The 106758-nt window shown below is 44.6% G+C and carries 85 protein-coding genes, 1 tRNA gene and 1 pseudogene; 63 read left to right on the forward strand and 24 right to left on the reverse strand.

Annotated elements, in window-relative coordinates; translation table 11 throughout:
* Window positions 1-397 (reverse strand): hypothetical protein (locus HNQ56_RS17495; RefSeq protein WP_429148891.1); only part of this gene is annotated, 397 nt, incomplete at its 3' end.
* 485 nt (window positions 398-882) lie between these two features.
* Here HNQ56_RS17495 and HNQ56_RS17500 point away from each other — a divergent pair.
* The 7 genes from HNQ56_RS17500 to HNQ56_RS17530 all read left to right on the forward strand — a co-directional run bounded on the left by HNQ56_RS17500 (window position 883) and on the right by HNQ56_RS17530 (window position 8784).
* Window positions 883-1038, forward strand: coding sequence for a hypothetical protein (locus HNQ56_RS17500; RefSeq protein WP_429148893.1), 156 nt, complete (start codon window positions 883-885; stop codon window positions 1036-1038).
* A gap of 263 nt (window positions 1039-1301) precedes the next feature.
* Window positions 1302-1898: a nitroreductase family protein gene (locus HNQ56_RS17505; protein WP_488167876.1), complete on the forward strand. Its 597-nt coding sequence runs from the start codon at window positions 1302-1304 to the stop codon at window positions 1896-1898.
* On the forward strand, window positions 1849-2733 hold the full coding sequence (locus HNQ56_RS17510) for a hypothetical protein (RefSeq protein WP_429148895.1): 885 nt from the start codon (window positions 1849-1851) through the stop codon (window positions 2731-2733). Before HNQ56_RS17505 ends, HNQ56_RS17510 begins: the two co-directional genes overlap by 50 nt.
* A gap of 298 nt (window positions 2734-3031) precedes the next feature.
* Complete coding sequence (locus tag HNQ56_RS17515; protein WP_429148896.1) at window positions 3032-4339, forward strand: MFS transporter; 1308 nt, start codon at window positions 3032-3034, stop codon at window positions 4337-4339.
* A 139-nt stretch (window positions 4340-4478) separates the two neighbouring features.
* The gene (locus tag HNQ56_RS17520) at window positions 4479-5228 is read left to right on the forward strand and encodes a helix-turn-helix domain-containing protein (RefSeq protein ID WP_429148898.1); all 750 of its coding nucleotides are present in this window, start codon (window positions 4479-4481) and stop codon (window positions 5226-5228) included.
* 220 nt (window positions 5229-5448) lie between these two features.
* The gene (locus HNQ56_RS17525) at window positions 5449-8379 is read left to right on the forward strand and encodes a DEAD/DEAH box helicase (RefSeq protein ID WP_429148900.1); all 2931 of its coding nucleotides are present in this window, start codon (window positions 5449-5451) and stop codon (window positions 8377-8379) included.
* Between the two features lie 18 nt (window positions 8380-8397).
* Window positions 8398-8784: a (deoxy)nucleoside triphosphate pyrophosphohydrolase gene (locus HNQ56_RS17530; RefSeq protein WP_429148902.1), complete on the forward strand. Its 387-nt coding sequence runs from the start codon at window positions 8398-8400 to the stop codon at window positions 8782-8784.
* A 22-nt stretch (window positions 8785-8806) separates the two neighbouring features.
* Here HNQ56_RS17530 and HNQ56_RS17535 read toward each other — a convergent pair whose 3' ends face one another.
* Both HNQ56_RS17535 and HNQ56_RS17540 read right to left on the reverse strand, forming a co-directional pair.
* Window positions 8807-9325, reverse strand: a complete 519-nt coding sequence (locus HNQ56_RS17535; protein ID WP_429149040.1) for a MerR family transcriptional regulator — start codon at window positions 9323-9325, stop codon at window positions 8807-8809.
* 3 nt (window positions 9326-9328) lie between these two features.
* Window positions 9329-9523, reverse strand: a pseudogene (locus HNQ56_RS17540) (MerR family DNA-binding transcriptional regulator); the annotation flags it as partial.
* A gap of 197 nt (window positions 9524-9720) precedes the next feature.
* Between HNQ56_RS17540 and HNQ56_RS17545 the strand changes: the two are divergent.
* From HNQ56_RS17545 to HNQ56_RS17585, 9 genes are all read left to right on the forward strand, one after another.
* A complete protein-coding gene (locus HNQ56_RS17545) occupies window positions 9721-12168 on the forward strand; it encodes an ATP-binding cassette domain-containing protein (RefSeq protein ID WP_429148903.1) in 2448 nt (815 codons plus the stop codon).
* A 238-nt stretch (window positions 12169-12406) separates the two neighbouring features.
* Window positions 12407-13408 carry a glycoside hydrolase family 88/105 protein gene (locus HNQ56_RS17550; RefSeq protein WP_429148905.1) on the forward strand — a complete coding sequence of 334 codons (1002 nt, stop codon included), beginning with the start codon at window positions 12407-12409 and terminating at the stop codon, window positions 13406-13408.
* A 24-nt stretch (window positions 13409-13432) separates the two neighbouring features.
* On the forward strand, window positions 13433-15637 hold the full coding sequence (gnpA, locus tag HNQ56_RS17555; RefSeq protein ID WP_429148907.1) for a 1,3-beta-galactosyl-N-acetylhexosamine phosphorylase: 2205 nt from the start codon (window positions 13433-13435) through the stop codon (window positions 15635-15637).
* A complete protein-coding gene (locus HNQ56_RS17560) occupies window positions 15634-16638 on the forward strand; it encodes a glycoside hydrolase family 43 protein (protein ID WP_429148909.1) in 1005 nt (334 codons plus the stop codon). Before gnpA ends, HNQ56_RS17560 begins: the two co-directional genes overlap by 4 nt.
* A gap of 322 nt (window positions 16639-16960) precedes the next feature.
* Window positions 16961-17899, forward strand: a complete 939-nt coding sequence (locus tag HNQ56_RS17565; RefSeq protein ID WP_429148911.1) for an ABC transporter permease — start codon at window positions 16961-16963, stop codon at window positions 17897-17899.
* A 20-nt stretch (window positions 17900-17919) separates the two neighbouring features.
* Window positions 17920-18831 (forward strand): carbohydrate ABC transporter permease, encoded by a 912-nt coding sequence (locus HNQ56_RS17570; RefSeq protein WP_429149042.1) that lies wholly within the window; start codon window positions 17920-17922, stop codon window positions 18829-18831.
* Window positions 18832-18907: 76 nt separating this feature from the next.
* Window positions 18908-20731, forward strand: coding sequence for a type 2 periplasmic-binding domain-containing protein (locus HNQ56_RS17575; protein ID WP_429148913.1), 1824 nt, complete (start codon window positions 18908-18910; stop codon window positions 20729-20731).
* 213 nt (window positions 20732-20944) lie between these two features.
* Window positions 20945-27709, forward strand: a complete 6765-nt coding sequence (locus HNQ56_RS17580; protein ID WP_429148915.1) for a rhamnogalacturonan lyase family protein — start codon at window positions 20945-20947, stop codon at window positions 27707-27709.
* Between the two features lie 209 nt (window positions 27710-27918).
* The gene (locus HNQ56_RS17585) at window positions 27919-28734 is read left to right on the forward strand and encodes an AraC family transcriptional regulator (RefSeq protein WP_429148917.1); all 816 of its coding nucleotides are present in this window, start codon (window positions 27919-27921) and stop codon (window positions 28732-28734) included.
* 99 nt (window positions 28735-28833) lie between these two features.
* On the opposite strand, the gene HNQ56_RS17590 is transcribed toward HNQ56_RS17585, so the two are convergent.
* Together HNQ56_RS17590 and HNQ56_RS17595 are read right to left on the reverse strand one after the other, a co-directional pair.
* Window positions 28834-29610, reverse strand: coding sequence for an endonuclease/exonuclease/phosphatase family protein (locus HNQ56_RS17590; protein WP_429148918.1), 777 nt, complete (start codon window positions 29608-29610; stop codon window positions 28834-28836).
* A gap of 49 nt (window positions 29611-29659) precedes the next feature.
* The gene (locus HNQ56_RS17595) at window positions 29660-33004 is read right to left on the reverse strand and encodes a GH36-type glycosyl hydrolase domain-containing protein (RefSeq protein WP_429148919.1); all 3345 of its coding nucleotides are present in this window, start codon (window positions 33002-33004) and stop codon (window positions 29660-29662) included.
* Between the two features lie 322 nt (window positions 33005-33326).
* On the opposite strand from HNQ56_RS17595, the gene HNQ56_RS17600 reads away from it, so the two are divergent.
* From HNQ56_RS17600 to bglX, 5 genes are all read left to right on the forward strand, one after another.
* Complete coding sequence (locus tag HNQ56_RS17600; RefSeq protein WP_429148921.1) at window positions 33327-34259, forward strand: ABC transporter permease; 933 nt, start codon at window positions 33327-33329, stop codon at window positions 34257-34259.
* Between the two features lie 16 nt (window positions 34260-34275).
* Window positions 34276-35187: a carbohydrate ABC transporter permease gene (locus tag HNQ56_RS17605; protein ID WP_429148923.1), complete on the forward strand. Its 912-nt coding sequence runs from the start codon at window positions 34276-34278 to the stop codon at window positions 35185-35187.
* 70 nt (window positions 35188-35257) lie between these two features.
* The gene (locus HNQ56_RS17610) at window positions 35258-36847 is read left to right on the forward strand and encodes a DUF3502 domain-containing protein (RefSeq protein ID WP_429148925.1); all 1590 of its coding nucleotides are present in this window, start codon (window positions 35258-35260) and stop codon (window positions 36845-36847) included.
* A 317-nt stretch (window positions 36848-37164) separates the two neighbouring features.
* Window positions 37165-38202 (forward strand): LacI family DNA-binding transcriptional regulator, encoded by a 1038-nt coding sequence (locus HNQ56_RS17615; protein WP_429148926.1) that lies wholly within the window; start codon window positions 37165-37167, stop codon window positions 38200-38202.
* 159 nt (window positions 38203-38361) lie between these two features.
* A complete protein-coding gene (bglX, locus tag HNQ56_RS17620) occupies window positions 38362-40569 on the forward strand; it encodes a beta-glucosidase BglX (RefSeq protein WP_429148927.1) in 2208 nt (735 codons plus the stop codon).
* 197 nt (window positions 40570-40766) lie between these two features.
* Here bglX and HNQ56_RS17625 read toward each other — a convergent pair whose 3' ends face one another.
* Window positions 40767-43124 carry a leucine-rich repeat domain-containing protein gene (locus tag HNQ56_RS17625; protein ID WP_429148929.1) on the reverse strand — a complete coding sequence of 786 codons (2358 nt, stop codon included), beginning with the start codon at window positions 43122-43124 and terminating at the stop codon, window positions 40767-40769.
* A gap of 276 nt (window positions 43125-43400) precedes the next feature.
* Here HNQ56_RS17625 and HNQ56_RS17630 point away from each other — a divergent pair, with 276 nt between their 5' ends.
* The 5 genes from HNQ56_RS17630 to HNQ56_RS17650 all read left to right on the forward strand — a co-directional run bounded on the left by HNQ56_RS17630 (window position 43401) and on the right by HNQ56_RS17650 (window position 48014).
* Complete coding sequence (locus tag HNQ56_RS17630) at window positions 43401-44075, forward strand: response regulator transcription factor (protein WP_429148930.1); 675 nt, start codon at window positions 43401-43403, stop codon at window positions 44073-44075.
* A gap of 125 nt (window positions 44076-44200) precedes the next feature.
* Complete coding sequence (locus tag HNQ56_RS17635) at window positions 44201-45253, forward strand: HAMP domain-containing sensor histidine kinase (RefSeq protein ID WP_429148932.1); 1053 nt, start codon at window positions 44201-44203, stop codon at window positions 45251-45253.
* Between the two features lie 162 nt (window positions 45254-45415).
* Window positions 45416-46474, forward strand: a complete 1059-nt coding sequence (locus HNQ56_RS17640) for an ABC transporter permease (RefSeq protein ID WP_429148934.1) — start codon at window positions 45416-45418, stop codon at window positions 46472-46474.
* A complete protein-coding gene (locus HNQ56_RS17645) occupies window positions 46471-47151 on the forward strand; it encodes a hypothetical protein (protein ID WP_429148935.1) in 681 nt (226 codons plus the stop codon). Before HNQ56_RS17640 ends, HNQ56_RS17645 begins: the two co-directional genes overlap by 4 nt.
* Window positions 47136-48014 (forward strand): ATP-binding cassette domain-containing protein, encoded by an 879-nt coding sequence (locus HNQ56_RS17650; protein ID WP_429148937.1) that lies wholly within the window; start codon window positions 47136-47138, stop codon window positions 48012-48014. Before HNQ56_RS17645 ends, HNQ56_RS17650 begins: the two co-directional genes overlap by 16 nt.
* Window positions 48015-48084: 70 nt before the next feature.
* Here the strand turns inward: HNQ56_RS17650 and HNQ56_RS17655 are convergent, their stop codons facing one another.
* Complete coding sequence (locus HNQ56_RS17655; protein WP_429148939.1) at window positions 48085-49242, reverse strand: ROK family protein; 1158 nt, start codon at window positions 49240-49242, stop codon at window positions 48085-48087.
* 165 nt (window positions 49243-49407) lie between these two features.
* On the opposite strand from HNQ56_RS17655, the gene HNQ56_RS17660 reads away from it, so the two are divergent.
* From HNQ56_RS17660 to HNQ56_RS17730, 15 genes are all read left to right on the forward strand, one after another.
* Window positions 49408-49737, forward strand: a complete 330-nt coding sequence (locus HNQ56_RS17660; protein ID WP_429148941.1) for a 4Fe-4S cluster-binding domain-containing protein — start codon at window positions 49408-49410, stop codon at window positions 49735-49737.
* Entirely contained in the window at window positions 49731-50174 is a 444-nt protein-coding gene (locus HNQ56_RS17665; RefSeq protein ID WP_429148943.1) for a pyruvate formate lyase family protein, read from the forward strand. The genes HNQ56_RS17660 and HNQ56_RS17665 overlap by 7 nt, the downstream gene beginning before the upstream one ends.
* 32 nt (window positions 50175-50206) lie before the next feature.
* The gene (locus tag HNQ56_RS17670) at window positions 50207-50629 is read left to right on the forward strand and encodes a hypothetical protein (protein ID WP_429148945.1); all 423 of its coding nucleotides are present in this window, start codon (window positions 50207-50209) and stop codon (window positions 50627-50629) included.
* Window positions 50630-50646: 17 nt separating this feature from the next.
* Complete coding sequence (locus tag HNQ56_RS17675; RefSeq protein ID WP_429148947.1) at window positions 50647-51252, forward strand: FGGY-family carbohydrate kinase; 606 nt, start codon at window positions 50647-50649, stop codon at window positions 51250-51252.
* Entirely contained in the window at window positions 51249-52307 is a 1059-nt protein-coding gene (locus tag HNQ56_RS17680) for a class I mannose-6-phosphate isomerase (RefSeq protein ID WP_429148949.1), read from the forward strand. Before HNQ56_RS17675 ends, HNQ56_RS17680 begins: the two co-directional genes overlap by 4 nt.
* Before the next feature lie 341 nt (window positions 52308-52648).
* On the forward strand, window positions 52649-53524 hold the full coding sequence (locus HNQ56_RS17685) for an aldose 1-epimerase family protein (protein WP_429148950.1): 876 nt from the start codon (window positions 52649-52651) through the stop codon (window positions 53522-53524).
* 198 nt (window positions 53525-53722) lie between these two features.
* The gene (locus tag HNQ56_RS17690; RefSeq protein WP_429148952.1) at window positions 53723-54277 is read left to right on the forward strand and encodes a hypothetical protein; all 555 of its coding nucleotides are present in this window, start codon (window positions 53723-53725) and stop codon (window positions 54275-54277) included.
* Window positions 54278-54489: 212 nt separating this feature from the next.
* On the forward strand, window positions 54490-54657 hold the full coding sequence (locus HNQ56_RS17695) for an ATP-binding protein (protein WP_429148953.1): 168 nt from the start codon (window positions 54490-54492) through the stop codon (window positions 54655-54657).
* A 154-nt stretch (window positions 54658-54811) separates the two neighbouring features.
* Window positions 54812-56149: a TldD/PmbA family protein gene (locus HNQ56_RS17700; protein WP_429148955.1), complete on the forward strand. Its 1338-nt coding sequence runs from the start codon at window positions 54812-54814 to the stop codon at window positions 56147-56149.
* Between the two features lie 62 nt (window positions 56150-56211).
* Window positions 56212-57432 (forward strand): metallopeptidase TldD-related protein, encoded by a 1221-nt coding sequence (locus HNQ56_RS17705; protein WP_429148957.1) that lies wholly within the window; start codon window positions 56212-56214, stop codon window positions 57430-57432.
* A 51-nt stretch (window positions 57433-57483) separates the two neighbouring features.
* Window positions 57484-58164 carry a phosphoribosylaminoimidazolesuccinocarboxamide synthase gene (locus tag HNQ56_RS17710; protein ID WP_429148959.1) on the forward strand — a complete coding sequence of 227 codons (681 nt, stop codon included), beginning with the start codon at window positions 57484-57486 and terminating at the stop codon, window positions 58162-58164.
* 639 nt (window positions 58165-58803) lie between these two features.
* Window positions 58804-60336 (forward strand): sensor histidine kinase, encoded by a 1533-nt coding sequence (locus HNQ56_RS17715; protein WP_429148961.1) that lies wholly within the window; start codon window positions 58804-58806, stop codon window positions 60334-60336.
* A gap of 25 nt (window positions 60337-60361) precedes the next feature.
* Complete coding sequence (locus HNQ56_RS17720) at window positions 60362-64180, forward strand: YuxH family protein (RefSeq protein ID WP_429148962.1); 3819 nt, start codon at window positions 60362-60364, stop codon at window positions 64178-64180.
* Window positions 64138-65262 carry a hypothetical protein gene (locus HNQ56_RS17725; protein WP_429148964.1) on the forward strand — a complete coding sequence of 375 codons (1125 nt, stop codon included), beginning with the start codon at window positions 64138-64140 and terminating at the stop codon, window positions 65260-65262. The genes HNQ56_RS17720 and HNQ56_RS17725 overlap by 43 nt, the downstream gene beginning before the upstream one ends.
* Window positions 65263-65432: 170 nt before the next feature.
* Window positions 65433-66788: an MATE family efflux transporter gene (locus tag HNQ56_RS17730; protein ID WP_429148966.1), complete on the forward strand. Its 1356-nt coding sequence runs from the start codon at window positions 65433-65435 to the stop codon at window positions 66786-66788.
* A gap of 321 nt (window positions 66789-67109) precedes the next feature.
* Here HNQ56_RS17730 and HNQ56_RS17735 read toward each other — a convergent pair whose 3' ends face one another.
* The 3 genes from HNQ56_RS17735 to HNQ56_RS17745 all read right to left on the reverse strand — a co-directional run bounded on the left by HNQ56_RS17735 (window position 67110) and on the right by HNQ56_RS17745 (window position 69742).
* Window positions 67110-67946: a helix-turn-helix domain-containing protein gene (locus tag HNQ56_RS17735; protein ID WP_429148968.1), complete on the reverse strand. Its 837-nt coding sequence runs from the start codon at window positions 67944-67946 to the stop codon at window positions 67110-67112.
* Between the two features lie 176 nt (window positions 67947-68122).
* Window positions 68123-69370: an immunoglobulin-like domain-containing protein gene (locus HNQ56_RS17740; RefSeq protein WP_429148969.1), complete on the reverse strand. Its 1248-nt coding sequence runs from the start codon at window positions 69368-69370 to the stop codon at window positions 68123-68125.
* Window positions 69371-69671: 301 nt separating this feature from the next.
* A tRNA-Gly gene (locus HNQ56_RS17745) sits at window positions 69672-69742 on the reverse strand.
* 266 nt (window positions 69743-70008) lie between these two features.
* Between HNQ56_RS17745 and HNQ56_RS17750 the strand changes: the two genes are divergently transcribed.
* Window positions 70009-70917, forward strand: coding sequence for a peptidoglycan DD-metalloendopeptidase family protein (locus tag HNQ56_RS17750; RefSeq protein WP_429148971.1), 909 nt, complete (start codon window positions 70009-70011; stop codon window positions 70915-70917).
* A gap of 109 nt (window positions 70918-71026) precedes the next feature.
* Here the strand turns inward: HNQ56_RS17750 and HNQ56_RS17755 are convergent, their stop codons facing one another.
* Window positions 71027-71539, reverse strand: coding sequence for a transcription repressor NadR (locus HNQ56_RS17755; RefSeq protein ID WP_429148973.1), 513 nt, complete (start codon window positions 71537-71539; stop codon window positions 71027-71029).
* 214 nt (window positions 71540-71753) lie between these two features.
* Between HNQ56_RS17755 and HNQ56_RS17760 the strand changes: the two genes are divergently transcribed.
* From HNQ56_RS17760 to HNQ56_RS17780, 5 genes are all read left to right on the forward strand, one after another.
* Window positions 71754-72023, forward strand: coding sequence for a hypothetical protein (locus tag HNQ56_RS17760; RefSeq protein WP_429148975.1), 270 nt, complete (start codon window positions 71754-71756; stop codon window positions 72021-72023).
* A gap of 87 nt (window positions 72024-72110) precedes the next feature.
* Entirely contained in the window at window positions 72111-73127 is a 1017-nt protein-coding gene (locus HNQ56_RS17765; protein ID WP_429148977.1) for a M15 family metallopeptidase, read from the forward strand.
* A gap of 59 nt (window positions 73128-73186) precedes the next feature.
* Complete coding sequence (locus HNQ56_RS17770) at window positions 73187-74206, forward strand: HD domain-containing protein (RefSeq protein WP_429148979.1); 1020 nt, start codon at window positions 73187-73189, stop codon at window positions 74204-74206.
* Between the two features lie 48 nt (window positions 74207-74254).
* Window positions 74255-75835 (forward strand): DNA polymerase III subunit gamma/tau, encoded by a 1581-nt coding sequence (gene dnaX / locus HNQ56_RS17775; protein ID WP_429148981.1) that lies wholly within the window; start codon window positions 74255-74257, stop codon window positions 75833-75835.
* Window positions 75836-76000: 165 nt separating this feature from the next.
* Window positions 76001-76354: a YbaB/EbfC family nucleoid-associated protein gene (locus HNQ56_RS17780; protein WP_429148983.1), complete on the forward strand. Its 354-nt coding sequence runs from the start codon at window positions 76001-76003 to the stop codon at window positions 76352-76354.
* A gap of 86 nt (window positions 76355-76440) precedes the next feature.
* Here the strand turns inward: HNQ56_RS17780 and HNQ56_RS17785 are convergent, their stop codons facing one another.
* A complete protein-coding gene (locus HNQ56_RS17785) occupies window positions 76441-76998 on the reverse strand; it encodes a Fic family protein (protein WP_429148985.1) in 558 nt (185 codons plus the stop codon).
* A 242-nt stretch (window positions 76999-77240) separates the two neighbouring features.
* On the opposite strand from HNQ56_RS17785, the gene recR reads away from it, so the two are divergent.
* Complete coding sequence (gene recR / locus HNQ56_RS17790; RefSeq protein WP_429148987.1) at window positions 77241-77837, forward strand: recombination mediator RecR; 597 nt, start codon at window positions 77241-77243, stop codon at window positions 77835-77837.
* 128 nt (window positions 77838-77965) lie between these two features.
* Here the strand turns inward: recR and atpC are convergent, their stop codons facing one another.
* The 11 genes from atpC to HNQ56_RS17845 all read right to left on the reverse strand — a co-directional run bounded on the left by atpC (window position 77966) and on the right by HNQ56_RS17845 (window position 86165).
* Window positions 77966-78403: an ATP synthase F1 subunit epsilon gene (gene atpC, locus HNQ56_RS17795; RefSeq protein ID WP_429148989.1), complete on the reverse strand. Its 438-nt coding sequence runs from the start codon at window positions 78401-78403 to the stop codon at window positions 77966-77968.
* 4 nt (window positions 78404-78407) lie between these two features.
* Window positions 78408-79802: a F0F1 ATP synthase subunit beta gene (gene atpD / locus HNQ56_RS17800; protein ID WP_429148991.1), complete on the reverse strand. Its 1395-nt coding sequence runs from the start codon at window positions 79800-79802 to the stop codon at window positions 78408-78410.
* Window positions 79803-79811: 9 nt separating this feature from the next.
* A complete protein-coding gene (atpG, locus tag HNQ56_RS17805) occupies window positions 79812-80660 on the reverse strand; it encodes an ATP synthase F1 subunit gamma (RefSeq protein WP_429148993.1) in 849 nt (282 codons plus the stop codon).
* A gap of 11 nt (window positions 80661-80671) precedes the next feature.
* Window positions 80672-82186 carry a F0F1 ATP synthase subunit alpha gene (gene atpA / locus HNQ56_RS17810; protein WP_429148994.1) on the reverse strand — a complete coding sequence of 505 codons (1515 nt, stop codon included), beginning with the start codon at window positions 82184-82186 and terminating at the stop codon, window positions 80672-80674.
* Entirely contained in the window at window positions 82170-82721 is a 552-nt protein-coding gene (gene atpH, locus HNQ56_RS17815) for an ATP synthase F1 subunit delta (RefSeq protein WP_429148996.1), read from the reverse strand. Before atpH ends, atpA begins: the two co-directional genes overlap by 17 nt.
* Window positions 82709-83263, reverse strand: coding sequence for a F0F1 ATP synthase subunit B (locus HNQ56_RS17820; RefSeq protein WP_429148998.1), 555 nt, complete (start codon window positions 83261-83263; stop codon window positions 82709-82711). The genes atpH and HNQ56_RS17820 overlap by 13 nt, the downstream gene beginning before the upstream one ends.
* Before the next feature lie 53 nt (window positions 83264-83316).
* Entirely contained in the window at window positions 83317-83595 is a 279-nt protein-coding gene (gene atpE / locus HNQ56_RS17825) for an ATP synthase F0 subunit C (RefSeq protein WP_429149000.1), read from the reverse strand.
* A gap of 67 nt (window positions 83596-83662) precedes the next feature.
* Window positions 83663-84343, reverse strand: coding sequence for a F0F1 ATP synthase subunit A (gene atpB, locus HNQ56_RS17830; protein ID WP_429149002.1), 681 nt, complete (start codon window positions 84341-84343; stop codon window positions 83663-83665).
* A 31-nt stretch (window positions 84344-84374) separates the two neighbouring features.
* Window positions 84375-84746 carry an ATP synthase subunit I gene (locus HNQ56_RS17835; protein WP_429149004.1) on the reverse strand — a complete coding sequence of 124 codons (372 nt, stop codon included), beginning with the start codon at window positions 84744-84746 and terminating at the stop codon, window positions 84375-84377.
* 20 nt (window positions 84747-84766) lie between these two features.
* Complete coding sequence (locus HNQ56_RS17840) at window positions 84767-84997, reverse strand: AtpZ/AtpI family protein (RefSeq protein WP_429149006.1); 231 nt, start codon at window positions 84995-84997, stop codon at window positions 84767-84769.
* Window positions 84998-85271: 274 nt separating this feature from the next.
* On the reverse strand, window positions 85272-86165 hold the full coding sequence (locus tag HNQ56_RS17845; RefSeq protein WP_429149008.1) for a fructosamine kinase family protein: 894 nt from the start codon (window positions 86163-86165) through the stop codon (window positions 85272-85274).
* Window positions 86166-86765: 600 nt separating this feature from the next.
* Here HNQ56_RS17845 and HNQ56_RS17850 point away from each other — a divergent pair.
* The 11 genes from HNQ56_RS17850 to HNQ56_RS17900 all read left to right on the forward strand — a co-directional run bounded on the left by HNQ56_RS17850 (window position 86766) and on the right by HNQ56_RS17900 (window position 100852).
* Window positions 86766-88268, forward strand: a complete 1503-nt coding sequence (locus HNQ56_RS17850) for an ABC transporter permease (protein ID WP_429149010.1) — start codon at window positions 86766-86768, stop codon at window positions 88266-88268.
* Window positions 88269-88283: 15 nt separating this feature from the next.
* Complete coding sequence (locus tag HNQ56_RS17855; RefSeq protein ID WP_429149012.1) at window positions 88284-89174, forward strand: carbohydrate ABC transporter permease; 891 nt, start codon at window positions 88284-88286, stop codon at window positions 89172-89174.
* A gap of 59 nt (window positions 89175-89233) precedes the next feature.
* Window positions 89234-90859 carry a DUF3502 domain-containing protein gene (locus HNQ56_RS17860; RefSeq protein ID WP_429149014.1) on the forward strand — a complete coding sequence of 542 codons (1626 nt, stop codon included), beginning with the start codon at window positions 89234-89236 and terminating at the stop codon, window positions 90857-90859.
* A gap of 369 nt (window positions 90860-91228) precedes the next feature.
* Complete coding sequence (locus HNQ56_RS17865; RefSeq protein WP_429149016.1) at window positions 91229-92242, forward strand: LacI family DNA-binding transcriptional regulator; 1014 nt, start codon at window positions 91229-91231, stop codon at window positions 92240-92242.
* Between the two features lie 211 nt (window positions 92243-92453).
* On the forward strand, window positions 92454-94784 hold the full coding sequence (locus HNQ56_RS17870; RefSeq protein ID WP_429149018.1) for an AraC family transcriptional regulator: 2331 nt from the start codon (window positions 92454-92456) through the stop codon (window positions 94782-94784).
* Between the two features lie 19 nt (window positions 94785-94803).
* Window positions 94804-96468, forward strand: a complete 1665-nt coding sequence (locus tag HNQ56_RS17875; RefSeq protein WP_429149020.1) for an extracellular solute-binding protein — start codon at window positions 94804-94806, stop codon at window positions 96466-96468.
* Between the two features lie 84 nt (window positions 96469-96552).
* Window positions 96553-96735 carry a DUF6472 family protein gene (locus HNQ56_RS17880; protein ID WP_429149022.1) on the forward strand — a complete coding sequence of 61 codons (183 nt, stop codon included), beginning with the start codon at window positions 96553-96555 and terminating at the stop codon, window positions 96733-96735.
* 108 nt (window positions 96736-96843) lie between these two features.
* On the forward strand, window positions 96844-97248 hold the full coding sequence (locus HNQ56_RS17885) for a hypothetical protein (protein WP_429149024.1): 405 nt from the start codon (window positions 96844-96846) through the stop codon (window positions 97246-97248).
* 8 nt (window positions 97249-97256) lie between these two features.
* Complete coding sequence (gene secD / locus HNQ56_RS17890) at window positions 97257-98585, forward strand: protein translocase subunit SecD (RefSeq protein WP_429149025.1); 1329 nt, start codon at window positions 97257-97259, stop codon at window positions 98583-98585.
* Window positions 98582-99604, forward strand: a complete 1023-nt coding sequence (gene secF / locus HNQ56_RS17895; RefSeq protein ID WP_429149027.1) for a protein translocase subunit SecF — start codon at window positions 98582-98584, stop codon at window positions 99602-99604. The genes secD and secF overlap by 4 nt, the downstream gene beginning before the upstream one ends.
* Before the next feature lie 135 nt (window positions 99605-99739).
* Window positions 99740-100852, forward strand: a complete 1113-nt coding sequence (locus tag HNQ56_RS17900) for a hypothetical protein (protein WP_429149029.1) — start codon at window positions 99740-99742, stop codon at window positions 100850-100852.
* A 202-nt stretch (window positions 100853-101054) separates the two neighbouring features.
* Here the strand turns inward: HNQ56_RS17900 and yyaC are convergent, their stop codons facing one another.
* Entirely contained in the window at window positions 101055-101657 is a 603-nt protein-coding gene (yyaC, locus tag HNQ56_RS17905) for a spore protease YyaC (protein ID WP_429149031.1), read from the reverse strand.
* A gap of 350 nt (window positions 101658-102007) precedes the next feature.
* Here yyaC and HNQ56_RS17910 point away from each other — a divergent pair, with 350 nt between their 5' ends.
* The 4 genes from HNQ56_RS17910 (at window position 102008) to HNQ56_RS17925 (ending at window position 106509) form a co-directional block, all read left to right on the forward strand.
* A complete protein-coding gene (locus HNQ56_RS17910) occupies window positions 102008-103402 on the forward strand; it encodes a LysM peptidoglycan-binding domain-containing protein (protein ID WP_429149032.1) in 1395 nt (464 codons plus the stop codon).
* 175 nt (window positions 103403-103577) lie between these two features.
* The gene (locus HNQ56_RS17915; RefSeq protein ID WP_429149034.1) at window positions 103578-104750 is read left to right on the forward strand and encodes a DUF5711 family protein; all 1173 of its coding nucleotides are present in this window, start codon (window positions 103578-103580) and stop codon (window positions 104748-104750) included.
* A gap of 74 nt (window positions 104751-104824) precedes the next feature.
* A complete protein-coding gene (locus HNQ56_RS17920) occupies window positions 104825-105529 on the forward strand; it encodes a CvpA family protein (RefSeq protein WP_429149035.1) in 705 nt (234 codons plus the stop codon).
* Between the two features lie 20 nt (window positions 105530-105549).
* Window positions 105550-106509, forward strand: coding sequence for a bifunctional 4-hydroxy-2-oxoglutarate aldolase/2-dehydro-3-deoxy-phosphogluconate aldolase (locus tag HNQ56_RS17925; RefSeq protein WP_429149037.1), 960 nt, complete (start codon window positions 105550-105552; stop codon window positions 106507-106509).
* Window positions 106510-106758: the final 249 nt, after the last annotated feature.

Here is a 106758-nt window from a genome sequence, read left to right on the forward strand (position 1 = left end):
TCCCGGTAGGTCCTGTGGCTCCATCCGCCCCAGTAGCCCCGGTAGGTCCAGTAGGTCCTGTGGCTCCATCCGCTCCGGTAGCCCCGGTAGGTCCGGTCACTCCAGTAACCCCGGTAGCTCCGGTAGGTCCTGTGGCTCCAGTAACCCCGGTAGCTCCGGTAGGTCCTGTGGCTCCAGTAACCCCGGTAGCTCCGGTAGGTCCTGTGGCTCCAGTAACCCCGGTAGCCCCGGTAGGTCCTGTGGCTCCAGTAATCCCGGTAGCCCCGGTAGGTCCTGTGGCTCCAGTAGCCCCGGTTGTCCCGGTAGGTCCTGTGGCTCCATCCGCCCCAGTAGCCCCGGTAGGTCCAGTAGGTCCTGTGGCTCCATCCGCTCCGGTAGCCCCGGTAGGTCCGGTCACTCCAGTAACCCCGGTAGCTCCGGTAGGTCCTGTGGCTCCAGTAATCCCGGTAGCCCCGGTAGGTCCTTGTGCTCCTGTGGCTCCTGTTGGTCCTGTTGGTCCAGGACACCGAGGAGGGCACGGTGGTCTGCATTGCGGCCTGCACGGATCCGGATTGCAGCAATTTGGCCTTATGGGATCCCATGGCCTATATAGATTTGCAGCACTAACAATCATGTTGTCTTGGCTATCAGTTATGAATTTGCTTTTTGATGCATCTCTATTATTCATGTAAAAACTCCTTTCTAAATTAACTGGGATTTTATAATCCTACTTTAAATGTATGAGAAAAACTCTTATATGTTACTATAAATCCACATTATTCGACATTGACATTTCATTTATGAAATATACGCTCTAAATACAATAGATAACCGCGCCGATTTTTTCCTTTTATGACAATCCGAAACTTTCCGGCGTTGCACTTACCTATTCTATATAGAAAAATGAATCGAATAAAAACACAACTTGATAAAATACTTGCCGAGATTTGGGACAACAGCGCCTGCCGTGGCTATGTTGAAACAAACATGGAAAGGTACAGCGAGGTAAAAATTTTGCTGCTTGGACAAATTGATCTAGGATATTGGCAGCTTTTTTAATTTCACTTTTCGCAATTGCCAGTATGACTGTAGATGGTAAGCTGTTGGACGGTAACAATATAAAGTTATTTGGTGATGGGAAAGAACACTGTATTACAGTGGAAATGATGTAATATAGCATCATCCGCAGCAACGATAGGAATAAGAGAAAAAGTCAGAAGAAGTCGATTGATATAAGGTGATGGACTTCTTTTCTTTTGCGTGATATACTCGAATAAAAACTTACATAAATCATCTTTTGCAATGATTGAAAGGATTTGAATATGGAAACTATTACTGCAATCAATGATAGACGCAGCATAAGAAAGTATAATACTGCAATGATTCCGCATAAAGCTATTGAAACAATCATTGACGCCGGAATGCGGGCGCCGTCAGCGAAGAACAGGCAGCCGTGGAGATTTGTGGTGGTGGAAGGAAATGCAAAGGATGACATGCTGAAGGCGATGCAGAATGGCCTCAAGAGGCAGGAGGAAGACCCCGTACTGCCCCAAAGCATAAACTATATCTCAGGTGCCAGGCACACTCTTTCAATTATGGAGCAGGCTCCGGTAACGATTTTTGTTATTAACCCATTAAATAGGATGGATCATTTTCCCCAAGATTGGGAAACTCGTTTTTATGAGGCGGCTAATCTCCAATCCGTAGGCGCATGTATTCAAAATATGCTTCTGGCAGGTGTTGATCTGGGATATGGGTCATTGTGGATATGTGACATCTATTTTGCATATGAGGAAATAGCAAAATGGCTTCATACTGGGGAGCAAATTGTCGCAGCAGTCTCTTTTGGAATCCCGGAGGAAAAGCCCAATGCCAGACCTAGAAATAATATGGCTGATCTGGTGGAATGGAAGAGATGAGTACAAAGGAGATCGAATCCTTATGACGGCATACGAATTAATGATAAAAACCAATCATTACCTCATCAAAGGCGGGGAGCTGACAAGCCCGCAGAAGGCCAACATCATCCGTCAGCTTCTTGCCGCACGGAGCGATGAGAGTACGGTACAGAGCTTTAAAAAGGGTGTGGCAGCACCGGAATACTTGTATGCATTGGGACAGTCAAGGGATGAGCGTAAAATGTATCCGTTATTCTATATACCGCCGTATAATGGGGGCAAGAAACTGCAAACGGTGCTTCCCATGTCTCCGAAAACCCATATATTATCGGCAAATTCCTATGAATTAGAAATCATCAGACTATTATATCTGTTTGCAGCGGATCATCCGATGGTACAGGATATGGCTGAAAAGACCCTTGCACGATTGAAAACTACCTGTTTCGGATATCAGAATTGCCACCATGGAGAGTGCTTTCATTCTGCTCTGATTGTCCTGCGGTTTCTTGCTGGAGTTTCTGATGACACAGTATGGATAAAAAAGCTTGTTGCCTTTTTCAACAGATATAATGGGGAAACACGCCGTCATAGTAATACAGTTTGGTATTTTTGGCTGTGCTTGTCCGAGCTGCCGTATGAAATCGCCGAGCCTGAGATATTGAAATATAAAGATGAGTTTTGCGTCCAATTGAGCAAGAGCTATGTAATGAACAGCGAAAGCGATAAAATACGTCATCCTGTATTATGCTGCATTCTTCGTAATTGCTTATGCCGTTTACCCCAATATACTTACATCAAAGATCGGCAGCCATATGTGAACGAGAAAGATGGGCGGCTGAATTTTGACATCGGATAAAGTTGTGAACTCCTTAATTTATATCCTTTATGTAATTTGTATTAAATGTTATAATGAACTTGTATGAGGCACGTGGCATCCCAAGGAGAAACGGTTGAAGAAGCTATGCAAATTTAACGGAGGCCTTACAGCCGTACTTATAAAAATTATTTCGGAGGTGTAATATGATTCTTACCATTGCTGATGCTCCATGCAAAGTCTGATCGTGGACGGAGATTGCGTGGAGCGGTAGCTTAACTTTATCGTCCAAATTAGGCTTTGCATTTTCATTCAGTCTAAATAATGAAGGAGCAAAGCCATGAAAAAGAATAATATGTTTTCAGGACTCCGGGATTTTCTGATCCTGTGGAGTTCTCAATCCGTATCCACCCTGGGTACGGCTATGACCAACTATGCACTGATTGTCTGGGTCTATGGACAGAAGGGGACTGCATCCAGCATAACGCTGCTTTCGGTCTGCTCGTTTTTACCCTCCATCCTATTTTGTTTTATCGCCGGAACCATTGCCGACCGATGGGACAAAAAGAGGATTATGCTGATTGCCGATCTCATGGCGGCCCTGGGAACGGTGGCAGTTTTGCTGCTGTATACCTCCTCCGCCCTGGAAATATGGCATTTGTACATCATTAATTTCCTGCTGAGCTTTATGAATGCATTTCAAAATCCGGCATCCTATGTGGCGACCAGTCTGCTGGTGCCAAAAGAGCAGTATGTCAGAGTCAGCGGGTTGCAGGCTTTGTCAGGCTCTATTGTAACAATACTGGCTCCGGCTCTTGGCAGCGCTTTGCTGGCCTTTGGGGGGCTGAGGGTAGTTTTGATACTTGACCTTGCCAGCTTTTTGGTTGCATTTTTAACTTTATTGTTTTTTATCAAGCTTCCGGATCTTGAGCAGAATACGGAGCATGAGAAGGAAGAGCGCAAGGAAAGCTTTGTGAAAAGCTGCATGTCCGGGATAAACTTTTTGAGGGAACACGCGGCGCTGCTGCGCATCATTTTGTTTTTTGCCTTTGTTAACTTTATTGCAAAAATGGGCGGATATGGCATGATGCCTGCTTTAATCCTTAGCAGAACCGGGAATAATCAGGTTGCGCTGGGCATGGTAGAAGCGGCTGTGGGAATCGGCACACTCTTTGGGAGCATTTTTGTCACCTTGATGAAGCCTGCCAAAAGCCGTGTGAAGGTTATATTTTTTGCCTGCGGTATTTCCTTTCTCTTAGGAGATGTGGGGCAAAGCCTGACCCGTGCTTTACCATTGTGGATCGCTGCGGCATTTGCCTCCAATGTACCGATGGCATTTTTGAACGCGAACCTGTCCGCAATCATGCGCACTAATGTTCCCATTGAGATGCAGGGGCGTGTCTTTTCGGCAAGAGATACGATCCAGTACAGCACCATTCCTGTGGGATTGTTCCTGGGCGGGGTACTGGCGGATTATGTTTTCGAACCGTTTATGAACACCTCGTCACCGCTGCAGCAAATACTGTCCCTTGTGTTTGGGACGGGCAAGGGGGCGGGAGTTGCCGTCATATTCTTTATTGTCGGTGTTGTCGGGTTTGTGACAAGCTTTATGTGCCTTAAAAATCCGATCTATAAGAAGCTGGATTAAAATTCAAGCAGTAGTTGAAATTATAAAAAAGTAATTCAACTACTGCTTGCTTACAATATTGGCCCGAAACTGGTAGGATACCAGTGAAGGGAGCTGCGCAGCCTTTTCGAATAATCATAGAAAAGAGGGAAAGAAGCCAATGACATTCAGTACAATAACAATAGGTAAGAAGATAGCAAGTCTTCGGAAAGCAAAAAACATGACCCAGATGGAGCTGGCAGATGCTATGGGTGTTAGCTACCAGGCGGTGAGCAACTGGGAGAGGGGCAATTCCATGCCGGATATTTCCAAGCTCCCGGAGCTGACGGTGATATTGGGGTGCAGCATTGACGAGCTGCTATCGGATGAGGAAGGAAAAAATCTGATTAAACATGTAGTAGAAGGCGATGCGGAGAGATATGTTCAGGAGAATAAGGTATCAATACAGACCATAGGTGAAGTTGCACCGGTATTAAGACCCACGCAGACAGAGCGGTTGATGGATTGTATTCTTGAGGAGAACGAGGAACATCTCACACTCAGGGATTTGATCAGTGTTGCGCCCTTTGTAGGAGCGGAGTATCTGGAACGTTTTGTGGACAGGGTTGATGTTGTGGAGGGTATCGGCCCTTTATGCGGGCTGGCTCCTTTCTTAAGTGAGGAAGCCTTAGACAAGCTGGTGAGAAGGGTACAGGATACGGGAAGCCTGCAGCAGCTTACGGGGCTGGCGCCCTTCCTGAAGGAGGAAACCCTGGACAGGTTGGTTACAAAAGCGATGGAACAGGGGAATATCTCTGAATGCAAGGGGCTGTACCCCTTCCTGGGGCGTGATACCTTGCATAAGTTAGCGGATATATTGGTGAAACAGGGAGGTTTTGCAACAATCAGGGATTTGGCACCGTTCCTGTGATGGAATGCCCATGCCAAACGGTAATAATGGGCATGGATTAATGTTGATAAAAAATTGGCCCCTTGATATCCGGCAGATTTACAGAGTTCGGATATCAAGGGGCTTGTATGTTTCATCCCTTTATTAGGCTTGTCTATTGTCAAATAAAGATGTAAAATGGTAGAAAGCGAGAAATTCAAGGACATTTATAAGTACCATAATAAAAGTGCAGGAGTGCATTATGCAGACTTATAAGATAGAGCAAATGATGAAGGGTTTCGAAACAGCCTTTATTGATCAGAGCATTACATCGAATCTGGCATATAAACCGCTGTTCGTTTCTAACAATTACAAAGAAGGCAGAAAAGTATTGTCCTCCATTGAGGATGAGCTTTTGAGCTGCGATCAGTTTCATATCAGTGTTGCTTTCATTACCATGAGCGGTTTAACCCCGCTGCTGCAAACCCTGAAAGAACTAGAGATAAAGGGAATACCGGGCCGGATTATAACAACGGATTACTTAAGCTTCAGCGAACCCAAGGCATTACGAAAGTTAGAGGAATTCAAAAATATAGAGTTAAAGATGTATTGCACAGGAGAAGAAGGAGAAGGCTTTCATACAAAAGGCTACCTCTTTAAAAAAGATGAAATTTATAAGATTATAATTGGAAGCTCCAATATTACATTGGGAGCATTGACGAGGAATAAGGAATGGAACACAAAGATAATCTCCACGGGACAGGGTGAGTTTGCCAGTCATATTATTGAAGAGTTCCATGTTTTCTGGAATTCAAAATCAGCAAAAGCCTATGCGGATTTTATTGAACAGTATACGGTTCAATATGAGCTGATTAAAAAACAGAAATTGGTGGCGAAGCAAGCGGAGGTTCCTTCCATCCTGCAATACAAGCTACAGCCCAATAAGATGCAGGTGGATTTTGTATCTAATCTGCGGGCTCTCAGAAGCGCAGGTGAAGAAAAGGCGTTATTGGTCTCAGCCACGGGTACGGGGAAGACCTATGCTTCCGCATTTGCCTTGCGGGAGGAAAATCCCCGCAGAGCATTATTTATTGTACATAGAGAGCAAATTGCAAAGCAAGCCATTAAGAGCTATAAGAATGTATTCGGGAATACAAAGAAGATGGGGCTTATATCAGGAACCTCAAGAGACTTTGAAGCGGATTACCTGTTTTCCACTATGCAGATGATGGCAAAGCCGGAGATAAGAGAACGGTTTGCAAGGGACGAATTTGAAATAATTATAATTGATGAAGTACATAGGGCTGGATCGGAAAGCTATCAGAAGATCATGGAGTATTTTACACCGGGTTTTTGGCTGGGGATGACCGCAAGCCCGGACCGGACCGACGGCTTTGATATTTACGGATTATTTAACCATAAAATTGCATATGAGATCAGATTGCAGCAGGCATTAGAAGAAAATCTGCTATGCCCGTTTCACTATTTTGGTATCACTGATTTGGAGATCGACGGCGAAGTGTTTGATGATAATACAGGCGTGAGAAATTTTGCAAGGCTGGTATGCGATGCCCGTGTGGATTATGTAATTGAGAAAGCGGAATATTACGGTTATAGCGGGGACCGGGTAAAGGGTTTGATTTTTTGCAGCAGAAGAGATGAAGCGAGGGAGTTGTCCGACAGCTTCAATGCCCGCGGTTATCATACCGAATTCCTGTGCGGTGATGATTCACAGGAACGCCGGGAGGAATATATTGAACGTTTAACAGAGGATAATCGAGAGGATTTTTTGGATTACATTTTTACTGTTGATATCTTTAATGAAGGTGTTGATATCCCGGAAATTAACCAGGTCATCATGCTAAGGCCGACGGAAAGTCCAACCGTATTCATTCAGCAGCTGGGGCGCGGTCTGCGTAAAGCGGAGAATAAAGAGTATGTTGTTATTTTAGACTTTATCGGTAATTATAACAATAACTTTATGATCCCGATTGCGTTGTCAGGTGACAGAACCTATAACAAGGATAATATCAGAAGGTATTTGCTGGAGGGAGAAAGAATTATTCCCGGATCCTCTACCATACATTTTGACGAGATATCCAAAAAGCGAATCTTTAGTTCCATTGATACGGCAAACTTTGGTGATATCAGGCTGATTAAAGAGAATTATACAAATCTTAAAAATAAGCTGGGCCATATTCCGAGCTTGAAAGAATTCGATGATTATGGGGAGATGGATGTCCTGCGTATTTTTGATAATCATTCACTGGGCTCATACTATAAATTTCTTGTCAGATATGAAAAGGATTATAAGATCAGATTAAGTGCGCAGGAAGAGAAATGTATTGAGTTTATATCGAAAAAGCTTGCAGCTGGAAAACGCATTCATGAGCTTGAATTGTTGAACCGTATGCTGGCTTACCGCACCGGATTAATAGGAATACTGAAGCAAACACTGTCCCGGGATTATCAGATCCGGATGGAAGAAAAAACGGTAAAAAATGTTGTCAACGTCATGACAAATGAATTTTCCTCCGGTTCTGGAAGGAAGACCTATGGGGAATGTGTATTTCTTGAGCCGGACGGTGATGATTATAAGATTAATCAAGCCTTTGAAAAAATGCTGGATAACCCGGAGTTTGCGGAGCTTCTAAAAGAATTGATTGCATTTGGAATTTTTCGAAACCAGCGGGATTATGGAAATCGATATCAGGATACCAATCTGGAATTATATCAGAAATATACCTACGAGGATGTATGCCGTTTATTGGATTGGGAAACCAATGAAGTCCCGTTAAATATCGGCGGTTATAAATTTGATGCGAAAACCAAAACACTTCCGGTATTCATCAATTATGATAAAGCCGTTGATATTCAGGATACCATCAAATACGAGGACCGTTTTATCACACCCAATCATCTGATTGCAATATCAAAGCAGAGCAGAACTGCTCAGTCGGAGGATGTACAGAGGTTCTTAAATGCGAGGGAGCTGGGCATAAAAGTAGAATTGTTTGTCCGGAAAAACAAGGATGATAAGATATCTAAGGAATTCTATTACTTAGGGCGCATGAATGCTACCGGACGGGTAAATGAATTTATGATGGCAAATACGGATAAATCCGCAGTTGAAATTGAATGGCTTCTTGAAACACCGGTACGGGAAGATCTTTATGAGTACATTACAAAATAGAGAGATGGAGAGATAGAGATGAAAAATATTGAAGTAGTGGCGGCTATCATTAAAGACGGGGATAAAATCCTGGCAACACAAAGAGGGTACGGAGAGTTTGCCGGCAGCTGGGAATTTCCCGGCGGTAAGATGGAAGAAGGGGAGACCAGGGAGGCCGCCCTGCACAGGGAGATATCGGAGGAACTGGATGTGGTCATAGAAATAGATGAGTATTTGCAGACGGTAGAATATACCTATCCGAATTTTCACTTAACTATGCATTGTTATTTTTGTCATGTGACAGAAGGAACCATTAAATTGATCGATCATTCGGCAGGACGCTGGCTGAAAAGGGAAGAGTTGGATACGGTTGACTGGCTTCCGGCTGATATAGGGATAATCGAGAATCTGAAAGCTATTATTTGATACAAAATAATAAATGAACCTCTCAGGCATCATATCGATTTTCCTCAATTTGCGTACAGAGGCGGTATAACGCATATACGCCTTGAATTTGTACCCGGTTGAGTTCGGCCAAATGTCTTTCGATGCTGGTGATAATGATGGAAATTTTCCCTGTATCAGCAGGGCTCAATCCGCACATTTCGCTGCGGATTTGCTCAACGGCGTATTTCTCCCCTCTTGCGCGCATAGCGAGTTTGAGGGCCTGTATCATTAAGATTTCATCAATATGTGTCTGGGTAAAGGTTCTATAGTTATTGTCTGCACAGCGGCTTGCAGATATCAGTCCGATTTTATCCCAGTATCGAATAGTGGAAGGGATAATGCCCGTAATCTTGCTTACCGTATCAATGGTAAACTCTTTTGTCACAGTATCCTTTTTCTTTTGTAAAAAGCGTAACTTAATCTGTTCGCATACAAATTTATCATTTTGAAGTACAGCCTGCGCCTTATTTGCAATCCAGAGAGCTTCATCATGTTTATTCTCCAGCACTAACTTCAGCATTTTCGCAATCTCTGATAAAGTAAATCCATGAATCATTTCCCTGATACAAATAAAGTAAGCCATATGCTCATCGGTATAGATTCGGTATCCGTTGGGCGAACGCATAACCGGAGGAATGATTCCGAATTCTTCATAGTGTCTGAGCGTTGCTGTACTAATCTTTAATTTTCTTGCGATATCAATAGGCCGCATCATCATAACAAATCCTCCGTTTTTAACATTATAATAGTGATATAAGGTATATGCAATAGAAACTGTATTTTGCGCACAAAATCCTCCATTATTGCATTAATGTTATATAATATAAATAGAAGAAAATAAATCACTCTGATTGCCGTATTATAAATGATGAGATTGTGCAAAGAAGAAATTTTGCAAAGAAGCAGGAGGCTTATATGCTCAATATTATGATCAGCGGTGCCGCGGAAGGCAACCTGAAGAATATTTCATTAGAAATCCCCCGAAATAAGCTGGTGGTCTTCACCGGCCTGTCGGGTTCCGGGAAATCGACTCTGCTCATGGATGTGCTGTTCAATGAGTGTCAGAGGCAATATCTGGAGGCCATTACCCTGGAGGGCATTCACAAGCCCAAGGTGGAGCGGATACGAGGGGCCTCTCCGGCCATTGCCATAACCCAGAAAGCGGCATACACCAATCCCAGGTCAACGGTAGGAACAATGACAGATATCTATACCGATCTGCGAATGGTTTATGAGAAGCTGGGGGTGCGGACATGCCCGTTTTGCGGGGAAATCATCTCTGCCGCGGATTGCAGGGAGGAAACTGAGAAGATTAACGATGAATTCTTTGTTTATATGTATTGCTGCCAATGCGGCAAGCGGATGAACAAGGTCACACGCACACATTTTTCCTTTAACACAAGGGAGGGAGCCTGTCCGACCTGCCAGGGGCTGGGAAGGGTCCATTCCGTCATAAGGGAAAAGACGGTCGATGAAAGCCTGCCCCTGGAAGCCGGAGCAGTGCGCTGTTGGGAGAAAGCATACGGCAGCTATCAGACTTCGATCCTGTATGCCGCATTTAAGCATTATGGGCTTCCCATCCCGAAAGAGATTCCTGTACAGCAGTTCAGTGATGTGCAGAAAGCCATCCTGTATGATGGGATAGAAAGTAATTTGGTGAAAAGGAAGCTGCCAGACCGCAAGCCGCCCAAAACCGTCACAGCGGGAAGGTTTGAAGGTGTGCTGCCCATATTGTGGAGGCGTTTATCCGATAAAGAGGGAAATTCAAAGCAGCTGGAAGAATATTTTGACATTGTGGAATGCCCTGACTGCAAGGGAGAAAGGCTTTCCGAATTAAGCAGGAATATTACAGTCCAGGGGACACGTCTGCCGCAGTTATCAAGCTATTCATTGGAAAAGCTGTGCCAGTGGATCAATGAACTGTCTGCTTCGCTGACGGAACAGAATATGGAGCTGGTAAGAGCTTATCTTCTTGACATAAAAACAAAGCTGACACGGGTGGTCAATGTGGGGCTTGGCTATCTCACCGTTGACCGCCAGATTATCACCCTGTCAGGCGGGGAGCTGCAAAGGCTCAGGCTTGCGGCAATCCTGGACTCTGATTTGACAGGGGTCATTTACATTCTGGACGAGCCGACAATCGGACTTCATCCTAAGGATACCGAAGGGCTGATCGCCATACTCCGAAAATTACGTGATTTAGACAATACGGTGCTGGTCATTGAGCATGATGTGGATATTATGGCCGCGGCGGATCATATCGTGGATATCGGTCCCGGTTCCGGGAAATATGGCGGCGAGGTGGTTGCGGCAGGGACTTTGGAAGAAATCAAGAGCCAGAAAGCTTCCGTTACGGGGGAATACCTGTGCCAGCCTCACCCTGGTAAGTCGATCTTCAGAAAAGCCACAGGCGCAGTTCAGATCAGGAATGCGGTGAAGTTTAATCTTCAAAATATCATGGTTGAGATCCCCGCAGGATGCTTCACAGCTGTAACAGGACCGTCGGGCTCCGGGAAATCCACTTTGATTTTTGAGGTGCTTGCTAAAAACGAACATCGTAAGCAATCTAACCAAGTATCGGGCCTGGAGCAGTTTGATAAGGTGGTAGAGATCCAACAATCAGCTATCACAAGGATGAAGCGTTCTAATGTGGCAACTTATTCAGAGGTTTATTCGGAAATCAGGGCTGTGTTTGCAAAAACCGAGGCGGCAAGGGAGGCGGGGCTGACAGCAAAGCATTTTTCCTTTAATACACCCGGCGGAAGATGTGAAAATTGCGAAGGGCTGGGATATGTGGATAATAATATGCTGTTCTTTGCCAACACCCAGGTTGTCTGTCCGGTCTGCAACGGGAACCGCTTCAATGACACAGTGCTGGCGGCAAAATACAAAGGACATTCCATAAAGGATGTGCTAAATCTTTCCGTGGAGGAAGCCCTTCCTTTCTTTGCGGACCGGCCCAAAATCATCAGGATCCTGAAGCTTCTTCAGGATGTCGGACTTGGCTATCTGGAGCTGGGACAAACGCTTACCACCCTATCCGGCGGAGAAGGGCAGAGGTTGAAGCTGGCGAAGGAGCTGACCGGCAGCAGTGCGGGCAAAAGAACCCTTTACTTGATGGATGAACCTACAACGGGACTGCATCCAAGGGATATAGAGCATTTTCTCGTATTGCTGGACCGGATGGTGGATGCGGGCAATACGATTGTGGTAGTGGAACACAATCAGCAGATGATCAGAAACAGTGACTGGATCATCGACCTCGGTCCGGAAGGCGGTGACAAGGGAGGATCCATTATTTTTGAAGGAACGCCCAAGGAAATGATAGAGACCGGTAACAGTGTGACGGCAAAATATCTGTAAGAGGAAGTTGGGCATGGAAAATATAGAAAGACAATAGGGGTGTATAAAAGCTGCTGTATCATTTCAGCAGCTTTTATAATTTTTATAATCTGCCGGATATGTAAATAGAGCAATATTTGTAAAGGGGAGATAAGGAATCGACCAATAAATCAGTATCAACTTTAGTGCATATGGTTTACGCTTGAAAGTAAGCTGCGGAAATCTTAAGCCGCAGGTTTAACAGAGAGGAGAAATTAGGATGGAACTTAATTATAACAGGGAAGAGATTATTAACGTAATTGACAAAGTAGTCAGAAAGACAATGACTATGGATTTAACATGGGATTGGCCATGCGGTGTAGCCTATTATGGAGTATCCCGTGCCTATAAAATTACAGATAATAAAGAATATTTAGATATGCTGATAAAATGGACAGACGAATATCTTGAGCTGGGCGAGCTGGGATGGTCTATCAATACCTGTGCCATGGGACATATGCTTATCACGCTATATGAAGAAACGGGGGAAGAAAAATATTGGAAAATCATAATGAGTAAAGTTGATTTCATCAGGAACAGAGCCAGCAGATTTGCTGACGGTGTCTTGGAGCATTTGGGTTTTAAAGAACAGGCATGGGCAGATACCCTGTTTATGGCGGCTTTTTTCCTGCTTAGAATAGGGGTCAAATTACAGGATCAAGAGTTAATTAAGGATGCGTTACATCAATATTACTGGCATATTAAATATTTGCAGAACCCTAATACAAGTCTATGGTACCACGGCTATGATAATACTCGCGGTGACCACATGTCAGGATTCCACTGGGGAAGAGCAAATGCCTGGGCAGCTTATACTATGTCACAGGTTAAAGTGTTTTTAACAAATTGGTTTTTATATCCCCAATGTATGGATATTGAATCTTCTCTTAGAGATCAATTAGCAGCGCTGAAGCTATTTCAAACGGAGAATGGTTTATGGAGAACCATATTAGACGATGAGATGGCCTATGAAGAGGTATCTGCATCTTGCGGTATCGCAGCAGCGATGATCAACAACGGAAATCCGCTTCATATAAAGTATGTTCAAAAATCCCTGGAAGGTATCTTACATAATATAAGTGAGGATGGACGTGTGCTAAACGTATCCGGCGGTACCGCTGTCATGAAAGACAGGGAAGGCTATTGCGGTATTCCCAGGGAATGGATGCAGGGGTGGGGCCAAGGCTTAGCGCTTGCCTTTCTATCTGATCTGCTCAAGTAGGAGGACTGCAGTATGACGAATGGATTGAAAGGGAGCTTTACCTTACCAGGAGAAGCAGGCTATGAGAAATTAACTTTGGAATTAGCTGAAAAATGGGGGGCAGATGTCATTCGTGACAGTGATGGCACACAATTATCAGATGAAATCATAAGCGCGGGGTACGGTATTTATTCTACAATTTGCATTATTAGAGATCATAACGAGTGGGCCAAAGAAAATCTTAATAAATTACAGCAGTGCTTCCTGATTACTAATCCCATGATAGCCGTGAAGGATTATTTATACATATACTTAATGGAAGATTTTTTTGCCGGTCAATTTAGAGTAAATGATTCAAAAGAGTCAATTAAATATTGGCAGGTCTATGACCGAACTGCCGGGGAAGAGGTCAGCAGCGGAAATTGGCACTATGATAGGGAGGCGGGAAATGTAGTAATTACCGGAATTAAACCCTGGCATAAGTACACAGTAAGTTTCATGGCATACCGTATATGGGAAGAGATATCCATGTACAATCATACTACGAATAATTGGGATAAAGAGCATTTAATGCAGATAGATCCGATCTATGAAGAAACGCAAAAGTACTTACTGGATTGGATGGATAACTGGTGCATCAACCATAAGGAAACAACCGTGGTTCGATTTACTTCCCTATTTTATAATTTTGCTTGGATTTGGGGCAGTAAGGAAAGAAACCGGCATCTTTTTACCGATTGGGGTTCCTATGATTTTACTGTTAGTTCAAAAGCGCTCGATCTTTTTGCCAAGAAATATGGCTATTCCATGACTGCTGAGGATTTTGTGAATGGAGGAAAATATCGTGTAAGCCATATTCCCTGTGAACAGCGTAAGCTAGATTGGATGGAGTTTATCAATAATTTTGTAATAGAGTTCGGAAAGAAATTAATTGGCATTGTACATCGCCATGGCAAATTGGCCTATGTCTTTTATGATGACAGCTGGGTTGGCATGGAGCCTTACAATGGAAGATTTCATGAATTTGGCTTTGATGGCCTGATAAAATGTGTTTTCTCCGGCTTTGAGGCCAGGCTATGTTCCGGCGTGGAAGTTGAAACCCACGAACTTAGACTGCATCCATATTTATTTCCCGTTGGGCTGGGAGGCCTGCCAACCTTCATGGAAGGCGGAAATCCCACCTTAGATGCGAAAAAATACTGGATCAATATAAGGCGTGCTCTGCTGCGTGAGCCTGTTGATCGAATTGGCCTGGGTGGATATTTACACCTGGCGGAACCTTATCCGGACTTCTGTGATTATATTGAAAAGATTGCAGATGAATTCAGATTAATTAAGGAACTGCATCATAGGGGAAAGCCTTATCAGATAAGGACAAAAGCGGCAGTTCTGCACAGCTACGGCAAGTTGAGATCTTGGACCTTGTCGGGCCATTTCCACGAGACCGATATGCATGATTTGATTCATATTATTGAGGCTTTATCGGGGCTGCCGGTGGAAGTTAGCTTTATTAGCTTTGAAGATATCCTGCAGGGTGGGTTAAAGGATGTTGATGTGGTAATTAACGCAGGTTATGCAGGCTCAGCATGGAGCGGCGGAAAACATTGGGGTAACTGCAGGTGCATCGATCTGCTCACCGAATGGGTATATAAAGGCGGTGCTTTCATCGGCATCAATCAACCGTCTGCCGTAGAAGGTTATGATACCTTCTTTCGGATGTCACATGTTCTGGGAATTGACGAAGATACCGGTGCCAGGGTTAGTCATGGAAGATGGAAATATAGGGTGAAGGATCCCTATGGTTTAGTGCCGGAAGGGGCTGCAATAAAGCCCAGGGACAGAATATATCTTACCGATGGATCAGCTGAAGTTCTAAGTGCGGCAGAGGGAATGTTAACGGTAACCTCTAATTGCTTTGGTAAAGGCAAGGGCATTTACTTACCGTCCTTTGAAATTAGCATGGAGAATACACGGCTGCTTCTTAACTTGATTTGTTTTGCCGGCAATAAGTTAAATGAAACAAAATATATAACAGACAATCTATTTACGGAGTGTGCTTATTATCCGGAAAGTAAGAGTTTGGTTGTTATTAATAATAGTGAACAGGCACAAAGGACTTCTGTAGATACAGAATATGGGAAGCAATCGGTGGATTTAGAGCCTTATGATACGGTTGTTATACGCATTGGGGATAAACGGGAAAAAGGTAAACAAAGTCCTATTCTGCAGGAAAAGGGAGATGGCATATGAGTGCAAGAACAGTTCATGGGGCAGCAGATGAGACAGCCTATCTATTTGCTTATTTTACAGGTAATACCCCTGAAGAAGAGCAGCTTCACTACGGCGTAAGCCGGAACGGTTTTGATTTTAAAGCGTTGAATAATGGAAAGCCGGTTATGACTTCAAGCTTAGGAAGCGGCTGCATGCGAGATCCCTTTCTATTCAAGGGAGAAGACGGGTTCTATTATATTTTAGCTACAGATATGAAAAGCTCATTAGGATGGTCCAATAATCATGCGATTGTTATATATAAAACAGCCGATCTGGTTAAGATCCTTGACAGTACCCGGATTAACTATCATGATTTTTATTCAACAGTTCATTGTGTGCGGGCCTGGGCACCTCAAGCAATCTGGTGCCCTGAAAAGAATGCATATATGATTTACCTGGCAATTGAAAATCCGGAAGATAACCGGGGAACCGTAATGTGGCGCCACTATGCACAAAATTTGATGGATTATCATACTTATACGGAACCTGAGTTTATGCTGGAACCAACCGATGGGCAGGGCGGTGCGATTGACGGTGATATTATCTATGACAGCATAAATAAAAGGTATATCATGTTCTATGATGGGAAGAGAATTGCGGTATCCGATCACATCAGTGGTGTGTTTATTGGGATAGATCCATCTACAGGCAAGGAGTTCCAACGGCTTCCCATGTTGACGGAAGACGGCAGCGATATGGCTGTGGAAGGATCTAATATTTATAAAATAACCGGTAAAGACCAGTGGATTATTGCGGCGGACGGTACCTCGTTTAATGGCGGCCGCTATGCCCTGGCGGAGACAAAGGATTTTATCCATTATCGCCAATTACAGGATAATGAGTATTCCTTTGACTTTACACCTCGTCATGGCTATGTCATTCCAATTACTGAGAGCCAGCTTCAAAAGCTGTTTGATGCCTATGGGAAAGTCGAAATTTATGAAAGAGAGCAGACAGGGAAGGGACCGGCCTTTATGTGAAGGCTTCAATAAAATAATATAAGTTGTGAAATAGTCTGCCTTTTTGAAGCGGACTATTTTTGCTTTATAGATATCCCGTGAAAAAAGAGCAATATATGTAATGTAGGTGTGGCTAAATAGCCAATATATAAGTATCTATCTTTGTGCATTTACAATATAATTAGCATGTATTTACATATAACATTTGGATGATTAGTATAAATAAGGCGGTGGATAATAGCAAAAACCATATGCTAAAAAACAATAATAACAATCAGGTTTTCTATAATAATTAGAGCAAGCTTATAAAAATGACACAAAAATCTACTTAAGGAGATCGATTATGAAAGATGGAAGAGCAAGGATGAATATAAGAAAAAGGATAGGTATTAATTTTAAAAGGTATTGGCAGTTATATCTGATGCTTTTGGTACCGCTTTCTTTTGTACTTGTATTTAACTATTTACCATACTCCGGGCTTCGTATGGCATTCATGGACTATAAACCGGCCAAAGGATGGGATAGCGCCTGGGTGGGATTTAAAACTTTTGAAAGGGTGTTTTCTGATCAGGATTTCTGGCGTGCGCTTCGTAATACGGTAGGGATGAACCTTTTGCAGCTGGCAGCAGGTTTTCCTGCTCCAATTATTCTGGCCTTGCTGTTAAATGAGCTGCATGTCATGCGCTTTAAACGGGTATCGCAGACCGTATTATATCTGCCGCATTTTCTTTCCTCGGTAATTGTTGCATCAGTGGCATATACACTTTTTAAAACGGATAGCGGTATGATTAACGTGGCGTTGATGAAAGCCGGAGCAATAGCACAGGGTATTCCCTTCCTTACCGAGAAATATCACTGGGTTGTAACCTTCATTTTAATCAATGTCTGGCAAGGGATTGGGTGGGGATCCATTCTTTATCTGTCGGCAATAACCGGTATAAACAGTGAGCTTTATGAAGCTGCTGCTGTGGATGGTGCGGGCCGGTTTAAAAGGCTGAGACATATAACATTACCCGGAATCAAGCCAACGATTGTTATGATGCTGATTTTAAATATCGGCGGTCTGATCGGCTCAAATTTTGAGCGTTTAACTGCTTTCGGCAACATTAATGTCAGGGAAGTTCAATACCAATTATCGATTTATGTATTTGAAAAGGGGATCCGAGGGGGAGGCTTCTCCCGTTCAACTGCTGTCGGATTGTTTGGTTCACTGGTATCACTTGGTCTTGTCCTTCTGTCTGACAGGATTTCAAAATCTCTCGGTGAAGATGGCTTGATATAGGAGGAAAAACGTTGAAAAATGTGATGAATAGAAATATAAAATCCCGTAAAACAAATTCATGGAGCATGGATCGTTTTGGCGTGGCTGATATCATAATTATGCTTTTTATTACACTGCTGTGCCTGACTTGCATATTGCCATTTTTGCATGTTGCAGCAAAAAGTATTTCATCCGATACGGCAGTACTGGCGAAAGAGGTTTATTTCTGGCCAAAAGGTTTTGTGTTCGCGGCATACGAGCGAGTGTTTAAAAGTGCTATTCTGATGAGGCAATTAGGCTTTACCGCATTAATTACCCTTTTGCAGACGGCACTTCGTCTGACACTGCTTGCACTATGTGCCTATCCTTTGTCACGCCGCTATTTACCGGGCCGTTGGCTGATAACTTTATATATTTTGATTTCTATGTATTTTGGTGCCGGATTGATACCATTCTTTTTGACACTCAAGAATTTAAACTTGATTGATACCATATGGGTATTGATACTGCCGGGAGGCTTTAGTGCCTTTGATATGATAATTATGAGGACATTCTTTATGAACTCAATTCCGGATTCCCTGGAGGAATCAGCCATTATAGACGGTGCCAGTCATTTCCGTATTTTAACCCAGATTTATATTCCCCTTAGTAAACCTGTTTTTGCCACTTTGGCATTGTTTGCAGCGGTTGGAAGATGGAATGGATTTGGAGATGCAATGTATTTTGTAAGTGATCGAAAATTACATCCGATACAACTGTTTCTTTATAATATGATATTGAGTGCAAAGCCTTCAGAAACCTTATTAAACGAATCCCAGATCGGAGTTGTTTTGCCGCCTGAGACGCTGCAGGCTGCCATGATTATGTTCGCTACAATCCCTATTTTAATCGTGTATCCGTTTTTACAAAAGTATTTTGTGAAAGGCGTCATGATTGGAGCTGTAAAAGGTTAGAAAGATTATATTTATGTTTTCAAAAGAAATAACCATTATTTCTTTGAGATAATTAATAAAAAAGGGAGGATTTACAATGAAAAAGATGTGGAAAAGAGTTTCTTCCATGGTGCTTATTGCAGCATTAACGATTTCCTTGGCAGCTTGTGCTAATCAAGAAAAAAAGAATGATGCAGATGCTAATGCACCAGAGAACAGCGATCCTGGGGCTACCACCGCTACGGCTGTTCCGGATGAGAACGAGCAAGAAAAGGACAAAGATCTGTCTTACAGTGGGTTTAACCCGCTTGACTACGGAATGGAGCCTTTTGAAAACAAGGTAAAGATTAAGATTCCTGTATTTGATCGTGCAGATCCTAATGTACCGGTTGTAAATGATAATTATTATACCCGGTGGATTAACGAGAATTTTGGTGTGAACATGAACGTGGAAGTGGAGTTTATTCCAATCACCCGTTCTGATACAATGGGCTCCTATAATTTACTCCTTGCTTCCGGTGATTGGCCTACCGTTTTCATGGAGTATGATTGGGATAAGGTATGCCAGTGGTCATTTGACGGTGCTCTTAAAACATTTGACTTAGAGGCGTTCAAATCCACTGCCCCTGTTTGGTTTGAAAAAGCGGGCGGTCAGGAAATGTTTGATTTATTCAAGCTCAAGGATGGATATACCTTTGCCCCTGCTCTGCGTCCCGAATGGAATACCTTTGGCACCTTTGTAGTATTCTATCGCAAGGATTGGTACAAAAAGGCGGGACTGGAACTGCCAAAAACCTACGATGAATATTTTAATGCAATGAAAACCTTTATTGAATTAGGATATACCAATGGCATTCCCCCTCTTCCTAAGGGACCGTTTTCTGAGAATTATCAGCCGGGTGCCTTTGCTGAGTGGCCGCGTGATGAGGAAGCATGGGTTATGCACTCTGGGGTAACTGTAGCGCCTCTTTCCTATGAGCCGATGCGAGAGGCATTAAGACGTGAAAACAGAGAGTATAATGCGGGCTTCTTCTCAAATGAATTTGAGATCGATGCAGGTAATAACTCTGCTGATACGGCGAACTTTGTCAACGGTAATACCTATCAATATGGTATGTGGCTTTCATCGGATATGCCGGATTTACGCGCTTTCTATGAGAAGAACCCGGATGCCGAGCTGGGCATTATCGGTAATACTACGGTTTACTTTGACCGTTATCAAGCAGGGCTGACAGAGGTTCCTCATGGTCGTGCAGCTAATCCGGCCGGTATGTTTGTTGGATTTTCTGACAAGGCAACGGATGATGAGCTTAAGGCTGCCTGGCTTTATATGGAGTGGATGGCACAACCTGATGTATTGTTCTTTATGCAGAACGGTGTAGAGGGCGAGACATATACCCTTAATGATAAGGGATTACCTATAATGAATGTTGAGTATAACGGTGAAAAGAAGATTGGCTTTGGTTCAAATAAGGATTACTGGTGTATCGCAGTTGAAGTTAAGCAGATTGGTACGATGGAGGATACGATAGCGGGACTTGTACCACAGGATATTCCCCAGGACTTTACACAGGAACTTATCGATTTATATCACATATCTGTACAAAAGAATGTTGTAGACGGTTTGATTTATCCGGATCCTTACTTCTCTGTTCCGATTGAGACAGTTAATCTGTACGCCGGCGATTTGCGTTCACTTTTTATCGAGGCGGCAACAAAGCTTGTAAAGTGTAAACCGGAAGAATTTGATGCCTTATATGATAAGTATGCACAACAGTATTTGGATGCAGGCTATAGGGAGATTATGGAAGAACGTTTGCAGGCATTTCAGGATGGAAATGCGTCCAAATTGTTTGATATAGCGGCAGGACGTAAGCCTTTTGTACCGTCAGATATATCAAAAATTGCGGTCTATAAGTAAATACTATTAATTACTGTAAGTAAAGATACCTACTGGAATAATTGAAAATTGCCTATCATCCCAATGGGATATAGGCAATTTTCTTAAAGATGAGCACTACACAGCTGATTTTGTGCAACCAACATCAGTTCTATAAATATTACCACAGTTTAAGGATTATGTAATCAATTACATGAAAAAAATAAAATCGAATAAAATAAGGAGGAAAACAACATGCGCTTCAGATACAAGAGACTCATAGCGGCCTTGCTGATTATTACGTTTCTGTTTTCATACATGCCCGCCGCAGCCTTCGCGGAGGAAGGGGATGGCATAGGGGAAAGCGAACCGCAGATAATATGGAACGAGCCGGCATTCACCGCGGGCTTTTCCGATGCGAATGCTACAGGGTTTACGAATGGATGGAATCCCGGAAATCTCCCCATTACTTGCGTATCCGGCAGCAGTTTTTACATTCAGCCTATTGCTGCGGGGAACCGGTACCATGATGCAAGGGGGATGTACACCGGCTGCGATGTGGCTGAGACAACTTTTCATATCCGTCCCGGTTACGCTCAGCCGTCTAATGGCTTCCATAGGATTTTCTTTGAAGACAGGACTCCGGCGTCCAATTTTTTGGGGATCAGGGCCGTACCCCTGGCGGAGCCCGGCAGGGTACGATTGGAATGGCAAAGGTATAACGGCGCTTATTCCACAATCCCCAACTGTGATAATATAGATGCCCTGGATTGGTACAAGATCGTATTTACATTTGACTATGTGAAAGACACAATCACAATCAAGGTCGGCGACATAGTTACGTTGGATGCAGGAAAAGCAGACAAACGCAAGCCGGAGTGGCCGATTATCGACATGGTCAATTGCTTCCAAACTACTGTGGAAAATACATTTGCGGTACGTGAGTACACCGTACGAACGGGCAACTATGAGACACCTGACCCGGCAGGCGTGGTATTGTCCGAGAGTGAGCTGGCACTTAGCTGCGGCACTGGTTCACAGCCTTCTGCCAGGATGGGTTCTCTTAACGCGACGGTACTGCCCGCGGAGGCTCGTCAGGAAATAACCTGGACGACCAGCAACCCGGCTGTCGCCAAGGTCAGCCCCACCGGTGGAGTATCCGCCGTAGGAGAAGGCACTGCGACAATCAGGGCCGCCAGCATCAAGAGTGGTGTGTATGCGGAGTGCCAGGTCGCCGTCACATATATGGCAGGTACACTCGTTCCGCTCTATGACAATTTAACGGCGATGTTTAACTCGGATTTCTCCAGTCTTGCTGCTACGGGATTTGATACCGGCAATGCAGGAAGAAACGTAAATAACGGCTATTTGGCAATTAACGCCTGGGGTTCCGGCGGCCGCAGTTCGTTCCACGACTACAACTCCGGCACCGAAGATATCGCCGAATACCGATTCGGCTGGATGCCCGGATATGCCATGCCGCGTGAGAACTGGTACGAGATTTTCTTTGAAAGTCTGACGCCGAGTATCACCCCGGTCTTCGCCGTCAGGCAGGTATCCACAGCAACTCCCGGCATGATCAACCTGGAGTATTGGGTGGATGACGGCAGAGCGGGCAGAAGCAATGATCCCGCCACGTGGACACCTGTCCCCGGCTTTCAGGGGGTGAGCGCAGATGTGTGGTATGAACTTGCTGTGACGTTTAACTACCTGACCAAGGAGATGTGGCTCCAGGTGGACGATTTTCGGACGGATGCGCTCCGTTTTACCGGAAAAAGAGTGGGAAGAACGCTGCTTAACGGGTGGCGGGTGAGCAACTGGGATGATCTTAATCCAAACCACATAGCTCTCGGTATTAATAAATACACCGTAAGTACGGGCGAGTATACCGGACCGCGCCCGGACCCGGAGCAGGTGGTGCTGTCACAGCCCAGCGCGGAGCTTGCCTTTGGTCCGGGCTCAATTCCCGGCTATAACGACAGAATCCAGCTTACCGCGGAGGTAGAACCCTCTCATGCCCTCCCTGACATCACCTGGACATCCAGTGATGACACACTGGTGACCGTTGATGAGAATGGTCTGGTGCAGGCGTTGGCAGCGAATCAAGAGGACGACGGTAAGGTTGTTAAGATCAAAGCAACCGGCATCAGCAGTATAGAGGAGACTCCGGCAGCTTACGCTGAATGTGAAGTGACCATTGTTTGGAAAGAGTATACAGCGCAGCCATATGTTCCGGATTTTGAAGAGCACCTTCCGGAATATCGGAATGTGTTGGGTACGGACTTTAAATTTGAGGACGGAACATGGTTATTCGGCGGATTAGAACAAGGAAGCACGATAGAGAATGTAAATGGCGAGGATGTACTCAACTTCTATCTTCGCTATCAAGTAAATAATGCGTCCGGATCCAGAGGCAGTACTGCGGCGCTTGAACCGGTACTTAACAGGGAATTGGGACCCAATTCCTACATATTCTTTGACTGGAATCCGGGCGGTCATGCTCCGTTGGAAATCAGACTCAGGGATATTGATACACAGATTCTGACCTTACGCAGCTTAGGCGGAACGAATGGGGTTGCTGCTTATACGGGGCCGGAAGCGAGCGGTTGGAACCAGACTGAACCCACTATGATTATACCAAGCGGAACAACGACAAGCACCTGGTGCTCTATCGGGATTGATTTTGATTTTACAAATCAGACTGTGTCTGTAACCGCATGGGAACGTGGGAAGGCTTTCACTACGGAACCCCTTGGTACGCATATATTTAACCTGACAGCAGATCAGAAACAAATCAACAGGATGGAAATTCTGCATATAAGAGACGGTGGAAATATCTGGTCCACTACACTGATGGATAACATCTTCGCTTTGCGAAAAAAAGAAACAGATGACACCATCACAAAGATCACCGTATGGCATGATCCGGCCAGGTGGCCTGACAAGCAGCCTACCCCGGACGGCAACTATTTGTCGCCCTGTCAGTACTGCGTGATTCCCGTTGGGGAGGAATGGCAAGGCTATCTGCCCGAGAAGGTGCTTTGCGAACTGGAAAGCGGAGAATCCGTATATGTCGACGTGACGTGGCAGCAGCCGGAGTATCATAACAATGGTGTGAGAAAGGAAGCATACAGATTCAGCACAGACAAACCGGGTCTGTATACCTTTGCCGGAACATTGGCCGAAGAGGCCGGCGTGGCGGTGAACAACAAGAATCTGCCTTTGGAGGTTTATGTAGAATACCGTATTGAGGCCGACCTCACCAAGACCAATCAAGTAGAACGGTCTGCGGAATGGCTTGACCGCGGCGTGGTTGCGATGCCGGTTGCGGATAGGAACGGTCCCCTCGATGAACATGCAAATGGCCTGAGCGGTATACTTGTGACCTGGCGTATGCTTTCCGGCGAATACAATACAGGTCTGACCTTCAATGTTTACAGAAACGGTGTAAAAGTCAACGATTCTCCCATCGGTACGCTGAACTATGTCGATGCGGACGGGCAGCCCGGTGACAGGTATAAGGTAGAAGCGCTTCCCCTGCCGGGCAGAACGACGGACGGTGAGCTTATGAGTCATGAGGTTACCGCCTGGAATGATCCCGACAATAATAACGGACCCTTCCCTTATCTGGATATTCCCCTGCAAAAACCGCAGGATCGCCCGTGTATTGCCAACGGAATAGGGTGTGAGCCGGATTGTGTGGTTCAATACTCCATCAATGACTGCACTGCAGCGGATGCGGACGGCGACGGACAGTATGAGATTCTGGTACAATGGATTACACACGGTCGGGATTCCTCCCACGTCGGATACATGGCCGAGTCAATCTTCGACTGTTATACCCTTGAAGGTGAGCTTCTCTGGCGAATCAACCGAGGTTATAACATTGGCTCCGGAGCACATTATCCCGCACTGCATTTTTATGATTTGGACGAAGACGGAAAAGCGGAACTTGCCATGAAGACTGGCGTTGGTACCCGCATATTCTTCCCGAAAGAAGACGGTACCATAGACGACACAACGGATATCCCTGTATGGGTGCTTCGGACGGTGGACGATAACCGCAGCAGCGGTAAGCAATGGACCGATCTCGGAGAAGACAGATACACAAGTGTTGACATCCCCTATGCGGAGCCTGTCTGGGTCCGGGGAACAGCCGCTGACGTAAACAATGATCCCAGAAATGCGAACTGGCCAATTTATATTAATGGTTTCTTTGGTACCGGCCCCTTATGGCAAGGCGGCGGCGGGGAATATAACGGCATCGATCCCGCTTATCCTGCAGGTAAGATACTTCAAAGCCCCGAGTTCATCAGCGTGTTTGATGGTCTGACCGGTGCTCCGAAGGAAAACGGCACATTGCCCTACTTTGCTCCGTTTGATTTGTATGGACCGTTTTGGGGTGACGGTTACGGCAATCGCGGCGACCGGTTCGTAGGTGCTGTTGCCTACCTGCCGAAAAACGGTGTGCAGGGTGCGGCTCCCTATCCGAGTATCATTGAAGTCCGAGGGCAGTACGGACCCGGTGATGTGGGAGCGTACCAGTGGGTGGACGGAGAATTAAAGCTGATTTGGCACTATAAACCGGTTTCCCCTGACAGTCCGGACTACCAGGGCTCTTCCCATGGCGGAAACCACAACATGTCCGTAGCGGACGTGGACTTTGACGGATACGACGAAATCCTGACAGGTGCCACCGCTATTAATGAAGACGGCAATATCCTATGGGCATCCGACGATAAGAACGGTCATCCGCTGGCGGGGCATGGCGACGCGATTCATGTGAGTGTGATGCAGCCCGACTCCAATGAGTTCTATGTCGTGCTGCCGCAGGAAGGTCCTCCCCGGCACGGCGCGGTAGCTCTGAATGCCTCCAACGGCGAGCTGGTTTGGGCTCAGGGAACCGGCGACACCGGGCGCGGTGCCGCCTTTAACATCACTCCCCTGCCTGGATTTGAGGTCTGGGGTTCCGGTATAGCCATCTATAACATCAAGAACGGACAATACATCAGGGATGGTTTCTTTACCAACGACAGTGTATGGGCGGAGAACCCTATACCAAACGCGGTAAGTGTAAACAGCGCTCTCTACTGGGACGGAGACCTGATGCAGGAGCTTCTGGATCACTGGAGCGGCAGACCGCATATAACCAAGTTCTATTACAATGAGAATGACCCCGCTGCATCCAGGGTAGAGGGTTGGTGGAGGCTGGAAGGCTCAAGTATGAACAACGGCTCCAAGGCGAATCCGAGCCTGACACTGGATCTCTATGGTGACTGGCGCGAGGAGTTGCTGGTGCGCAGGAACGACGAGAATGCGCTGCGTATTTACAGCAGTAACATACCCACCGATCATGTTATCTACACACTCATGCACGATCCGACTTACCGGCAGTCCGTAAGCTGGCAGAACGGCGGGTACAACCAGCCGCCCCACCTGGGCTTCTATCTGGGTGAGGATATCGCGGATAAGGTTGCGGGGATGGAACTTCCTGTTCCCAATTTACATTACACCACTACGCCGGATGTTACCTATATGATCACGGCAACGGCAGGAAGCGGGGGCATTATCAATCCCAGCGGCCCGGTTTCTGTAGCAGCGGGAAGCAGTCAGACCTTTACCATCATGCCCAGTGCAGATTACAGTATTGTATCTGTCACGGTGGACGGTGTTGATAAAGGAGCTATATCATCGTATACCTTTGATAATGTCAGTGGAAACCACACCATAGGCGTAACCTTTAAGCATACTCCGGTAACACCAACTGTAACACCAACGGTAACGCCGACCGTGGCACCAACCGTAACACCAACGGTAACGCCGACCGTGACACCAACCGTAACACCAACGGTAACGCCGACTGTGACACCAACGATAACACCGACCGTGGCACCATCCGTAACGCCAGCCGTGATACCAACGGTAATACCAACCGTAACACCAGCACCCAAAAAAATAGTTCAAGCCGGTTTGGGCGGTGTCGACGGTTCGGTAGATATTAATATCTATGAGGCTGATAAGGATGGCAGGATGAAGGTAACAGTTGACTTGCCAACGGATAGAGTTCTTGCAAGTATCGAGAAAAACGGTTCGGTTGCGAAGCCTTTAGAGATTAATATTCCGGTAGTTGCAAAAGATTTATTGAAAGAGCTGGAACATGAAAAGGTAAAAGAAGTCAGCGTTACGATCCCGATTCCTTCCTCCTTAAGAGGCAATGATAAAGCGAGAATGAATATCCATCTGGATCAGGAAGGATTGCAGGCCGCAAAAGATAATAAGAAGGGCCTAAGTGTCTCTGTAGTAGACGAAGAGGGGAAAGAAAGCTATAGCTGGTCCTTTGCAGGAGAAGATTTGGCAAAGTCCGGCCGGGAGATAACAGAAGTGAATCTTTCCTTAACGGTAAAAGCACTGAATCAGGAAGAGCTGGATGAGCTTGTGAAAAACAATAAGAATGCGGAAGCTCTGTTGATAAGCTTTGGCCATGAAGGCATTTTACCCGCACAGGCTGCTGTTAGAATTTACGTTGGCAACCAGGAGGGTATGAAAGCTGGTAAAAGGATTTATCTGTATCATCACAATAGTGAAACAGGAAAATTGGAAACTTTACCATACAGTTCCGGTTATGAGGCAGATAAGGATGGGTATATCACGGTTCAAATCCTTCATTGCTCCGATTATGTAGTGCTTACAAAAGAGGCGGACAGGAAAGCAATCGCCTCCTTGAGAAATCAAATTAGTATCACTCCTGCAAAAATAACCTTGAAAAAGGAAAAAACTGCTCCTATTCAAGTAGAGCTGCCTGTTACATTAGAGTTGGTTCATCACCTGAAGGATAAAGTGGCGGGCAGTGCAGTGGGAGCAGTTACCGTAACCCATAAATCCAGCAATAAAAAAGTAGCAACCGTAGACAGCAATGGTAAAGTCACTGCGAAAGGGAAGGGAACTGCCGTCATCACCACGGAGGTTATACTTTATAGTGGTAAAAAGAAGATAGTGGTAACCAAGGTTACAGTGAAGTAGCCATAAGGTATTGAATTAAATGCTTAGAGCGTGTTGTAAAACCAACGTAAACAGTTGGAATTGCAATACGCTCTATCTTTGACAATAGCCTGAATAGTGAAAACCGATACAGGGCACATATCAATATTTAAACCTTGATAAATTAATAGAACTACTTTAAAATACATAGTGATACATGCTGATAACGTAAAGGCCAGAGAGGTGAATATATGGTAGGTATAACAAATTTAGAACAATATATTCAATCAGGGGACTATATAGAATATGAAAATCAGCAGCATTACGAATGTGAAGTTTGTTATGTCGTAAAAGGAAAAAAAGGCATTTATATTAATGATCGTTTGGTTACAATGGAAAAAGGAAGTCTGCTATTTATTAATAGTCATGTTCGGCATAGAACAGTTCCGGTATCAAATGAGGATTATGAATGCTTTGTTTTCTCTTTTCAGCCAGAAAGACTGTTGCCGTGGAAAAAGATGGTGCCAGATCACGACTTTTCACTTCTGTTTGATCGGGATTACTTGCATGTTAAACCGGAATGGATTGATCAAGTATTTTTAGTAGGTATGAATAAGGTCCTAGCGACATCATTCATGCATAATATGGAGAGTGTTTTTAATCACAAATTCCTGGAGTATATTGTATACCTAAATATGAAGACCGGTTTGGATAAAGAGGGACAGTTTCACAAACATAATGGAAAGATGCGGTCATTTAAATTATTAACTGATTATATTGAAAAGCAGAATTACTGTGTGACTTTAGAAGAATTAAGTATGAAGTTTTATTTAAACCACTATTATATTTGTCATCTGTTTAAAGAAATCAGCGGAATGACACTCTTAGAATACATTAATACTCACAAGGTGAGAAAAGCCCAGGAGATGCTGAAATATACCGACCGTACAATTACAGAAATTGCCGGGGAGTGCGGCTATGATGCAAGCAGTAAATTTAACCGGATCTTTAAAAAAAACGTAGGTGTTTCCCCTACTGAATACCGTAAGAAGTATAAAACAAGTTAAAGAATTCTGTAGAATAATAACCGCTTGAAATCATATCCAAGCGGTTATTATGTTAGCACTTAATAGGTTCTTTCCGGACTTAGTTGATTTGAGTAATATTTAATGAGCTTCCAGTACGACACTGACAGGATAATGATCGGATAGATACACTCCCTTAATACATTCTTTCCATAACTCACGCTTACTGCACTGTAAACCCATTGAGACAGCGATATAATCAATCTTTTCCGATGGATCTGCTCTGCCATAATCATGAAAGGTTCCTTCCATGCCGAAGGTAATATCACGTAAGAAACCACTTTTTTCTATAAGCTGTATTTCTGCAGAATCAGGATATTCATTAAAATCTCCGGCTAGAATTGTGTTGATTTTACCGTATGCGGATTGCTCTTTTTGTTCTAATGTATTTTTAATATGTTTTATTATTTGATCCATACCAAGCACTCTGGCTTCACTGCTCTCGTGATCCAAGTGGGTATTTAACAGGTAATATAAATTTTCTGTCTCTAAATCCTTTAAGAATAGCTCCGTAACCGATCTTGGACACATGCTTTGTTTTTCATATCTTGTTCCGGGTATTTCAGGATTTAAAGATAACCAAAAGGTATTCATAGATATAAGCTGGAATTTCTCTTTCTTGAATGCCACACTGTTTTGTTCCCCATTTAAGTCCCTTTCTCTGCCGCAACCTATGACATAATAATTTTCTAAATTCATTTTGAGCCAGTGAGCTACGTGAGGCAGTACTTCTTGAAAACAGACAATATCCGGATTTTCTTCTTTTAACTTACCTTTTATCATATCTTTTCTGTTTTCAAAATTATTAGCTCCATCCTGATTATAATCACAACGGATATTAAATGTTACTATCTTCATATACATAATCCTCCGCTTCTTATATCAAAAATAAATAATTCTTCAGCTGCTATTTCTTAATATAAACATGAAGCTGATTGTCTTTTGAAGCAGCATCCAAAAAATCATTTTTTAAAATTTCATATCCACAGTTACGGTATTTATTTTTTAAATGTTTTCCCGGAAGTTCAATGTCCCTTGATTTTATACATATGGGCTGAAGACTTCTGTTATCGATATGATAGATAAAGAAGACAGTTTTGCCGTAGCATGTAAACTGAACGGAGACTCCGTCAAAATCCTCTGCTATCACTGGGTCAATAACAATATGCTCCTGGTTAAACCGTATCCCAAGAAGATTCGCAATGATTCTGCTTATATAAATTCCCGGACCGCTGGAATAAAGCCTCCAGCCTCCTTTTACCGGAATATCACCGGTTCTTAATTTGTTAAAATCGGCGGCATATTCATAGCGGTCATCAAAACATCCGTCGGAGCTGCTGTAGTAAACATTACTTTGACGAGTTAATGCATTAGGTACGTACTCGGTAAGCAGGATCGGCGTGATACGCATCAGTGCGTCCCAGGCTTTGTCGGATAACCCAAATGTAGCAGCGGCTTCTATATAGCGGATATGTGCGTGTACATATTGAAGACTTATCTCTCTTCCTACATTGGCAGCCTGCTCAGCTCTTATGAAAATTTTGCTGTTGCCGCCATGATAGCCGGCGGGATGATCCATTAAGCGTATACCGTCAGGACATGCTAAATAATTATCAATAATATCCATATTACGGGCTGCCAGTTCTGTATCTGCTATTTGTGCGATAATGCTTCTGGTTAAAGGCAGTAAACGATAGTGGATGGAAGTTTCAGTGTCTGCCGGATGCAGCATATATTTCATATGCTCCTTAGTCTCTCTGTATAGAAAACCGGCGATTACTCCGTCCTTAATAAGATACTGATTAAAGCAGGCTTTCATCTCCTTGGCCATATCTAAGGCTGCCTTTGCAAAAGTATAATCCTTATGGAATACCGATTTACTGAGCAGTTCCATTGTTTGTACAGCAAGAGCCTGTGTCCAGGCACTGACCAGATTTTCACGCAATTGACGATTTGCAGGCTGCAAGGTGTCATCCCAGTCTCCTCCTGCGTAGGAAATAAGAGCAGTACCGGGAAGACAACGCTTCCTTATATTTTCTACAGCTCGCTTTATATGATTTAAAATTGTTTCCGGTTTGCCTGCAGGCAGTGCATCCTTCGGCTCTCGATAATCTACAACTTCCTCCAGTATGGAAGAATCTCCGCTGGCCCTTATATAGTCGCTGATAGCTTTCAGGGGCCAGAATACTACATCACCATGGCAATCTTCCTGATGCATGGGATAGTGATCAAACATGAACCATTGAGGCCATTCATAGACTTGATTCATCTGATGAGAGAAAAGGGTTAATAGTATGTTACGTACTAATTCATAATGCTGTGTGCTTAAGAAAAATTCTATTGGTCCCTGGCATACATCGCGAGTACCCCAAGCTGCGCCGCCGGATTGCTCAAGACCGTGGGGAGAAGCAAAATGAATTAGGGCATCATGCGCATACCAACGCATAATAACATTTATTTTTTGCATTGTAAGAGAAAAGCCCTTCGAAGAACTTAATAAGAAATTGCATATTAAGTTATCATAATATTTGTGATAAGCCTCCCTCAGTGTCGGATAATCATAGCTAAGAAGGAAAGGGATGTCATCCCCTTCGTTAACATAGCCCTGTATAACAATATCAAACTCTGATCGGTCCGGTATCATAACGGTCAAAAGGGAAGGGTTCATTTCGGCGTTCTCTGCAAAGAAAATGCGATCATCACTAACATAACTATCTTCTGGGATTCTCATTCGGAAATGAAGATTAGGATAATAGGAATTAATATTAGAATCCAAGGAAGGGCGAATCTGTAATATAGTATTATCTTTTGTTAATTCAATCTCCTTTTCATATTCTCCCGGGCCGGCTGTCAATTGATGAGTAACTATAAAATCATAGTTCTTATGATTGACAGAATAAACTTTAAGAACGATTTCGGGACGGTTATACATGACAAAGGTGGTAATAATTAAGACATCATCTTCTATTTGATAGTACCAGGTACTGCCTGATACCTCCATTTCATAGGCGGAAGGTAAGGTAAGTAATCTGTACTGACCTTCGATTTTTACATAGATTCTCTGCCCGCTGTTCTTCTCGCAGTTTAATAAGCCCCTATGATTGGACAGCAGTTTATTATAGGTGGTATTCCCTGCCACCAGTTGACAGTTGAATACACCATAGATATAATTGGTGGAGCTAACCATACCGTACGGAACATTCTTTAAATCAAAGTTAGTCATTAGGATATGTCCATGAGGACGTTCTGTTATTAATTCTTTCGGCTGTAAAACTACATGACCATTTGTGGAAGTAAAGAATGACAGTAGTGTATCGCCTTCCTTTTCCTCTAAGATCCTGGTAGGGAAATACTTGTTCACCAGTTCCATATTCCATTGTTTGGAAGCATAAGGGGTTCCTACTTGATTAAGAGTAGGCATTTTCACTTGCTTGAATTTCGGAGCGTCCTCAAAGGAGTAAGCACTTTCCAGTTCCTGTATGTATTCTAATTCAGTGACAGCATTCGGATGGTTAGATTTGCAGATACCGTAAAACGAAAATTGCTTCATTCCGGAGATGGAAAATGTCTCTGTTTGAAGTGCGGTATGTGACAACTCAAATTGTTTGTTTTTGCTGGGGAGATTGCCCAGCAATGCCTCGGGGACATTGGTTTTTTTATAAGAGAGACCAAAAAATTGTGTACCGTCTGTAGAGTACGCGACGGAACGGATACCAAGGCTGCCTTGCTGAAGATAAGGATAGCAATTGTCCTGGGCCATATTCTGCCTGGAGCAGATGATGTATCCAAATTCTCCCTCAAATATACTGTGACCTAAATATTGTGCAACATAAAGCTCATTGGATATCACATTACCCTTTGAACCAATTCCTATATCCTGAGAATAGACTACATCGGCTTTGTCACATAGGCCATGGAAAGAGATGTCCCAGAACCATATGCCATGCGAGGTTAGACGCAAGGTTACAGTATAGCTGATTTGATCTGCTGTTCCTTCGAAAACAAGAGATGAATTGCTGAATTTCAATTCACTTTTGGATGACAGTCCGATTAATGGATAACAAGTGATGGAATCTTGTTTGTATATTCGAAGATATATATTATTAACTGAACCATTTAATGGGTTACCTCGAAATGCGTTAATCATAACTGACTCATGAAGCCATTCAAAAATGTCTCCTCCCTGCAAGAAAGTAAAAATACTGTTACCGTTTTTTAATATAATGGGAACAGACATAGCATTAAGTATCATAAAGTTACCTCCTTCATAAAATGAATGGAAACCTTTCCAATCACAAAAAAGTATACAAGAACTTAGATTATATGTCAAGAAAAATCATATACTTAAGAGATTGCAAGGCTTTCAGCGAATTTTATAAAGAAAATGGGCAGGTATCAGTGTTGATTACACCTTGGCAAAAATGCATAAAAATAGATAATAAATATTTACGTAATAAACATATTGACAAAATAAACAGAATACATTATGATAATCATATCAAATCAAAGGAAACGTTTCCAATGCAAAGAAATTGATTTCTGGTTTTGGTAATAACATGAATGGAGGAACTAAATTGAAAGTAAAGCGGGGGTTCCATGAATTTGGAAAAGAGATACATAGGAATTGGATTATGTTCCTTATGCTTTTACCGGCAATTGTATATTTTATTATTTTCTCTTACATTACAATGCCGGGAGCTTATGTTGCTTTCGTAAATTATAATCCGAATAAAGGAATTTTTGGAAGTGATTTTGTCGGCCTAAAGAATTTTGAGTTTTTAATTCGAAATGGAGACCTTTGGAGAATTACGAAAAATACATTGTTATATAATTTGGTGTTTTTAATATTAAGCCATTCTTTCCAAATTGTATTAGCAATCATGTTATCTGAAATTATTAATAAATACTATAAAAAAGTATCACAGTCGATAATTTTACTTCCGCACTTTATCTCATATGTAGTAGTTGGAGTTTTTGCATATAACTTTTTTAATTTTGATAATGGATTTATCAATTCTGTCTTGGTTAATATGGGCATGGAAAGATTCCCCTTCTATACAAATCCAGGAATATGGAAGTACATAATAGTTTTCTTTTATTTATGGAAGTCTACCGGATACGGAATGATTGTTTATCTTGCAGCTATTACAGGGATCAGTAACGAAATATATGAAGCAGCTTATATTGATGGGGCAAGCCGTTTGCAAAGAATTTTTAATATAACAATTCCCCTTTTAAAACAAACCTTTATTTTACTGGTGTTATTTGGACTGGGCGGAATTTTAAGAGGTTCCTTTGATCTGTTTTACAACCTGATAGGTACCAATTCACTCCTTTATTACCAGACAGATATTATTGATACTTATGTTTACCGAAGTTTAATTGGATCCTTTAATTTCTCATCGAGTGCAGCGGTAGGACTTTATCAGTCAGTGTTTGGGTTGATCCTGGTTCTAACGATTAATATGATAGTCCGTAAAATAGAGCCGGAAAGTGCTTTGTTCTAATATAAGGAGGCAGAAGATGAAGAAAAGCAATCATCACAAAATGACCATTAAATTAAGTAAAAGTAATCGCATCTTAAATATTATATGCTATACGGTAATCGGAATCTTTACCATAACATGCCTGTTTCCATTTGTGTTAATGATTACCTCTTCCTTTATGACGGAAAGAGAAATTATTGCCGAGGGGTACAAGCTGATTCCGAAAGAGCTTACTTTTTCAGCTTATAAATACTTATTGGATAATCCCACTAAGCTGATTAATGCCTATAAAGTGACAATTATCACGACGGTTGCCGGAACCGTACTTGGACTGATTGCTATGTCAATGGCGGGATATGTACTGAATCGAAAGGATTTTAAATATCGTAATTTCTTTTCCTTTTTCATCTACTTCACAACCTTGTTTAGCGGCGGTTTGGTGCCATCTTATATCTTAACGGTAAGATATTTACATTTAAAAGATAGTCTGTGGGCAATGATTTTACCTGGTTTGATTAGTGCCTGGTCCATATTTTTGATGCGGAATTTTATGAAATCCATACCGGATGAATTATATGAATCAGCTATGATGGACGGAGCCGGTGCTTTCAAGATATATTGGAAAGTTTTTATGCCGCTGGCCATTCCTTCTTTAGCTACGATAGGATTATTCCTGAGTTTAGGATACTGGAATCAATGGTATAGTGCCAGTTTATATATTGATACCCCTTCTAAGTATCCACTGCAATTTTACTTACAGAAAATGATCAATCTGGCTAATGTTGAGGCTTTAACAAGTCAAGGACACTTTATTAATACAGAAACTCTGCCAACCCAGTCCGTGAAGATGGCAACGGCTGTATTAACCACCGGACCAATTATTTTTCTGTATCCATTTGTTCAAAAGTATTTTGTGAGCGGGCTTACCATGGGGTCCGTAAAAGGGTAATTAAATAAATCAGGGAATTATAGGCTTTACTTTTTAATAGAAGACCTATAAAATAAAAGGAGGAAAAGTTATGAAATTAAGGAAAATTGTGTCAAGTATTTTATGCTTCATTATGGTCTGCATGCTATTAGCCGGATGCGGCAAAGAGGCGAATACGAATCAGACAGGAAATCAGACGGATAATCCAAAAAATGAGTCTGAGAACGAGTCTGGCAAAGAGTCAGAGAAGGAAATTGACTTATCAGAGCATGTAACTCTAGTGTTGTATCTTTATGGTTCGGCGGGAGTGGCCAATGAGGATATCCTGGCAGAAATCAATCAAAAACTGACAGAAGATATCAATACATCCATCGAAATTAAGTATATCGACTGGGGTGATATCGGCACCAAATATCCGCTTATCTGGGCATCCAACGAAAGCTTTGATATGGCGTATGCTTCCATTAACACAGCAGTACCTTATTACACATTAGCGAAGCAGGGTTCTTTATATGATATTACTGAAATCATAGATAAGTATGCTCCGGTATTAAAGGAAAGAGTTCCGGAGACAAGCTGGGCTGCAACCACATCCGAAGGAAAAATCTATGGTGTACCTACTCTGGGTTCGGGATTTAACTGTACCGGATTTGTGTATAACAAAGAAAATTGTAAAAAATGGGGTATTAGTGAGGTTACTGATTTAGAATCCATGATTGCTTACTGTGATGCTTCGGTTGCAAACGGAATATATCCTTTCAATGGCAATGCTGATATCGCTAAGGATTTTTATAAAATGCTAATCGATACTACCGGTAATTGGGTTCCTGCTCCCGGTATTTCTACGGAAGAATTGCATTTAGTTACCCGTGATTTTAATAACTTTAAGGATATCGTTCATCCGGCATTTACCGATGAGTTTGCACAGTTTGTAAGGATGATGGATGAATGGGATAGTAAAGGCTATTGGCCTAAGGACATATTATCTTCTTCTACCGGTGATAAGGAAATGTATAAGAATGGTCAATCTTCTTCCTACATCACACATATGGGAGACTGGACAGGTAATTTCACTAATGTTCACGGGAATTTACCGGATCAGGATATTGATGCTTGGTATTTTGCAGAGGATAATAATAAAGTGATGAAAAGCTCCGCTGCACAGGACATCACTGTTGTAAATGTTAAATCAAAATATCCTGAAAGATGTGTTATGGCTATCGAAAAATTCCTTACTGACAGAACCTACTATAATTTATGGCAATATGGTATAGAAGGCCGTCAGTATGAAGTCGTGGACGGCTATCTTGAAAAACCTGCAACTTATGATGAAAGTGTAGATGCGGGTGGATTTGCAGGATGGGCATTTAGCAATACCGAATTTAAGATTCCTCTGAAAACAGAGCATCCCAGCCGTTATGTAAAACTGGAGGAATGGAGTAAAATATATATCAGCGATCCATTCACGGGCTTTAGTTTTGACCCCACCAATGTTAGTGCAGAGCTTTCCGCAATTTCTAACGTAAACTCAACCCTTGGTATCCAGCTTATGTTAGGTAAGACTGAAAATGTAGAAACTGCAATTGAGGAATATAGAAATCAGTTAAAACGTGCAGGTATTGATAAGGTTATCGAGGAATTAAATAATCAATTATCAACCTTTACACCAGTTATAAAATAGGAATAAAGAATCGCTGTTGCAAAACAATAAATGATATTCTGTTATCTGATATAGCTGAATTCTATATCTGAAGATCCTCTGAAAGAGAGTTTTTTCGGTAAAATTCAGCTATATGAAATTAATCCGGAATGACATTTTTTGCAACAGCCTCTTTTCAATATGATATGATTAAAGCGTCAAAAGGTGCTGCGCACATTTCCGGATACAATATATTGATATGCAAGCCTGCTTGCAATAGCAATATATTGTATTCGGAAAGCACCGAAGGTGCTTTTGACGCTTTAATCATGACATTTATTAAATACGGGAGGTCCATGATGGCAAATATCAATATTAAGGATATAGCAAGATTATCGGGTGTAGGTATAGCAACAGTTTCCCGCGTGATAAATCAAACGGGATCTGTCAGTGAGAAAACAAGAAAAAAAGTAATGGATGTGATTAATGAATATAATTACATTCCCAATAACAGCGCCCGAAATCTTAAATTAACGCAATCCGATAATATTGCATTGATTGTCAAGTACACATCCAATCCGTTTTTTATTAAAATGATGGATGTGATAGAGACAGAGATGTCATCCAGAGGATATCCGCTTCTGATTCAGAATGTGGATGATAGTTCTGATGAGCTGGATATTGCAATCAGTGAATCTATGCATAGTAATTTATGCGGAGTAATTATCATGGGAGGTTCCTTCTCGTCTTATACGGAGGCAAAGTTTAAGCAGCTTGGGATTCCGTGTGTTCTCCTTACAATAAGTTCCGAAGGAAAAGTTGATCCTTCCCTCTATTCCAGTGTAATTATCGATGATGAAAAGGAAGCTTACAAAGCTACAAAATACTTAATTGAAATGGGGCATAAGAATATCGGATTTTTGTACAAAGATGCAGGGAATTTGATTACGCCCAATATACTGCGCTATCAGGGATATAAAAAAGCCTTAGAGGAAGGAGGAATACCGGTGGATGATAATTTAGTCTCTACCGGGGTTCCCGTAAGTGGTACGGGTTTTCGCGCAGGCTTTCTTGCTATGAAGCAATTAATGCAAAAAAATCCAGCCATGACCGCTGTTTTTTCTTTTTCGGATGTATTAGCAATTGGAGCAGCTAAGGCCGCATTGGCAAGCGGAAAGAAAATACCGGAGGATATCTCTATTGTAGGATTTGATGGAATAGAAATAATGGAGTTTTATAATCCGGCATTGGATACCGTTTACCAGCCCGCAACAGAAATGGCTCTATCCGCTGTATCGTTGCTCCATGGAATGATGAATGGTGAAAGGTCACAGCACATGGTGTATAATTCAGTCATTATGAAACGGGGCTCTGTAAGAAAGATACAGGAGATATAGCTTTATTTGCTGATACATTATTAATATTGAAGGAAAGAAAACGGCTATAATACATCTGCCATAATAATTGGCTGATAATAGCTAAGATAACAAAATCAGCACAATATCTTACGTAAAAATAACATAAAATGCTTATATGTATTTCAGAAGGGAACAGCAATGGATCAACAGAAGTTAAAGGATTTAGTTGGGGAAATGAGTCTCAAGGAGAAAGTAAATCAGCTTTTGCAGGTGACCAGTGGATTTTTCATCGATGAAGCTGTACTTACCGGTCCGATCAGGGAAAATGGTATCACGGAGGAAAGCGTTGCACAGGCAGGTTCTGTAATAGGTTTGTTAGGCGCAAAAAAATATAAAGAGATTCAGGATAATTATATAAAAAATCATCCTCATAAAATTCCGTTACTCATAATGCTGGATATTATCAATGGATTTCGAACGATATTTCCGATACCATTAGCGCAGGGAGCTACCTTTGAGCCGGAGCTGGCAAAAAGATGTGCTGCGGCAGCAGCGAAGGAAGCGGCTGTCTCAGGTGTACACGTTACCTTTTCACCAATGGCTGATTTGGTCAGGGATGCCAGGTGGGGAAGAGTTATGGAAGCCACCGGTGAGGATACAAAGCTTAATAGCGATTTTGCAGCTGCAATGGTAGAAGGGTACCAAGGAGACACTGTAGGTGAAAAATACAAGATAGCTGCCTGCGTAAAGCATTTTGCCGCATACGGAGCCCCAACCGGGGGACGGGAGTACAATACAGTTGAACTTTCTGAAAACACTCTCAGGGCTTATTATCTCCCGGCTTACGAAGCTGGAATTAAAGCGGGAGCTAAGATGGTGATGACGGCATTTAATACGGTGAATTCAATTCCCTCAACCGGAAATCGCCGGCTCATGAGAGAGATCCTTCGAGAGGAATTGGGATTTAAGGGAGTGTTAATATCCGATTGGGGAGCGATTGAAGAATTACAATACCATGGATATGCAAAGGATAGAAAAGAAGCTGCAGCCCTTGCGATGAATGCCGGTGTAGATATCGACATGATGACGGGAATCTATAGCAAACACCTGATTGCTCTCATGGAGGAGGGTATCGTAAAAGAAGATTTGCTAGATGAGGCAGTTCTTCGTATACTTAACTTAAAAAATGAACTAGGTTTGTTTGAAAACCCTTATAAGGATGCAGACGAAATAAAAGAAAAAGAAATCATCTTATGTAAAGAGCATAGACAGATTTCTTTAGAAGCGGCTCAAAAGTCCTTCGTTTTACTAAAAAATGAGGATGGAATTCTTCCAATTAAAAAGAAAGAAAAAGTAGCATTCATCGGTCCCTTTGTGAGGGAAAAGGAAATATACGGTGTCTGGTCCATGCTTGGAAGGCCCGAGGACACGGTGTCCATTGCGGATGCTGCATTAAACTATAGAATGAATTATGAGATTACCTTAACGAAAGGCTGTGATTATTTAGGAGAGGACGAAAGTTATCTGATACCGGGGTATCAGGGGACGGAAAGCACACAGCAGGAACAGGAAGGAATGCTGATAGAAGCCGTGGAAGCAGCAAAGAATGCGGATAAGGTGATTTTAACATTGGGAGAACATCGCCGTATGTCAGGTGAGGCTTCCAGCCGGGGAGATTTAAGGATACCCAGGGTGCAGATGAAATTGCTGCGGGAAGTATATGAGGCGAATCCTAATATTGCAGTAGTTCTGTTCAGCGGCAGACCCTTGGATTTAAGAGAAGTATCCGAAAAATCCAAAGCCATATTAAATGTTTGGATGCCCGGAACAGAGGGAGGCAATGCAATCTTAAATACTCTGATGGGAAGGGTAAGTCCCAGCGGAAAGTTGCCCATGAGCTTTCCGTATTGCGTGGGACAGGTGCCGGTTCATTACAATGAGTTTTATACCGGAAGACCTTATGATCCGAAATCCGGAGAAACACAGTATAAATCAAATTACAGAGATATTCCGAATACACCTCTGTATCCTTTTGGTTATGGACTTAGTTATGGTAGATTTCAATATTCTGACCTTTCGTTAAGTAAGGATCTTATGCATAAAGGAGAGACTTTGGAAGCATACGCCGCTATTACAAACGAAGGGGAGTACCAGGCAACTGAAACAGTTCAGCTTTATATCAGAGATTGCGTAGGCAGTGTGGTTCGGCCCAGAAAAGAACTGAAAGGTTATCAAAAGGTAGATTTACAACCTGGCGAAAGGAAAAAGGTTAGTTTTAAAATTACGGAAGATATGTTGCAATTCTATCAGGCAGATCTGACCTTTACCAGTGAAAAGGGTGAATTCCATGTGTTTATTGGTACAGATAGCAGTACGGAGGAATTCGTATCATTTGAATTAGCCTAGGAATATATTCGGTTAACAAAAAGATGTTGGGGCGGGCTTGCTCTTTGGTTACATCAGCTCGAAGTATTCCATCTTCGCAGGGGTTTGACGCTGAGCACCATTTGTTTTGGATATTTAGTTGAAACGGACGACCCGGCCATGGGTCGTCCGCTTGACTGTTATCAGCAAGAAGCTGTTATATATCAAGTTATATCAGATCATTTCATAATACTGACATTCTGCCTGGCTCGAATAGCATATTCATGAGCAGCAGAGTTCTCTTTGCAATAGACGGTAATGGCATAGGCATTGTCAGACGCTTCCCATAAAAAGATATTGCTGCCGATTTCAGTAACACTCTCCGGTATGGTGATTTTCTTCAGATTCAGGCATTCGTTAAAGGCCTGATCGCCGATGTACTGTACGCCCTCCTCCATAACCACTTCCCCTACGCTGCTGAATGCAAATGCGTGGTAAGCGATACTCTTAACATTCCCGGGAATAACCACCTTGGAAATAGTCTGCGCTCCCCGGAAGGCATCCGGAGCAATGCTTGTAACATTGCCGGGAAGTGTGACAACAGAAGCGTTTCCCTTATAGTAGATGAAAGTTCCGTTCGTCAGTATGACAAAATCGCCTGCATAATCATTAAGCCATTGTGTGTCGAGGAATACATTTCCTCCAATTGCTTTGAGGCTGTCACCAATCTCGATCTTACTCAGTTTGCTGCAGCCATAAAAAGCGGCAGCTTCAATGGTATGAATATTTTTAAGATCGGGAATGCGTTCTAAGCTGCCGCATCTGTAAAATGCATTTTCTCCAATGACTGTTAGACCATTGCCCAGAGTGAGCTCTTCCAATGAACCGCAGCCCATAAATGCATTAGCGCCAATCCTTGTTACATTGAGCCCGCCCCGTACGGTCTTTAAGTCCGGACAATTGGAAAATGCGCCATCCGGTATCACTTCTATCGAATCAGACAGGATCACTTCCGCCGCTTTGCTGTCATGGAAGGAACCGTCTGCCATACTTTTTACTGTCTCAGGTATGGTTACGATCCCGCCTTTTCCCGTATAAGCGATAAGAATGCCGTTTGGTGTAAGGATAAAATCCTCCGGGTTTTCACTATGGAATTTGGTGCCTGACACCGTATCGTATCCGACGGAGGTAAGGGTGCTGGGGAAAAGGACCTCAGCTAAATTACTGCATTCATAAAAGGCATAGGATTTGATCGCGGTGGTTCCCTCCGGAATCGTAATCCCTTTCAAGCCGACACATTCGTGAAAGGCACTGTCCCCAATGGTTAGAAGGGTTTCAGGCAGCGTGACACTTAATAATTGCCTGCATCCGCCGAAAGCGGAGGCTCCGATGTTCGTAACACCCTTTGGAATATCAATGCTCTTTAGTGAACTGCAATTAAGGAAGGTGTTCTCATAAATTTTCTTTATTTTACCCGGCAATTGTATGGCCGTTAATTTGCTGCAATTTTGAAATGCGCCGGTTTTAATTTCGGCCGCTTCACTGGGGATGGAGATGCCCGTCAGGCTTTTGCAATTGATGAAAGCCTCCTGCCCGATGGTCTGCAGCAGGCTTCCCGATTCAAATAACACCTTAGTCAGGGCTTTGCAATTTCGAAAGGCATAATCATCGATTTTCGTTATCTTTGCCGGAATGGTTATACCGGATAGCTTGATGCAGTCCTGGAAGGTATTCGCCGCTATCTCTGTCAGCCGGCCGGATAATTTCATCTTGGTGATATTACTGCATCCGCTGAAAGCCCCGGCGTCGATCCGTGTTACATTCTCCGGTATCACAACATTCTCAAATTTTGTGTTCTTGTAAAATGCCTGATATCCGATACGCTTTACTGATTTTGGAATACTGGGCTTTTTGGCGGTACCCTTATAATGAATCAAGATTCCGTCACCGACCACGACATAGGCCGTTTTGTAGTTTTTCAGCCACGGGGTTCCGGAAAAAGCCTCAGCGCCGATTTCCTTCACTGATTTCGGTATTGTTACGGCGGATAATTTACTGCAGCCTCGAAAGGCGGCGGAGCCGATTTCCTTTATACCATCCGGTATAGAAAGAGAGGTAATCAGAGTATTATTGGAAAATACGACTTCATTGATCTTCTTTACAGTGCCTGGAATGACAATCTTCTTTGCCGCGCCGTTATATCGGATGAGCACGCCGTCACCCACCACCAGAAAACCAGCCTTTTGCTGCTTCAGCCATTGTGTCCCTTCAAAGGAAAACACATCAACCGTATGTACGGTAGCGGGGATCGTAATTGTCTTTAAATTAGTACATCCATAAAACGCAAGACTTTCAATGACACTCACGGAATTCGGTATCGTTACCTTGGTTATGGTTTTGTTGCCTTCAAAGGCGGAGGCTCCGATTGTTTTAACGGTATCCGGAATCGTCACCGTATTCGATGTGCCGTTGTATTTGATCAGAACATTATTTTCTATTACAAATTCATTTTCTTTTGCCTCTGCCCTATATATCGTCCGGGGTAACAATGTGATTAAGGATACGACTATTAATATGCTAAGAATTATTTTTTTCATTTAACAATACCCCCTTTCTGTATGATTGACTTTAATTACCTTATGAAGAATATAACACCATTTACCATATTAGTCAATTTTATGAAAGGGCAGTATCCTATAGATATTGATTCACAAAATCATAGCAGCCGCCATACCATTCATGGCCTCCCTCAAAAGGCTGTGAATAATCCGTTTCTGAAAGCCATGGTCAATATGGAGGCGGGAGACAATGTTGTTTATTTGTAGATAAATATGAATTATAATGGGAGATATATTATATAAGGGAGAGTCTGAATGCAAAGCAAACTGCTTATCGTTGATGATGATAAAGAATTATTAAAGATGCTGAAGTACTATTTTGAAGTAAAGGGTTATTTGATTTATACCGCTTCCGATGGAAAGGAAGCCTTGGAGAAGATGGATATCACGCCGGATTTGATCCTGCTTGATATTAATATGCCTCATATTAACGGGATAGAGCTATGTAAGCGGATTAGAAACAAGGTGGCCTGTCCCATCCTGTTTTTAACCGCAAAGGTAGAGGAGCAGGACATAATCAACGGCCTGTTATCAGGCGGTGATGATTATATCACGAAGCCCTTCCGTTTAAAGGAGCTGGAAGCCAGGATTGCGGCACATATCGCAAGAGAAGGACGAAACAGGGAGAAGTCCCGGATAAAATTCATAGATAACCTGAGCATAGACTTTGTCGGGAGAACGGTGCATTATTGTGATAATGAAATTAATCTGACAAAAATGGAGTATGAAATAGTTGATTTCCTTGCCAGCCATGCAGGGCAGGTCTTTGATAAAGAGAGCATCTATGAAAAGCTATGGGGATATGACGGAGAGGGAGACAGCAGAATTGTAACGGAGCTTATTCGCAGAGTCAGGAAGAAATTCTCCCAATATACCCAACAGGAATTTATTGAAACAGTATGGGGGTGCGGTTACAAATGGAGCGTATAAAGCAATTATCATTAAAGAAAACCTTAATGATATACTTGGTGATTGCCTTGATTACAGGTTTCTTTTCGTCAGCCGTTATCATTTCCATAGCTCAGCAAATCCAGTATAACACATGGTTTCACTATTTGGATCAAGAGGAGTATATTGATTTATCAACCAGGAACATGGGGCAGTATGGGATCCGTATCGAGATATCCCGGCCCGGCGCCTACGATATGACGAAAGCGGATCATAATATTACAGAGGTCTGTGACTTTATTATTACATGGACACCGCTTATCCTGTCAACCCTATGCTCCGGGCTGGCCGTGGTGATATTTTATAGGCACAAGCTAAAGACGCCCATAAGAATATTGGAGGACAGTTCTTTGGAGATAGCAAAGAACAATCTGGATTTCCATATTCAATATGGCCATAACGATGAAATGGGAAGATTATGCTCTTCCTTTGAACAAATGAGAGACCAGCTGCAGATTAATAATAAATATTTGTGGAAAACCATTGAAGAACAGAAGAATCTAAAGGCCGCAATTGCACATGATCTGCGGTCTCCCCTGGCAATTCTAAGAGGTTATCATGAAATGCTGATCGAGCTTGTGCCCCAGGATAAGATTGATAAGGAGAGGCTGAATGAGATTATCTTATCCTGTGATAAGCAGACCGAACGTCTTTTATTATTTATAGACAAGATGAAGCAGCTGTCCAGTCTTGAAGACAGAAAGGCGGATTACGCAACGGTCGATACTCAGGAGCTGATGAAGCAATTAGAGGAAGCGGCGGGTATTCTTGCCGCTTCCAGGCGTATTGAGATTGAAATAGGAATGGAGGAAGGGGTTCCTTCCTCATTTCAGGCAGATATGGCAATGATTTGCGAGGTGTATGAGAATCTGATTTCCAATGCGGTACGGTATGCGGATGAGAAGATAAGGATAACGGTGAACTTCATAAACTCCATGCTGCAGGTGGAGGTATGCGATGATGGTATGGGGTTTAACGCGGACAGCATGGAATTGGTTACTAATGCATATTATCATGAGAATTCCGGGGATGATGCAAACCATTTTGGATTGGGATTGTATATCAGTAAGCTTCTTTGTGAAAAGCACGGGGGAAAGCTATTCATTAAAAATGCCGCGAATAGGGGAGCAAGTGTCAAAGCGGAGTTTTTAATTCGTTGAGAGCTTACAGCCTGGGAGCTGTTGCGAAACTAATTAATAATAAGTTGGGCAGCAGCTCTTTTTTGTTGTCTTTTTATTGATATCTGTCTGTTAGTCTTATGGTATCCGTTGCCGGCAACGGATAGAAAGCGAGGTGCAGAAGGATTGAAGGTTATCATTTGGATGGAATTAAAAAGGTATCTACGAAATCCCATTTTTTACATCGGGGCAATTATAGTGGTATTAGGCGTATATAGCAGTACGTCTCCTTATCTGGGGATTCATTATTTTAATGATGAAGGTGAGATACATACACTGGAGGAGTATTCGGAAATTGCGGATTCGGATATAATGGACGGTTATATACCTGCTACAAAGGAAGAGCAATATAAGATGGGGATGGAAAAGATTGGCCAGGTCATGATGGAAGAGTTTGATTTTAGTCAATCGCAGAAAAATGAGCTGATAAACAAGCTGACAGAGAAGAATATGTCTTTGATGGAAATAGCGGAGTATATGGAGGCCAATTACTCATTTCTAAGTGCAAATGTATATTTTTATGAATTTAAGATGAGACAGGCGAGTATGGAAGAAGCGAACGATTATATAAAGACATCTTTTAGCAGGCATAAGTACAGCAACTATTTTTCACGAACCTATGCGGATTACTTTGGCGTTTATATTATTTTCTATGCCATTTTTATGTTTGCTTTTTTATTTATCCGGGATTCAAAACGGGATATTTATGAATTACTGCATACGAAGCCCTTGAAGGCGAGGGAGTATATCATCGGTAAGATCATCGGCGGTATGTCGGCTCTGGGCATTGTGGTGGCCGCTATAACCCTGCTGTTTGATGTGGTGGTAATGCTCCATGGAAGGGCAGCCGGGTTTCCGGTATCCTTCTGGGATTTATGGCTTGCCGTAATCTTATATATTATTCCTAATCTGCTCATGGTTGCAAGTGTCTATACCGCTATAGCGGTGCTTTTTAAAAGCCCGTTACCGGCCTTGCCCGCATTGATCCTATATATGATTTATTCTAACATGGGAAGCCGGATGGAGGATGGGAGCTTCGGATATAAGATTCGAAAGCTGGCTATTCTGGTCCGTTTTCCGGGGGCATTTTTTGAAACATCCACTCCTCCGCAGGCAGTATTGAATCAGATTATCCTTGTGTTGTGTTCCGTTTTCATTATTCTTTTGAGTATTACAGTATGGAGGAGGAGACGAGTTTATTGAGATACTCTATAAAAATAGCATTAACAAGAATAAAGGTGTGTTACTCGGTTTCCTTCCTGATCATATTGGCATTGATCAGGGGGATATCCTTCCCCGATGAAATTGGGGCGGCAATGGATGCAAATGTTGCTTTACTGGCGATTGTATTCTGCGCGGATGCATATTATCAGGAAATACACGAGAACCGGTGGGAGGTCTTTGATCTTTTACCGGTAAAGAACCGGTTTCATACAATCTGCCAGCGGCTCTTGCTTCAGGTGGTCTATCTGGGGATATTAACCGGTCTGGATTACTGGGTCTTTTATGTACATTTTATAAAGTATAAAAGTGAAGCTAATCTGCTGGTATTATATTTAACCGCAGTTCTAGCCTGTACTGCCAGTATTTTCTTTTTTGGAACCTTATCCTTCACTTTCGTCAATCTGTTTAAGAATTTATGGGGAGGGATCGGAGGCGCCTTTCTGATCTGGACTATATTAAACTCTACCGTCGGAAAGAGAATACCGGACTACATTAATGTATTTGCATATGGCAATAACCAGAACAATGAAATATGCACAGATTGGATTATTGGCAAGCTGGTTGCTGTTATTACCGCAATACTGTTAATTTACTTTAATAAAAACTGCTTGTTTGGAAAGGAAAGGGCTGAGGTGGGAATATGTCAATTGAGATAAAGGATTTATCCGTTCGGTTTCGGAATGGGACAGTTGCAATTAATCAGATCAATATGAATATTAATAAAGGAATCTATGGATTACTGGGTGAAAACGGTGCGGGCAAGACAACCCTTATGCGGGTATTAACTACGATTCTAAAGCCTACCGGGGGTCAGGCAACCCTGAGCGGGATTGAATTAAAGGAAGAAAACTACGAAAAGCTGCAACGGCTTATCGGTTATCTGCCGCAGGAGTTAGGACTTTATCCGAATCTATCGGTGAGAGAGACGCTGGAATACATGGGAGGATTAGCGGGGATAACAAAAGCACAGGGAAAGGAGCGGATCGATTATTATTTAGAGAAAACAAGCCTGGCGGAACATCAGAGGAAGAAGAACCGGCAATTGTCCGGCGGAATGAAGCGGCGCGTGGGATTGATCCAGGCTCTGCTGCATAACCCGGAAATCCTTATCGTGGATGAACCGACAACCGGACTTGACCCGGAAGAAAGGGTGCGCATAAGAAATCTGTTAGTTGACTTTTCGAGGGACCGGATCGTATTATTTTCAACCCATGTAATAGAGGATCTGGCGGCCACCTGTAATACGCTGGGGGTGCTAAAAAAGGGAGAGCTTAAATACAATGGAGGGAAAGACGCACTGCTTCATCAAGTAAGGGATTGTGTATGGATCTGCAGACTGAAAAATGAAGAAGAATATAGCTTGCTTCAAAGTAAATACATCATATCTTCTAAGAATTATAAAGAGGACGGCATAGAGGCGAGAATCATCACGGACAGACAGCCGGATACTCCGGGAATAAAAGCGGATGTGACCTTAGAGGATGCATATATCTATATCATGAATAGCGATAAACTGTAAGAAGTGCCCCTGTTGCCTCAGAAATGAGGGCAGGGGCATTCAATTTCTGCCGTACGCTAAAATAGTCCGGTTAATACACCGGCCCTTTTAAAAAATACTCCAGAATCAGATTTGCGGAAGAAAGAACAGGTGCCTCATAGGTAATGGAAGAAGAGATGATGTTGATTTGCTTTACCATGCGGGCGATAATCTGCTGATCCACCCGTTTTTTCACCAGATCAATGAGGAAGGAGCTGCGGTAGGTGAGGTCTCCTGCGAAAATAATGGCTTCCACATCCAGGATGTTCATGATATTGGTGATGATGATGGACAGATAGAAAGCTTCCTTTTCAACGACCTGAATCGCCTGGGCATCAGCGGAAAGAGCCTGATCAACAATCGTGTTCCAGTCTGTAAAAGCGGGATTGATCTGTCTGGCATACCGAAGAATATTGGGGATGGAGGCATAGAGCTCCGCGCATCCTATATTCCCGCACTGGCAGGGCTCACCGTGAAAATCAATGGACATATGGCCGAAATCATTGCCAAATCCGGAAGCTCCTTTATAAAGCTGACCATTTAAGATGACTCCGCTGCCAATACCGGAATCCACATTCAGCTCCACATAGTTCTTAAATTGATTATGGATGCTATAGAATTTCTCCAGGAGCGCCAGAGCATTTGAGTTATTTTCCAATAAGATGGTGCAATCAAATTTATCGCGAAAATAATCGGTAACGTGAGTAAAAGACCATTGATCAAAATTAGGGGGATTTAATATGATTCCATTGGAGGAATCTAACGGTCCGGGGGAGGTGATACCGATGCCCAGGAGTTCTCCGGGCAAATGGCTTTCTTCTATCAGTTTTCTGATGGTGTTTTCTATGTTGAGAAGGGTCTCCTGAGGAGTTCCGTCCATCTGCAGTTTAGAAACAGACAGGATTTCCCCGCAAAAATTTACGATGCCCACGCTACAGCCATTGCGGGCAAGATTTACTCCAATCATATAAAAACGGTCCGGATTTAATTTTAAAACGAAAGATTTGCGTCCGACCTTGCCGAGTATGGGAGCCCCCTCCATAATATATTGCTGGCTGATTAATTCATCAACAATAATACTGATAGCGGATCGGGTCAGCCCGGTCTTCCTGGACAGGTCGGCTCTGGAACAGGGAGTTACTAAAAGCTGCAATATCTTTTTCTGATTCCGGATCTTCATTTCCGAAGCATTTAACGCATTTTTAGACATATGGCCACCTCGTTTTATACAGCGATGCATCTTTCATATTATACTGAATAGTTTGGAAAGTCAATCGAAGCCAGGAATTTGTCAAATGAATTGACAAATTCCTGGCTTTATGGTACAAAAGGATTAAGGAAACGGTGTCAGGCACCGATGGGAGGAGAGGATGGCGTGAAGCTTAAAATAATGAAAAAAGGCTTTAATTATTCCCAGGACGGGCCGGGAAACCGGCTGGTGTACCATCTTCAGGGATGCAATATGAGATGCCGATGGTGCGCCAACCCGGAGAGCATTGCAAGGGACGGAGTTCTGATGATTGAGAAAGAGAAATTACTGGAGGCGGTCTGTCCATATGGTGCCATCGGAGGGGGTAAGCTGAACAGGGAGATCTGCGAAGCTTGCCATAACCGGCCCTGCTTACATGAGAATAAAAATGAAGGCATCCGTCTCAGCTGCTTTGAAATGAGTGAGGATGAAATCATAGAGGAAGATCCATGCTGACAGGAAATAAGATCGGAAAATCCTATGAAGAGCTGGCGGGGTCCAGGGATCCCAGGGAAGAGCTGTCCAATATCAGAGAGGCATTCTATAAACATGCAGAATACTTCGTGGATCGAATGACAGAGCATGCCAATGGCGCGTCTGCTGCGGTTTCTTATCTGCCGGTCCCTTATCTGTCCTGCTTCATGGGAGGAATGGAAAGCGGAATCGATACGAGGGATAACCAGGAGCAGGGAACAAAATACAATGGCAGCGGCTGTTTGATTCATGGGCTGAGTGTGATAGCGGATTCCCTGGTCGCCATCGATACCTTATTAAAAGAGCGTCCTCAGGATTGTGAACGACTGCTTGCCGCGTTGAAAAATGATTTTAATGAGGATGAGGAATTAAGGCAATACCTGCTGAGGTGTGACAAGTTTGCTATAGCAGTCTGGTAGGAGCCCTGCCCAGCGGGCGAAAAGCAAAGGATATGTTAAATTACGGCGTTGACCCTTTGTATGGCGATGCCCAGAACGGGCTGGGGTACCGGGTGCTGTCAGCACAAAAGCTTCCCTATGAGCAGTTTAACGGAGGATATGCTTCCCACCTGGGATTGGACCCGAATTACTTTAGAGCGGATACCAAAGAAAGCAAGGGGATGGAATTTAAGACAAAGGTGTTAAATCCCCTGTTCTTCGGAACGAAGGAAGAAAGAATAGCGCCCTTTTATCTATATGTAAATGTTACGACGCCCGATACCCTGAGAAAGGTATTAGAAAATCCAGGGAAATATGCGCCCAGCGGAGTTTATATCATGCGCATCCATGGCACCTTTGTAAATTTCCTGGATCTTTCCCCTGAGATACAGGAGGATATTATTAAAAGATTGGATTTGCAGTCCACCATTTGCTAGGCATGAGGAGATCAAGGATGAAAAGTATTGACAAAGATGCGGAGATAGAATACAGGCCGTATATCGGGGATACCTATCTGATGGTTGGCGCTCCTTTATGCGGCGGCGCAGCTTATGAGCTGTTAAAGAATTTTTATAGGAAGGTATTGGAGCTGTTTCGGTGTGAGATACCTGAAAATATGTATGAGGTTATGAATCAGGCGGCAGATAGTGTTTATAACACGAAGAATCCCATTGTGGCGGATACCCGGTTTAACGGTACAAGATCAGATCCCAGGAAACGGGGAAGGATAGAACAGTTGGATGCCGATAATTTTACCCCGGAAGACTTAACTCTGGGAATGCTTCAAGGAATGTGCCGTGAGCTTTACGAGCTCTATCAAAAGGCTCCCAAAGAGGATCAGGGAGCAAGGGTACTGATTGGAAGCGGGAACGGAATTCGGAAGAACCCGGTTCTGCAAAAGGTGATCGAGGATATATTCGGAAAGGATTTGCATATCCCGATCTTTGGAGAGGAAGCCTCCTGCGGTGCGGCATTATACTCCTTATATAGCAGCGGTCATTTTCATTCTATAGGAGAGGTACAAAAGAAAGTACGGACGAAGAGAGGATTGAAATTATGATTCAGTATACGGAACAACCGGTATTTTTTGAAAGAAACAGAGTCTGGCGTGTTTATAAGGGCGGATACCTGTTGGGAGATTTCCTTGGAGATAAAAAGGAAGATACGAATTATCCGGAGGAGTGGATTGCTTCCACTGTGAAAGCCTTAAATGAAAAGAGTGCCGGAGATAACGAAGGATTAAGCTTTATCAAAGGGACGAATATTACATTAAAAGAATTGATACAAGCTTATCCGGCAGAGACTCTGGGGAACTCCCGGAGCCTGGAGATACTGGTAAAATACCTGGACAGCGCCATACGGCTGCCCTTGCAGGCTCACCCGGACCGGGCATTTTCCGAGAAGTATTTTAACAGCTCCTATGGAAAGACGGAGATGTGGCTGATATTAGCCACCAGGGAAGATGCCAGCATTTGCTTTGGGTTTAAAGATAAGCTCACGAAGGAAAGATTTTCAGAGATTATAGAGGAATCTAAAACGGACAAAAGCATCATGGATAAATATCTGAACAGGGTTGCGGTGAACGCGGGAGATGTATTTCTGATTCCCGCCAAGGCGGTCCATGCCATAGGATACGGCTGTCTGATCTTAGAGGTGCAGGAGCCTACGGATTTTACGGTTCAGCCGGAGTATTGGTGCGGAGATCATCTTCTGAGCCGGAAGGAGATGTATCTGGATTTGGAAAAGGACGCGGCGCTGGATTGCTTTGATTACTCGATATATGGCGAGGAGTGTATCGCACTTTCTAAAAGGGAACCCCGTCTTGTATTTAAAAATGATGAATATAGCAAGGAAGCATTGATCACCAAGGAAGATACGCCATGCTTTTCTGTGGAGAAGTATTATGTTTCAAAATCCTTGCTTCTGGAATGCGCCCCGGCTATCTACGTTGTAGCAGGCGGTACAGGGATATTGGAAGGCAAGGGCTATCAGGAAAAGGTGAAGAAAGGCGATTATTTCTTCCTGCCTAAGAATGCCTTGGGGAACATAAAAGTGGCGGCAGACAGTGGCTGTCAGTTGGAAATAGTGGCATGTATTCCGCCTGACAGAGGATAACTGAATGGAGGATGCTACTGTTCAGAGGGTGACAGGGCGGAGGGCATGGTGCTCCCTCACACGCAGGATGGAAGACACATAATCGGATTTGTATGCCCTAACCGTACAGGTATGTTCGTTTATGGCATACAAATCCAATCACATGTCTTCCATACAGTGCATTACGGGAGCACCATGTCCTCCACCCTGTCACCCTCTGAACAGTAACTGGAGGATGGCCGGATAGAGAAGGGCTGGATGGAGAAGGGGTGGACAGAGAATAACCTGCCGGAGTATAATTAGACAGAGAAGGATTGGTCAGAACGGATTGGATAAAGAGTAATTGGAAGGAGAAAATCGGTATGGATTATCAGATAAAAAATGACTTCCTCATGATTACGGTGAGCAGCAGGGGAGGCGAGCTACAGTCCGTCAGGGATAAGAATGGGACAGAGTATCTATGGCAGGGGGATAAGGCATATTGGAGCGGGCGCGCGCCTCATTTGTTTCCTTATATCGGCAGGCTCACAGAAGGAAAATATAAAGCGGACAACCAGGTCTATACCATGAATAAGCATGGATTTATAAGAACGGCAGAACTTCAGATAGAAATTCTGCAGGAAAACAGAATGGTTCTGCGCATGGATGCGGATGAGAAAACAAAGGAACAATATCCCTATGATTTCATCTGTCGTATATGCTATGAGCTGGAAGAACATACTCTGTCAATCACGTATCAGGTTGAGAATCATGGAGATAGGGATATGTTTTTTGGAATTGGAGGTCATCCGGGATTTTGTGTCCCCTTAGAGAAGGATTTGAGCTTTGAAGATTATTATCTTGAATTTACAACACCTTGTAATCCCACCCAAATCGGTTTTTCCGAAGAGTGCTTTTTGAATGGAGAAGATGTGGAGTACCCACTGGAAAAGGGGGCATTAATAAGGCTGAAGCACAGTCTGTTTGATGATGATGCAATTGTGCTCAAGGATATGAGCAGGGAGATCGTGCTGAAGTCGGACCGTGGGAATAGAGGTGTGACAGTATCCTATCCGGATATGGATTATCTGGGAATCTGGCACCAGCCTAAAACAGATGCACCCTATGTCTGTATTGAGCCGTGGGCTTCTCTTCCATCCAGACAGGGGCTGATAGAAAGCTTAGAAACCCAGCCTTCTCTGATTTCACTGGCGGTTGGAAAGAAATATTGCAACCGTTGGAGCATTGCATTCAATTAGCGGGGCATGTCAAACAAATATGTTATTTATTTCGAGACAATTCTCTCGTCCAATATCAAATAGGATAGGGGCTGCTTTTGTTTGACTAAAATAAGGGAGGTGAGTATAATAAAAACAGGATGGTTTTCTGTGCCTGACACCGTTTGCTGACGGCAAGTCCTCACTTCCCTGCCCATGTTTATTAAGAAGGAGCCTGCGATGAAAAAAGTCCATATCGTATCATTAATTATTCTTGTTATAGCTGCAGTATATCTTGTATTTAGATTGAATAGCTTAAGCATTGCTTTAAGGGTTGCCGGATATCCTCATGGGATAGCTAAGACGTTAGAACGAGGCTTCAATGACAGCGGCAAAGAGTTTAGAATAGTAACAGCCAGAAAAGATGACGACTTAGCGCTGGTATGTATGGAAAAGAACAATATGGGATTTTGGAAGGTATTGTATACCGGTGGAATCACTTCCCCTGATATGCATCTTATTTCTATTGGCTGGATCAAAAATGCCGGTATAAGACGTTATGAAGTTGATGAAGATTTAGCATTCTCAAATGAGTGGCATAACCTCTATTACGGAAATAATGCTATCAAACGGATAGACATAGATCCTGGACAGCTGCCGCCGGGTGTAGCACTTAATATCCAGCAAGGCGGAAGGGATTTCATGATTCATCTCATTACATTTGAAGAACCGGAAGCTTTAAATCAAATTGACATACACTCCTTACTAATGGATACAAACTCAATCGAGGAATAAAAAATAAGGTGCCTGACACCGTTTCCCGCTTTAATACCTCCTGCCAGTTCTCTTATGCAGGAAGGGCAGTATCTGCCGTATTTGATGGAACAGCCGCACCGTTCGCATTTCAGATAATAGTGGCTTCCTTCAGGATATCGGCTTATTTTCTATTATTTATTAGCTTTTCTAAATCTTTTACCAATCCGGTGGAAAAGGCGTCAGAAATTGATGTGAACCGTATATTTGAACGTTTCTATAACGGACATATGTCAACGAGAAAGACCACCGGGTTGGGGTTATCCATTGTAAACGTACTCACAGAACAGATGGGCGGGAGCGCAAGCGCACCTTTGCAGGGGAATGAGCTTACAATACAGGTGGAACTGCCAAGGTATTAAGGAACATGAAAAGATTACAATTCAACGGTTAATTAAGTCGTATTGCCTTATAGGCAGGGATGGACGGCAATATAAACTGATTGTATTTTATACCATTAGATGGTAATATATAAAAAATTAACAATATATCAAAGCGATAACAGGAGGGTAGAGCATGTATAAGTTTCCTAAGAATCTGTACACCGATATTCGTATTGAGACGGTATTCCAGACTAATATTACTCTTGAGAATTTTGAGCTGAAACAGAATAAAGTGAAGAAAGATACCGGGGCAATGATTCGTGTTTTTGATGGAAGGCGCTGGTATTACAGCGTAACGACCGATATGGATCATCTGCAGGAGGAGATTGACCGGCTGGCGGTCATGGCACTGCCAAATTCTGGAATCAGCAATCATCCGGTGATAGAGAAGCTGGAGGTTAATCAGGAGAAGCAGCTTAATTATGTATTGAATGATGTTTCCCTTATTGATAATTCCCGTAAATATGAGCTGCTGCAAACCTACATACCGGTGATTAGGGAATTTGAGCAAATTCAGATATCTAAGCTTTACTACCTTGATAAGCATACGGTGAAGCACATCATCTCCAGTAAGGGAACGGATGTGATGTTTGATTCTCAGTTCTGCTGTATCGCAGCCAGGTACATGTTCCAAATTGACGGTAACCCGTGCCGCGGTTCGGAAAATATTTATCATATGAGCTTTGAGGAGCTGGAAGGGAAACAGGATAAGCTTCGGTGTACGATCCGAAAGGATCTTGCCTATTATGAAGCCGCGGTGCCGGTAGCTCCAGGGGTGTATACCTGCGTATTATCCCCGGAGGTAACGGGAGTATTTGCCCATGAAAGCTTTGGGCATAAGAGCGAAGCAGATTTCATGATCGGTGATGAGACGATGAAACAGGAATGGGCAATGGGCAAACAGGTAGGCGCCCCTCTGTTAAGTATCATCGATACCGGTCTGCCGGAGGGCTCCGGTTATGTTCCCTTCGATGATGAAGGCTGCAGGGCAAAGAAAAATTATATCATTAAAAACGGAATTCTCACAGGCAGATTACACAGCTCGGTGACTGCAGCTGACCTGGAGGAAGCACCCACCGGAAATGCCAGGGCTATGAATTTCGAATATGAACCGATTGTACGCATGACGACCACTTATATTGATTGCGGAACCCTGACGAAGGAGGAGCTGATTGCAGGAGTGTCTGACGGCCTTTATATCGATTCCCTGTTTCACGGTTCCGGTATGACTACCTTTACCATAGCGCCTCAGAGGGCCTATCGGATCAGGGGTGGTAAAATCGCGGAACCGGTGAAAATATCGGTCATTACCGGCAATGTCATGAAAACGCTGGGGGAGATCGACGGAGTATCGGATAAGGTGGAACTGTTTGCGTTTGCGCTGGGCGGCTGCGGCAAGATGGAGCAATATCCTCTGCCGGTGGGCTTTGGCGGGCCTTATATCCGTGTTAACGGAATCAATGTTCAATAAATGGATGCAAATAGGATCAACTGAGAAGAAAGGATACGTTGGGAACAACGTTTGGTTATTTTATGATAAAAGAATTATACAAGGAAATTATCAGTGAAATATCAATCAATGTTACGGGCACCAGGATCGATTCCATCCGAAAGAAGAATTTGACGAAATGCGGATGCCGCGTCTATGATAACGGATACATCGGTATTGCAGGCTGCTATGGTGAGCCGACCCGGGAAACCTGGAGCCAGGCAGTGAAAAATCTGTCCGATCAGACGCCATACCCTTACGAGCCGGAAAAAGACAAACAGAGAATCAGAGATTTAAGACAATTTGATATATCAGAAGAAGAATACATACGGGATATGGAGAGGCTTTTAGACATACTGCGAGAGGAATATCCTCAGTTCCTTCTGAGCAATAAGATGTCATTAACGGAGACTTATGTTTCATTAACCAATGATGCCGGATTAAACTATGTGAATTATGATAAGACAATTGATGCGGGACTTTTGGTAAAGCATAAGGATTCCGTGAATGTCATTGACTCCTGCATTACGTATATCAGCAGAGAATATAATTTGGATGCGATGCTTAAGGAAGCAAGAAGCGCCCTGGACGGATACCTGGCAAAATGTACGCTTCCATCGGAAAGGATGCCTGTCATCCTATTGCAGGATGAGATGCTTGGTAAATTTACAGAATCCCTAAATGGGGAAGCGATAGGAAGAGGCATCTCTCTTTTTCAGGATAAGCGGAAGATGAAGGTCTTTCATGAAGAGTTCAGTCTATGCCAAAACCGGAGTGAGGATCAGTATCATGTCCCGTTCTTTGATATGGAAGGAACGGTCTCGGAAGGGGATCGGTTCACCCTAATAGAAAATGGCATAATAAAGGACGCATTCACCGATAAAAAGAATTCTCAGGCGTTTTCCTTACCTTTAACAGGTGCGGCAGGCGGCCAATATGATGATGTGCCTTCCTTAAGCAGTCCTTCTCTCAAGGCGGTGTATGGCAGCAGGACCCTGAAGGAGCTTCTGGGAGGAGAGCAGGCGGTTCTCGCGGTAATCATGTCCGGCGGTGATTACACCAACAGCGGTGACTTTGCTGCTCCGGTTCAGGACGCATATCTGACGGATGGAGAGAGAATTCTCGGAAGACTTCCGGAATTAAATATATCGGGTAATCTATATGACATGTTCGGAAAGGATTACCTCGGCTGCAGCGGGGATAAACCTTTTATGAGCAGCCATTTGCTGGCAATTCGGATGAAGGTTGGAGCCGCAGACTTTTGAACGTTCGTTATCAATTCTGGTCAAAAACCAATATAAGAAAGGATAAAGCAGATGAACTTAATTTATAAGGGAAAGACAAAGGATGTATATTTATTAGAAGATGAAACATGTTTATTAAAATTCAAGGATGATGTAACCGGTGAAAACGGAAAATTCGATCCGGGAGCCAATTCGGTTGGATTATCAGTGGAAGGTTCCGGTAAAGCAGGACTTAGACTTACAAAACATTTTTTTGAGAAGCTAAATCGTCTTGGAATACCAACTCATTACATCAGTGCGGATTTAGACAATGTTACAATGACAGTAAATAAAGCGGAAGCATTCGGAGAAGGACTGGAGGTTATTTGCCGTTACCGTGCAGTGGGAAGTTTCATAAGAAGGTATGGGAAATATGCCAAAGAAGGTCAGCCCCTTGACGCATTCATTGAATTCACCCTGAAGGATGATAACAGAAATGACCCCCCGATAACGGAAGATGCTCTTGATATGCTTGGGATTATTTCAAAAGCGGAGTGCCGGACCGTAAAGGATCTGACAAAGAAAATTGCAGGGATAGTGAAGGAGGATCTGGCTGAAAGAGGGATCGAATTATATGATATTAAGCTTGAGTTCGGCAGAGTCGGAGAGGACAAGCACATCGCATTAATTGATGAAATTTCCGGCGGAAATATGAGAGCTTATAAAGAAGGAAGATATATTGAGCCCTTAGAGCTGGAAGAATTAATGAGATAAGGAACATGGTATACAATTACAAGCGAGGGTGATAGATACCCCAATCAAAAGCATACAATAATTAGGGAGGAATTCTGTTTTATGGATTCCTTCCTATTTTTATGCTGTCTTCAACGGATTCCTGGTTAAGCTCCATCAGAGGATGATCCGGCTATAGGATAGCCCCTTAGACAAGTAAATACATAGTAATAATTTGTAATAAAATGTATAACAAGAGAAAATAAATGAATGAGTTTGAAAAAGTGAGATAATGACAGGATCTATATATTATTAGATGATTGCCCAACAGGAATATTTGCATTAGCAAGATACAAAAAAATATGGAAACATAATATAATGTTAACAGAAATGCCAGTTATAAATATTCAAATTACCATACCGTATTATGCAGCCGGTATAAGTACTTTGAATGAAATGAAAACATTACTGTAAAAGTTGGAAAGATATTGGCGGATACTTAGTAAGTATCAGCCCATTATTAATGTCTTTTTCCATATAGCCTGGCCAGTTGAAATATATTTTCTTAGTTGAAAGAACAGCAATAGAGCAGAAATATTAAATATTAGCCGTGTATAGAATTACATAAGCGTTATAGTTTTCCAATTGTCTCTATAAATGATGAATTAAGAGGGAGTGTATATGAAAACAGCTTTGGTGATCGATGATATAAAAGGCAACAGAATTTTCATGGTGAAATGCTTGGAAGAAGAAGGTTATCAGGTGATTTCTGTTAGTAATGGAATGGATGCCATGGCTAATATCAAAAAACATCCATTTGATATCATTTTCCTTGATATGAAGCTGCCGGGAATGAGTGGGATGAGTATACTGAAGTGGATCAAGGAAAATCAGTTTCAGATTCCAATCGCAGTGGTTACTGCATACGGGACCGTTAATAATGCGGTAGAGTGCTTAAATCATGGAGTGATTGCATATATCCGAAAGCCTCTTTCAGCGGAAAGGTTTAAAAGGCATATTGCCGAAATTAATGAGAAGCTGAAGAATGGAGAGTGGACTGCTCCTATTGAGAGTCTGGCTAAGATAACCGTTGATCATGAACATGAATATGAATACGCTCCGGCAAAAAAGCTTACCGATGACATGATTTTTGATCAATCGAAGCAGATATTAGATAACCAGCTTCTAACAAGTTTATTTGATATTATACCTAATACGGTTTTAATACTGAATAAGGAAAGACAAATCCTCTACTCCAATTCCTATTTTCTTGAGTTAATTGGATTGAGCAATGATAAACCGGTGGGACTACGCCCTGGTAAAGTGCTAAACTGTATCCATGCATATGAAAATACAAACGGTTGCGGGACTACGGAATGCTGCAGTGTCTGCGGCGCGGTACAGGCTATTATTCAGGCACAGAAAACGAAGGGCAGGGTGCAGAAGGAGTGCCTTATGAATTATAAATCCGGAGGAATGGTATTGAGCAGGGAATTGCAGATCATTGTAACCTCCGCAGAGAATATACAGAAAGGTGCGACGATTTTTATTGCGAAGGATATTAGCAATGATAAATTAAGAACTAACATGGAACGGTTATTTTTCCATGATCTGCTGAATACTTCCGGTTCCATTAAGGGATTAGCCGAGTATGCAGAAAAAATTGATCAAATGGACGAGATACAAAAATATATGGGATATATTAATAATTCAACAGATTATATGATAGATGAGATAAATGCACAGAAATTATTGCTGTCAGCCGAAAACGACGAATTGTCTCTTACGGTCTCTCAGTTTTCTTTGAATGAAATAATATATTCTATCATGAGATACTTTGAGGACGCAGAGTTTCATTTTGAAAGCAGTGGGGAGGTAAAAGTAATTAGTGACAGGGTGCTTGTATACCGGGTTATCATGAATATGATTAAAAACGCGGTGGAGGCTGACAGGAGAATAATAACGATTAACCTGGATGCGAAAGAGGAACATGTAGAAGTATCGGTTCATAATTATGGCTTCCTGTCAAAGGAGATACAATTGCAGGTATTTAAAAAATTCTTTACGACAAAGGGGAGCGGGCGTGGGATAGGTACCTATGGAATGAAATTAATCGGGGAAGGTTTTTTAAAGGGAAAGGTGTGGTTTGACAGCGATCCTGCTTCAGGAACCAGATTTACGTTTCAAATACCGCATGTTTTAAGTTCGTCCTAAATTTTATGGAAAGGAGTGGATAAGAGTGTACATAGCCCGGCAGGCGATATTTAACCGTTCCTTAAAGGTTTATGGATATGAACTGCTATTTCGGGGAGGAATGCAATCCGCAGCATTTGACGGAGTATCCTCGGTCCAGGCTTCTGCGTCTGTATTGGGAGGTTTGTTTGAGAACGGAATTCATCAGATTGTGGACGATAAAATAGCTTTTGTAAATTTCGACAATGAACTGATTCAATCAGGCACAATTGAATTGATTGAACCCGGCAGATTAATTGTCGAGGTCCTGGAAGATACCTATGTTGATCTTGAGTTGATTCAAAGACTTTTAATTCTGAAAGAAAAAGGGTATAAAATCGCTCTTGATGATTTTGAGGAAAGCCGTAGTACATATGCTTTGGCACAAGAACATATCCGCATCCATAATACAATAGATGAGTTTCTATATAAAGAGGAATTGTTAAATCTAAAAAAAGAATTTTACGGTTATTACAGCAAGAAGATTGAGGAATATCTAATGGGGGATTTCGTAGATATTAAGACCATTGGAAGCAGGATAGTTTGTATCAATGATCACGTGGTGTACGGAGAGAAAAAAACTTTCAAGGGAGGGAATTACATAAAAGCTCCAACGGCGCCGCGTTATCTGCAATTTTTCCCGGAACAGGATCCGGAATTATATGATAAATATGAAGAAACGATGCAAAAGGCCCTGATATCCGCTAAAAAATCAAATACTACGAAAGATACTCTAAATCATTTAGAACTGTCCATTCTTCCTGATCCGGCTAATATATTGGACGGCAACGGGGATAAAGTGATCAAGGAAATTAGCTTCTATGTATGGAAGAAGATACAGCTGAATTTTGAACAGAGCAAAGATCAATGGCTTATATTGGGGAAAATTTATGAATGCTATATGGAGGGGCATCGGCTGAAAATGGCGGAAGGGTCAGCCAAGAAGAAAATAGAACATAGAGAATTACAAATGCAATGGGCAAGAAAAGCTGTCAATGCCTTGCGAATCAGAGCGGAGCTGCATGGCGATTATGATGATTGGTATGATATATATCAATTTTACCACAAGCGAGCCGGTGCTGCCGTCAATGAGAAAGAAAAATTGGATTGGATTAAATTGGCCTATGAATTGGATTTAGAAATAGTGTATAGAGTACACAATGATGCGGACAGGATAGGAAGACATTTTACAGGGCTGCTCGATTATCTTGACAAGGACGAGAATTATTTCGCATTATGTATCCGGAACGAGAAAAGCATAGCGGATAGGTATCTTGAGGAGCTTAAGGAGCTGTACAATCAACATCGTCAGTACAGGTATCTGGACTTTGCATTTAAAATAGCAAAGGTGGCGGGAAATTGTGAGCTGTACTTAAGAAAATTCTTAAAAGTATTGCTGCAGTGGGAAATGGTTAAGCTGATCAGAAATATTCTGGATTTATTGTTCGAAGAAAAATACAGCGTCGCACAATTGTTTTACGATGATAGCGTGAAGCATATCGATTCCATTCCCCGGATACTTAACCTTACCCATGAGTTAATGGAAGGCTTGGGATCAGAAAAGGCAGATAGATTTAAACGCATCCTAACCCTGTTAGAATTTTATCCAAATGCAACCTATAGAGTTAATATTGAAAAAGGGTCGGATGAAACCTCCATGTTAGAGGAGGTCATGGACTTACAGTTCGTCATAAATTATTATGCGGCTACGAAGGAGCTGATAGGGGAACTGGACTGCTCCTCTATTCAGCGTGCACTATATTTGATGTATCAGGAGCTTTACTCCCGCACGATGAAAGAAGAATATCTAAAGAAAATGTTTGACGCATTGGAAGTGTATGCAGTAGAAACGGAGAATCTGCCATTTCTTTATAAAGGAATTACTCTGCGCTATCGCCATGAAACATTAAATTCATATACGGTTTCCATCATAGAGAAGGGAAAGCTCTCCCCGGAGATAACGGATAAACTAAAAAAATATCAAGACCGGTTAGAAAATTTAAAGATCAGTTATGGCAGTACACAAAGCGAGTTTTTTCAAGAATTATGCGATTTAACGATATATTATTCAGAGAAGGACATTGTAGTCAAGCTGAAAGCGTTTATAAAAAAATATATCCTGAGCGGCAGAAATAAAATGACAGAAGACCTGCGGGATTATTTTATGTCCTTTAAAATGATAGGGAAGGTATGGCTTCAATTGTACCGGGAAGAGAATGAGGAGGCAATCAAAAAGAGCTTCCCTGCCCGTTATACCATAGGGTTTGATTCCGTGAACAGGGTGATTCATATGCTGGAAGACAGCAATAAAAGGAATCAATCGCTGTTGAACCTGGATATCTTGGGCGAATGTGTATCTTATTCAAAAGAATGGGATAACCCTCATATGGTGCGGCTGGTGGAGGACTATCTGGAGAATAACGAAGCATACAGCGAGGAAGGAGTGGTAATGTTACATCACTTCTTTGCGCTGATGGCAAAAGGGAATGAGGATACTCTTTATCGGGTGATCGATAAGATTAATGAACATCATCAATATAAAGGGAAGCAAGGTATTGATTTATTAGAGAAGCTTTATGAAAAGACAGAGGATACGAATTACTTAAAAGGATTAGCCAGGCAGTATGCAAAAGCCGGCAGCTATGAGATGGCAGAAGCATGTTATAAGGAGCTTTCAGAAAACATGGTGAATAATCCCAAGGTTAAAACTCAGATACTGGCGATGTCCTTCCTGATTTGGGTAAAAAATAAGGAAGAAATAAAAATATCTGAAATGGAGAAGCTCGGTGAAAAGCAAGTATGCGAGGTACTGGCCTACCTCTCCCAAAAATATCCGCATGAGATCTCCGGGGTAATGAATCGGATGGATGAAGAGGGAAGAAATTTACTTGGCTTTATACATCAATTAATGTCCCTTGAAGAGAAGGCGGGAGCGTTTAGAGATGCCTATGAAGAAGAGGTGGAAGAAAATTTATGGAAAGCATTATTGACATTAAAAGATACCAGATATTTTTCTTGCTTGCTTCCGAATCTGTATCAGCGGAGCAGAAATAAAAAATTCAAGTATTCCATAGAAAATCCAAAGGATGATGGCCTGAAAACCAGAATCCGGCGTATTCTGGAAGAGGGTAATCATAAACCCATACTTGTGTTATATGGGGATGGCATGAAGCCTGGGCAAGAACTGATTTTTATGGATTATGACCTGCCGGCTGAGAATGCCGATAGAAATGCGTCAAAAGAGAAGAATAGCATCCCCTTTCTGCAAAAGGTGATGGATGATTTTCACACCACAAAAGAGGTTAGGCCCATATCGGATTTGTTCCATCAATTAGAGGGAGAGAAGTCTGCTCACAGACGGAAAGATATATTGCTTCATATTTTGACCAATCAATCCGATAGATCGGAAGAGACCGAAAGAGATGCCGCGCTGCCAAGAAAGCTGCAGTTATCGAAGGCAGAATTGGGATATCTGTTACACTTGGAGAGGTTCGGGAAAAAGGATTATGAGATAAGTGTGAGAATGCTCCATGAAGGCACGGTCTGCTTGGGAAGCAGCAAAGCAGACTGCAATTATTTACTGGAAGAGATGAGGGAACAGTATTGTAAGGTGCTGGAGGCGATTCCGGAATTACCGTTTGACAAAGGATTAGAGTATCTTTCTCTTATCATGGATGGTATAGATAAGATAATTAAGCTTTTTAATGAGAACTGGAATAATTCGAGGAATGTTTTTCTGAGAGATATTTCACCCCGCAGGAAGAGAAATACCCTCATTATAATTTGCCGGATGGGCATAGAAGTATTACAATCACATCGGATTTAATTGTAGAAGACGGCAGGCTGCCGGACCAATTTACCATGGGAATATCCCAGATAAAAATCTTGTACTTCTCTACGGGATTTGGTTTTTTGATTTATCAGATTGACCATTCGGAAGACGGGATAGAGGCCATAACCAATAAAAGCTTCGCTCTGTTACGTGCCTTAGTGCCGGACAGAAAATCAAGTAAAAAGGTAAAGCTATCTGTTTCGTTGTCCAGTGGGGAAGGGGATGAATCGGCAGAGCAGGAATTGAACCTGGCGGATATCACCAGCCATTTATTAGAGATCGAAGGTGACCAGGGCCAGATTGAGCTGTTTCCGAATTCGTGTAAAAACCAATGCTATATGTATCATCGGATCCAATTAAGTGAGCCAGTCTCTGAGGACGTGCTGAAGCGTGAGCTGAGGTATCTGCGTGAGGGCTTTCACACCAGTTTCTACATGCGGGAAGAGCAGGAGGACGGCTTATTTGATTTTAAATGGAAACAAAGCAGAAATCTTTACTGGGTGGGTTCTATGAAGGGAGTGGTTTCTCTGTCCTATTGTATCCCCGGTGAGAATAATTATTTTGTAACCAAGCAATATTGCAATTATGTGCGAAATGACTATTTTCTGCTTTACATGATATTGCTGCACCAGCGGCAGGCCCTGCTGTTTTATAATTATATGGCAGTAAAAAATCAGAAACGAATGAAGGTGCTGAACCGGATAAAGAAAGAATTGATACGCTTCCGCATTCGTTTTGCATATAAGACTGTATCGGATGAGCACTCCTATCAGAGATTTTACAACGGCATGTATGAGTGCCTGTCTCTGGATACTCTCAATTCTGATATCCAGGATGTGATTGACCGGGTGACGGAAGATCAGGATCTGTCCAATGAAAAAAGAATGAATGCTGCCTTGGCTTTAATTGCTATGTTCAGTGTTTTCTCTGCCCTTGCGGATGGCATAGGATTTGCAGACCGGATGATGGGAAGCGCGTGCTTCAGTGCGCTTCATTGGACTACGTTTATATCAGTCGGCTTTATTGTACTAGTGGTGATTGGTAATACAGTGATAGGAAAATTGTTTAAAAAGTAATAAGCGATCAAGGCAAATTAACGATTGGTTTCCCGCAGATCGAGGGAACTGAACAAGGAAAAAATTGTTTTTCGTTAAATAGGTAGAAATCATTGCTGGAATGTGGTAGAGTTAACTTGTTTGCTGTTTCACGACGAAAAATTGACATAAAAATAAAGGAAGAGATGAAAATGATATTTAAAAGTCAGGATAAGGATATGTGTAACGGTCCTATATTCGGTAAAATGGTTCTTTTTGCTTTGCCCATCATGGCGATGAACATTCTTCAGCTGATGTTTAATGCGGCAGATATGGTTGTGGTCGGAAGGTTTTCCGGTAAGGAGGCTCTGGCAGCAGTTGGTGCGACAGGTTCTATCATCAACCTGATTGTGAACTCATTCATGGGGCTGTCGGTGGGAACCAGTGTTATTGTAGCTCAGGACTACGGCGCCGGGCGGTCAGATGCCGTCAGCAAGTCGGTACATACTTCGATTGTCATAAGTATCATTGGCGGTATTCTTGTAATGGTGCTGGGTCTTCTTTTATGCAACCCTTTATTAATTATGGTAGGGACTCCGATGGATATCATTGATTTATCCGCTGTGTATATGAGGATTTATTTCCTGGGTCTTCCTGCCAGTATGATATACAACTTTGGTGCCGCGGTATTGCGTGCTGTCGGTGACAGCCGCCGGCCTATGTACATTTTATTAGGGGCCGGAATTGTCAATGTAATATTAAATCTGTTTTTTGTTATTGTGTTGCATATGAGTGTGGCTGGCGTGGCTTGGTCAACGATAATTTCTCAGTATATGTCTATGGTTTTAGTTCTTTTATGTCTGATCCATAATAGGGAGGCATCCATTTGCCTGATACTCAAGGATTTGCGCCTTGATGGAAGAAAACTGAAGCAGCTTATCCGGATTGGTCTGCCTGCCGGATTACAGGGACTGCTGTTCTCTATTTCCAATGTGGTGGTTCAATCAGCCGTTAATTCCTTTGGTTCTTCTATGGTGGCAGCCAGTTCTGCAGCGGGAAATATAGAGGGCTTTGTCGCCACTTCCATGAATGCCTATTATAATGCGGCAATAACCTTTACAGGGCAGAATATGGGAGCAAAGAAATTCGACAGGATCGACAAGATAGCAAAGATTTCTGCGATATTGGTTATTGTGACTTGGATTGTTGTGGGGGGACTGACTATGTTATTTAGCAGACCTTTATTACACATGTTCACCTCAGATCCGGAGGTAATCAGCATTGGCGTGACCAGAATTAATGTCTTGATGATAGCATACTTTACCTGCGGCATGATGAATGTATTTCCGGGCTTGACCCGCGGTATGGGCTTTTCCGTATTGCCGATGATCTGTACCCTGGTTGGAGCCTGTGTTCTGCGTATCGTATGGCTGGCTACTTTTTTCGTATGGTTCCCCACTACCATTATGCTTTTTGTCTGCTATCCCATCACCTGGGCGCTGGCGGGGATCGGCCAGGTGGGCAGCTTCTTCTATGCAAGGAAGAAGGTCCGGCAGCGGGCTGAATAGACACAGAAAAAGAAGGGTATCGCTCCATCATTCTGTTTTGATGATTTTGCGACACCCTTGTAATTGTTCTACAGCGGATAACGGGAAACGACTTATAAATTCCATATCCATGTATTTGTTGCTGCTCCAATCGGTCCGACCATAGATTGCTGTAATTTAAGAGCGGCCCAACCTTCTTTAATCTCTTCGTCCAACCGATACGCGACCTTATAGAACACATGATAGGAACCGTCATTCTGATTTAGTTCGTGGATATAGGGACAATAGTCTAATCTAATAGATCGGAGTGGGTTCTTTTTATGTAAGTGGATAGCGTGTATTTTAATGCAATAAAGATGATATCGGGTTTTCCCTGCCTGCAATAATATCATTATTTATTGCTCTGGTTATATCAGCCCTTGTAACAATAGAGTAAACCTTGGTTCCGTACCTTTCTTCTATTCTTTGTGCTCCAGTTTGTACTTCACCCTCTTTTACGGACATAAAATCTGCAATTACGATGACGGCTGCAATTTTTATATCCGCTAATTTCTTAAGTCTTTCTACCCTTTCTATTAAGCTGCTTCCCGAAAAAATCAAGTCATCAACAATAACCACTTTTTCATTATCCGTCAATGTATGACCGCATATTATTCTATTTCTGCTGTCTGGAACCAGCCTATCATAACAATAATTAACGGAGACGCCATATTTTTCAAACAATGCAATACTTGCAGCAGATGAGAATGCTATTCCATGGTAAGCCAACCCCATCAGAGTATCAAACTCTATGGCGTTTTCCCTGATAACATCCGCAAAAAAACCTCCGATTTTAGATATCTGGGCATTTGTCTCGAACTTCTCTGTATTAATGTTAAACTTCATCTCATCATTTGAACCAGCATACTCTGCATCAATTTTTAGCATGCCGTTATTAACTATAAACTGTATAAAGCGTTCTTTATTTGTCAAAGCATTCATCTTATATCCAAACAATTCATCGATAGTTACGCCAAAATAATTCGCTATTACGGGTATGGTTGAAATATCCGGCTGTGCTGCACCATTTTCCCATTTGCTTATTGCTTGGTATGAAATATGCAGAATATCAGATAATTCTTCCTGTGTAATACCCTTAAGCTTTCTAAGGATTTTTATCTTGTCTCCGATAGAAACCATTTAGTAACCTCCTATGCTTTTTTGTAAAGAGCTCTTTTACAATTTTATTATAGCATTCTTCGGTTACACTGCAATAACAGGTAGGTTTAGTTTTTCTCAACTGACAGTTGAATTGCAACACCTTTGCATTGGAATGATGTTCAATCAGTTCTATGCAAAGGTGTTGCAATAGTTCCTTATTCCGGAATTATAATCTCTCCATTTTCAATAGAATAATCATACCTGCTTGCCGTATAGGAAACCACACTTCTGCTAGTGATATCAAAAAATTCATAATATTTCATATCTGTGTTGGTTTTGCACACAAACAAAATTGTATGCTCATCCGCCCATATTGCCTCCTCAATCTTAACAGCCATATTCAATTTATTCTCGATATTCCTCATTTCTCCGTAGCCTTCCGTACTATAACCGAATTCCAGAGGCTTATCCGTAAGAATTACATTTGCTCTGCCATCTGACGAGAAAATCTTATATACAGCAGAATTCCACTTGAGCCGGTCATCCGTCATCTGCTGAACAATGGGGACCAGGCCTTCCCATATCTCGTCCTTGGGGTCATAGAGAAGAATTCTGGCATCTTGCTCACTCTCTGGCTTCCAGCTTGCGTGGTTGCTCAGATAGACCGCTTTTTCATCCGTTATCATATAACTGTATATGAATTCAGCAATACCCTTATCACTGCCAGCAAAATTATCACGGGAATTATCTGTAATTACCTTATAATAATTCTCCCCGCCTACAACATAGATGATATCCGTAATAATCGGATCTCCTTCTGTGGTATTTTGTACCACACGAAGCATGGAGGTGACGTTATTACTTACATCCTCCAAGAACATTTTTATTTTATCGGCATTTATAATCTCATTATAGGTTACTACGACAGCGCCGTCCTGTATTGCCTGTTCCTTGCTGTAATTCTTATCAAGCTCCTGAAGCTTCTTAAAACCATAGGGAGTATCGGCTGTTATCTTCGATTCACCCAGTTTAAACTCGGCAAAATACTTTTTATCTCCGATCTGCTTTAAGATGCGATAGGTACCGTCCGTAAAGGAATAATCTACAAAAGAAAGGCTGACATACTCTGTATTGGTGTCCTTTGGTGAAAGAATGTATCCTATGGCATTCCAGGCGGTATTCTCCGGGAAAGGCAGCTGATACCAGGTACCATCAATCAATTTCTCAACCGAATATTCCGCACCATATACGAATTCCTCATCGGTATTGTTCCGTATATAACCTATGATCTGTTCCATATCCTTTCCATAGACCGGATATTGAGTGGTAAAGGTTATATCTTCGGAAACATCAATATCCGCTTCCTGCACGTCGGAAGGAATTAATGGCTTTTCCTTCGTACCGCAGGCTTCCAGAGAAAAGAGTATAACAAAAAATCCAAATATAAATAATAATTTTTTCATAGTACATACCCTCCATCCGCTTTAGCAGTCAAATAGTTACATGATGCCGTTCATGGCATATCAAACAACCGGAATGCTTTTCTGCACACTTTATATTGATTGTTTGACCTCGTATCTTATTCCTTACTTATTAGACGAAGTATAGATCAATAGGGTTTCCAAATCAGCATATAACTAAACCCCGGATATAATCAGATTTTCAGCGGATAACGGTGGCAATTATCTGTGGTATGATTTAGATTATGCAACACGAAATACAACACGAAAACAAAAGACCCTAGTAAACACTAGGGTCTGATTAAGCGGATAACGGGAATCGAACCCGCATCTCAAGCTTGGGAAGCTCGCATTCTACCACTGAACCATATCCGCATAGTTCTATTTTAGCCAAGAACTCGAAAATGTCAATACGCAGTTTTCAATTTTAGATTAATTTTTCATAAGTTGGAAATAATATAACTGCAATGAATGCCTGAAACCAGGGGTTACCCTCTTTGGAATGCTCGCAATTTGTGAATTGGGAGAAAAACCAGCAGAGCGCCCCTGCATATATTTGGCTGTAAAATAATTAAAACAGGCAGATCTATGAGGTATAAATAAAATATTATCGGAGAAGACTATATTTTGAGGTGATGATAGTGAAAAAGAACAAATTTACCGAGTTTTTAAAAGGAAAAGGTTATTACATGTTATTATTTGTCGGCGTTGTTGCCATTGCAGCAGTAGCCGTAATTGGATCCCAGTTATCTGCTAATCAGGAGCAAAGAGATAACGAATTTGTAGATCTCAATGAAATGGATAATAACATAGCAGCTGAGGACGAGAATATGGAATTGGCTGATAATAACCCGATATCGGAGGGGATTGTTAATAGCGAAGGCGATACCTCTTCCGAGGTAGCTTCCAATGATGAAGCCGCAAATATTGCTGCGGAGAATGTTCCAGGCCAGGATGTAGCCGACAATTCAAACATGATTGAGTATGAGGGGTATGATGAAGATAATGTACCGGACGCCTCACTGGCTCAGGCAGGCGGAGAAAGCAGCACTGCTTCGGCTGGGGAGTCGATGGAGACCAGCACCGCTACCGCTCAGAATGAGCCGCCCAAAGCAGCGAAAAGTCTGTCTTTCGACGTTGACAGAGGGCTCATGTGGCCGGTTCAGGGAAATATAATCATGGATTATAGCATGGATCATACCATCTATTATGCGACCCTGATGCGGTACCAGTGTAATCCGGCCCTCATCATTGATGCAGAGGTGGGAACAGAGGTTAAGGCGGCGGCGGCCGGCAAGGTAACAGCTGTTGATCTGAATAATGAAGAAACAGGCGTCACCGTTACCATGGATATCGGCGATGGCTACAGCGTTGTATACGGACAATTGGCACAGGATATGTCTCTGGAGGTTGGCGATCTGGTGGAGGAAGGTGAAGTCATCGGCACCATTAATGCGCCTACAAAATATTACTCCGTAGAAGGCAGCAATCTGTATTTTATGGTTAAGGAAAACGACCAGACAATAAATCCTATGCTGCTTCTTCGGTAAAAGGAAGCTGAAATATGATTGTAAAAGACAAGTGAAGGGGCTTAAAGTATAAAAATTTAAGCCCCTCACTTGTCTTTTCGTGTGAGATACAGGATTGTGCGCCCTGCGGTTATTGATACAGATAGCCCTTAGCCAGAAGAGCCCTTTCGATGCGGTTCAGGGTTTCCTCGGAATCCGCGATCACCGTATGCTGATGTATGCCGTCCGCCAGATCCTTCAGCGGTACAATTTTTTTCTCTCGTACCTTGTTTACAAAATCATAGACATCCTGGCGGTTGCGGATGGTTAATGCCGTGGCAATATCCCCGTAGATCTCATGGTTCACAATGACATCCAGAATCTTGCCGCCATTATCGACGAAGGTACATAGCTCATCCTCGATCTGTTCTGTGGTGTGGCGCACCCGGAAGATACGCTTTGCCCGTGCTTCCTCGGAAAGATAGATTAAATAGCCCTTCGTGGTAGAAAGGATATTGACACCGGTAGCCCGGAGCAGGGTGATATCTTGAACAATTACCTGCCGGCTTACTCCAAGGAGGCGGGACAGTTCTCCGCCGGAGATGGGGGCTGTCTGCTTATTCAGTATCTTTACAAGCTGCTCTCTGCGTTCTGTTCCTTCCATGCGGACTCCTTTCTCAAATTTTCACATAAATTGAAATATTGATAAATGACTTTGCATTTTGATCATATTCCTATATAATGAGAAGTATATGTTGCGGGCAACATATACAGATTATTTCACCATAGAAATATTATATACTGACAAGGACAAAAGGGCAACGTTTTATATTTCCTTCCAATGGATGGAGCGGGCGAAGAGAGAGGTGTGATACGGGATGTTCCGTTTATGGGCAAAGGTATTTCGGGAAAATAGAATGATTAAAGATATGGTGGTCTGCAACGAGGATCCAAAGCTGCGCAGAACACAGAAGATATTTGCAGCATTGGATGAGATATGCAGCGTATATGATTTATCCAAGCCAATCTGGCTGAAGCCTACGATTGAAGATTTTAAAAAGCATGATAAGACCCGGTTTACAAAGGATAATTTCATTGACCAGATTGATTTTGATTATTTGGAAATTCATGTGATAGAAGAGGATTAAAGCCGGAGTTTCTGAGAGCAGGAACCGGGCTGCGAAGGTTTCTGCAAAGCAGAGGATGGAAGCCGCCCGTGCGGCACGGAGGATGGAATGAAACGAAAGTATATCCTGTATGGGATTGCCTCCCTTTCTGTTATTCTAATTCTTATCCTGATTATTGCCTTTTTGGTGTTTTCGGGTGAAGAGAATGAGAATTTGTTTAAACAGGAGAGAACGGAAGATATCTTAGCCGGCAAGAATGAGGAACCCCCCCTCTTATTTTCGGGAGAAAACCCTGCAAAGGAAGTGGTGGAGAGCGCTTCTTTCTGGGGTGATGGTGACGGTGAAAAAGGACAGCAGGAAGAAGCACCGGAAAATCAAACGCCGAATCCGCAAGGAAATGCGAATGCGGAGGGAAATGCGAATGCAGAGAATGAGAGCTTGGATAATGAAAGTGCGGATGACAGCGGGAGCATGGAGAACAGAGGCCCAGAGGAAGAGCGGCAGGAGGCAGATATGGAGACATGGGAATTGGACGTTCAAAAGGCATTTTACTATGAAGAGATATCTCCGGAGATCAAGCAACGGATTACCGGCAAATCCTACGGCGAAAACGGTGGGATACCTTATGAAGAGCTTCGGTATGTCACCGTGCTTTATTGGGGCTTTGATAACCAGCCTCATACCGGGGAGATGATTGTAAATCAAGTCATCGCAGAGGATGTGACGGAGATCTTCAAGGAGCTGTATGAAGCAAAATATCCCATCGAGCAGATGGTATTGGTGGATGAATACGATGCGGATGATAACGCTTCCATGGCGGCCAATAATTCATCGGCCTTTAATTATCGGGTTATCGAGGGAACCAACCGGATTTCCCTTCACGGTTACGGTCTGGCAATCGATATCAATCCCCTGTACAATCCTTATATCCATGAAGTGGACGGTAAACGGGTTGTTACACCGGCAGAGGGGGCGATGTATGAGGACCGGATCCTGGACTGCCCCTACTATATCAGGGAAGGGGATATCTGCTATCAGGCCTTTATGAAACGAGGCTTTACCTGGGGCGGGGAATGGAAGAACAAGAAGGATTATCAGCATTTTCAGAAGGTAATTGAAGAATAGAGGTGCACATGATATAATAAGGCGTAGTGAGGAATTAATAAAATGGCAGGGAGCAGGATATGAGGCTGGTGTTAATGGCAGATCACGATAAGTCGATGTATGAGGATGTGGAGCGGGCGTTGCTTGACAGCTATAAAATCTCCCCTCTTTTACCCGACGCTGATTTGGAGCAGGAGCTGTCAGAAAGGAAGATAGACCTGCTTCTTTTGACCGTATCCGAGGAACATAACGGCTGGCTTTCCTGGTATGAACAGAGGAAGGAACTGCTGGACACGGCCGATTTTCCCGTTGTCTTTCTGGCCGGCTGCGGCTGTGAATGGATTGAAGAAAAAGTATTGGCAGCCGGAGCCCGGGATCTCATTCTCCGGCCGGCCTCGGCGGCCATGCTGCGAAATAAGATCGAGGATGTTCTGGAGCTGCATAACCTTCGGAAGAACAGCAGGTATGTGGAGAAATACCAGGATGCCATCGCTTTCAGCTTTGCAGAGCTGGTGGATTACAGGGATGGGACCACCGGAGATCATTTGAAGAATTCCACCCGGTATTTTCATATTCTGCTGGAGGAAGCCATTGCCCGGGGATATTATAAGGAGCTTCTTAAACCGGAAGATATCCGGGATCTGCTTCGTTCCGCTGCCCTGCATGATATCGGTAAGATTGGCATCAACGATGATATTCTCCGCAAGGCCTCTCCGCTGGATCATGATGAATATGCCTATATGAAGACCCATACCACCCTTGGGATGCAGGCCTTTGAGAAAATGATCCGTGAGACCGGCGGCACCCGGTGGATGTATCTGGCAAGGGATATCGCCTATTGCCATCATGAGTACTGGGACGGTACCGGGTATCCTAACGGGCTGAAGGGAGAGGAGATTCCCGTCTATGCCAGAATTATGACGGTTGCGGATGTGTATGATGCCCTGACCTCCTGGCGTTCCTATAAGGAGGCTTATCCTCATGAGCAGGCGGTGCAGATTATGCTTCAGGAAAGCGGTCATGTATTCGATCCGAAGCTGGTGGAACTCTTCCTGTCTGTGCAGGAGCGTTTCAGGGAGGCGTTGCTTAGGAAGGAATGACACTTCCGGGAAAAATGACAATTCCGATGAATAGAAAGGGGACAGCCTATGTCCTATACGGCATTATATAGAAAGTTCCGCCCGGATCATTTTTCTGACGTCAAAGGGCAGGAACATATTGTTACTACTTTAAAAAATCAGATCATGGCAGGAAGAATCGGGCATGCCTACCTGTTCTGCGGTACCAGGGGTACCGGTAAGACCACCGTGGCCAGGCTGCTTGCCAAAGTCGTGAACTGTGAGCATCCCGTCGACGGCAATCCCTGTAACGAATGTCGGATGTGTAAGGGAATTTCGGCCCAGACCTCAATGAATGTCATCGAGATCGATGCGGCTTCCAATAACGGTGTGGATAATGTCCGGGAGATTGTGGAGGAGGTCAGGTATTCTCCAACGGAGGGGAAATATAAGGTATATATTATTGATGAGGTCCATATGCTTTCGGCTGGAGCCTTTAACGCCCTGTTGAAGACCATTGAAGAGCCTCCCTCCTATGTTATCTTTATTTTGGCAACCACCGAGGTTCATAAAATTCCGGTGACCATCCTATCCAGGTGTCAAAGGTATGATTTTAAAAGAATAACCATAGATATTATAGTGGACCTTCTGGCTGAGCTTATGAGAGAAGAGAATATTGAGGCAGAGGAAAAGGCCCTGCGTTATGTAGCGCGAATGGCGGACGGCTCCATGCGGGATGCCTTAAGCCTGCTTGACCAGTGCATCTCTTTTTACCTTGGCAAGAAGCTCACCTATGATAATGTGCTGGAAGTGCTTGGGGCAGTAGATACCTCGGTCTTTGGCAGGATGCTGGACAGTATCCGGAAGCAGGAGGTGTCCTCCTGCATCAAGCTGCTGGAAGAGATTGAAAGCAGCGGCAGGGAGCTGGGCCAGTTTACCGTGGATTTCATCTGGTATCTGCGGAATCTGCTGCTGATCAAGACCACAGAGGATATTTCGGATATGGTGATTGAGATTTCCTCGGAGAACCTGGAGCTGCTGCAGCAGGAAGCGAGAACGATAGAAGAAGGCACCCTCATAAGATATATCCGTGTCTTCTCGGAGCTGTCCAACCAGATCCGTTATGCCTCCAGGAAGCGGGTATTGATTGAAATTGCATTGATTAAGCTGTGTAAACCGGAGATGGAGGTCAATCTGGATTCTCTCATAAGCCGGATCAAAATATTGGAAGAGAAGCTGAAGAACGGTATACCGGCAGGAGCCGTACAGGAAGTATCCCATGTCCGAACCGGTGCCGAAGAAGCCCCCCCGCCCCCGAAGCAGCCGGAGGTTCTTCCGGAAGCATTGCCGGAGGACATAAAACAGGCGGCAGCGAACTGGAAGAGTATCATTAATCAGGTTGCCAGAAAGGCGCCTGCCCTTGCAACTGTTCTCCAGGGAGCAACCCTCAGTGTGGATGGAGGAAAGGGCTTGCAGATCGTAGTCACAGAGGTTCTGGATAAGGAAATGATCGACCGGGAGACCCATCTGCAGCTGATTAAAGAGACTCTGGAGCAGTCGGTTCATAAACAAATAGCGGTGAGTGTGCGGTATCTGGACCGGAATAAGGAGAGAATGGAAGAGGTGCCGGATCTGTCGCGGCTGATCAATATGCCGATTGAATACGAGTAAGAACAACTACAGCTCATTTATATTGCAGATATCGATTACAGGGATATGTATTTCGTTGCTGTAATACGAGTAATCCAGCTGGTAACAGGCGTAAAGCCGATTATAAATAAACCATGAAAACAGGAAAAAGGACACCGGTGTATGTGTCCGGGAAAGGAGTATACAATGGCAAAAAGAGGAGGATTTCCGGGCGGAGGCGTTCCGGGAAATATGGGCAATCTGATGAAGCAGGCTCAAAGAATGCAGAAGCAGATGGAGGAAAAGACCAAGGAACTGGAAGAAAAGGAGTGGGAAGCCAGTGCAGGCGGCGGTGCCGTAACCGTGAAGGTCTCCGGCAAGAAGGAGATTGTTTCCGTGAAGCTGAGTAAGGAAGTGGTTGATCCCGACGATATTGAGATGCTGGAGGATCTGATCGTAGCAGCAGCGAATGAGGCGCTTCGTGAGATGGAGGAGGAATCCTCTGCCGTTATGGGGCAGGTTACAGGCGGACTTGGCGGACTTGGAGGCTTTCCCTTCTAGTAATATAAATGGCAGCAGTGAATAATAGTACTGCTGCCATTTATCTCATTTACCAAACAGATCGGCCTTTCTATTAGAAGCATAGCCTACAGCCTGAGCAATCGGCAATAATCACGCTCGGTTTCGATAACACATTCTGCGATTAACTGTGAAAAAGGATCGATATTATCCTGCATTCTTGATAAGGCCAAAGCATTAATATAATCATTTCTCAAAACCGGAGGGATAGAAACAACACCGTATCCGGTGTTTACAAGAATCAAATTCATTAATAACCTTGCAGTACGGCCATTCCCATCTACAAAGGGATGGATATCAACGAACCGCCTATGAGCCATTGCTGCCAGCTCAATGGGATGCAGGGTTCTCTTTGAGGCTTGAAGCAGATCAGTAAGATGCTTCATTAACCGAGGTACTTCTTCCGGTGATGGCGGTATATATTCGGTTCCGGAAATGTAGATCTGAATTGTCCGGTATTGGCCGGCAAGATCGGCATCCACCTTCTGATAAAAGAGCTTATGCAGTTTTTTGATCACTTCTTCTGTAACAGTCATATCCTGTTGCCGCGCCAGTTCAAGCATGAAATTATAGGCGTCCCCGTGTCCCATGGCTTCATAACAATCCCGGATGGGTTTTCCGCCCACGGTAATGCCATCCTCCAGAAGTATCTTTGTTTCGGAAAGAGTCAGTGTATTCCCCTCTATTAGGTTTATTATATGATTTTTTATACATAAAAATCAAGTACATAAAATGAAGTGCTGCGTCTTGTGATAATTACATTATCATGGAAAGTTATAACCATCACGATAAACTATAAATTCATAAAACGCTTGAAAACAGGCGCTTGATAAGGTATGATAGAGCAAGACAAAAGGAGCGAAAACCAATGGATTATTACAGCAGGCAAATCAGTAAATTAATAGAGGAACTGTCCAGGCTCCCGGGTGTGGGAAGCAAGACGGCCCAGCGGCTGGCCTTTCATATCATTAATATGCCCGAGGAGCAGGTTGCCGGTCTGGCCGGCTCCATTATGGAAGCAAAGCAGAATATCCGCTATTGTGCGGAATGCCTGACCTTGACCGATAGAGAGATCTGCCCCATCTGTTCCTCTCCGGGGCGCAACAAACGCCAGATCATGGTGGTAGAGAATCCAAGGGATCTGGCCGCCTACGAAAAAACAGGCAAATACGAGGGCGTTTATCATGTGCTCCACGGCGCGATCTCTCCCATGCTGGGAATCGGCCCTGCCGATATCAAGCTGAAGGAGCTGATGCTGCGTCTCCAGGGGGATGTGGATGAGGTGATCATCGCCACGAATTCCAGTCTGGAGGGCGAGGCGACCGCCATGTATCTAAGTAAGCTCATCAAACCGGCAGGGATCAAGGTGAGCCGCATTGCCAGCGGAATACCGGTGGGCGGCGATCTGGAATATATTGATGAGGTGACGCTGCTCCGGGCATTTGAAGGAAGAGTGGAGTTATAAATGTAAGAAGGGGTTGTGTCAGACAACCCCTTCAAGCTTTTTGATTACATATTTTAAGTCTATTATCTTTCCCTTGTGCTCATCAGTCTGATGTTACTCGTTCTTTGGAAGCCTGCATTAATCTCTGATCAATCCCTGTCATCCTCCGTATAGGCGCTGACCTCAATGCGCACCAGCGCACGGCGCAGCAAGAGCAGGGAGCTTTGGGTCTCCAGATCGGCCTCTCTGTCTTCGATCTCCTGAAGGGATCGTTCAATCTGCTCTTTATCACGCGCGGCCCGGGCGGCATCGATTTCCTCCGGCCGCTGGGCAATGCTGGTCAGAAGCGTGACGGTGTCATTGGCCACGGTGGCGATACCGCCAAAGACAGCCATCCATTCCTCCGGCCCGTCGCCCTGAGGAATGATACGCAGGATACCGTCCCCCAGCACCATGGAGGCGGTCTCATGTCCGGGCAGGATGCCCGTATCACCGTCAATACAGCGAAAGATGATCATACTGGCGCGGCGTTTGAACTTAATCCCGCGGGGAGTGATGATTTGCAAATGAATTCCTTTATTGACCATGACTTCACCTCCCTGATTTGCTGAATCGGGCGACTACTTCATCGATGGTTCCGGCATTCAGGAACAGGCCTTCGGGAATGTCATCGTGCTTCCCGTCGATAATTTCCTTGAAGCCGCGGACAGTTTCCATGACCGGGACATATCTTCCGGGGATGGAGGTGTATTTTTCCGCCACAAAAAAGGGCTGGGAGAGGAAGCGCTGAATCTTTCTGGCCCTGTTGACAATGAGCCTGTCACTTTCCGACAGCTCATCCACGCCTAAGATCGCCACGATATCCTGCAGGTCCTTATAGCGCTGCAGAAGGCCCTGTACAGCCTGGGCCACCCCGTAGTGCTCGGCTCCGACGATGCTTTGATCCAGGATTCGCGAGGTGGACTCCAGGGGATCGATCGCCGGATAGATTCCCTGCTCCACAATGGAGCGGGAGAGCACCGTCACGGCATCCAGATGGGCAAAGGTAGTGGCGGTGGCAGGGTCTGTAAAGTCATCCGCCGGAACATAGATGGCTTGGACAGAAGTAATGGAGCCTGTCTTGGTGGAGGTAATGCGCTCCTGCAGGCTTCCGATTTCATTGGCCAGGGTGGGCTGATAGCCTACGGCGCTGGGCACCCGCCCCAGAAGCGCTGAGATCTCCGAACCGGCCTGGACAAAACGGAAAATATTGTCGATAAACAGAAGCACGTCCTGCTGGGCTTCATCCCGAAAATATTCGGCCATGGTCAGCCCTGTGAGGCCGACGCGCATTCTGACACCGGGCGGTTCGTTCATCTGTCCGAACACCAGGGCAGCCTTATCGATAACCCCTGATTTAATCATGTCATAATAGAGGTCATTGCCCTCTCTGGTGCGCTCGCCTACCCCGACAAATACCGAGTATCCGCCGTGCTCCATGGCAATGCTGTTAATCAGCTCCATAATGAGTACGGTCTTGCCAACGCCGGCTCCGCCGAACAGACCGATCTTACCCCCCTTGGGATAGGGGCAGAGAAGATCAATGGCTTTGATTCCGGTCTCCAGCATCTCGGGAACCGCAATCTGCTCCGCCAGACTGGGCGGGTCATGGTGGATGGGCCAGAATACCGAAGCTTCGGGGTCCGGCTTGTTGTCGATGGCCTTTCCCAGAACGTTGAGCATACGTCCAAGGACGCCTTTGCCCACGGGAACCGTGATGGGCGAACCGGTGTCAACGGCGGTCATGCCCCGTCTCAGACCATCCGTGGGGCTCATGGAGATGCAGCGGACCATGTTGTCGCTCAGGTGCTGCATAACCTCCAGCACCACGGCTTCCCCGCCATTTTGCACCTCAATCGCGTTATATAATGCAGGTAATTCATTTTCAAACCGGATATCGAGAACCGAGCCGGTTATCTGCTCAATCCTGCCTTCACTCTTCATCATATCTCACCTTCATTCCAGTATGTTGGCACCGCCGATGATTTCGTTCAGCTCCTGGGTAATGGCAGCCTGACGCTTGCGGTTGTACATACGTTTGAGATTATCTATCACTTCTGTTGCATTTTTGCCGGCGGCATCCATGTTGATCATCCGTGCGGCATATTCGCAGGCCACCGATTCCGCGGCCGCCGCAAAGAAGCAGGTATGCATATATAAGGGAACCAGATGATCGATAAAGGTACAAACATCGGGCTCGTAGATCATTTTATCTCCCGCCGGCGCCCTGTCCGTCTCAATGGGCAGGGGCAGCACCCTTTGAAGCAGGGGCAGATGGCTTAAGGTTGATTCAAAATGGGTATAAGCCAGATAGACCTCATCCGCCTCGTGAGAGAGATAGAGGGAGCAGATAAGATTCGCCATCCGGCCGGATGCCTCGTAAATCTCCATATCGTGAATATCGGTAATCCGATGGAGGATGTGCTTGCCATGCCTGCGGAAAAATTCAAGGCCCTTGGCTCCGACCACAATAATCCTCTCATCCCTGCTCTGGTTCATGTGCTTCAGCGCGCATTCCGCAACATTGTTGTTATAGCTGCCGCACAGGCCCTTGTTGCTGGTGATCACCACATATACGGTTTTTTTGACCTTCCGCGGGGTAACAAACACATGGTCGCAGGCTTCCTCCAGATGCTTCAGCTCCGCAACCTTCTGCTGCATTTCATTGTATAAGGGGCGGATGCCGTCCAGGCGCAGTCTGGCCTTGTGCAGCTTGGTGGCGGCAACCATGTCCATGGCGCGGATAATCTGCCGGGTGGTGCCCACATTGGATATTCTTTGTTTAATGTCCTTCATCGAAGACATGGCGCACCTCCTTAATGAGAGGGATGATACTGTTTTTTAAATGCAGCGATTGCTTCCTTGATTTCCTCCTCCAGGGCAGGGGTAATCTCTCCTGTCCGGCGGATTTCTTCCACAATCGGCTGCTTTTGCTCATCCATAAATATCAAAAAGTCCTTCTGGAACTCACGCACATGCTTAATGTCCACGTCCAGCAGATACTTATTAATCAGCACGTACAGAATCAGCACCTGTTTTTCCACCGGCATGGGCTTATATTGGGGCTGTTTTAAAATTTCCATAATCCGCTCGCCCTGGCGCAGCCGCTCAAGAGTATCATGGCTTAGGTCTGAACCGAACTGGGCAAAGGCGGCCAGATCCCGGTACTGTGCGAATTCAATGCGCAGAGGGCCCGCGATGGATTTCATGGCCTTGATCTGAGCGGCACCGCCTACGCGGGAGACGGAGAAGCCGGGATTGATGGCCGGGCGGACACCGTCGTGAAATAATTCGGACTCCAGATAGATCTGGCCGTCCGTGATGGAGATGACATTGGTAGGAATATAGGCGGAGATATCTCCCTCCTGGGTTTCCACCACGGGCAGAGCCGTCAGGGAACCTCCGCCGTGCTCATCGCTCATGCAGGCTGCGCGCTCCAAAAGGCGCGAGTGGAGATAGAAGATATCACCGGGATACGCTTCCCGGCCGGGAGGACGGCGCAGCAGCAGGCTGAGGGCACGGTAAGCCACGGCGTGCTTGGACAGGTCGTCATAAACCACCAGCACGTCCTTGCCCTGGGACATCCATTCCTCACCGATGGTACAGCCGGCGTAGGGAGCGATGTACTGCAGGGGGGCAGGGTCGCTGGCTGTGGAAACCACCACGGTGGTGTAGCTCATAGCTCCTGTTTTGGTGAGCGTGTCAATGATACGTGCCACCGTTGAGGCCTTCTGCCCGATGGCAACGTAGATACAGAGCACGCCCTTATCCTTTTGATTAATGATGGTATCGATACAAATGGCGGTCTTTCCCGTCTGACGGTCACCGATAACCAGCTCCCGCTGGCCGCGGCCGATGGGTACCATGGCGTCAATAGCCTTGATTCCCGTTTGAAGCGGCTTGCTCACCGCCTTACGCATAATGACGCTGGGGGCCGTGGCCTCGACGCTTCGATAAGCAGAAGCCGCGATAGCGCCCTTGTTGTCAATGGGCACGCCCAAAGCGTTGACCACTCGTCCCAGCATGGCATCTCCCACAGGCACTTCGGCCATTCTGCCCGTCAGTCTGACCGGGTCTCCGGCTTTAATGCTGGCGTCCGGCCCCATGAGAACAGCACCGATGCTGTCGCTGTCCAGATTCAGGGCAATGCCGGAGATCCCGCCGGGAAATTGAAGCAGTTCTCCGCTCATGGCGCTTTGCAGCCCATAGATACGGGCGATCCCGTCCCCGACCTGGATGACGGTGCCCACCTCGGAGATGCTGAGCGCGGCTGAAAAGGCCCTGACCTGTTCTTTAATGACCGAACTGATTTCATCAGGTTTTATTATCATTTGGTTCCCCTCTTTGCAACGTTTCTTTTAAGTTTCTCAGTCCGGTGCGAACGGTCCGGTCAATCAGCCGGCCGTCTACATGGATGTAGAAGCCGCCGATCAGGGCAGGGTCCTCTCTGGTCAAAATCTCGGCTTTCTTACCCAGCTTTTTGGACAGAAGCCCGCTCAAGGCATCGACCTGTTCCGGTCTGAGGGCTACGGCCGATACGACGTAGGCTATGGTTTTCCCCCGGTGCTGATTCCCCAGCTCCAGGAAGGTATCCAGGGTGGGGAGGATGATTGACTCGCGGCCCTTTTCCACCATAAGGCGCAAAAAGCCCATCAGGTCGCCGGAAATCTCACCGCCGAAATGCTTCTCCAAGAGTTCGCGCTTGGTGGCGTCGGGAATATGGGGATTTTCCAAAAGCTCCGTCAGATGTTCCTTTTCCAGTATGTCCCGTAAAAGAGAGACCTGGGAAAAGTAGGACTTCAGTTCCCCGGTTTCCAGTGCCATTTCAAAAAGAGATGCGGCGTAGCGGTCCTTTAATTCGGCCATGGTGCTTCCTCCAATTCAGCTAAGGCCTCGTCAAACAGCCTTTCGTGGGTCTCTCTGTCAATGGTCTTGCGCACCAGCTTCTCTGTCATCAGAGCAGAAATCTCGACGATATGCTGCCGGCTGTCCCGCTTCAGCCGTTCCTTTTCCACCTGAATACTTTCCGCGGTCCGCTGCTTGAGAACAGCCACCTCATGCTGGGCCTCCTCCATCATTTGCCGGCTTCTTTCCGCGGCCTCTATCCGGGCCGCTTCCAGGGAGCGCGCGCGTTCCGCTGCGATTTCCTGCATTTTGGCCTCATATTCGGCCTTCAGCGCATCCGCCTGGGCCAGCCTGTTCTGGGCTTCCTCCAGCTGGCTGCTGATTTTTTCTGTTCGCCTGCGCATATATTCCTGCACCGGCTTGTATAAAAGCTTGCCCAAAACCAGTGCGAGAATGCCGACATTCACCAGTAATATAATTGTGCTGATCAGCGTTTGCTGATCCAGTGCAAACATGCGGCCTTCTGGCACAGCCGCTAGTACAAGAACGATTTCAGGATTCAAGAGGATCCTCCTCTCCTAATTATTTGCCGCCGCTTTCATTACAGTCCGCCGGCTCAGCCGCCCATGTGCTGGATGTACAGGCTTACCAGGGGGTTTGCAAACAGCATGATAATGGCAATCAAAAGGCCATAGATTCCCGATGTCTCACCCATAGCAAGGCCGATGAACATGGTACTCCGGATATCGCCGGAGGCCTCAGGCTGGCGGGCGATGGATTCAATGGCTTTGGCCACGATATTTCCCTGGCCAAGGGTGGTCAGAACACCGTTTAAGAGCGAGATGGCAGCTGCGATATGTGCCACTGCGATGATAAAGGCTAATGAATCATACATTGATTTTCCTCCTGTATATTAAGTGTTATAGAACAATAGATCTGGAATTTGCCGGGTGAATTCCAGGCTATGGCTCCGCTGCTCCCCGGATGAACATCAGACTTAAGATGCAGAATATGTATGTCTGTAAAGCACCCGTAATCAGATCAAAATAGGCATGCAAAACAGCAGGGATACCAAAGCGCATAAAGATGGGAGCAATAGAATAGACCAGCGTCATGAGAATGACACCCGAGAGCACATTGCCGTATAGACGGAAGCTCAGGGAGATCGGCCTTGCCAGCTCTCCGATTAAATTGAGTGGGAAAAATATGGGATGAGGTTGAAAAAAACTCTTGATGTACTGCCCTTTGCGGTACCGAATTCCCGTAACCTGTATCAATAGAAAGGTTGCCATAGCAAGGGCGAAGGTTGTGGCCCAGTCAGCCGTAGGAGGACGCAGGCCCGCCAGGCCGCTGATATTGGACACGAATATAAAGGCAAAAACGGTAAAAAACCAGGTTCCCGTAGACATCAGCCGGTCGCCCGCACTGTTGCGGACGAAGTTGTCGAATATCTCAACAATCGCTTCCACTACGTTTTGAAAGCCCCTGGGGACTTCCTGAAATCGGCGCAGCATGATTCTTACAATAAAAGCGAAGATAATCAGCACCAGCATAATAATCCAGGTGTTGAAAATCGTCCGCGTAATCCAGATATCAATTCCGCCAATTCTCACAATCCATAGATTGTCTACATTAAAGTTCAAATACTCACCTCCGGACGGACACTGAGCAGACCTACGGTTTTACCGTAAATCTGATCAGATATATCCCGATTTGATAGGTCATAATCCCGGCCGCCGCCCCCCAGAGACTGATGGCGGGGACCAGGGCCGCCAGCATCAGTACGGCGCCTGTCAGCAAAAGACGCAGCAGATGCTGAAGCTGGATGTAACCCGAAGCCGTTTTCTTTTCCATATTCACGGCCTGATTGACAGCCCGTTCCAGCAGAAAGACCTTTGCAATGCTCACCGCCGCGCCCAGGAGCGCGCCCCAGATAAAGGGGAGGCAGGACAGGGAGCGGTAATAAAGCGCAGAGGCTAGGATCAGGATGGGGGTCAAGATACAGATGGTTAGTGTGACTTTTTTTGACAGATCAGCAAGCTGCATAAAACACCTCTTCAGCGGAATCATCCGCCCTTTCCTAATTCAAAGAGTGCCTTAAAGGCGGCCGCTGCTCCTAATAAAGAAAAAAGCAGCAGGAGCCACGGTGATGTTCCCAGCAGAGAGTCTAAATACTTTCCGATAAACACGCCGATGAATAAACATGCTGCTATTGTGATAGCAATCTGTGAAAAAAAGGATAGGGCGTGTAACAGTTCTTTTGTCTGTTTTTTGTTTTCGCCTGGCTTGCGCTTCAATGACGCTCCCCCCTCTCGCTTTTTACGCAAAAGTCTGATGCGGCATGGGAATTTCGGAACATATTTTATCGGTAGATCAGCTTCAATCACCTGTGACTTTTTTGTGTCATTTGTTACACAATAACATAAAAATACAGAAAAGCCAAGGTTACCGGCAACCATTTAATAAAAAATTCATTATTTCCATATCGGCTGATACGGATGGTGCCGCTCCATCACTTTATTTTAGTGATGGAGCGGCACCCCGTTGTTTGTTTCTTATTTTAGGCGCCGCCTAGAGATACCGGTTGACGGCATCCATAAGCTTGGGCATATACTTTTCTCCGAACAGGGTGACATGTCCAAGCCATTGATTGACCTGCCACAAAGCTTTCCTTTCTTCGTACCCGGGGTCAATGGGATACACCTCATGATAGGCCCGGAAGAAATGCTCCGGCACAGGGGTGAAGAAATCAACGGTGGACAGATCGATCTCACGGTTACCGTAATAGATGCCGCAATCGATAAGAACCAGCTGTGTTCCGTCATAAAGCAGATTTCCCGTCCAGGGGTCACCGTGCAATAGGGAGAAAGGCTGTCTGGGGCCGCAGATTTCAGGGAGTCTTCGGATCAGCTTTTCTACCGGCAGGCATTGATCATAGGTCATATTCCCGGCATCAACCGCCATTTTCATGGAATCCCGCAGCCTCCGTTCTCCATAGAATCCCTCCCAGGTATCCATGGGGGTATTATCCTGGTAGAAGATGCCCAGATAGCTGTGTGTTTCAAGACCGCATTTATCCCAGGCGGAACGGTGAAGGGCGGCGAGCCCCTGTCCCAGTGTCTCCCAGGCCTTCTTTGTTTCCACCGGTTTCAGATCGATGGCTTCCATAAGGAGAAGGGCGGCTCCGTCAATCCTCAGAACATCTATGATATCCGGTGTTTTCACCGGAGAATTGTGCTTTATATAATTCAGCCCCCAGGCCTCCTGGGTGAACTGATCATAGGAAAAGGGATTTGTTCCGATCTTGGCAAAGACATTCATGCCTTCCCCGATAAATACGGCCGCTTCATGCATGGCGCTGGCCGTATTTTTCCTGATATTTGTGATATGATAGCTCCGGTTCAAGTATCTGGTGACGGACTTTTCGATATATTCATTATAGGTTCCATTGATAAGACTGCTCATGCTTCGCCCCCCTTAAAACAACTGAATGCTTTACTTAAGAATTATATCATACAACAACCGGTATCTCTATGGATCATTTTATGATTTATCATGGAAAATTTGCAGATAAGATACCATTCGGTTCCTAAGCGTTATGCTGCAGATGCCGGTGAAGGGATGAGCCCTGTCATTTCCTGCGGGCAGGCAGAAAAATGCGTAATATGGGAGACGGGCCGCATTACTACCAGTGGCAGAGAGAATTCCTGTACTCGGAGGAGGACAGGAGGATTTTGCTGATTTAAATATGGAAAATCATTTAAAGGATCAGGAGTTATTTGAATTGATGGAAAGAAGGAACGGGTAAAGATCTTTTTTGCCGTATAGGAAAGTTCGTCCTATACGACAAAATGCTCCGCAGGCGGACTCCCTATTTTAAAAACACAAATTCTGCTACTTGAAATACATTTTTGGGAATGTAAAAAATACTGATTTATTACCCTCAGGTATGATATTGCCCATATTTTTTAAATTCCTTCCAATCTATAATGGCCTCATTACCTATGGGCATATAGCACAATAGCACAAAGGGTAATAAGAGTTATAGGAACAAATGGAGGTTATATGAAAAAGAAAGAAGATCATAATAAGGGCCTGAGCCTGTCCGTGATCTGTGAGCGGGAGTACCTGGGGAAGAAGCTGGGGCTTCTTATCGGCATAGGGGCATCGGTAATTACATTGCTCCTGTCTCTTCCTTTTATTAAATGGATTGATATTATTCATGCGGATTCGCTCTATCACAGTATGGGACTTGCTGAGGATGTAATCAGCCGTATGGACTCGGCCTACAGTATTTTTAATCTGCTCTCCTATGTAAAGTATACCAAACAGGGGAATATCGGACTATTTACCATGATACTGTTTCTCCTCTTCCTGGCGGCTCTGTACTTTAATGCCGCATTGGTGGTGCGGGTTCTGCTGGGGAAAAGGAATACAAAGGGAAGCCTGCATCTGTACATAGCCTCGAAGCTGGCGCTGGCCTTTAATATCATTCTAATGCTGACAACCATCGGCTATGTATTCTTTGCCAACAACAAGATCGGTACACTGGCATTTTGGCTTTCCCCGGTTGTTTACCTGCTTCTTATTCTATCCGTCGCCGCCTGCATTGCGGTAACGGTGGTGGAGAAGGGGGAGAGGGAGATTTACAGGGAGTACGGGTTTTTCCATGAATTGAAAAGGAACTGGCTTCTGTTTGTGATGCTGATCCCTGCGGCGATCTATCTCCTGATCAATAATTACCTTCCCATGCTGGGCGTATACTATGCCTTTACCTCCTTCAATTTCCGGGACGGGTTATGGGCCAGCCCCTATGTTGGAATGAAGAATTTTGAATACCTTCTGAAGGCGGATTTGTTCAAGCTTACGAAGAATACCATCCTTTATAATTTCGCATTTATCAGTGTGGGCAATGTATTGCAGATCATCTTTGCCATTTTCGTAAGCCAGGCCGGTGTGAAATGGTTTAAGAAGACCTCCCAGACGCTGATGTTTATGCCCTATTTTGTCTCCTATGTTATTCTTAAGGTTCTGGTCTATAACCTGTTTGAGTATAACTCCGGTGTGGTGAACAATGCGCTGACGGCACTGGGGATGCAGAAGCTGGACTTTTATAATACTCCAAGCTACTGGCCCGTCCTGATCACTGTCTTCTATATCTGGAAGAATCTGGGCTACGGAATGGTCGTCTATCTGGCTACCATCATGGGCATCAGCGAGGAATATTATGATGCGGCGAAGGTGGACGGAGCCAGCCTTGTCCAGCAGATACGCTACATCACCCTGCCGCTGATAAAGCCGACCTTCATTATCCTGTTCCTCTTCTCCCTGGGAAGCATTATGAAGGGACAGTTCGAGCTGTTTTATCAGATGGTGGGTACCAACGGAGTCCTCTATAATGCGACGGATATTTTCGATACCTATGTGTACCGTATCACAACCACGCAGCCCTTAAGCATCGGGATCGGTACGGCGGCAGGACTCTACCAGTCCCTGTTCGGCTTCCTTCTGATTATGATAACCAACTATGTCGTAAAGAGAAGAAACGCAGATTACGCATTATTCTAAAAGGAGGCTGCCGGGATGAAGATCAGAAATTCAAAATCTACCATGATATTTAAAGCAATTGTATATGTAATGCTGACGCTGACAGCGCTCATTTGTGTCTTTCCCTTTATTGTGATTATCTCCGGTTCCTTTACGGATAACTACACAATCTTGACCCAGGGCTACGGAATTCTGCCGAAGAATTTTACACTGGCGGCCTATAAGGCGATTTTCAAAGCGCCCCAGGACATTCTGCAGGCCTATAAAATGACTTTTTATTACACCATCGTCGGCACCGGAATTGGCCTGTTCATCATAACCATGACAGCCTATGTCATATCCAGGCCGGAGTTCAAATACCGCAACCAGATTTCCTTCATGATCTATTTCACCAGCATCTTCGGGGGAGGAATGATACCCTGGTATTTGATGTATGCCTCGGTGCTCGGCCTGAAGGGTTCCACCTTTGCCATCTGGTTTCCGGCGCTGATGAGCCCCTTTCTGGTTATTCTCATGAGAACCTTTATCAAGGGGTCCGTACCCGATGCCATAGCGGAATCGGCAAAGATCGACGGGGCGGGGCATATGACCATATTCTTAAGAATAGTAATGCCTGTGATCGGGCCGGGGCTTGCCACCGTAGGGCTGTTCCTCGCCATCGGGTATTGGAACGACTGGTACCGTTCCTCTATGTTCAGTACCAGCAGTAAGACCTGGGAGCTGCAGTTCTATCTCTATGATTTGCTGAATACGACCCAGGCCTTGAAGCAAATGGCCCAGAATACCAGCATCAGTACGGGAGATCTTCCCAGTGAGTCCCTCAAGCTTGCCATGGCGGTGGTGGCTACGGGCCCGGTGCTCCTGTTCTACCCCTTTGTTCAGAAGTACTTTGTCTCCGGCATTACGGTGGGGGCAGTGAAAGGCTAATATTAGAGCAGGGTTAGCTGCTTTAGTATAAATTAATTATAATGGTTAGGAGGATTAGTATGAGAAAGATTCAAAAGTTATTGAGCTTGCTTATGGCAGCAGTCATGGTGTTTTCCCTGGCGGCCTGCAAGCCGGAGGAGAAAACACCTGTTGACGCCAACAAACCGGGCAAGGCAACGGAGGCGCCGTCTAAGACGGAGGATGGGGCGAAGGAGCCCGCGGGCACCGAGGAACCTGCAATTGATACTTCCAAGAGAGCGGATCTTGTATTCTATGTAATGGGAGATGCCCCGAAGGATGAGGAAGCGGTAGAAGAGGCGATTAACAAAATCTTATTGGAAAAAGTAAATGCAACCGTAGACTTCCAGTTCTCCACCTGGACGGACTGGAGCCAGAAATACAATCTGGAGCTTACCTCCGGTACGGCCGATTTGATTTATGTTGCCAACTGGAACAATTATGCCACTCTGGCTAACTCCGGTGCTTTTGCGGATCTGGCAGATCTTCTGGCTTACGCGCCCAATATCAGCACCAAGATGGATCAGAGCCTGTTAGACCAGTGCAGAGTCGGCGGCAAGATGTACGCCGTACCCAATACCTGGCCGGAATTCACTATCAACGGTATCTCCTACAGGGAGGATTTAAGAGTAAAATATAATCTGCCCGTACCGGATTCCATTGAGAATGTGGAGGCATACTTTGAAGGAATTAAGAAGAACGAGCCTACGCAGGGCATATTGGCTGTTACCACCGGCGAGAGCACAGGTCTGCAGATTGCTTTTGACGCGGCCACGATTCTGAACATAAAGTATCCCTGGGTAACCAATAACGCGCTTCCCTACGGTCTGGCAGCCAATTATGACACACCTTCCACAGTGTACGATTACTGGAATTCCGATGATTTTGTAGAAGATATGAAGCTGCTGAAGAAATGGGCTGACGCAGGCTATTGGTCCAGAAGCGCATTATCCGATACCAACGATTCCGAAGCGTACAACAACGGTATCTGCGTGGCGGTAGTGGCAGGACAGAACCCGAATAAGAACATTTCCGCTTCCAACAAGTTCATTGAAAATAACCATCCCGAATGGGAGTCCGTATTCCTGGCATACGGAGAGACAACGGGAGTGATCTATCCCGCCCATGCCACCCAGAATGCTACGTCAATTGTCAATACCTCTCCGAATAAGGAAAGAGCCATAATGGTTCTTGACCTGCTTCTCTATGATAAGGAATTGAACGATCTCGTAGAGTACGGTATTAAGGGAACCCACTATGATGTGGATGCAGACGGTATTTATCAGAACCTGTCCACGGATTTCCCTTATGAAGGCTTTAACACCTGGGCTCTGCGTAATAATGATTATAAGCTTCCTCAGTCCACGGATGTTGTTTTAAATGAAATGTTTGCAAAGTACAACGAGCTTGGCGCAAAGACCAAATTCCCCAATGTCAACATTTACAGCGGCTTTGCCGAGGACTATACCGGGTATGAGGTGGAAAGAAGCGCGGTCTCCGATGTCATGAGACAGTATCTGGCACCGATCCAGGCGGGACTGGTTGCCGATGTGGATGCGGCGGTGAAGGAGTTCAGGGAGAAGGTCAATGCGGCCGGACTTGATACTTGCCGTGAGCAGTTCAAAGCACAGTGGGCAGCATACTGTGAGGAATACAATTACAAATAAAATTGAAATAGTTGTAATTTCAGGAAGTTAGAAAATATGCCTTGATCCCGGCTGTAAAGCAGTGGGCTTGAGGCATATTTTTTTAATGGATAAAATTAAAAACGTTTATAATAAAATTGAAATAAAATCATATTTTTTAGTGGAAATATTGCAAATCAGTAAAATAACGGATTAATATAGTGAATATAGTAAATTAACTTTAGCTTATGAACGGAAAACCTTGAAAAGTAAGCAATATTTCTTTGAAATATAAAGGGTTTCATTTTTGTAAAATGTATATAATGTATTTTATACACAAAATACTTGTGTTACAATTGTGCACATGTTATAATGATAAAAACGTTTTATAAAGAAAGTGATGAGAGAATAGTGAAAAAAGCAACAATAAAGGACGTGGCAAAAGAGGCGGGAGTGTCTATATCGACTGTATCCAATGCGTTGAACGATTCTCCTCTGGTAAATGAGGATACTAAGAACCGGATTCTTCAGGTGGCGGAGAACATAAAATATGTACCTAATATGAATGGTAAGATGCTGAAGGGAAGGAAGAGCATGACCGTCGGATTTTTTACCTCCAGTGTAAGCGGGCACTATTTCTACGTTCTTGCGGATTCTGTTTCCAAGGAGTTAAGAAGGAGGGATTTCGGGCTGGATATTGTCATCAGCAAGGATAAGAGGGCATTGCTAAGCAATATTCTGAGCAGGAATTTTGACGGCATCATTGTATTTGATATCGACCGCATAGGGAGCCATGAACTGGAGCTGATTATACAGAACCAGATTAAAACAGTCTTTATTGACCGGGAGATACACCAGAGGGATATATCCAGCGTCTTATTCGATTCCTTTCAAGCGGGATATAATCTGACCAGATATCTGATTAATCTGGGACATAAGCGCATCTATTTTATTGAAGGAGAGGAGCACACCTACGATAATCTGGAGAGGAAGAAGGGGTATGTGTCCGCCCTGCGGGAGGCCGGTGCCGACGTTAGGGAAGAATACTTTTTCAAGGGGATGTTTGAGGAGGGATATACCTATAATGAGATCATCTCCCGATTCCGTCTGGGAAGCCTGCCCATACCGGATGCAGTGGTTGCCGCCAACGATTATAGCGCCATCGGATGCATCAAGGCCTTCACCCGTCTGGGCTACCGTGTGCCGGAGGATATCAGTGTGGTAGGCTTTGATGATATCGATGTGGCAAAATATTTTGCCCCTCCCCTGACGACGGTGAGAAATCCCATTGCACGGCAGGGAGTCCGGGCGGTGGAGATATTGCTGGACATGATGAATCACAACAGTCCGGGCCTTTCGGAGTATCTTCCGGGAGAGATTATTTACCGGGATTCTGCCAGAGCTAAAATTGGAAACTTGATATAATAATTCGTCCGGCAATGTCATCGAGTTAGGCGGCTGGCACTCCGCCAAATCACTTTTGCGCTGACCGTCTGAGTGCATCTTGGGAAGCGGAGCGTTTTGAACGCACGAAGGTAAGGCAAGTAAAAGCGATTTGGCGGAGTGCCAGCCGTCTAACTCGATGACATTGCCAGCTGAATTGTTACATCGGGTTGAGTATGTATGGAGGGAGAATATGCTGAGAGGGATCTTTCGTTTCAAAACCAGGGACAGAATATTTTATTCCTATCTTTTTTCCTATTTGGTAATCGGAGTGCTTCCTATTCTGGTCTCTCTGTTTGCCTATATTAATTATGGCAAGGTGGTTCTGGAGGATATCCATACCTCCCAGTCCTATGCCCTGTCCCAGCTGAAGTACAGCTTTGATGACAATCTGGAGACGGTGCTGAAGACGGGCAATCTCCTGGCGGAGAACGAGAGGCTGGGAGAATTGATGAATGCCCCTGCTTTTTCCCAGGACAGCCTGCTGAAGGCCTGGAAACTGAAGGATGAGATCAATACCATGAAGAGCACCATCAATTTCTGCAGCGAGATCTTCGTCTATTTCTATGCCAGTGATAATATTATAACCAGCACAAAACTCTATTCTTCCCAGATTAATTATATTTTTGCCGGCACCTACCAGCTCACAAGAGAGGAGCTCTTAGGTGTCATTGACACGCCGAACTACTACGGCTATGAGATTATTGAGGATAAGGAAGGGAATAAAACTCTCTTATTTCTTCAGAATGTCTACAGCTATAACTATAAGGACAGGATGGCAACCATTGTAACGGTGGTGCCCTGGAAGAACATTGCGGCGAACATCGCGCTCCTGGAGGAAGGTCATGTCTACTGGATTAACCGGGATAACCGAATACTGCAGGGCAGTGATGCAGCCTATACGGAGGTGGCTGTAACCTATGATGAATACAACCATGAGAACCGGCTGATCGAGAAGCATGTGGAGGGTATTAAATATGTGAACTCCTATATGAAATCGGATTATTTTGATTTTAAATACTGTATCACCATGCCGAAGAGCTATTATTTAAAGGAAATGAACAGTCTGGTGGGAGGAATCATACTGCAGATTACGGTCATGGCCGCGCTGGCCTTTGTGCTTGCCTGGTATTATTCCGTCAGAAACTATAAGCCCATCTCCAGACTCTCCGCTGCTCTGCGTAAGAACAAGAAGGCAGCAAAAGAAATCAATTTCAGCAGTATGGAGAATTATATTGAGAATCTGTATACCGAGAATAGGACACTGAGTAATTCCTGGGAGCAGGCCAGGGATGCTCTGCTCAACCAGAGAATTACCGGCTATGTGAAGGGATGGAATCGGGATGAGGCCATGGCGGAGGATGTGATCGGGGCGGGAACAAAGGTCAGCCTGGAGAATTCTTATCTTGCCATGGCGGTTACCTATGTGGATATTATGGACTGCAGCCTGTTCAAGGGAATCAAGGATTCGGAGAAGGAGAAGACCTTTCAGCTGCTGAAATTTGTCTTCTATAATATTTTTGAGGAGAACATATTCTCGAAATACGCAGGCTTCTTCTGTGAAATTGACGGAAGGCAGCTGTGTATTCTGAATATCAGTGAGGAGGAGGCGGGGAACGGAAGTCTGGCCTATGATATTCGTAAATGCCTGAATACCTATAAAAGCCTTTTTAACTTAAAGGTAAATATCGGCTCCAGCAAGCTCCACCGGGGGATAGAAGAGCTTCCCAAAGCATATGAGGAGGCGGTCCTGGTGCTGTCCTTCCAGGCTTTCTGGGGAGGAGAATTTGAAGCCTTTACCTTCTATGAGGACAGCGGCATGGGATATGATGTGATTGCCGGGAGCGACGGCCAGCTGCTGGAGAAGCAGAAGAAGCTGTACAATCTCATTATGACAAGGGAATACTCCCAGGCGGCAGAGTATTTAAACCAGCTGCTGGAGGAGATGTTCCTTAAGGAAATCCCGTATATGGAGATGAACCGGTGCAGGCTGTCTGCGCTGATTTATATGGTTTATGATGCCTTAAGCGAGATGATTGGGAGAAATGAAAGAGAATTCTTCCGAAGACTGCGTCCCATGGAGCGTATGCTGAAGATTGATTCCATCGCGTCGGCAAAGCGGATTATGGGGGACCTGTTTCGGGAGATTACGGAGAATGCACAGAGGTATCTGGAGAATGAATATCCCTGCTGGGTGCAGGAAATTATAAATTTCGTCAATGAAAATTATGGAGATCCCAACCTCAGCGTGTCCATATTGGCAGATAAGCTGAGCATGAATCTGTCCTATGTGGGGCGAACCTTTAAGAACTACACCGGCTGCGGCATTATGGATATGATTCACATCCGCCGGGTGGAGGAGTGCAAGAGACGGCTGCTGCTGGGCGAGAGTGTCAGAGAGGCGGCAGAGGCCCTGGGCTATCTGGATTCCAAGTCCTTAATCCGTATTTTCAAGAGGTATGAAGGAATTACACCGGGACAGTATAAGAGCAATTTTGAGAAGCAGATGCTGGAGCTGGCTTAAAGCAGATGACATAGTGCGGATGCCGGATAGAAAGCCGGGAAAGGATGAGGAGCGGATGCCGGATGGGGTAAGAGTAAAGAATAGGGGGAAGATGTCCGTAAGGATGTTGAGAAAAGCCGGGAGACAGATTATCTTCATAGGGTTCCTTCTGGTTGTGACAGGGGCTCTTTTCTGCGGTTGTTCGGCGGCGGAGGATTCCCGGCAGAAGGATGGGGGTGATACCCTTGTAACCGGCGAGCCCGTCACTCTGACCGTCTTTGCCGGGATGGACAGTAATCTGGAGGGAATTATCATGGATTACAATGATAATGCTTTTTTTCAGGAGCTGGCGAGAAGAACGGGAGTAAACCTGGAATTTGCAGTTCCGGAATTCGGTTCCGAGCACGACGCCTATTATTCCATGATTGCCTCGGATAATTTTCCGGATATCATATCCCATAACGGCTATGCCTACCCGGAAGGGCTGGATGCCGCCATTGACGACGGCTATTATCTGGATCTTACCCCCTATCTGGATACCTGTCTCAAGGACTATAATGCCCTGCGGACCCGGGATTCCTACACGGTAAAATGCACCACCACCGGTTCCGGCAGGGTGGCGGCCTGTTATGATCTGTATTCCCGGGAACAGGGGCCGTGGATGGGACTTCAGGTGAGAAAGGACTGGCTGGATGAATTGGGACTTCCTCTCCCGGTAACCTATGATGATTGGGAGAACATGCTGACACTTTTCCGGGAGAAGAAGGGAGCTTATGCTCCGCTGACACTGGGCAGCAACGGGGCTCTGGAGCATTCCCATGGGCTGAGTGCGGGCTTTGGCGTATATGAGGATTTTATGCAGATAGAGAACCGGGTTGTCTACGGGCCGGCACAGGAGGGCTGGAAGAAATACCTGAGTCTGATGAACCGGTGGTATAAAAAAGGCCTGATTGATCCTGATTTTATGATCAACGGAGAATGGCAGGTGGACAAGACCATGGTGGAAAATGGACAGACCGGAGCCTGGAATGCAATGTATATTATGATGTCCCAATATGAGAAATCGGATCCGGGCATGGAAGTCGTCCCGGTGGCGCCTCCCGTGATCAGAGAAGGGGACGGGCTGCATATCCGGAGAGAAGACTGCAGCATCGGCAATCCGGTCACGATCTCCGCCAAATGCCAGAGGCCGGAGGTTGCCATGATGCTTTTGAATTATCTCTATAGCGAAGAGGGAGCCTTGCTGGCCAATTACGGCATTGAAAATGACACCTTCATTTTTGGCGCTGACGGCAAGCCCCAGGTGACGGAGAAGATATCCAACCATCCAAAGTACAGCATGGGCCAGGCGCAGGCGTTGTATCTCCTGCCTCCGAACAAGCTGGGAGGACTCTATGACTGGACGAGGGAGCTGAGCGCGGTGCCGGAGAAGGATCTGCTGGCCTATGAGGTATGGAGCAAAGGGGACGATGCCTATATGCTTACCAAATTCTTAAGCTATACCGTTGAGGAATCCAGAGAACGGAGCAGAATTGTATCCAGTGTCACCCGGTATATGGAGGACATGGCTGTAAAATTTATTACCGGAGTGGAGGACATCAATCTGCGATGGGATTCTTATTTGAAGGACCTGCAGGAAATGGAGCTTGACCGTGCGGTGGAGATCACCCAGCAGGCATTGGACCGTTTCCGTGAGGAACCTTAAGAGGGATATTGACTAATGAGATAAAATACGGCATACTACAATGACGGATAAAGAAAATCCTCTTAGCTGACTGGAGGTGTAAGGATGGACAAAGCCAATCATTGTGAGAGCTGTAACTACTATGAATACGATGAGGAATATGATTGCTATGTGTGCCGGGTGAATCTGGACGAGGACGATATGGAGCGGTTTACGAGCTATTCCGTGTTTCATTGCCCTCATTTTCAATATAAGGACGAATACCGGATTGTGAGGAAGCAGATTTAGGAGACGGCTCGGAGATGAAATAGAAAAAATTGTTGTATACAAATACCGTGATATGTGTTAATTTATTCTGGTACGAACAGGAACACAAAGCAGGAAAGGGGAGAGGAAATGAGCACTTACAAAAGGCGGTCGGAGTTTGCGGCAAGCATTGCCGTGCTTCTTAGTGTCGCCATATCAGCGCATCTGATGCTGGTGCCTCTTGCTGATGTCCGAAGATCGGATTCGAAGGCGGCAAAGCATACCTCCTTATCGCTGCAGTATGAGAATGTACTCCTGACCAATGAAGTGAATAAATTGAGGATGTCCGGCAATGCCGGAATCAGTCCTCCTATCTATAAAGACCTTGGAGAATTCCAGCGCCTGTTGCAGCGGCTGCTGGATGTTTCCTTGATTCCGGCGGTTACCGGTATTATCTTATTATCATATGGCTTAACCTTCTATAGAAATACGCGGAGAAGAAAATCACTGTTGGCCATATCCCTGGGCGGACATGCTCCGCCGGCGGCATTCTGATTGATACAATGAGTGCACATACCAATACCTTTGGAAAGGAAAGAAAAGAAAGCATGAATAAGAAAAAACCGACATTTTTTATAGTGTTAGTGATTGCGGTGCTTATGGTTTACACCGCCATGTTCGGAATTAAGATTCCTATGGGAGATTCCCCCCTTGTTATTCTGGGAGCGCCGGATATGCGTTACGGCATCGATATCCGGGGCGGTGTGGATGCGGCATTTGAGCCGGTAGGCCTGGACCGCAAGCCTACGGGAGATGAACTGGAGGCGGCCCGCAGCATTATTGAGACACGCCTTGACCAGCAGAACATCATGGATCGTGATGTAACCATTGACAAGGACAATGGCTTTGTTATCGTACGTTTCCCGTGGAAGGCCGACGAGACGGATTTTGATCCGGAGAAGGCAATTGCAGAGTTGGGAGAGACCGCTCAGCTGACCTTCCGGGATTCGGAGGGCAATGTTCTTCTGGATGGGGCCCGTGTGGTAAAGGCGGCTCCGGTCGTGGATAAAAGTATCAATCAATATGTGGTGAGCCTGAGCTTTGATGAAGAGGGAACCAAGCTCTTCAGTGAGGCTACCAAGCGTTTGATTAATAAACCCATCATTATTTATATGGATGAGGTTGTAATTCAGAGTGCAACGGTGAATTCCCATATTACCGAAGGCTCGGCGATCATTACCGGTATGAAAGACTATAAGGATGCTAAGGATCTGGCGGACAAGATTAATGCCGGTGCCCTGCCCTTCTCCATGGTCACCAAGAATTACAGCACCATCAGCCCGACCCTGGGTTCCGGCGCGCTGGGTGTAATGCTGACGGCAGGCGCGGTTGCATTTTCGCTGATCTGCCTCTTCCTGATCTTCTATTACCGTCTTCCCGGCGTTGTGGCCTGCATCGCGCTTACAATCCAGGTGGCGGGACAGATACTGGCGCTTTCCGTTCCCCAGATGACGCTGACCCTTCCGGGTATTGCCGGTGTCATTCTATCCATCGGTATGGGCGTGGATGCCAATGTTATCAGCTCGGAGAGAATCAGCGAGGAAATCAAATCCGGTAAGAGTGTTCTTTCCGCAGTTGCCGCAGGCTATGAGAATTCCTTTTCCTCCATATTTGACGGAAATATCACGGTGCTTATTGTAGCGTTTATTTTAATGATATTCGGATCGGGAACGATGCTGTCCTTTGCATACTCCATGTTTACCGGTATTGTGTTTAACTTCCTTGCCGGTGTGACCGCATCCCGTTTGATGACTAACTCTCTGAGTTCCTTTAAATTCTTTACGAAAAAACCGGCACTCTATACCTGCCTGTCAAGGAGGGTGACATTATGAAAGATGCAAAGAATAGAAAATATGTAAAAGAAATAGCAGTGACCCCGGAGATGTATAAGGAGAAGCATATTCTGCCCTTTTATGCAAAGCGCAAGATTTATTTTATAATCTCAATCTCCATTATGCTGATCGGCATTGCCTTCATATTTATCAATAAGGGAGTACAGCTGGACATCCAGTTTAAGGGCGGAGCTATGTTAAAATACTCCTATACCGGTGAAATGGATGCCGAAAAGGCGGCGGATGTGGCTTCGGAAAAGCTTGGAAGACCTGTTACAACCCAGATCACCGAAGATATCTCTACCGGAGAGCAGCGGTTGATCCTGAATATAGCCGGTAATTATGGCGTGGAAGCCGCGGCGCAGGGGGAATTTGATTCTTATTTGAAGGAGGCTTTTCCCGGTTCTGAGCTGAAGCTGGCGGAGTCCTCCATGGTGGAGCCTTTCTTTGGAAAACGCTTCCTGAGAAACGGCATTATCTCCATCCTGCTGGCTAGCGCATTGGTTCTGTTATATGTATGGATCCGTTTCAAGATGATAGGCGGTCTGGCCGCCGGTGCCATGGCCCTGGTTGCCCTGTTTCATGACGTGCTGGTGGTGTTCTTTGTCTGCGTTATTTTCAGGATTCCCATTGGAGAATCCTTTGTAGCCGTGGCACTGAGTATCATTGGTTACTCCATCAATGACACCATTGTTATTTATGACCGTATCAGGGAGAACTCCAAGATCTATATCGGTTATCCCCTGGAGGCGGTAACAGATCTGTCCATTACCCAGTCCATGATGCGGTCAATCAATACCAATGTGGCAGTTATGCTGAGCGTGAGTCTGGTATATATTCTTGCCACAGCTAACAATATCAGCTCTATTCAGAGCTTTGCCCTGCCCATGGCCATAGGCTCCATCAGCGGCTGTTATTCCACAATCTGTATCGCAGGACCCCTCTGGGTGATGTGGAAGAAGAAAAAGGGTGAAGGCATCATATATGAGGAGAAGAAGCCCAATCCCAACTACAATTAATATATGAAAATATAGAAGGCACATCAGGCATTATTCCAAGCGGGGTAATGCCTTTTTCCTTGACCGGATGCGAAAAAAGAAGTAAAATGTAAGAAATGGAATGTGCTTGAAAACAATCTAAGGAGGAGCATTCACATGGAAGGCGGCAATTTGTTATCCGGCGGAATAGACCAATTAAATGAGATGAAAGATTGTCTTTTAGAGCTGTACGGAAATCAGTCCAGCAGCGCGTCCCTGCGTCTGGAAGAGGACGTGCTGGAGAAAAGTATTGCAGGCCTGGAGCAGTCCATGAGGGAAGAGATTCAGAAGACGACGAAAAAGCGCCGTCAGGAGATCGAGAATACCTTTCATCAGGAGGAGGACAAGCTCCGGCAGCGAAGCAAGCGCTTGAAGGAGAAGCGGGAGAAAAATAAGAGCCTTAAGGTATCCGAGCGGATCAGCAGCGAGACGGCCTCGCTCCGCGCAGAGAACGGACAGCTGAGGCAGGATATCAGAACCCTCTTTAAGCAGCAGAGAATCCCCCGTTTTTGTGATACCAAGCTGTATTATGCTCTTTATTCACCGGGATGTTTTACGGATTATCTGGTGATACTCCTTACTTTATTAATAACCCTGCTTCTTATTCCCTGTGGAGTATACTTCCTGTTCCTCCAGCAATACGGTGTTGTATTCCTCATTCTGACTTATGTGGTAACCGTAGTGTTGTTCGGAGGAAGCTATATCCTTATTGGCAGCCGTACCAAGGAAAGGCATCCGGAGGAGATTCAGAAGGGAAAGGGAATGCGCAGACAGCTTCGGATGAACCGAAAGAAGATGGCGGTGATTCGCAATAATATCCGCAGGGACCGGGATGAAAGCTCCTATGGCCTGCAGGATTTTGATGAGGAACTGGCTAAGCTGGAGCAGGAAGCGGCGGAGACAGCAGCCCGGAGGAAGGAGGCTCTGGCGGCCTTTGACAACTCCACCAGTCAGATTATCACCGCGGAGATTGAGGAAAATTATAAGCCCGGGCTGACGGAGCAGAAGGCGGAATATGATAAGGTGCGAGCCCAGGTAAATAAGGCGGAAGACAAGATTAAGGAGCTTACCCTCAAGGTGGCCAGCGATTATGAACCTGTTCTCGGGAAGGCATATATGACCATCAAACGGGTGGATGCCCTGATCCAGATCATCCAGGCAGGGAATGCGGCCAGTATATCGGAAGCCATCGCTTTCCACAAAGCAAATGCAGAGCCGGAAGAAGAATAATGATTAAAAGACATAGGAACGGTTTAAACGCCACCCTTGTGCAAATGATTTGCCCGTGGAGGAAAAACCGGTAATATGTCTTTTTTAATAGGACATCCCGCAAGGCAACAGTTCGGACGGCGGCAGGGAGAAAGGCACGGTGCATTACAGGAGCACCATGCCCTTCTCCCTGCCGCCGTTCGAACTGTTGTCTTGTGAGATATCAGACACCCTGCAGATCCTTCTGCAGTGCATTTTTCAGTTTACCGAGGCAATAATTGATGGCAAGGCAGATCTGGTCTGCCATCATCATTACAACATTCAGGCGAGTGGTCTGCAGAAGCATATTGTCCAGCATCCCGGAGAAGTTGACGATGCCTGTAATAAAGATATCTCCCACAGCCGGGAGCTCCTTATCAACTCCGGCTCCGGGCTTCAGCGGACCTTCTCCCAGGGTGATATAGCCGATATGATCCGATCTTCCCAATGAGGCATCAATGGCGATAACAAAAGCGTCCTGATGCTTCCGGTAAATCATAGCAATGGTATCCTTCAAGTTCTTGGCATGGACGGGTTCTTCCAAGGTCCCGTATACATGATAATTATGGTATTTCATATACTTTACCAGCTTGTATCCGATAATGGGCCCCAGGCAGTCACCGGTAGCCCGGTCGGAGCCGATACACAGAAAGATAATGGAGCGGTTTAGCAGCACCTGTTCTCCGATCAGCTGGGATAATGTGCTTCCCAGTTCATAGGCTGTGGTCTTTTGTGTGGAATCATAATAGGATATTCTATTTTTTGTTTTTAGAAAAATATTCATCATAATATTATATACGCTGTTGTCACGTACCCTTTCATTTATGCTTAGATAAAGTATTACCGGAATTTAAAGAATTAGACGTAGAAAATGCACACAAACAGAAGATATCCGGCAAAATCGAATTTATTTCGGGCGGTAAAGGGAAAACAAAAGGAAAAAATTGGCATATAATATAAAATTCTAATATTTTCTACGGAATTATAAAGATAATTTATGTTTACATAAGAGCCCGATATGACAAAAAAGCCTGTCCCACCTATGATAAGATTAACCCTACAGAAATAGAACCTTTTATCTGAAGCGCAAAGTGTAACAGTTCTGTTACCGCAAAGTATGGAATAGGGGTGGGTCACATGATAGAAACCATTTACAGCAATGAAAATGCAGAGGGCAATTCCGGGGGTAAAGCCCAGGCGTCCTTCAAACTTCCCAAGAATGTCCGGCAGATAGGCAAAAGCAATGTAAGCAAGAAGATCTATGTGGAAGATTACGTCATGACTTATATAAAACAACTGATCGGAGGAGACTATTCTGCCTGCAGGGCTGCGGTTCTGGTAGGGCAATGTATCCGGCTGGACAGCTGCCGTAATTTTTTCATATCGGGAGCGGTAGAGATACGGGATTTTGATCTGACGGAGGAGACCAGCTTTTCCAATGAAACCTGGACCAGAATCTATGAGGAAATCAAAAAATATTTTGTGGAGACAGAGATTGTAGGCTGGTTCATCGGCGGTCCGGGATACCTGCTGGAGGATATGGAGCGGATAACAAAAGCGCATGTCAATAACTTTGCGGGGCAGGACAAGGTTCTCTTTACCTTTGATAACCTGGAGAAGGAGGAAACCTTCTACAGCTACGAGAACAGCCGCCTGGTGAAGCAGGAGGGGTATTACATATATTATGAAAAAAACGAAGAAATGCAGAATTATATGATTGAGAGCAAGGAACCCCAAAGCATGGAGGCGGGCTATGATGACCGTGTCGCACGGGAATTCCGAACGGTTATCCAGAATAAGAAGCAGCCGGTGCCGGAGGTTAAGAATATCTCCGGACTGATGTATGCCGCGGGAACGCTGCTGGCCATCATCGTTCTCGTGGTGGGAGCCGCTATTTTAAATAATTATGATCAGATGAAGAGTATGCAGGATACTCTGAAATATCTGTCTCAGAATATGGAGGAGGTTCAGACGGTGGTTACCAGGGACCGGCTGTCAGACACCATTGATTCCGGAACCCTGGTAACAAAGGGACAGTCCTCGGATGTCAGCGGAGAGGGAAACGCGGCAGGACAGCCGGATCAGAGTGATACGCCGGCTGCCCCTTCCGAGGATAGTCTGGAGGTGGAGGTAGTCCCTGGAAAGGTAAAGCCCGTGGAGGGAACGGACAGCAAGGAGGCATCGGAACAGAAGGCGGGAGGAGAGAAGAAAGGGGAGGACGCGGCCCCCGAAAGCCCGGCAGATGAAAAAAACACAGTGAAATCCTCCGGTGAGCAAGCAGGAGAAAAAAAATCCGGTGAAAAATCCTCCTCAGAGAAAACCGGCACAGAAAAGAATTCGGATCAGAGCCAGGAGACGGGATCGGAGAAGGTGAATAAGGTAAATTATTATATCGTCGTCGAAGGAGATACCCTGGCGGATATCAGTTATAAATTATATAAGACCTATACGAAGGTAAACCAGATTATGGAGCTGAACGGTATAAGCAACAAGGATTTGATTTACATCGGCCAGAAGCTGATCGTTCCATAGGGATGAATGAGGGTGATGTCGGGTGCCTGCCGCGTAAGATATGGATGCAGGCGGCACGGACAGCACCCTTTTCATTTAAAAAATCTTTTTTCAACTTTTCATGTAAAAATAGTACGTGCCAAGACAGTTTAAATGAGTTATAATCACTATAAAGTAAAACACAGGAGAGCAGGTTATGGCTAAAGATAATGAAGGGCAATCGATCAGAGACTATGGCAGCCGTAAAAAAAGGATCCGGCGCAGGCGTAACTTTATCATAGCCGTGGCACTCATTGCATTATTGATCGGCGGCGGCGTGTATTTATACAAGCTCTACAACAAGAGCTATACCGGCTACGAGGTATCCCATTCCCAGGAGAACCCCACAGAAAGCGGAGCAAAATATCTGCGGTATAACGGAGGAGTTCTGAAGTACAGCAAGGACGGTGCAACTGCGATTGCCAAAGACGGCAGCCTGAGGTGGAACGGTTCCTATGAGATGAAGAAGCCGGTGGTGGATATCTGTGAGAAGTATGTGGTGATTGCAGACCAGGGGGGGACTTTACTGAAGATCTTTGATGAAGACGGAGTGGCAGGCAGTATCCCCACCGTCAACAACATCATAAAGGCTGAGGTTTCCGCAAAAGGTATTGTAGCAGTTTTACTGGAGGAGGAGAGGGCTAATTATATTAAGCTGTTTGATACCGACGGGACGGAGCTGGTAGGAATGGCCACCAGTGCGGAAACAGACGGATATCCCATGGATATAACCCTGTCTAACGATGGCAGGAAGCTGATTACCAGCTATCTTGCGGTAACAAGCGGCGAGCTGGTGGGCATCACAACCTTTTATAACTTTGGCGAGGTGGGGCAGAATTTTATGGAGAACATAATGGGGGCTTTTAAATTTGAAGGTCTGGTGGTACCCAGAGTAATCTTCAACAATAATGAAGCCGCCTGTATTTTCAAGGAAAACGGGATTACGATTCTGAAATATTCCGAAAAGCCGGAGGAGGTTAAGGAAGAGACCTACGAGAGGAAAATCGAAAGCATACTACATAATGAAAAATATGCCGGTGTGGTGCTGGAAAAAGCAGAAACGGGCTACCGGGAATTAATCCTGTACAGCCTGGATGGCACCAAAGTGCTGGATCAGAAGCTGGACTTTGATTTTGATCATATCTATCTGTCCGGAGATGAGATTATTATGTATGATAATCTCTCCTGCGTTATTATGAAGCTGAGCGGCAGAGTGAAGTTCCGGCATACCTTTGATATGAATATTGATGCGTTCTATCCCATCAATCATCTGGACCGCTATTTCCTGATAAATGATACCGGGATTTCTCAGATTAATCTGATAGAATAAAACAGTGAGTTATCGATTGACAGGACCGGTGGAATCATCAGGCTCCTGATTTATCAAGAAAAGGATGTGAGAGAATGAATTGGTTATTAATTGCAGTAGCTGTAATCCTCCTTGGCAATGCCCTGGTTGGTATGAAGGCGGGCTTCATTAAAACAGTGTTTTCCCTGGTGTCACTCATTCTGGCTTTGTTTTTGACGATATGGGTGAGTCCCCTTGTGAAAGAGGCGATCAAGAGCAATGAAAAGTTGTCCCATAGTATATCGGACAAGATTGAGAGGATGCTTCCCTTTGAGGATAAAGCTGCCCAGGGAGAGCAGCAGGGGCTGATCGAAGGGCTTTCCGTTCCCCAGACGGTGAAGGAGGGGCTTCTGAAGGACAATACCGCAGCAAAATATAAGGAGCTGGCTGTCACAAGCTTTAAGGAGTATGTCAGCAGGTATCTGACGGAGATCACCATCAATGCGATGGCCTTTATCGTAACCTTTATCGTGATTTTAATCCTGCTGTGGGTTGTTTTCCTGGCACTGCATCTGATCAGTAAGCTGCCCCTGCTGAACGAGCTGAATAAAACAGCTGGATTGCTGGTGGGCCTTGTCCATGGTCTGCTCCTTGTCTGGCTCTTCTTTATTCTGCTGACGGTTTTCTCGAGTACGGAGTTTGTACAATCCACCATGAGGCTGGTAGAGGAAAACGAAATTTTAAGTATTATTTATAATAATAATATATTGTTGAAGCTTATAACCGGCGCAACAAAAATTCTGTTTGTTAAACCATTATAATTACAAAAGGAGATAGAAAAATGAATGAGATGTTAAGTAAAATTCAAAAGATGGGTATTGTACCGGTCATCAAACTGGATGATGCAAAGGATGCATACCCTTTGGCAAAAGCTTTGGTAGAAGGAGGACTGCCCTGTGCGGAAATCACCTTCCGTACCGCTGCGGCGGAGGAATCCATCCGCATTATGCGTGAGGCATACCCGGAGATGCTCATTGGAGCGGGCACCGTATTAACTACGGAGCAGGTGGATAAGGCGATTGCCGCCGGTGCGACCTTTATTGTGAGCCCGGGATTGAATCCGAAGATTGTCCGTTACTGTGTTGAGAAAGATATTCCTATTACACCCGGCTGTTCGAATCCCAGCGATATCGAAGCGGCAATTGAATTAGGACTGGATGTTGTGAAGTTCTTCCCGGCGGAAGCGGCGGGCGGACTGGCTATGATAAAGGCAATGGCAGCTCCCTACGTGAATATGAAGTTTATGCCCACGGGGGGAATTAATGAGAAGAATCTCACTGCTTATCTGGATTTTTCGAAGATCATCGCATGCGGAGGAAGCTGGATGGTAAGTGACGAACTGGTGAAGACCGGGCAATTTGACAAGATAACGGCCCTCACCAGACAGGCGGTATCCCTGATGCTTGGATTTGAGGTACGGCATGTTGGTATTAATATGCAGAATGAGACAGAAGCGGAAGCGGTTGCTGATCAATTCGACAAGGCTTTCGGTTTTACGAAGAACATTGGCAGCAGTTCCGTCTTCGCAGGGACAGGGGTCGAGGTCATGAAGGAGCCTTATCTTGGAAAGATGGGCCACATTGCTATTATGACCAATTATATAGAACGCGCCATGTTCCACCTGGAGGCAAGAGGCTTTACCTTTAACCAGGAGAGCCGGAAGTATAAGAATAATAAGCTGGTGGCGATCTATCTGAACGAAGAGTTCGGCGGTTTTGCGGCACACCTGTTACAGAAATAGAATCATTGGAAAACAGATAGGGAAAAGGATGGCTGCTTGCCCGGATTGTATCCGGAAAGCAGCTAATTTTTTAAATATATAAAAAGTTAAAAAAAGCAGTTGACATTTTCCCTTTTAGAAGGTACAATGAAATCCGCCGCTGAGAAATGGCATCCATACCACAGAAAAAGATTTGAAGAAAATGAAAAAAGTGGTTGACATAATAAAGCGGATGTGATAAACTAAAAAAGTTGACGGTAAAACGAGAAA

This window comes from Anaerotaenia torta (assembly GCF_050433395.1).
In the GTDB taxonomy this organism is placed as follows: Bacteria; Bacillota; Clostridia; order Lachnospirales; family Lachnospiraceae; genus Mobilitalea; species Mobilitalea torta.

Bases quoted from the DNA above. Each gene is read 5' to 3' on its own strand.
- HNQ56_RS17925 (WP_429149037.1), top strand. From the start codon at position 105,550: ATGAATGAGATGTTAAGTAAAATTCAAAAGATGGGTATTGTACCGGTC.
- HNQ56_RS17755 (WP_429148973.1), bottom strand. From the start codon at position 71,539: ATGGAAGGAACAGAACGCAGAGAGCAGCTTGTAAAGATACTGAATAAG.
- HNQ56_RS17845 (WP_429149008.1), bottom strand. From the start codon at position 86,165: ATGAGCAGTCTTATCAATGGAACCTATAATGAATATATCGAAAAGTCC.
- HNQ56_RS17680 (WP_429148949.1), top strand. From the start codon at position 51,249: ATGATTCAGTATACGGAACAACCGGTATTTTTTGAAAGAAACAGAGTC.
- HNQ56_RS17760 (WP_429148975.1), top strand. From the start codon at position 71,754: ATGTTCCGTTTATGGGCAAAGGTATTTCGGGAAAATAGAATGATTAAA.
- HNQ56_RS17910 (WP_429149032.1), top strand. From the start codon at position 102,008: ATGATAGAAACCATTTACAGCAATGAAAATGCAGAGGGCAATTCCGGG.
- HNQ56_RS17575 (WP_429148913.1), top strand. From the start codon at position 18,908: ATGAAAAAGATGTGGAAAAGAGTTTCTTCCATGGTGCTTATTGCAGCA.
- HNQ56_RS17715 (WP_429148961.1), top strand. From the start codon at position 58,804: ATGAAAACAGCTTTGGTGATCGATGATATAAAAGGCAACAGAATTTTC.
- secF (WP_429149027.1), top strand. From the start codon at position 98,582: ATGAAAGATGCAAAGAATAGAAAATATGTAAAAGAAATAGCAGTGACC.
- secD (WP_429149025.1), top strand. From the start codon at position 97,257: ATGAGTGCACATACCAATACCTTTGGAAAGGAAAGAAAAGAAAGCATG.
- recR (WP_429148987.1), top strand. From the start codon at position 77,241: ATGGATTATTACAGCAGGCAAATCAGTAAATTAATAGAGGAACTGTCC.
- HNQ56_RS17675 (WP_429148947.1), top strand. From the start codon at position 50,647: ATGAAAAGTATTGACAAAGATGCGGAGATAGAATACAGGCCGTATATC.
- atpD (WP_429148991.1), bottom strand. From the start codon at position 79,802: ATGATGAAGAGTGAAGGCAGGATTGAGCAGATAACCGGCTCGGTTCTC.
- atpE (WP_429149000.1), bottom strand. From the start codon at position 83,595: ATGTATGATTCATTAGCCTTTATCATCGCAGTGGCACATATCGCAGCT.
- HNQ56_RS17640 (WP_429148934.1), top strand. From the start codon at position 45,416: ATGGAATTAAAAAGGTATCTACGAAATCCCATTTTTTACATCGGGGCA.
- HNQ56_RS17505 (WP_488167876.1), top strand. From the start codon at position 1,302: ATGGAAACTATTACTGCAATCAATGATAGACGCAGCATAAGAAAGTAT.
- HNQ56_RS17515 (WP_429148896.1), top strand. From the start codon at position 3,032: ATGAAAAAGAATAATATGTTTTCAGGACTCCGGGATTTTCTGATCCTG.
- atpG (WP_429148993.1), bottom strand. From the start codon at position 80,660: ATGTCTTCGATGAAGGACATTAAACAAAGAATATCCAATGTGGGCACC.
- HNQ56_RS17835 (WP_429149004.1), bottom strand. From the start codon at position 84,746: ATGCAGCTTGCTGATCTGTCAAAAAAAGTCACACTAACCATCTGTATC.
- dnaX (WP_429148981.1), top strand. From the start codon at position 74,255: ATGTCCTATACGGCATTATATAGAAAGTTCCGCCCGGATCATTTTTCT.
- HNQ56_RS17880 (WP_429149022.1), top strand. From the start codon at position 96,553: ATGGACAAAGCCAATCATTGTGAGAGCTGTAACTACTATGAATACGAT.
- HNQ56_RS17730 (WP_429148966.1), top strand. From the start codon at position 65,433: ATGATATTTAAAAGTCAGGATAAGGATATGTGTAACGGTCCTATATTC.
- HNQ56_RS17780 (WP_429148983.1), top strand. From the start codon at position 76,001: ATGGCAAAAAGAGGAGGATTTCCGGGCGGAGGCGTTCCGGGAAATATG.
- HNQ56_RS17535 (WP_429149040.1), bottom strand. From the start codon at position 9,325: ATGCTGAAGTTAGTGCTGGAGAATAAACATGATGAAGCTCTCTGGATT.
- HNQ56_RS17655 (WP_429148939.1), bottom strand. From the start codon at position 49,242: ATGTCTAAAAATGCGTTAAATGCTTCGGAAATGAAGATCCGGAATCAG.
- HNQ56_RS17870 (WP_429149018.1), top strand. From the start codon at position 92,454: ATGCTGAGAGGGATCTTTCGTTTCAAAACCAGGGACAGAATATTTTAT.
- HNQ56_RS17900 (WP_429149029.1), top strand. From the start codon at position 99,740: ATGGAAGGCGGCAATTTGTTATCCGGCGGAATAGACCAATTAAATGAG.
- HNQ56_RS17650 (WP_429148937.1), top strand. From the start codon at position 47,136: ATGTCAATTGAGATAAAGGATTTATCCGTTCGGTTTCGGAATGGGACA.
- atpH (WP_429148996.1), bottom strand. From the start codon at position 82,721: ATGGCCGAATTAAAGGACCGCTACGCCGCATCTCTTTTTGAAATGGCA.
- HNQ56_RS17765 (WP_429148977.1), top strand. From the start codon at position 72,111: ATGAAACGAAAGTATATCCTGTATGGGATTGCCTCCCTTTCTGTTATT.
- HNQ56_RS17735 (WP_429148968.1), bottom strand. From the start codon at position 67,946: ATGGTTTCTATCGGAGACAAGATAAAAATCCTTAGAAAGCTTAAGGGT.
- HNQ56_RS17885 (WP_429149024.1), top strand. From the start codon at position 96,844: ATGAGCACTTACAAAAGGCGGTCGGAGTTTGCGGCAAGCATTGCCGTG.
- HNQ56_RS17915 (WP_429149034.1), top strand. From the start codon at position 103,578: ATGGCTAAAGATAATGAAGGGCAATCGATCAGAGACTATGGCAGCCGT.
- HNQ56_RS17530 (WP_429148902.1), top strand. From the start codon at position 8,398: ATGAAAAATATTGAAGTAGTGGCGGCTATCATTAAAGACGGGGATAAA.
- HNQ56_RS17560 (WP_429148909.1), top strand. From the start codon at position 15,634: ATGAGTGCAAGAACAGTTCATGGGGCAGCAGATGAGACAGCCTATCTA.
- HNQ56_RS17710 (WP_429148959.1), top strand. From the start codon at position 57,484: ATGAACTTAATTTATAAGGGAAAGACAAAGGATGTATATTTATTAGAA.
- HNQ56_RS17850 (WP_429149010.1), top strand. From the start codon at position 86,766: ATGAAAAAGAAAGAAGATCATAATAAGGGCCTGAGCCTGTCCGTGATC.
- HNQ56_RS17875 (WP_429149020.1), top strand. From the start codon at position 94,804: ATGCCGGATAGAAAGCCGGGAAAGGATGAGGAGCGGATGCCGGATGGG.
- HNQ56_RS17740 (WP_429148969.1), bottom strand. From the start codon at position 69,370: ATGAAAAAATTATTATTTATATTTGGATTTTTTGTTATACTCTTTTCT.
- HNQ56_RS17690 (WP_429148952.1), top strand. From the start codon at position 53,723: ATGAAAAAAGTCCATATCGTATCATTAATTATTCTTGTTATAGCTGCA.
- HNQ56_RS17565 (WP_429148911.1), top strand. From the start codon at position 16,961: ATGAAAGATGGAAGAGCAAGGATGAATATAAGAAAAAGGATAGGTATT.
- HNQ56_RS17585 (WP_429148917.1), top strand. From the start codon at position 27,919: ATGGTAGGTATAACAAATTTAGAACAATATATTCAATCAGGGGACTAT.
- bglX (WP_429148927.1), top strand. From the start codon at position 38,362: ATGGATCAACAGAAGTTAAAGGATTTAGTTGGGGAAATGAGTCTCAAG.
- HNQ56_RS17685 (WP_429148950.1), top strand. From the start codon at position 52,649: ATGGATTATCAGATAAAAAATGACTTCCTCATGATTACGGTGAGCAGC.
- HNQ56_RS17545 (WP_429148903.1), top strand. From the start codon at position 9,721: ATGCTCAATATTATGATCAGCGGTGCCGCGGAAGGCAACCTGAAGAAT.
- HNQ56_RS17665 (WP_429148943.1), top strand. From the start codon at position 49,731: ATGCTGACAGGAAATAAGATCGGAAAATCCTATGAAGAGCTGGCGGGG.
- HNQ56_RS17920 (WP_429149035.1), top strand. From the start codon at position 104,825: ATGAATTGGTTATTAATTGCAGTAGCTGTAATCCTCCTTGGCAATGCC.
- atpA (WP_429148994.1), bottom strand. From the start codon at position 82,186: ATGATAATAAAACCTGATGAAATCAGTTCGGTCATTAAAGAACAGGTC.
- HNQ56_RS17595 (WP_429148919.1), bottom strand. From the start codon at position 33,004: ATGATACTTAATGCTATGTCTGTTCCCATTATATTAAAAAACGGTAAC.
- HNQ56_RS17610 (WP_429148925.1), top strand. From the start codon at position 35,258: ATGAAATTAAGGAAAATTGTGTCAAGTATTTTATGCTTCATTATGGTC.
- HNQ56_RS17580 (WP_429148915.1), top strand. From the start codon at position 20,945: ATGCGCTTCAGATACAAGAGACTCATAGCGGCCTTGCTGATTATTACG.
- HNQ56_RS17605 (WP_429148923.1), top strand. From the start codon at position 34,276: ATGAAGAAAAGCAATCATCACAAAATGACCATTAAATTAAGTAAAAGT.
- HNQ56_RS17770 (WP_429148979.1), top strand. From the start codon at position 73,187: ATGAGGCTGGTGTTAATGGCAGATCACGATAAGTCGATGTATGAGGAT.
- HNQ56_RS17860 (WP_429149014.1), top strand. From the start codon at position 89,234: ATGAGAAAGATTCAAAAGTTATTGAGCTTGCTTATGGCAGCAGTCATG.
- HNQ56_RS17615 (WP_429148926.1), top strand. From the start codon at position 37,165: ATGGCAAATATCAATATTAAGGATATAGCAAGATTATCGGGTGTAGGT.
- HNQ56_RS17855 (WP_429149012.1), top strand. From the start codon at position 88,284: ATGAAGATCAGAAATTCAAAATCTACCATGATATTTAAAGCAATTGTA.
- yyaC (WP_429149031.1), bottom strand. From the start codon at position 101,657: ATGATGAATATTTTTCTAAAAACAAAAAATAGAATATCCTATTATGAT.
- HNQ56_RS17670 (WP_429148945.1), top strand. From the start codon at position 50,207: ATGTTAAATTACGGCGTTGACCCTTTGTATGGCGATGCCCAGAACGGG.
- HNQ56_RS17500 (WP_429148893.1), top strand. From the start codon at position 883: ATGAATCGAATAAAAACACAACTTGATAAAATACTTGCCGAGATTTGG.
- HNQ56_RS17625 (WP_429148929.1), bottom strand. From the start codon at position 43,124: ATGAAAAAAATAATTCTTAGCATATTAATAGTCGTATCCTTAATCACA.
- HNQ56_RS17525 (WP_429148900.1), top strand. From the start codon at position 5,449: ATGCAGACTTATAAGATAGAGCAAATGATGAAGGGTTTCGAAACAGCC.
- HNQ56_RS17550 (WP_429148905.1), top strand. From the start codon at position 12,407: ATGGAACTTAATTATAACAGGGAAGAGATTATTAACGTAATTGACAAA.
- HNQ56_RS17630 (WP_429148930.1), top strand. From the start codon at position 43,401: ATGCAAAGCAAACTGCTTATCGTTGATGATGATAAAGAATTATTAAAG.
- HNQ56_RS17520 (WP_429148898.1), top strand. From the start codon at position 4,479: ATGACATTCAGTACAATAACAATAGGTAAGAAGATAGCAAGTCTTCGG.
- HNQ56_RS17590 (WP_429148918.1), bottom strand. From the start codon at position 29,610: ATGAAGATAGTAACATTTAATATCCGTTGTGATTATAATCAGGATGGA.
- HNQ56_RS17510 (WP_429148895.1), top strand. From the start codon at position 1,849: ATGCCAGACCTAGAAATAATATGGCTGATCTGGTGGAATGGAAGAGAT.
- HNQ56_RS17700 (WP_429148955.1), top strand. From the start codon at position 54,812: ATGTATAAGTTTCCTAAGAATCTGTACACCGATATTCGTATTGAGACG.
- atpC (WP_429148989.1), bottom strand. From the start codon at position 78,403: ATGGTCAATAAAGGAATTCATTTGCAAATCATCACTCCCCGCGGGATT.
- HNQ56_RS17705 (WP_429148957.1), top strand. From the start codon at position 56,212: ATGATAAAAGAATTATACAAGGAAATTATCAGTGAAATATCAATCAAT.